Here is a 114,755-nt window from a genome sequence, read left to right as displayed (position 1 = left end):
CGGCGTCGGCGCGACCTGGATGACGACGACGCGCGGCACCGAGATCGGCGCGCTGACCATCGGCCCCTGGACCGCCCGTCCGCGCACCGGCACGGCCGACGTCGATCCGTATTCACGCGCCACCATCGTGCGCAACGGCGAGCTGCCGATCGGCACCGGCGACGGCGTCGCCTTCACCGCGACCGCCGATGACAAGAAGAAGGCGCTCGACGGCCGCTGTGACGTCGTCGTCTCCGGCGTGACACCGCCGGCGCGGTTCTGGACGCTGACGCTGTACGACCGCAAGGGCCATCTCGTCGCCAATTCGCTTACCCGCTACGGCTTCACCAGCCAGGAGATCGTGCGCCAGTCCGACGGCTCGTTCGAGATCCGCATCGCCTCGCGCTCGCGCGCCGGCAACTGGCTGCCGACCGGCGGCATCGAGCGCTACGCCTTGATGCTGCGCCTCTATGACACCCCGGTCGGCGTTGCCACCCGTACCCAGCGCGATGCGCCGATGCCTACGATCACGACGGTGGGCTGCTCATGATCCGGCTGCTGTTCACCATCCTTGCCGGCATCGTTTTGGGCCTCGTGGTCCATCTCGTCAGCGTGCTGGCGCTGCCGCGGATCGCGACCCAGGATGCCTATTCGCGGCTGACGCCGATGACGACGGTGAACGCCGTCACCCAGCTGCCCCTCGCCGATCCGCAGACCTCGCCGATGCCGTTCATGGACCCGGCCTTTGCGCTCGCGATCTGCCGCTACGATCTGTCGGGCGGTCCGATCAAGCTGGCCGTGCCGGTGAGCCAGGCCTACACTTCGGTGTCGTTCTACACCCGCAACGAGATCGCCTATTACGCTATCAACGACCGCTCGGCGGGCCGCAAGGTGATCGAGCTCGACCTGATGACGGAAGCGCAGCACAACGAGCTGCCCGAGGACGAGGAGGTCACCGCGGCCGACCGGCTGATCATCGATTCCCCTGCTACCACCGGCCTGATCGTGATGAAGGCGCTCGCCCCCGAGCCCGGCCTGATGCAGCAGGCGCAGGCGACGCTTCAGGCTGCGACCTGCGCCCCGCAGACCGAGCCGCCCGCCAAGGCCGAAGCGCCGCGCGGCCGGCGTTGAAGCGGGCCGCTTCGGCCGTGCAACAACAAAAACTGCGAAAACAACCCCATGCACAGTAGCGGGGCATTGAAATCGTTGGGCTATCCGACCACCCAAAAACCGACGCTGCGGACTCGCATCAAGAATTCGGAAATTTGACACGTCGGGCAAAACACCGGCATACTGGCATCATCGAGAGTTCGTCACACCCGCGCGGAGCAGTCCGTCGCGGGTGTTTTCATGTGGGAGCAGAGGTTGAACGAGCCGGACGGACACCGCTTAGCCATACTCGGCAGGTCTTTTCAGACTGCTGACACCGCGCTCATTCCGATGGCCCATGGCGAGCCGACCGCTCCTGACGCGATCGTCGGCATATGGGAAGCGGACGACGGCACCGTAAAGCTCGACATGGCTGTCAGGCGACAGTAGGACGCAATCGCAAATCGATTGCGCCGTTGAAGCAGCAAGCCTCGAGGGCTATCGATCGGCGATGCCTTCAATCGGGAGGAACGCATGAGCACCATCACCGGCGGCTGTCACTGCGGCGCAATCCGTTATCAGATCGAAGGCGAGATGATCGTGCACGCACTGTGCCACTGCCGCGATTGCAGGCTTCACGCCGGCGCGCCGGTGGTCGGCTGGACGATGTACGCGGAGAATGCCGTCAAGGTGACCAAGGGCGAGCCCAAGGCGTACCGGTCTTCGGAACATGTGCGGCGGCACTTCTGCGCTGACTGCGGAACCGGCCTGTTCTATGTCAACGCCAGCATGCCCGGGATTATCGACGTCCAGAGCGCGACCTATGACGATCCCGATTCCGTCCCGCCGGCGATGCAGATCCAGGTCGCCGAGCGGCTTCGCTGGATGGAGCGCGCGCACGAACTGCCGACGTTCGACCGCTTTCCCCCGCAGCCGTAGCGGCGAGCCGCGACACGCGCCGACAAGATCTCCCGCATCACAGGAACCCCGTCGAAATCCACGGGATCGCGGCAACCACCAGCGTGCCGATCAGCAAGGCCACGATATAGCCGACGATCGGCTTGATGCCTTCGTCGGGACTGATGCGGCTGATCGCGCATGCGGCATAATAGCCGACCCCGAATGGCGGGGCGAACAGGCCGATGCCCATCGCGAGAACGACGACCATCGCATAGTGCACCTCGTGCACGCCGACCTGGCGGGCGATCGGAAACAACAGCGGCCCGAACAGCACGATGGCCGGGATGCCTTCGAGCACGCTGCCGAGAATGACGAAGGCCACGATCGTGACGCCAAGGAAGACCGGCGTTCCGCCCGGCAGCGCGGTCATGAACTTGGCGAGCGATGCGGAGAAGCCCGATTGCGTCAGGGCCCACGCCATCCCGGTCGCGGCGCCGATGATCAGCAGGATCGCGCCGGACAGCGACGCGGTCTCCGCCAGCATCGGATAAAGCCGGCGCCAGGAGAACTGGCGGTAGATCAGGAGCCCGGTGAGAACCGAATAGACGATGCCGATGGTCGACACTTCGGTCGCGGTCGCGACGCCCTCGACCACCGCGGCGCGGATGACGAAGGGCAGCGCCATGGCCGGAATTGCGATGATGAAGGCGCGGCCGATCTCCCTCCCCTTCGCGCGCTTCACATGCGACAGATCTTCGCCGCGATATCGCCACCAGACGACGGAGCAGAGACCGATCGCCAGCACGATGCCAGGCAGCAGGCCGCCGGTGAACAGCGCCGCGATCGACACGCCGGTGACCGAGCCGATCGTGATCAGCACCAGCGACGGCGGAATGGTCTCGGTTTGCGCTCCGGTTGCCGCAAGAAGCGCGACGAGATCGCCGGGCTTGGCGCCGCGCTTGGTCATCTCGGGAAACAAGACCGGCGCCACTGCCGCCATGTCGGCCGCCTTCGACCCCGAGATGCCCGACACCAGGTACATCGCCCCGACCAGGACATAATGCAGGCCGCCGCGCACGTGGCCGAGCAGGCTGGCGAGAAAGCCGACCATGGCCCGCGCCATGCCGGTCATTTCGATCAGCAGGCCGAGGAACACGAACAGAGGCACGGCCAGCAGGATCAGATGGCTCATGCCTTCGTCCATCCGTCCGATGATGACCACATCGGGCGTACTCGTCGTCAACGTCAGATAGCCGACGGTGGCAAGGCCAAACGCGAACGCGATCGGCACCGCCGCCAGCACCATGGCGCCGACGATGACCACGAAGAAGATGAGCAGGTTCAGATTGCCGAGCGGTTTCAGCATCGGCGCCGCGAGCACAAGCGCAGCGATGACGCCGGCGACGAGCGCCACGGCCGCGAGCAAGCTTCGCAGTCCCGCGATGCGAACGAGCCGCAGCCCCGCCGCGACCAGCATCAATCCGATGCCGACGGGCAATGCCGCGGCACGCCAGCTGTTGACGATCTCGAGCGCCGGCGTCGTGACGAACACCTCGTCGGCCGCAAATTCGTAGGCGGGATGGATCACCAGCAGCAGGAATGCCAGTGACGCCGCGGCGGCAACGACATCCAGGAATGCGCGCGCATCGGCGCGGAGCATGCCGATGACGGCCGTCATCCGCATGTGCTCGCCGCGCTGGAAGGCGATCACGGATCCCAGCATGGCGAGCCACAGGAACAGGATGCCGGCCAGCTCGTCAGCCCAGATGATCGGGGCATGAAACACGTATCGGCCGACGATGCCGGCCGACAGCACGACGATCTCGGCCAGCACCAGGAGTGCGGCCGGGATCGCAACCACATGACCAAGCAGCTTGTTGGCCCTGACGGCCCACAGGCGCACACCAGATTGAGGTGCCGCGACAGCGGCACCTTCGTCGATGTTGGGCGTATGGTTGACGGCCGTCATGACAGCTTGCCCGCCGCTTTCTCGAGCTGCGCCCAGGCCTCTTCGCCGAACTTGCCCTTCCAGTCGGCGTAGAAGCTCGTCTTGGCGAGCGCCTGCCGGAACGCGCCGCGATCGACCTCGATGAACTGCATGCCCTTGGCGGTCAGATCCGCGCGCAGCGAGTCGCTCAGCTTCGCGATGTCGGCGCGCTCGTCCTTGGCCGAGCGATCGAACTCGCGCGTCACGATCGCCTGCACGTCCTTCGGCAATTTCGCGAAGGCGCGTTTGTTGCCGAGGATCCAGTAATTGTCCCAGACATGACCGGTCAGGGAGCAGGTCTTCTGCACCTCGTAGAGACGGGCGGTCGCGATGATCGGCAGCGGGTTCTCCTGCCCGTCGACCACCTTGGTCTGGAGCGCGGAGTACACTTCATTGAAATTGATCGGCGCAGGTCCCGCGCCGAGCGCCTGGAACAGCGAGGTCAGATTGGGTGCGGCCGGCACACGCAGCTTGAAATTCTTCAGGTCCTCCGGTGTCCTGATCTCGCGGGCCGACGAGGTGACGTGACGGAAGCCGTTGTCCCATGGGCTCGACACCGCCATGATCGGCGTCTTGGCGATTTGTGCGCGGATATAGGCGCCGAGCTCGCCATCCATCGCCTTCCAGACCGCGTCATAGCTCGTGAAGAGAAAGCCGAGATTGACGATGCCTGCGGCCGGGACCAGCGTCGCGAGAATCAGGGACGACAGGTTGAAGAACTCGACGCCGCCGTTGCGCACCTGCGTCAGGAGATCGGTGTCTGAACCGAGCTGGTTGGCCGGAAACAGGTTGATCTCGAGTCGGCCGCCCGTCGCCTCGCGAATGCGGTCGATCGCCTCTTTTGCGCGAACGTTGACCGGATGGGTCGGGTCCTGCCCCGTCGCGAGCTTGTAGGTGAACTCCGCCGCCGACGCCGGGCGCGTGAGAACGGCACACAACGGCACGGCGGCGCCTGCCATCAGCAATCTGCGACGGCTGAGGGTGGTCGGCTTGCGCAAGGTCATCGTTTCCTCCTGTTGAGCATGGATTGATGTGCAGCGACGGCTTTCGCCACCAGCTGTTGCTGCCGGCCGGCTCTCGATGCGCCGGTATTGGACAGCAGCTCTCGTTCTCCACAGCAGCGCTGCGAAGCATGTCGATCTGATCAGTTACGAAAGGTGGCCGCGGCGTTAGCGCAGCCACTCCTTGATCTGCCGCGTCACTTCCGCGGTCGAGATGCCGTAGCGGTCGTGCAGGGTCGGAAGCGCGCCGGCGGCGAGAAACTCATCGGGCAGCCCAATCTGCCGGAACGCCGGATGCACGCCCGCGCGCATCAGCAGCGCCGCGACCGCTTCGCCGAGGCCGCCGATCACGGTGTGGTTCTCGGCGACCACGACCAGACGGCCGGGCTTGCCCGCTTCGCGCAGGATAGTCTCGGTGTCGAGCGGCTTGATCGTCGGCACGTGCAGGACGGCCGCATTGACACGATCGTCCTGGAGGGACTGGGCCGCCTCCAGTGCACGCATGGTCATGATGCCCGAGGAGATGATCAGAATGTCGGTGCCATCGCGTAGCAGCGCCGCCTTGCCGAGCTCGAAACGGTAACTGTACTCGTCGAGCACCAGCGGCACCTGGCCGCGCAACAGGCGCATATAAACGGGCCCGCGATGCGCGGCGATGGCCGGGACGATCTGCTCGATCTCATGCGCATCGCAGGGATCGATCACCGTCATGTTGGGCATCGCGCGGAATAGCGCGAGGTCCTCGGCGGCCTGATGGCTCGGCCCGTAGCCCGAGGTCAGGCCAGGCAGCGCGCAGGCGATCTTCACATTGCGGTCTTCTTCCGCGATGGTCTGATGGATGAAGTCGTAGGCGCGGCGCGAGGCGAACACCGCATAGGTGGTGGCGAACGGCATGAAACCTTCGGCGGCGAGACCCGAGGCTGCGCCGAACAGAAGCTGCTCGGCCATGCCCATCTGATAGTAGCGATCCGGAAAGGCCTGCGCGAAGATGTGCAGATCGGTGTATTTGCCGAGATCGGCTGTCATGCCCAAGACGTCTTCCCGGCTGCGGGCAAGCTCGACCAGCGCATGCCCGAACGGCGCCGGCCTGGTGCGCTGCCCTTCCGCCGCAATCGAGGCGATCATGGCCGACGTCGTCAGCCGTGGCTTCCCGGACGGTGTCGATCCCACGGACTTCATGACTGCTCTCCCGCGTTCAGCGCCGACAGCGCCAGCTGCCATTCATGCGGCTCGACGCGAATGAAGTGGTTCTTCTCGCGCTGCTCCAGGAAAGGAACGCCCTTGCCCATCAATGTGTCGGCGACGATCATGCGGGGCTTTGGCTCGGGATGCGCCATCGCGGCATCGAAGGCGCCCACCACCGCGTCGAGATCATTGCCGTCGACACGCTGCACAAACCAGCCGAACGCCTCGAGCTTGTCGACCAGCGGCTCGAAGCCCAGCATCTGCTTCGATGGACCATCGGCCTGCTGATTGTTGACGTCGACGATCGCGATCAGATTGTCGAGCTGGTGATGGGCCGCCGACATGATGGCTTCCCATTTGGAGCCCTCGTCCAGCTCGCCGTCGGAGAACAGCGTGAAGATGCGCGACGCCGACCGCTTGCGCTTCAGCCCGAGCGCCATGCCGACGGCGATGCCAAGACCAAGGCCGAGCGAGCCACCCGACATCTCCATGCCCGGTGTATAGGACGCCATGCCGGACATCGGCAGTCGGCTCTCGTCGAAACCATAGGTTTCGAGTTCGGCCTCGGGAATGATCCCGGCCTCGATCAAGGCTGCATAGAGCGCGATCGCATAGTGCCCGTTCGACAGCAGGAAACGGTCGCGGCCTTCCCAGGCGGGATCCTCGGCGCGAAAACGCATGGCGTGAAAATAAGCCACCGCCAAGACGTCGGCGATGTCGAGCGCCTGCGCGATATAGCCCTGGCCCTGGACCTCGCCCATCAGCAGGGCGTTGCGGCGGATGTTGCGGGCGCGCTGTGCGAGCGTCGGCGCGTTTGCGAGCGTTGGTGTTGCCATGATCGTCTCTCCCCTCCTCCGCTCAGTGGATCAGCATGCCGCCGTTGACGTCGATGACGGCGCCGGTCACGTAGGCCGAGAGGTCGGAAGCGAGGAAGGTGTAGATGCCGGCGACATCAGCGGCCTCGCCGAGCCGGCCGAGCGGAATGCCCTCGAGGATCTTCGCCCGCATCTCGTCCGTGAGCTTGCCCGCGGTGATGTCGGTGCCGATCAGGCCGGGCGTCACGCAGTTGACGCGGATGCCGTCGGGCCCGAATTCGCGCGCCATCGCCTTGGCGAGACCGAGCACGCCGGCCTTCGCCGCCGAATAATGCGGTCCGCCGAAGATGCCGCCGCCGCGCTGGGCGGAGACCGACGACATGCACGCGATCGAACCGCTTCTGCGCTTCTGCATGTGCGGGATCACGGCCTGCGACAGGAACAGGATGCCCTTGAGGTTGACGTCCTGGATGCGGTCCCAATCTTCCGGCTTGATGTCGAGAAGTTTTACGGGCTGGGTCACGCCGGCATTGTTGATGAGGATGTCGATCCGGCCGAATCTGGCGATCACCGCTTCGACTGCCTTGATGCAGGCCTGCTTGTCGGCGACGTTGCAGGCAACGCCGAGATGCGGCTCGCCAGCGGCCGGTTCGAGGCCGCGCGCGGCGTCTTCCGCGGCCGCACCGTCGATGTCGAGAATGGCGACCCGGGCTCCCTCGGCCGCAAAGCGGCGGGCGGTTGCAAGGCCAATGCCTCGCGGAGAGGCCGCTCCGGTGATGATGGCTGTCTTGCCGCGTAGCAGCATTGTGGTCCTCCCTGAATGGCTGTTGCCGGGCACCCGACGGCGCCGCCGTTCTTGACCCGTTTGATTATGCGGCAGCGCGCCTTCGGACAAACGCGCTGTTGTCTTGCATGGGTGAATTTGGTTCACTTGTCGGATGCTGCTGTCCAGTATCCCGATATCGTCCATCCGCGCCTTCGAGGCGGCCGCCCGCACCGGCTCGTTCCGGGACGCGGCGAACGAGCTGCATCTCACTCCGAGCGCGGTCAGCCACGCCATTCGCAAGCTCGAAAGCGCGATGAGCACCGTCCTGTTCGAGCGCAGCGCCCGGGCGGTGCGGCTGACGCCGGCGGGCGAGAACCTGATGCGTCATGCCGGCGCCGCTTTCGACAATCTGCGCCGAGGTATCGAGGAGGTCGCAGGCCGCGGCCCGCAATTGCTGCGGGTGCACTGCGCACCGAGCTTCGCCGCCCAGTGGCTCGCCCCGCGGCTCGCCCGCTTCATGGCCGCCGAGCCCAAGCTCGAGGTTCGGCTCGCCGCCAACACGGAATATGCGAGGTTCAGCAACGACGATTTCGACATCGACATCGTCTACGGCCAGCCGAGGGCCGAGGGAGTCGAGATCATTCCGCTGGGCGAAGAGACCGTGACGCCACTCTGCACGCCCGAGCTCGCGAAGAAAATCCGCAAGCCGAAAGACCTGCTCGACCAGGTATTGATCCGCTCGGACGTCAAGCAGGTGCAGTGGCATCAATGGTTCACGGCCAACGGTCTCGAAGCGCCGGCCATCCACGGCATGCGCTTCGATCGCAGCTTCCTGGCGATCGCGATGGCGTCGAGCGGACTTGGCGTGACGCTGGAATCAACGCGGCTCGCCGAACGCGAGATTGCGGCCAAGCTGTTGGTGGCGCCACTTGCCAGACGTTCCACCGACATTCGCTATGTCGGCCATCATCTGGTCTTTCCCCGCGCAGGCCAGCAGCGTCGGGCGATCCGCGCCTTTACCGAGTGGATCACGCGCGAGCTTGCGGCCGGCCGCTCGGCTTGAGCGATAGGCGCGGCCACGATGGCGGCAGTCGTCACGCGCGGCGAGCGATAATCACGAGCTCGGCTTCGCGTCAGCTTTTCGTGCTGGCGGTCTTGTCCAGCGCCGCCCGCAAGCCCTCAGCAAGCTTGACGGCATCGTCGTTTGCCCAGAAATGCATGAAGAAGAGCCGTGGCTGCTCGTCCAGCATGTGACTATGCAGCGCCGTCACCTCGATGCCGTGCGTGCGCAGCGCCACGATGACCGGGTTCACCTCGTCGCTGGTGAGGACGAAGTCGCCGGTGATGGCCGCCTTGCCGCCGCCGGTCGGCTGGAAGTTGATGGCGATCGCAACACCCATCGGGCCGACGGGGGTCAGCGGCATGCCGTCTTCCGTGATCGGGTCGCGCCGCTTGACGTTGAACTGGTAGACGCCGCCATTGCCCTGCCCTTTGACGCCGATGATCTGGTCGAGCTTCGCCGTATCGAGGTCGATCGCAGGCGGGTTGCCCGCCGCCGCGACCGTCAGGGGGGTTTTGCTTTCGGCGAGGGCATCGTGGATTGCCGAGGCCAGCTTGACGGCATCGCCATGTCCGGCGACGTGCATGTAGAAGGTCGCCGGGCTCGCGCGCAGGAGATGATTGTGCACGGCGGTGATCTCGATACCGCTCGCGATCATCTTCGCCATCACAGGATTGATCTCGGTCTCGAGGAGCACAAGGTCACCCATGACCATGGCACCGCCATGCGCAGGCTTGAACGCGAGCCAGCCGCCAAGCGCGAGCGCCGGCTTGATCGTGACTCCGTCCAAAGTCACCGTGAGATCGCTACGAGGGAAGCCGTAACGATGGACATCGTCCGCAACACTGGGCTTGCGGCCCAGCGTTTCGTCGATCTTCTTCCAGTCAACATCCTGCGCATGAGCGCTCGCGATGAAACAGGCACTGACGCCGATCAGCGCCGAGATCGTCTTTCGCATTGATCTACTCCTTGAGCTTGGTTTCAGGCTCTCGCGCCCCCAAGGGTTCACTTCTGCTCCTTGATCTGTCCGCTACTGTCCACGACGAGCCGCACGTCCTTGCCGTTCTTCACGGCCTTTGCGGTCGTGCCCTCGGCGGTCGACTTGATGTCGCTGACCTGCGAATAGCCGGCGGCCTGGAGTTTGGCGACGAACTCCTCCTGTGTCAGCGCATCTGCGCTCGACAGCCCGCCTGCAGTCGCCAGAAGCAGGACTGCTTGAAAGATCGCTGGTGTACGCATGATCGTTCTCCCGGTGGTATTCCCCGCCCCAGGTGAAGCCCGCTCAGTGACATCGTCTCCGGACAAAGGCCACGACGCGCAACAGGGTACCAGCACGCGATGCCCTCGCCTATCGCGTGTCGGCGCTGCGCGCCGATCAGTCGGGACAATTTGTGGGATGGCCTGGAGGTTGAAGATGGTTCGGAGGTTGAAAATGACATGCTGCGTCCCTGGTGAAGATCAGGACGCGATTCTTCGGCATGTCGCCTCGCGGGGGGATCGCACACCCCCGTCACCGCAAATAGAAACCGTGATGGCAGAGCTGTCAATCCGAGCTTTCCCCTCAAATTGCCACCGCGCGTCACGAAGAGTTCACCGTCGAACGGAACCGCCAACCACCAGTTCGAAACGACCGAAGGATCTCACCTACATTGCCCGCGTTGAGGCGTGTAGGTCGAGCGGGCTTGCGCGCTCAGCCCTTCGAGACCACCGCGCGGCCGTAAGGCGGCTGCGCTGCGACCGGCGGGTTGGCGGTCTGGGCTGCGAGCTCGCCGATCAGGCGGTCGGCGTCGGCGGCCATGCCGTCGGGAGCCTGGATCACCAGCCGCTCCAGCGCCCAGCGATAGGACGAGACGCGCTGCTCCAGGCACTGCTGCACCCACTGCACGATCAGCGAGTTCTCCTGCATGCGCGCGACCGCATCGTCCCTCTCTCTTGGCGAGAGCGCGGAGACGCGCGCCATGCTGGCATCGCGCTTCCTGTCGAGATCGATGACGCGGATTGCGCTGGCGAAGAACGGCTCGAACCGGGTGATGTCGTTGCGCACGTCCTCGATCAGCTGCGCATAGCGCGAGGAATGCGAGCGGTGCGGCTCGTCGATCAGCGTGCGTCCATACATGGTGCGGTCGAACACGATCTTCTGCCGCCAGGGCGAGGGCAGCGGCTTGTAGTCGCCGAATACGCTCTTCCAGGCCGGGCGCGACAGCGGCGGCTCGATCATGGGATAGGCGAGATCGCGGAGCTGGCGCTCCTCGTCGGTGAGCTGGAATTGCGAGGGCTTCAGGCCGACGCTGGAGGTGACCTCCGCCCCTAACCAGCGATGCATGTCGTCGCTGCGCATGTCGGCGCGAGTGCGGCCGAAATCGCCGCCGCTACAGGCGCCGAGCGCAGCGCCAAGCAGCGCGAGCAGGACGGCCGATACGAAAGGCCGGATCTGGCGGATGGTGTCCGGCATTGCAAAAGCCTGAAGTCAGCGGCGACGACGACGGCGCCCCGGCGCTGTGCCCTGCTCCGGCCCGCGATCGCCGCTGGTTTTGTCCGCCTCGCGCTCGATACGGATCACCGGGAGGATCAGAACCGTTCCCGTTTCCGTGCGCGGTGCGGCATCCCCCGACGAGCCTGCCCGGCGAGCGGCCGGAAATTCGATGATCGTCCCCATATCCAGCTCTCTATCAATTGCCGTGCGACCAAACGTGCTTCATGCAACATGCATTCATTAAGATCAGTTATGGTTAACGGGATGTAAACGCCCTTTCCGGACCGTAACCGCACGGAGCGTGCCGCGCCGTCCCGTTGCGGCACGACAACGCCTTAAATTGCCGGGCCGGCTTCACGCCTCATTTTCCTTAACGAGGCTTTAAAAGAACCTGCGATAAGCTCGCGACAAGGATCTCTCCCGAGTTGCGTACGCCTCCATGACCAAGTCGCTGTTTCCCGGATTCGACGGGCTGATGACCCTCTCCCGTCGCGAAGGCGTCGACATCCGCCCGACGCTGCTGCGCGTGCTGACCGATCTCTATGTGCAGACGCGCGTCCACAGCGACGACGAACAGCGGCAATTCGTTGAACTCGCCACGCGATTGATCGACCAGGTCGACGACGCGACGCGCGCGGCCGTCAAGGCGCGGCTTGCGGTCTATCCGACGACGCCCGTCCCGATCCTCCAGAAGCTCGGACTGGTCGCCGCCCAGGAAGGCCGCAGGGTTCCGCTGGCGCGAGAGATTCCCACCTCGCCGCCGGCACCCGCCCAGGCCCGCACGCCCACCGAGGCCGAGCAGCGGCTGGCTTCGAACATGGCGATGCAGCCGAAGGACGCCGCCGAGATCCACGACATGTTCTTCCGCGCCGGCACCTCCGAGCGCGCGCTGATCCTGCACAATCTGGCGCAGACGCCGCTCAAAGCCGCGCCGCGGATTCCGACCATGCGCGCCAAGCGCGCGATCCAGATCCTGGAGATGGCGGCGATCGCGGGCGACATCGAGAACTTCACCTTCGAGCTCGGCGACAGCCTGATCCTGCCCTCACGCGTCGCGGCCCAGATCGTCGACGATGCCGGCGGCGAGGCGCTCGCGGTCGCCGCGCGCGCTCTCGACATGCCGAGCCCGGTGTTCCAGCGCATCCTCTTGTTCTTCAAGCCGGAGATCGGGACCTCCGTGAACGACGTGTACCGGCTGTCGCGGCTCTATGACCGCCTCAGCGACCGCTCCGCGCTGGTGATGCTGGCGGCCTGGCGCGGCTCGACGCTCGCGGTGACCCGCGCAAAGTACCAGGCCTCGCTACATGACGGCGAACGCCAGCGTGCACGTGCCGGTGCGAGCCAGACCCGGCCGGGCGTGCAGCCGGGCACGAGCCCGACGGTGCGCAGGGGCACCGGCGGATCGTCGGATCGCTAGAAGATTTAGATTGGTTTGTCGCTGAGAAGGCGGTGCGCTCCCTCTCCCGCAAGCGGGAGAGGTTAAGAGCCTGCGGGCTGATCGTGGCAAACAACGGCTATCGCGCCCGCATCACGCCCGCGCCAGCTCGAGAAAATGCCGGCCCGCGCGGTCCTCGGTCTCGACGATCCAGGCGTCCGGATCGAAGCGGATTTCCTTGGTCAGCCGTTCCTCGATGGTGTGCTCCGGCAGAGGCTGCGGCGCGACCGGCACGAAGAAGCGATCGACCGGACGGCCGTCGTCATAGACCGCCTGCGGCGCCGGCGTATACAGCATCGCATTGCCGTCGAGCAGCGAGACCTTCACGAACACCGCGCCCGCCTCCTCGGCGCCGCGCCGGCGCACCGCGCCGAACACGCCCTCGGTCTGGCAGCGACGCAAATAGGCCGCCACCCATATGTTGGATTTCAAACGCATGAATCCGACGATAGGCCAGCGCGCGGTCTCACGCCAGCCTCAGCTCGTGCGGCTATTCGACGGGATGACCGATCGCGGCCGCGAGCTCGCGCAGCAGGCGGTCTGAGACCTGGCCGGTGACCTGCATCTTGTGCTCGCGCTCGAATTTCTGGATCGCGGACTGGGTCTCGCCGCTCATCGTGCCCGTGATCTTCAAATTCCCGTAGCCATATTCGGACAGCGCGCGCTGCACGCCGGTGATACGTCGCGCGGCCGGGCTCTGCACCGGGATCGGCGCCGGCGGACGCAGGGCCGAGGGCGGCGTCGAGGTCGTCGCCTTGACCAGATTGGTCATCGGATCGTTCGAGCGCGTCGAGGCGGTCGCCTCGACCGGCCTTTCGGGCGGCTTCTCGGCGGCGCGCTCGGCAGGTTTGGGCTCGGTGCGAAACTCCGTCGCGCGCGGCTCGAGCGGCGACGTCTCGGCGCCAACGGGACGCGGACGCGGCAAGGGGTTCGCCAGCGGCACGGACGACGGCGCGGGTAGATTGATCACCGTGCCGAACATCGGCGCGGGATGCCGGCCGGTCTGCAGGAACAGCGCATTGGCAACGATCGCACCGATCGCGGCGACGGCGACGAGGCCGGCCAGCGTATCCTTGGGGCTATGCAGCAGCACGCGCATGACGAGGTTGCGCTCGGTCTCGACGTCGATGACCGCGGCCTTGGCACCACGACGGCGCGGAGCGGCTTCGCCCTTTGCAGACTTCTTAGGCACTTTTCTTCACCAGCGCAGGTTGGTCGTGAGATTCTTCGTGAAGTTGGTCGTGAGATTCTTCGTGAGATTGGTTGTGAGATTCCTGGCGCAGCACCGGCATCAGCGTCGCGATCTTGCTCTCCGCCGGCTTGGCCTGCGGCGGCGTGTAGACGAGCGGCAGCTTGACGGTGACGGCGGTGCCCTCCCCTAACCTGCTTTGTACCGTCAATTCGCCGAGATGCAACGCTATGAGGCTCTTCACGATCGAAAGCCCGAGGCCGGTGCCTTCGTGACGGCGCTGATAGGTCTTGCCGGCCTGGAAGAACGGCGCGCCGATGCGCTTGAGATCGTCGGGCGCGATGCCGACGCCGGTGTCGCTGATGCGCAGCGCGAGCTGCGAACCCGACACCGCCGCCGTCACGGTGACCTGGCCGCCGCGCTCGGTGAACTTGATCGCGTTGGCGACGAGATTGAGCACGATCTGCTTGAAGGCCCTGGGATCGCCGGTCATGACAGGCAGATCCTGCGGCGCATCGGTGATGAGGTCGATGCCGTTCTCCCGCGCCTTCAGTGCCAACAAATTGCAGCAATGCATCAGCGAGGCGCGCGGCGCGAACGGCTCCGAGGCAATCTCGAAATTGCCAGATTCCATCTTGGACATGTCCAGGATGCCGTTGACGACCGACAGCAGATGCTGGCCGGACTCGTTGATGAGCTGGGCATATTCCTTGCGCTGGGCCGCTCCCAGCATCAAGGTCTGCTCCTGCGCGATCATCTCGGAGAAGCCGATGATGGCATTGAGCGGCGTGCGCAGCTCGTGGCTCATGGTGGCGAGGAAGCGCGTCTTGGCGGCGTCGGCCGCCTCGGCGGCGCTGCGGGCCTGATCGAGCGCCTGCTCGGCAAGCTTGCGGTCGGTGACGTCGCGCATCACGGCGACGACTTCGGCCCCGCCGGCGACGTCGCGAACCCTGTCTAGGTCGAGCGGGCGGCAACGCATCCCGACCCAGATGAAGTCGATCTGGCCGCGCTCGGAGCCGGCAGGTTCCCGCCGCAGCCGAAACTCGACGCTGCACACGTCGCCGCGCGCCGCATCCGATAAAGCCGTGAGATAGGCCGGGCGATCGGCGACGTGCACGCGATCGAACAGGCCGTGACCAAGCAGTTGCGTGACGGGCATGCCGAGCATGGTCTCCGCCGCCGGCGAGATGAACTGCACCGCTCCGTTGCGCTGATGCCGCGAGATGACGTCGCTCATGTTGCGCGCGAGCAGGCGATAGCGCTCTTCCTCGCGCGACAGCAGCGCAACGCTGGTGCGCGCCAGCGATTCCGCGCCGAAGGCGAGGCCCGCGGCGTAGAGCGTCGCCGAGGCGACGCCGAGCGCCATCAGCACGCCGCGTTCTGTGGCGCTCGGCAGGTCGATCGGCAGCCAGCCGAGCTGGCTGACGAGGATCAGGATCCCGGCACAGGACAACGCGAGCAGCGAGGCGAAGGCCGCGACGCGGCGCGAGGCCGACAGCGCGGCTTCGAGCGGAACCACGACCAGCCAGATCGCGGCAAAGGATTCGATGCCGCCGGTGGTGGCCGCCACCGCCATGATCAGGCCGGCAAGCGCCAACGACGACAGCACATGCGCGCCTTCATAGCGACCGGTGCGCGACAGGAACCAGGACAATAGGATCGGCGCGATCAGCCAGGCGAAGGCGGCGACCTCGATCGCGCTCGGCGCGCCGCGCAGGACGAGATAGATCGGGAATGCGGCGAAGGCGGCCAGGCTGCCAAGCAGCCGCGGCGCCATGAAGGCACGATGGCGCGCTCGCGTCAGCGCATCGTAACGCGCGGAGGGATGCAGCAGCGCATCGAGACAATCGCGGATGATACTCAAAACGGTCACGGGTCTCGCGCTTCGGCTCAATCGTCTTTAGAAGACGCGCCGGAACGCCTCCTTATCGTTGAGCCACCGTGTCAGAGCGACCTTAAACGAGTGCTAAGGCGGCGCGGCGTGCGGCCGGACACCGCGGCATCGCGGGGCTTTTTAGACGATTTGGCGACGTCTTCGGTGCGGATGGTGAACACAGAGTTTCACTCTCCTCGGCATGGTTTCGAATTGGTGGATCCGGGGCGCCAGCAGAATCACGGGCGCGGGCGTCAATCGAAAATTTACGAGACCGTCGATCCCGAAGATTTTTGCGTAAATTTTCCGCGAATTAAGCTCAAGGCAATCACTTGCGATTTATCGAGGGTTGCTAGGTCCGACATCCGCGGAGATCGCCGCGGCGGGATCGAACGTACAGGTCGCAAGATGCGCTTTCTGCTCCGCATCGCATTCTGGCTCGGGCTGGTGCTGGTGCTGCTGCCGCGGGACAAGACGCCCGAATCGGAGAAGCTGCCGCAGATCGGCGCCGCCGATGCGGTGCAGGCTGCGACCGCAGCCGTCTCCGACGTGACCCAGTTCTGCAAGCGCCAGCCGGCGGCCTGCGAGGTCGGCGGACAGGCCGCGACCATCATCGGCCAGCGCGCCCAGGACGGCGCGCGCAAGATCTACCAGATCATCAACGACAAGAAAGAGCAGATCACCAACGAGAAGAACGACAAGAACGACAAGACGGACAAGAAGGCGCCCGACCATACCGGCTCGATCGCGCTGGCCGGCGAAGGCGATGCCGTTGCGAGCGAGGCGCCGCGCGACACCCTGACCCAGGACGACCTCGCGCTGGAATGGCGCGGACCTGCGGCCGCAAATTAGCCCCAAACCCTATCGATTTCGCGGCTTCGCGTCCCTATATTGGCCTGAAAGGGAACATGGGCCAGCATGACGACGATCGACGAAATCAGGGACAATTTCGAACTTCTCGACGAGTGGGACGACCGCTACCGGTACGTCATCGAGCTCGGCCGCACCCTGGAACCGATGCCGGAGGCGGAGCATTCTGCCGCGAACAAGGTGCAAGGCTGCGTCAGCCAGGTCTGGCTCCAGAAGCTGGTCGAGCGCGGCAATGGCGCGCCGATCCTGAAGTATCGCGGCGACAGTGATGCGCATATCGTGCGCGGATTGGTTGCGATCGTGTTCGCGCTCTATTCCGGCCGCACGCCGCAGGAGATCCTCGACACCGACGCGATCGCCGTGTTCAACGAGTTCGGCTTTCGCGATCATCTGACGCCGCAGCGTTCCAATGGCCTGCGCTCGATGGTCGAGCGCATCAAGACCGACGCCAAAGAGGCGCTCGCGGAAGCGTCGTAAGACCCTCATGGTGAGGAGCGCAGGTCTCGAACCACGCAGCAAAAAGCCGTAGGGTGGGCAAAGCGAAGCGTGCCCACCATTTCGCGTGCAATCGAAGAAAGATGGTGGGCACGGCGCAAGAGCGCCTTTGCCCACCCTACGAAAATCTTTATTTCCGCTTCCGCTGCTGCTGTCCGAGGCCCATCTGCTTCGCCAGCTGCGAGCGCGCCACCGCGTAGTTCGGCGCGACCATGGGATAGTCGGCCGGCAAGCCCCATTTCTCGCGATATTGCTCCGGCGTCATGTTGTACTGGGTGCGCAGATGGCGCTTCAGCGACTTGAAGCGCTTGCCGTCTTCCAGGCACACCAGATAGTCCGGCGCGATAGACTTCTTCAGCGAGACCGCCGGCTTGGCCGGCTCGAGCGGCGCGGTCTCGGTACGACCCGACGAGACCCGCAGGAGCGCGCCATGCACCTGGCTGATCAGGTTCGGAATCTCCGCCGACGGCGTCGGATTGTTGCTGAGATAGGCCGACACGATGCTCGCCGTCAGCTCGATGAAATTCTTGTTCCCTGCATCCGACATGCGCCCCCCTTTCTCCGCCATCCTTCTCACGGGATTGACGACGCCAGAGTATTCCCTGTCAACAATACGTTCGGCGGAACCACGACGACTGTCGAGGAAGAGCTGATTACTGGCGAACGGCGGCGCTTTACTTTCTGCGCGGCGGCGCTCAGCCCCGCTGGTCGAGATGTGCGCGGAGCTCGTCGATCGAGGCAAAGCGCATCATGCCCTCCGGCATCTGTGCTTCGATCGAACCGTCGGAATAGAGCGAATAGGCCATGCCATCGACGACGCCGGACTTGAGCACGGTGACGGGCGCCTGCTCGGCCGCAGCCGCCGGCTCAGGTGCGCGCGGCGGCTCAGGTGCAGGCGGCGGCGTGGGAGCGGCTTCCGCAAAGGTCGAGGGCGAGTGCGGCGGCGGCCGGCGCGAGGTGACCGGCGGCTCCGGCGGGCGCATGCGTTCCGGTTTCGGCCAGGCGTCCTCGAAACTGGCAGGCGGAACGTTCGCGGCGGCGGGTGCTGCTGGTTCCTCATGAGGCGGCGGTGGGCCCTCGGTGGCCTTCGCCTCCGCGCGCTCACGCTCCTTGCGCGAGGTCGAGGCGAATAGCAGGTTGCGGCGGCGCGGCGCTTCCGGAGCCGCAGGAGGCGTTGGAGCTTCCGGCGCCTCGACGCGCGGACGCTCGCGCGCGGCGGCTTCGCTCTGCCACGGCGGAGGACCCGCGGCTGGTGGTGGCGGCGGTGGCACCGGTGGCTGGGCGAGCGCCGGCTCGGGCGCAGGCGCCCCGGGCATCGCCAGCCCCGGCAGCACGGGCCTGACCCGAACCTCTGATGCGGCTGTTCCGGCGACCAGCCGGCGGGCGATGCCCTTCAGCTCGAGCAGCAGGAGATGCAGGCCGACCAGTAGCATTCCGGTGCAGACGCCGATGGTTCCGGAGATTATGAGGGTGCTGCCGACACTGAATTCCCTGACTGTGTAGCCAAACAGGATCGCAAGGAGGCCCGCCAGAACGGCGAAAATCCCCACGATCAACAATGCCAAGGTCATCGAACTCACCCCCGGCCGCGCATCCACACGCGACACTCGTCAATCCACGATACCGTCATACGGTGTTCCACGCCAACGGCCAATTGTGGGCACTGTTCCTAAAGGGAAAGAAATCAGGGACTTATTCACATTCCCTTCAGCTGCGGCTCGCTACTGCTACAGTGCTCCAAGTGCCTGGTTTTGCTGCGTCGCATCAGGAATTTAGCCATAATGCCCAATTACTTGGTAATGGAACTGCGCTATAGGGATTCCGGGGAGCAGGCCCGCGCGCACCAGCAGGGCCGAGAGGGGATTCCGGGTCACCAATAGCCATGACATCCATCACGACTTCGGCGATCGACACGCCTCTGCGGCGCTCGGTCGAACGGACTTGCGACGATCTCGCCATGCTGGTGCTGGCTGCGGTCGCCGTCATTGCAGGATTGACCTTCCGCGACTACGGGCTCGGCTGGGACGATTACACCCACGCTGAATATGCCGACCTGTTGCTGCGCATGTTCGGTTCCGGCTTCAGGGACACGGCGGCGCTCTCCTTCGCCAATCTCTACATGTATGGCGGCGGCTTCGACATGGTCGCCGCTCTCCTGCACAAGATCATTCCGCTCGAACTGTTCGAGACGCGACGTCTGGTCGGCGCCATCGTCGGTGTGATCGGGCTTGCGGTGACGTGGCGGCTCGGCCGCCGCATCGGCGGCCCCCTTGCCGGTCTTGCGGCACTCTTGCTGCTCGCGCTCTGCCCGATCTTCTACGGCCACATGTTCATGAACCCGAAGGATGCGCCCTTCGCGGTGGCCATGATCATCCTGATGCTGGGCCTCGTCCGCCTCGCGGAGGAATATCCGCAGCCTTCGCCACGCACGGTGCTGATCGTCGGCTTGGGTGCCGGACTTTCGCTGGGCTGCCGCGTTCTCGGCGGTCTCGCACTGGTCTACGCCGTGCTCGGCTTCCTGCCGCTGTTCCTGGAGGAGCTGCGCAGCGAGGGCCCGCGCGAGTCGATCCGCCGCTTCGCTCATGTCGTCTACGTGCTGCTGCCCGGCCTCGTGCTCGGCTACCTCGTGATGGGGCTGATCTGGCCGTGGTCGATCATGCAGCCCGGCAACCCCTTTGAGGCGCTGACCTACTTCTCGCACTTCTTCGAGAAGCCCTGGAAGGAGATGTTCGACGGCGCGATCGTGTCCGTGCCCGACATGCCCTGGTCCTATCTGCCGACGCTGTTCGCGCTGCAGCTGCCCGAGGTGATGCTGGTGCTGATGGCCGGCGCGGTGATCGGCACCTTCGTACTGCTGCCGCGCCGCGAGGTTCCCGCGCGCCGCAAGACCATCCTCTTGATGCTGACGCTGGCCGCGACCCTGCCGCTCGCGATCGCAATGGTGAAGCGGCCGGCGCTGTACAATGGCATCCGCCATTTCGTCTTCGTGATCCCGCCGATGGCAGTGCTCGGCGGCGTCGCGTTTGCTTGGGCCATGGAGCGCCTGCGCGCCAATCACCGCACCTGGCAGCCGGTCGTGCTCGCCACCTTCTGCTTCGGCCTCGCGCTGTCGCTCGCCGAGATGATCCGGCTGCATCCCTATCAATACACCCACTTCAACCACATCGCCGGCACCGTGCGCGGCGCCGACGACCGCTTCATGCTGGACTATTGGGGCCTGGCGCTGAAGCAGGCTTCCGATGAATTGCGCGAGCAGCTGGTCGAGCGCCAGGAAGTGCCGCCGGTCAATCGCAAATGGAAGGTCGCGGTGTGCGGTCCGCAGCGTCCGGCCCAGGTCGCGCTCGGACCCGACTTCACCATCGGCTGGGATTCCAATGCGGCCGATTTCGCGATGACGCTAGGCGAGTTCTACTGCAAGGGCCTCACCGCGCCCGTCATGGTCGAGATCAAGCGCGACGACGTGGTGTTCGCCCGCGTCTACGATATCCGCGGCCGCAGCATTTCCAGCCTGCTGTCGATCCCGGCGCCGTAATAATTTTCTTTCGACCGTAGCCCGGATGGAGCGCAAGCGAAATCCGGGATCAGGCGTCCCGCATGGAGCTTCCGCCTTCGCTCTTCGAGCTACGGCGGAAGCTCCATGCAGGCTGCGCGCGACAGCCACGCTCCTTGCGCCTTGCCGTCAACCCGGCCCAAGACTACGCTCCCACCCCGCAACAACGATGTTCGGAGAGATCAGCCATGTCGCCAGCGGAAGCGCGCCTGAAGGAAGTGCCGTCGAACATGACGGAGGCCGAGTGGCAACAACGGGTCAATCTCGCCGCCTGCTATCGCCTGGTCGCGCTGTACGGCTGGGACGATCTGGTCGACACCCACATCTCCGCGCGCGTGCCCGGCCCCGACCATCACTTCCTCATCAATCCCTACGGACTGATGTTCGACGAGATCACGGCGTCGAGCCTCGTCAAGGTCGATTTGCACGGCAATCAGCTCTCCGAGAGCGAATACAGCATCAACCCGGCCGGCTTCACCATCCATTCGGCGATCCACGAGGTGCGCGAGGACGCGATCTGCGTGCTGCATCTCCACACGCTCGACGGCACCGCTGTGTCGAGCAGCGCGGAAGGCCTGTTGCCGCTGAACCAGACCGCCCAGCTAGTCACCCACGACCTTGCCTATCACGACTATGAAGGCATCGCGCTCGACCACGACGAGCGGCCGCGGCTCCAGAAGGACCTCGGCGACCACAACCACATGCTCCTGCGCAACCATGGCACGCTGACGGTCGGCCGCTCGGTCGCCTCCGCCTTCGAGCGCATGTATCACCTCGAGCGCGCATGCTCGATGCAGGTGCGCACGCGCGCGCTGGGCACGCCGGTCTATCCGGTCGACCACGTCGCGATCGATAAGAACACCGAGCTGCTGTCGAACCGCGACCGCGCCGAGCTGCGCGCCACCAACCTCGTGTGGCCGCCGCTGCTGCGCAAGCTCGACCGCGAGCTTCCCGGCTACCGCTCTTGAGATTTTCGAGGTTTGGTGTAGGGTAGCGATCAACGAACCTCTACGCCTTTTGGAATGAAACGCCGCCCAATTCCGGGCGGCGTTTTTATTTGGGGCGGCGTTCGCAATCACCATCACCGTCACCCTGAGGTGCTCGCCTCTTCGGCGAGCCTCGAAAGGCGACGGCCCGGCTGCATCGGGGCCGTGCATCCTTCGAGGCTCACCGTGAAGCGCGTTGCGCTCCACGGCTCGCACCTCAGGATGACGGAAGGCGCTCTCGTAGGGTGGGCAAAGGCGCATAGCGCCGTGCCCACCATCTCGCAGCTCGCCTCGGAAGTGGTGGGCACGCTGCGCTTTGCCCACCCTACGACACCGCCTTTATTTCACCTCGGCCAGCGCGGCGAGGATGCGGGCCCAGGAGCGGATGCCCTTCTGGAAGCTGCGGAGGTCGTACTTCTCGTTCGGCGAATGGATGTTGTCATCGTCGAGGCCGAAGCCGACCAGCAGCGAGTCGAGGCCAAGCGTGCGCTTGAAATCGGCGACGATAGGGATCGAGGCGCCCGAGCCCATCAGCACGGTCTCCTTGCCCCATTCCTCGGTCAGCGCCTTGCTGGCGGCGGCAAGCGGCTTCATGTTCCAGTCGAGCGCGACCGCAGGCGCGGCGGAATGGTCACCGAACTCGACCTTGCAGTCGCCGGGAATGCGCGCCGTCACATAGTCGCGGAAGGCCTTGCGGATCTTTGCGGGATCCTGCCCCTCGACCAGACGGAACGAGACCTTGGCAGACGCATGCGACGGGATCACCGTCTTGGAGCCCTCGCCGATATAGCCGCCCCAGATGCCGTTGACGTCGCAGGTCGGACGCGAAGAGGCCTGCTCAATCAGCAGCCGGCCCTTCTCGCCCGCCGGGATCGACAGGCCGATCGGCTTCAAAAACATCTCCGGCGTGAGATTGAGCTTCTTCCACTGCTCGAGGATATCGGGCGGCAGGTCCTTCACGCCGTCATAGAAGCCGGGGATGGTGATGCGGTTGTCGTCATCGAACAGGCCGCCGAGAATTTTGGTCAGCACCCGGATCGGGTTCATCGCGCTGCCGCCGAACACGCCGGAATGCAGGTCGCGATTGGCGGCGGTGATCTTCAGCTCCTCATAGAGCAAGCCGCGCAACGACGTCGTGATCGCCGGCGTGTTGCGGTCCCACATGCCGGTGTCGCAGACCAGCACGTAGTCGGCTTTGAACTCGTTCTTGTTGGCCTCGATGAAGGGCACGAAATTCTTCGAGCCAACCTCCTCTTCGCCTTCGATCAGGAAGGTGATGTCGATCGGCAGCGAGCCCGTCACCTTTTTCCAGGCGCGGCAGGCCTCGACGAAGGTCATGACCTGGCCCTTGTCGTCCTCGGCACCGCGCGCGACGATGATCTTGCGGCCATCGGCATGGTCGGTGACGACAGGCTCGAACGGCGGACGGTGCCAGAGATCAAGCGGATCGACCGGCTGCACGTCGTAATGGCCGTAGAACAGCACGTGCGGCCGTCCGCCTGCCCCGGTCTTGCCGACGATGGCGGGATGGCCCGCGGTCGGCCTCACTTCAGTGGCGACACCGAGGCTCGCGATGTCCTTGGCGAGGTGCTCGGCCGCCGCCTTGCAATCGGCGGCGAAGGCCGGATCCGCGGAGATCGACTTGATCCGCAACAACGAGAACAGGCGCTCCAGGCTGTTGTCGAAATCCTTGTCGATGTGGTCGAGCACGGATTGAAGCTGCGCATTGGCCATGGTCGTGATCCTGACTTTCAAGTCTCAAGAAATCGGGGGCTCAAGGTGTCTGCGCTTTTAGCGCCGGCGCGGCCTCGGGGCCAGCCGCAACCGGCGGGTGCCGGATGTGCCATGCGAGGCCGCCGGCAAGGATGGCGGTCGCAACGAGATTATTGCCCCAGGCCTGGATGACATTGGGAAACCACGGCAGCGACAGCAGCATGAGGATGCCGGCCGCGCCCAAAGCGAGCCAGGTTCCCAGCCGCACATTCGCCCGCGCGTCGAAGGCAGCCCGATGCATCAGCACCGTCATCGGGAAGAACAACCACATGAAATAGTATTGTCGCGCCAGAGGCGAGGCAATCGTCATCAGGCAGAACAGGATGCCGAGCTCCTCGGCATCGGAGCGCGCCGTGCGCTGCGCTTGCCGAGGCATGATCGCGATGAAGCCGAGCCCGAGCAATGCCGATAGCGCGAGCACGATCCAGTTCGCCGTGCGGTAGTCGACGTCGATGACGTTCATCGTACGCGGCGGCTTGTTGGGATCTTCCAGATTGTAATTGATCGGCCGGACCAGGCGATGCGTGACGGCAATGAGGGACTGGTTGACCCACGACCAGTTCTGCTCGCCGCGCTGACCAAAGCCTTTTTCCGAGCTGCTCCCGACCATGGCCTGGTACCAGGTCGCAAGTTCGGCCGCGTTGCGCTCGAAGCCGCGGATCGGCGCCGGCACGACGTAAAGAAGAATGCCGATGAAGGCGACGGTCGCGACCACGGCCGCCCACTTCCGCCGCCAGATTAGATAGGGCAGCACCGCGATCGGAAACACCTTGATGGCCGTCGCGAGCGCGAACATGAAGCCGGCAAGCCAGGGGCGCTGATGCCGCAAGCTCCAGAAGCCGTAGAGCATCATCGCGAGCAGGACGAGGTTCGGCTGGCCGAGGTCGAACATGTCGAACACGAAGGTGACGGTGACGAAGGCGGGCAGCGCTTCCAGCCACGGACCGGCCCTGCGGTCCGATCCGGCCATCACCTGGGAGAACGTCCCGGTGCACCACCACGCCACCGCATTCAGGATCGACAGGACGACATAGAGCGGGATCTTGCCGAACCAGCTCGGGATCGCCAGCAGGACCGCCGGCAGCGGTGGATAGATGAACTCGAAATAGTCGCTGATGTCACCGGGATAGAGCGGCCGCCCCTGCAAGACCTGCTGCCCGGCCCAGTACCACAGCCCATAATCCTTGGTCTTGCCGTGGCCGAAGATCTCGGGAATGAGCACATCGGCAGTCAGGAGGAGGCAGCAGAACAGGAAAAGCAGGTCCAGCGGCGCACGCAACGACAGGCGTCTCGGCGCTTCGGGTTTGGCTAACGGGGCGGTGGAGATCACGGTGGGGTCCAGTCGGCGGCGGACTACCACGTAGCAGACGGACGGATGTTTGGAGAGTCCCTCACCGGAATTTGTGCCGGTGGTGATGGCCTCCCCGATGGCCGCTAGACCTTCCGCAGCGTCACGGCCGGACCTGCTGCCTACCGCCGCAGCAATCCGCCGAGCGCGCCGCGAACCAGGGTGCGGCCGATCGAGCCGCCGAGCTGGCCGGCGACCGACTTGCCGATATTTGCGGCCATCCCCCCGATCACCTGGTTAGTCACCGATCGCGTCACGTCGCGCGCAATGACCTGGCCGGTCGACAGCCGGCCACGCTTGACGTTGGTGCCGAAGATGGTGCCGACGATCGAGCCGATCTGGCCGAGGACGCCGCCACCGCTTCCGCCTGCCGAACCGTCGGCCGTTGCCGCCGTGCCGGCGAGGCGCTTCTGAAGGATCTCATAGGCGGACTCGGAATCGACGGCGGTGTCGTATTTGCCCATGACCGGGCTCGCCGCCATGATCGCCTTGCGCTCCTCCGGCGTGATCGGTCCGATCCGGGCCGATGGCGGCCGGATCATCACCCGCTCCACCATCGAAGGGGTGCCGTTGCCTTCGAGGAAGGATACCAGCGCCTCGCCCTTGCCGAGCTCCGTGATCACCTTGGCGGTGTCGAGCTTCGGGTTGGGCCGGAAGGTCTGGGCTGCGGCGGTGACCGCCTTCTGGTCGCGCGGGGTGAAGGCGCGCAGCGCATGCTGGACCCGGTTGCCCAGTTGCCCGAGCACGCGGTCGGGCACGTCGACCGGGTTCTGCGTCACGAAGTAGACGCCAACGCCCTTGGAGCGGATCAGACGCACCACCTGCTCGATCTTGTCCATCAGCGCTTTGGGCGCGTCGTTGAACAACAGATGCGCCTCGTCGAAGAAGAACACGAGCTTCGGCTTGGGCAGGTCGCCGGCCTCGGGCAGCTCCTCGAACAGCTCCGACAGCATCCACAACAGGAATGTCGCATAAAGTCGCGGGCTCTGAAGCAGCTTGTCGGCGACCAGGATGTTGACCATGCCGCGGCCGTCGCGGTCGGTCTTCATGAAGTCCTTCAGCGTCAGCGCCGGCTCGCCGAAGAATTTGGTGCCGCCCTGGTTCTCCAGCACCAGGAGCTGGCGCTGGATGGTGCCGACGGTCGCCTTGGTGACATTGCCGAAGCCCTGGGCGGCTTTGCGGATGACGGCGAACGGATCCTCCTCCGCGTCCGCTGCCTTCTTCCCGCTATCGGGCACGATGGCGTCGAGCAGCGCGCGAAGGTCCTTCATGTCGATTAAGGCAAGACCGTTATCGTCGGCGACGCGGAAGGCGACGTTGAGCACGCCTTCCTGCACGTCGTTCAGATCGAGCATGCGCGCGAGCAGAAGCGGCCCCATTTCCGTGACGGTCGCCCGCACCGGGTGGCCCTGCTCGCCGAACACGTCCCAGAACACCGTCGAGAACTGGTCGGGCTGGAAGGTCAGCCCCATCTCGGTGGCGCGCTTGACGATGAAATCTTTGGCTTCGCCGACCTCGGAGATGCCGGAGAGGTCGCCCTTGATGTCTGCGGCGAAGACCGGAACACCGGCGCGCGCAAATCCTTCCGCCATCACTTGCAGCGACACCGTCTTGCCGGTTCCGGTTGCACCGGTGACGAGCCCGTGGCGATTGGCGAGCGCCAGCGTCAGCCAGGCCTGCTCGTCTCCCTTGCCGACGAAAATCTTGGCGTCGGTGTCACCGAGCTTGCTGTCCTGTGCGGTCATAATTCTCACTGATCTCTGCAGGTTTCGCGTATCGAAACTCGAATGCATTAGTTCCGTAGTTTAACGCATGTTGTGCGTCGATTAAAACCATTCAACGCGTCCCAAACATGCGACATTGGCGGAAATATCAGCCGAAAGTCGGAATGGAGCGTTCGCACCGCGGTATTTTTTTGCTGATTCCATCTCCGCTCTTGCACCGCTGCAACACTGTTTACGCGTTCGAAGATGAATCGCGGCGAGGCGTGCGTTCATCGCTTGAATTTCACATCGCACCGGCTCAAGATCATTTTCGAAAGCAATACTCCGGCATGTGAACCGGCTGAGGGGCAGGCCATATGGACGAGCTGATCGGACGGCTGGCGACAAACGCCAGCATAGATAGTGCTGTCGCGGAAAAGACCCTCGGCATTATCCTGGGCTTCCTCCGCAGCGAGGGTCCTTCCGACAGCGTTCAGGCCCTGATTGATCAAATCCCCGGAGCAGAAGCCGCGATCGAGGCGTGCAAGAGCGGCGGCGGACTGTCGCGGCTGATGGGCGGCGGCCTGATGGCCGTCGGCTCGCGCCTGATGGGCCTTGGACTGGGCATGTCGGAGATTCAAAACGTCGCCCGTGAACTATTCCGCTTCGGCCGAGACAAAATCGGAGCGGATCAGATGGGCAAGATCATCGCGGGGACGCCGGGCCTCAGCCAGTTCGCCTGAAGCCACGCATTTCATATTCGAGTATCATGACATATCCGATCTCCGAGATTGACGGCCTGTCGGCCTTCGCCGCCAACAAATTGAAGGCGCAAGGAATCCGCACCACCGACGCGCTGCTCGAGGCTGCCTCCACCGTGAAGGGCCGCAAGGCGCTGTCCGCCAAGACCGGCATCAGCGAGCAGCTGCTGCTGGAATGGGCCAACGTCTCGGACTACATGCGCATCCCCGGCATGGGCCGGGCCAAGGTCGGCCTTGTCCGTGCCGCCGGCGTCACCACGGTGCGCGAGCTTGCTTATCGAAATCCGGCAAGGCTCGCCCAGAGCATGCGGGACGCCAACGAGAAGAAGAAGCTCCTCCGCATCCTGCCTTCCGAGAAGTCGGTCGGCGACATCATCGCCAAAGCGAAGAGGCTGCCGCCGAAGATTACGTATTGAGCGAGGACGAAGCTGGAGAGATAGGGTACCACTGCTCCCAGATCGTCATTGCGAGCGTAGCGAAGCAATCCAGAATCCTTCCGAGGTGATAGTCTGGATTGCTTCGCGGAGCCTGTCATCGGGCCGCGCTTCGCGCGGACCCGTTGGCTCGCAATGACGGAGTGCGGGCAAGAACCTCCTCCCTCTCGTGCCCCTGAGCGCGTCGGAACGGCCGGATGCCCCCTTCCGTCTTGACTCCCCCTCCCCGACCGCTAAAGCCACCCGCATGAGTGCCTCGCCCTCTCCATCCGTCCCGCCGGCCGGCTCGGCCGGGGCCGACGTGCTGCGGACGCTGCTGGAACGGCCGCTTCCGGCTGTTATGGGCGTGCTCAACGTCACCCCGGATTCCTTCTCCGATGGCGGCGAGTTCATCGCGCCCGAGCAGGCCTTCGCGCGAGCCCGGGCGATGATCGCTGATGGCGTCGACATCATCGATATCGGCGCCGAGTCCACCCGACCCTACAAGGGCGCCCAGCCGGTCACAGCAGACCGCGAGCTCGCCCGGCTGAAGCCGGTGCTGGCTGGTGTCGTGGCGCTTGGGGTGCCCGTCTCGATCGACAGCATGAAGGCGGAGGTCGTGGCCTTCGCACTCGACCAGGGCGCGGCCATCGTCAACGATGTCTGGGGTCTGCAACGCGACGCCGCCATGGCACCGCTGGTCGCTGCGAAAGGCGTTCCGGTCATCGTCATGCACAACCGCGACAATGCCGACCCCACCATCGACATCGTCACGGACATGAAGACCTTCTTCCTGCGCTCGCTGGATATTGCGGCCAAGGCCGGCATCGCGCGGGAAAAAATCGTGCTCGATCCCGGCATCGGTTTCGGCAAGACGGCCGAGCAGAGCATGATCGCGCTGGCGCGGCTGCGTGAACTCGACATGTTCGGCCTGCCGATCCTGGTCGGCGCCTCGCGCAAGCGCTTCATCGCTTCGGTGTCGCCGTCGGAGCCGAAAGAGCGGCTCGCCGGCTCGATCGCCGCGCACCTCATCGCCGCGCAGCGCGGCGCAAAGATCATCCGGACCCATGACGTCGCCGAAACCTTGCAGGCCCTGCGGGTGGCGCACGCAATCGAGAGCAAGCCATGACCGATACGATCTTCGTGACCGGCCTGTCGATCCATGCCCGCCACGGCGTCATGGATCACGAAACCGAAGTCGGCCAGCGCTTCGTCATCGATCTCGAACTCTATACCGACCTGTCGGAGCCTTCGCGCAGCGACCGGCTCGCCGACACCGTCTCGTACGCCGAGGTCGTGGCGACCACCACGGCGGCGTTCAAGAACACCAACTACAAGCTCTTGGAGCGCGCGGCCGGCGCGGTCGCCGATGCCATCCTGTCGCATTTCCCGCGCATCCGCGCCGTGAAGATCACCGTGCACAAGCCGCATGCGCCGATCGCCGCGATCTTCGACGACGTCGGCATCATGCTGACGCGCTCGCGGCATCCCTAATATGGCAAGCGTGCTGATCGCACTCGGTGGCAATGTCGGCGATGTCCGCGCGACATTCGGTAAGGCGATCGCGCATATCTGCGGCATGGCGCAAGCCGCACTAATTGCGCGGTCCTCGGACTACACGACGCCGCCCTGGGGCGACAAGGACCAGGAGCCCTTCATTAATGCCTGCATCGAGATCGAGACCAGCCTCGATCCGCATGCGCTGCTGTTCGTGCTGCAGAAGGTCGAGCAGAAATTCGGCCGCACGCGGGACAAGGAGCGGCGCTGGGGACCGCGCACGCTTGATCTCGACATGATCGCCTATGACGATGTCAGCTTGCAGAAGCCCGATCTGACCTTGCCGCATCCGCGCCTGTTCGAGCGCGCCTTCGTGCTGGTGCCGCTGACCGAAATCGCGCCCGACCGCGTGATATCAGGCATTCGTGTGCGTGACGGGCTCGCTAGCGTCTCGACGCAAGGCATTGAGCGGCTTCCGGATACCGGTTAACCAAAAACAACCGTTTGCAGGGACGGTCCGCCGTGGCAATTTCGCCTGCGAATAACAAGATTGTCGGGAGCCCCTCGCCGCATGACCTCCGTGACTGACGACCTGCCGCTGGCGGCGGAATTCCCCAAGGCCACGATCGAAGACTGGCGCAAGCTGGTCGACGGCGTGCTGAAAGGCGCGCCGTTCGAGAAGCTGGTCGGCAAGACCTATGATGGCCTGAAGATCGAACCGCTCTACCCGCGCGCCAAGGGCGTTGCGCCCGTGGCGGGCCGGCCGCTGGCTGCGCCCTGGCAGATCATGCAGCGGATCGATCATCCCGATGCGGCCGCCGCGAACGCACAGGCGCTGACCGATCTCGAGAATGGCGCGACGGGGCTTGCGCTGGTGTTCGCTGGCGGCAGCGGCGCCCACGGTTTCGGCCTGGAACCGTCGGCCGATGCGGCCGCAAAAGTCTTGAAGGACATTCATCTCGATGCCGGCATCGGCCTCGAGCTCCAGATCGGTCCGCAATCGCGGATGGCCGCGATCCATGTCGCGGAATATGTGAAGAGCGCTGGCCTCGATCCCGCCGCCTGCAACATCCGTTTCGGGCTCGACCCGCTCGCGGCTGGTGCGGTGTGGGGTCACAGCCCTTATACGTGGGAGGAAATTGTTCCCGCCGTCGCCGGCGCCATCAAGGGCCTGGCGGCGCTCGGCTTCAAGGGACCGTTCGTGTCGGCCGACGGGCGCGTGATCCACGATGCCGGCGGTTCCGAGGTGCAGGAGCTCGCCTTCGTGCTCGCCTGCGGCGTTGCCTATCTGCGCGCGATCGAAGGCGCCGGCATTGCGCTGGAGCAGGCGCAGGGCATGGTCTATGCGCGGCTGTCCGCCGATGCCGACCAGTTCCTGACCATGGCCAAATTCCGCGCGCTGCGGCTGCTCTGGGAGCGCATCGAGACGGCGTGTGGGCTCACGCCAAAACCGCTGTTCATCGCCGCCGATACGGCCTGGCGCATGCTGACGCAGCGCGACCCTTACGTGAACATGCTGCGCGCGACCATCGCGACCTTTGCAGCGGGGCTTGCCGGCGCCAATGCGATCACCGTGCTGCCGCATACGCTGGCGCTCGGGCTACCCGATCCGTTCGCGCGGCGCGTGGCGCGCAACACGCAGCTTTTACTGCTGGAAGAGAGCAACCTCGCCAAGGTCAGCGATCCCGCCGCCGGCGCCGGCGGCATCGAGACGCTGACGGCGCAGCTCTGCGACGCCGCCTGGGCGCTGTTCCAGGAGAGCGAGAAAGCGGGCGGCGCCTTCGCAGCGCTTCAGCAGGGTCTGTTCCAGGGCAAGGTCGCGGCGACGCGAAAAGCGCGCGACGCCAATATCGCAAAGCGGCGCGACGTGCTGACAGGCGCCAGCGAGTTTCCAAACCTGCACGAGAGCGAGACGGTCGTGCTGAAGGCTACGCCGATCGCGCTTCCGCCTTACGGTGAGCAAAAATACAAATTCGATGCGCTGCCACCGATCCGGCTGGCGGAGCCGTTCGAGGCGCTGCGCGACAAATCCGATGCAACGCTGAAGGCGCGCGGAGCGCGGCCAAAGGTGTTTTTGGCCAATCTCGGCACGCCCGCCGATTTCACGGCGCGCGCGACCTTTGCGAAGAGCTTCTTCGAAGCCGGCGGCATCCAGGCCGTCGACAGCGAGGGCTTTGCCGATCCGGCCGAGTTGGCCGCCGCCTTCAAGGCCTCCGGCGTCGCGCTTGCCTGCCTTTGTTCCAGCGACAAGGTCTATGCGGAACACGCCGAGGCTGCGGCGAAGGCCCTGCAATCGGCCGGCAGCCGTCATATCTATCTGGCAGGTCGCCCGACCGATACCGAGGCGGCGCTGCGCGCGGCCGGCGTCACCGGTTTCGTCTTCGCCGGCGGCGATGCGCTTGCGACGCTGCAAGACGCCTATCGACGGATGGAACAGGCATGATCGAAACCAGCAAACCCGTTCTCACCGGCGGCTGCCAATGCGGCGCCGTGCGCTTTGGAGTCATGACTGCGCCGACCAGGATCTCGATCTGCCACTGCCGGATGTGCCAGAAGGCGGCTGGCGCGCCATTCGCCTCCTTCGCCGACATCAACAAGACGGACTTTGCCTGGACCAAGGGGCAACCCTCGTTCTTCCGCTCCTCTTCGATCGCCGAGCGCGGCTTTTGCGCCGCCTGCGGCACCCCGCTGAGCTTTGGCCGCATCGACGGCGACCGGATCGAGATCATGACCGGCGCTTTCGACCATCCCGACCGGGTGATACCGACGCGGCAGTTCGGCACCGAGTCCCGCCTCGGCTGGGTGGTCGGCATCGCCAACCTGCCGAGCCAGACCACGCAACAGAATTACGGACCGGAGAAGATGGCGACCATCGTCAGCCATCAGCATCCGGATCATGATTGAGCGTCTATGATATGGTTGAGACCATGAGCCGCATTCCCAATTTCGCAGACGTGGCCTTCGCGCGGACAACCCCCGCCGCACCGACCGGCAGCGCCGAGCCGTGGCTGACGCCCGAGGGCATTCTGGTGAAGCCCGCCTATGGCGAGGCCGATGTCGCCGGACTCGATTTCCTGGACACCTATCCGGGCATCGCCCCCTATCTGCGTGGTCCCTACCCGACCATGTATGTGAACCAGCCCTGGACCGTCAGGCAATATGCCGGCTTCTCCACGGCCGAGGATTCCAACGCGTTCTACCGTCGCAACTTGGCTGCCGGACAGAAAGGCCTCTCGGTCGCCTTCGACCTCGCCACCCATCGCGGCTATGACAGCGACCATCCGCGCGTTGGCGGCGACGTCGGCATGGCCGGCGTTGCCATCGATTCCATCTACGACATGCGCACGCTGTTCGCAGGGATTCCGCTCGACCAGATGAGCGTGTCCATGACCATGAACGGCGCAGTGCTGCCGATCCTCGCGCTCTATGTCGCGACCGCCGAGGAACAGGGCGTGCCACCGGAGAAACTCTCAGGCACCATTCAGAACGACATTCTGAAAGAGTTCATGGTGCGCAACACCTACATCTATCCGCCCGCGCCCTCGATGCGGATCATCTCGGACATCTTCGCCTACACCTCCACTAGGATGCCGAAATACAACTCTATTTCCATCTCCGGCTATCACATGCAGGAGGCCGGCGCGACGCAGGACCTCGAGCTCGCCTATACGCTCGCCGACGGCGTCGAATATCTGCGCGCCGGCCTTGCCGCCGGCCTCGACGTCGACCGCTTCGCGCCGCGCCTGTCGTTCTTCTGGGCGATCGGCATGAACTTCTTCATGGAAGTCGCCAAGCTGCGCGCCGCGCGCCTGCTCTGGGCCAAGCTGCTGAAGCCCTTCAACCCGAAAGACCCGCGCTCGCTGTCGCTGCGCACGCATTCGCAGACCTCGGGCTGGTCGCTAACGGCGCAGGACGTCTTCAACAACGTGATGCGCACCACGGTTGAGGCGATGGCGGCCACCCAAGGCCACACTCAGTCGCTGCACACCAATGCGCTGGACGAGGCCTTGGCGCTGCCGACCGATTTCTCGGCGCGTATCGCCCGCAACACCCAGCTGTTCCTCCAGCAAGAGAGCGGCACCACCCGCATCATCGATCCCTGGGGCGGTTCGTATTACGTCGAGCGCCTGACGCGCGACCTCGCGGCGAAGGCCTGGAGCCATATCCAGGAGGTCGAGGAGCTCGGCGGCATGGCGAAGGCCATTGAGGCCGGCGTGCCCAAGCTGCGCATCGAGGAAGCCTCGGCCAAGACGCAGGCCAGGATCGATGCCGGCAAGCAGGCAGTGATCGGCGTCAACAAATACAAGCCGACTGACGAAGCTCCCATCGACATCCTCAAGGTCGACAATACCAATGTCCGCCGCTTGCAGATCGACAAGCTGACGCGGCTGAAATCCGAGCGCAACCAGAAGGACGTCGATGCCGCCCTTGCCGCGCTGACGCGCTCGGCCGGCGAAGGCAACGGCAATCTGCTCGCACTCGCCATCGACGCGGCGCGGGCCAAGGCGACCGTCGGCGAGATTTCGGAGGCGATGGAAAAGGTGTTCGGCCGGCACCGCGCCGAGATCAAATCCATCACCGGCGTCTACAAGCGGGAGGCGTCCAGCATGGGTAACCAGGTCGAGAAGGTTCAGGCGCTGATCGACGCCTTCGAAGAGGCGGAGGGCCGCCGGCCGCGCATCCTGGTCGCCAAGATCGGCCAGGACGGCCACGATCGCGGCCAGAAGGTGATTGCGTCAGCCTTCGCCGACATCGGCTTCGACGTCGACATCGGGCCACTGTTCGCCACGGCGGATGAAGCCGCGCGGCAAGCGGTCGAGAACGACGTGCATATCCTCGGCGTCTCCTCACTCGCCGCCGCCCATCTTACCGCCGTGCCCGAGCTGAAGGCGGCGCTGAAGAAGCAGGGCCGCGACGACATCATGATCATCGTAGGCGGCGTGGTGCCGCCGCAGGACTACGATGCGCTCTATGCCGCCGGCGCCGAAGCCATCTTCCCGCCCGGCACCGTGATTGCGGACGCAGCCGAGGAGCTGATCCGCAAGCTGAACGCCCGGCTCGGGCATAGCGAGGCGGCGGAGTAAGTCAGCCCTCGATAAACGCATCCGGATTGAACCGGAAGCACGGAGGTGCGACCAACCGCATACCGGTTGATGACGCTGCCGATGGCGCGCGACCAACGCTTGAGGACTCATAAATTGGCTAAGTTGCAGGATGGCGCGTACGCGCAGAGGAAAAGCTTGATGCGATGCGCCGCTATCGCCACGACCGTTGTGGCGACGATGCTGCTGTGCTCGCCGACGCTCGCCACCGGTCCCAAGCCCGATGCCGTCCTCAAGAACAGGAACATCGAGGCGCGTGTCCTGCTCGACGACACGATCAGAGCCGATGCCGTCCTCACGGCCGATTGCCTCACTGAGGCGAGAAAGTGGCTCGACAAGAGCGCGGCGGAAGCGGCCGCCACACGCAAGACCGATCCGGTGCTCTTCAGGGATGGTGCGTGGGAGTTCGAGCGCAATTATGCCATTCGTTCGGTGGTGGGCGATCGCTATATCAGCATCGTCAGATCCGATTATACGGACACTCACGGCGCACATCCCAATTCCGACGTCGACACGATTCTGTGGGACAGAACCGAGAGCAAGCGCATCTCGATCCGACCGTTCTTCATCGAAACGGCCGACAACGGCCCCACCATGAAAGCGATGTTGAAAGCCGTGATCGCCTCGCTCACGATCGAGAAGAAGAAGCGCGATGTGGCCGACACGAGCGACGAGTGGATCAAAAATCTCAAACCAAGTCTCTTGAAGATCGGCGCAGTGACGCTCGCGCCGTCAACTGAGATCGGAAAGAGCCCCGGTCTCACCTTCCACTATCCCCCCTACGCCGTCGGCCCCTATGCCGAAGGCGCATACGTCGCCTTTGTTCCGTGGGAAACGCTGAAGCCCTATCTCACGCCGGAAGGTCTGCGGATTATCGGCGGCGCACGGCCGAAAGGCGACGCGGATGAGCAGTGAGTGCTCGCTAACGCGATCGCGGACTGACGCGAGCCAATGTCCGCGCAAGTGAGTCCGTCCAATCGGGAATCCAGGAGCCAAACAGCGCTTGCCAGCGATCGACGTCCGCAGGTTCCGTATCGAGGGCGACCACCCATTCGATGAGAGTGCGGTCGCCTTCGATGATCGGGCGCAGATGCATGGTGCCCTGGTAGCGCGTCGGCGCTGGCGCTTGGCTCCCCGCTTGGCTGCCGTCATCTTGCGGATATGGCAGCGCTTCGAGACCGGCATAGGTCAGGGTGTGCTGCCGGTCCGAGTGATCGACCAAGCGCTGGCGGATCCAGTTTCCGAGATAGCAGAAGCGCCTGATGGCGCCGACTTCGTCGCCGCGCTTGTCGTCTTCGATCACGCTCTCGCTCACCCCGTCGATGTAAGCGGGATAGTTGTTGAAATCGCGGATCAGCGACCAGACTTCGTCCATCGGGTGGTCCAACACGGCGCTGTAATAGGCTTGGGTCATCGGAAGCGTGCCTTTGGCTTTCGTTACGCGCTGAGGTTGGCGACTTGCGCGAGCAAAACCCACCCGATTTCCGACTGCCTTTTCCGATGGGCCTCCAGCTTTCACACAACACTGCGATCTCATTGGTAGCGCTACCTTGCAGCGGCGCCGCAAAGCCGACTAGAATGCCGCCGTTGACAAGAGCGCCCGACGTCACGGGCGCCGCTGGGAGGCATTCAATGTCCAAGATTTCGCGCCGCACCTTTGCGGCTTCATCCGCCGCCGTTGCGGCATCCGCCGTGTTCGGGTTCAAGCCCGCACGCGCGCAAACCTATCCGGCGCGTCCGGTCACCGTGATCGTGCCCTGGGGCGCAGGCGGTGGCACCGACGCGACCGCGCGCATCGTCGCGGCGCTGCTGGAGAAGGATCTCGGCCAGCCCTTCAACGTGGTCAACCGCACCGGCGGCTCCGGCGTCGTCGGCCATAGCGCAATCGCGACTGCGCAGCCGGACGGCTACACCATCGGCATGCTCACGGTCGAAATCTCGATGATGCACTGGCAGGGCCTCACCGACCTGACGCCGAAGAGTTATACGCCGCTGGCGCTGATGAACGAGGATCCGCCCGGCATTCAGGTCTCCTCCTCCTCGCCGTACAAGACGGTCAAGGAGCTCGCCGAGGCGATCAAGGCGGCGCCCCCAGGCAAGTTCAAGGCTTCGGGTACCGGCCAGGGCGGCATCTGGCATCTGGCGCTGGTCGGCTGGATGCAGGCGATGGGCCTGCCCGCCAACCAGGTCGCCTGGGTGCCCTCGAACGGCGCGGCGCCAGCCATGCAGGATCTCGCCGCCGGCGGCCTCGACCTCACCACCTGCTCGGTGCCGGAAGCGCGCGCCATTATCGAGGCCGGCAAGGCCAGGAGCCTCGCCATCATGGCACCGGCGCGCAATCCGATCTTCAAGGACGTGCCGACGCTGAAGGAGGCGATGGGCATCGATTACGCGACCGGCGCCTGGCGCGGCATCGGCGCACCCAAGAACCTGCCGCCGGAGATCGCAACAAAACTCACCGCGGCCCTGAAGAAGGTCTACGACTCCGCCGAGTTCAAGGACTTCATGAGCAATCGCGGCTTTGGCACCGTGTGGGGCGATGGCGCCCATTTCGCCGGCTTCATGGACAAGGGCGACGCCCAGATGGGCGAGGCAATGAAGGCGGCCGGCCTGAGCAAGGCGTGACCTGGTACTGCGACGCTCTGATCGCCTCTCCCCGCCTGCGGGGAGAGGCTGGAATTCGCGCAAAGCGCGGATTCCGGGTGAGTGGGACTCTCCACGAATCCAACTCTCACCGTCCTCGCGGAGGACCCCCCTCACCCCAACCCTCTCCCCGCGCGCGGGGAGCGGGAGAACACTCTTTGTAGGACTCCCTCATGCGTCTTCCCGACTCCGTCACGGGATCGTTTCTCGTCGCACTCGGCGCGGCCGCCGCCTATGGCGGTTGGATCTTGCCGCCGGTGCCGGGGCAGCCGGTCGGCCCCAATGTGTTTCCGCTGGTGATTGGCACGGGGCTCGCGCTGTGCGGGCTCGCGATCGTATTCGGCATCGGCCATTCCTTCGAGGAGGAGGAAGAGCTCATCCCGTTCGAGGACGGCCAGGCAGCTAGCCCGCAGCCACAGGGCAAGCTCTACGGCCTGCGCGCGCTGCTGCCGCCAGCGCTGCTGCTGTTCTACGTCTTTGCCGCCGACCGGCTCGGCTTCATCATCACCGCGGCGATCATGGTCTACGTGACCTCGACCGCGTTAGGGGCGAAGTGGAAGCTGGCGTTGCCGCTCGCGGCGCTCTCGCCGTTCGCCATTCACCTCATCTTCGGCAAGCTGCTCCGCGTGCCGCTGCCTGCCGGCCTGCTGCCGACGCCCTGGTAATCCCATGCTGAAAACCCTGATTGATGCGTTCGCACTGATCTCCACCTGGGAGGTCATCATCGCGATGTTTGCGGCTTCCGTGTACGGGCTCGTGATCGGCTCGCTGCCGGGCTTGTCGGCGACGATGGCGACCGCCCTGCTCGTCCCCGTCACCTTCTACCTGTCGCCGATCGCGGCGATCGCGACCATCGTTGCGGCCTCCTCGATGGCGATCTTCTCCGGTGACATTCCAGGCGCGCTGCTGCGCATTCCCGGCACGCCGGCTTCCGCCGCCTATGCCGACGAAGCCTATGCCATGACCCGCAAGGGCCAGGCCGAGCTCGCGCTCGGGGCCGGCGTCTGGTTCTCCGCAGTCGGCGGCATCGCCGGCGTGCTGTCGCTGATGATCCTGGCGCCGCCGCTCGCCGAGATCGCGCTGTCGTTCTCGACCTTCGAATATTTCTGGCTAGCGCTGCTCGGCCTGATGTGCGCCACTTTGGTCGCGCGCTCCTCGCCGGTGAAGGCGATCGCGGGGATGTTCATCGGCCTGCTCGTCTCCTGCATCGGCATCGAGAACCCCGGCGGCATCCCGCGCTTCACCTTTGGGATCACCGATCTGTTCGGCGGCATCGAGCCGATCCCGGCGCTGGTCGGCGTGTTCGCGGTGGCGCAGGTGATGCGCGCGATGCTGACGCCCGAGCCGCCACCACTGCCGCGGCGAAAATTCGGGAGCATCATGGCCGGCCAGTGGAAGCTGACGAAGCTTTATCACTGGCAGATGACGCGCGGGAACATCGTCGGCATCATCATCGGCGTGCTGCCCGGCGCCGGTGCCGACATGGCCGCCTGGGTCTCCTACGCGATGTCGAAGCGGTTCTCCAAGGAGCCGGAAAAGTTCGGCACCGGTCACGTCGAAGGCCTGGTCGAGGCCGGCGCCAGCAACAATGCCAGCATCGCCTCCGGCTGGGTGCCTTCGCTGCTGTTCGGCATCCCCGGCGACACCATCGCCGCGATCGCGATCGGCGTGCTCTACATGAAGGGGCTCAATCCCGGCCCGACGCTGTTCACCGAGAAGGCGTCGAGCATGTATGCGATCTATCTGATGTTCATCATCGCGAACATCCTGATGATCCCGCTCGGCATCGCCATGATCCGGGTCGCCGCTTATGTCCTGCTGGCACCACGCTCGACCGTGATGCCCATCATCATGCTGTGCTGCGCGGTCGGCTCGTTCGCGATCGGCAACAACATGTTCGGCGTCGTCACCGTCGCCGCGTTCGGCGTGATCGGCTATGTGATGGAGGCGAACGGCTATCCCGTCGCCGCGATGGTGCTCGGCATCGTCATGGGCACCATGGTGGAACAGGCCTTTGTCACCTCGCTGATCAAGTCCGACGGCAGCATCCTGCCGTTCTTCGAGCGGCCGGTGGCGGCCATCCTCGCCGCAATGGCGATCGGCGCGCTGCTCTGGCCGGTGATGGTGTGGGTGTGGCGCAAGGTGAAGCAGCCGCAGACGGTCGTGGCGACATCCCGGTGATATCGGGCGGGCGGCCCTCGCCTGTCTCCCCTCGGCGTTGTAAAGCAGGGCATGACTGAGAAGAAGGCCTCGCTGGATATCAAATCCCTTGCCCGCGACTTGCGCGCCGGCAGTCGCGCGGCCCTCGCCCGGGCCATCACACTGGTCGAGAGCCGGCGCGGTGACCATCAGGCGCTGGCGCGCCAGCTGGTGCAGACGCTGCTGCCCGACACCGGCAAGGCATTTCGCGTCGGCATCACCGGATCGCCAGGCGTCGGCAAATCAACCACGATCGACGTGCTCGGGACGTATCTGATTGAACAGGGCCACAAGGTCGCCGTGCTCGCGGTCGATCCGTCCTCGGCGCGCAGCGGCGGCTCGATCCTCGGCGACAAGACGCGGATGGCGCGGCTGGCGGCCTCCACTGATGCTTTCATCCGCCCCTCGCCGTCTTCGGGCACGCTCGGCGGCGTCGCCGCCAAGACGCGCGAGGCGATGCTGCTCTGCGAAGCCGCCGGCTTCGACGTCGTGCTGGTCGAGACCGTCGGCATCGGCCAGTCCGAGACCGCGGTCTGCGACATGACCGATTTCTTCCTCGCCCTGATGCTGCCGGGCGGCGGCGACGAGCTACAAGGCATCAAGAAGGGTCTGGTCGAGCTCGCCGACATGATCGCCATCAACAAGGCCGATGGCGACAACCTCAAGCGCGCCAAGATCACCGCGGCCGACTATCGCGGCGCGCTGCACATTCTCAGCCCCAGGTCCGAGCATTGGCACCCACCGGTTGAGACCTATTCGGCGCTCACCGGCACCGGCATCGCCGAGCTCTGGCAGAAGGTTCTGGATCACCGCAAGGCGATGAGCGCATCCGGCGAGTTTGCCGCGCGTCGGCGCGATCAGCAGGTGAAATGGATGTGGTCGATGCTGGAGCAGCGGATGCTGGCGCGGCTGCGCAGCGAGGCATCGGTGCGGACCAAGGTCCGGAAGATCGAGGCGGAGGTGGCCGACGGCCATCTCACGCCGGCGCTCGCCGCCGAGCAGATCTTGGAGTTGCTGCAATGAGCGAAAAGCTCCGCGTTCTCCTGACCGGATTCGGACCGTTTCCCGGCGCGCCCTATAACCCGACCCAGCCGCTGGTGGCGCGACTGGCGCAGCTGCGCCGCCCGGCACTCGACGATGTCACGATTGCAAGTCACATCTTCCCGGTCACCTATGCTGCGGTCGACCGGCAATTGCCTGACGTGCTCACGAAGGTGAAGCCGGATGCGCTTCTGATGTTCGGCCTCGCCGCACGCACGTCTTACTTGCGCATCGAGACCCGCGCCCGCAATGCCGTCACCATGCTCTGGCCGGATGCCGCCAACACCCGTTCGAGCAAGCGCGGCATCGCTGGCCATGCGGACGCGATGACGTTCGGTCCGCACACCGCACGGCTGCTGCGCGCCGCACGTCTCACCGGCATCGATGCGCGCTCTTCGCGCGATGCCGGCGCCTATCTCTGCAACTATCTGAGCTGGCGCGCGATCGAGAATGTGAGAGCGGGCGGGCCGAGGCTGGCGGCGTTTATCCACATCCCGTTGCTCGCGCGCAGCGGCGCCGTGCGCCGCAAGGGCGCGCCTCGGATCACATTGGACGAGTTGGTGGATGCTGGCGAAGCAATGTTGATGGAGATCGTGCAACTGGCGCGCAAGGCGCGGAACACGCCGATTTCGTAGGGTGGGCAAAGGCGCTCTTGCGCCGTGCCCACCATGCATCTTCATCCGAGGTGACAATGGTGGGCACGCTTGCGCCTTCGCTCTCCGAGCTACGGCGGACAAGTCGTTTGCCCACCCTACCGCACCTCGCTTGCGTAAACATTTAACCCTACCGCGAACAATCCTCACGCCACCGGCCGCGCTGCGCTACCTAGTCGGCGCGGACACTTCCCGCGTCCGCCGAAGGACGCGTCATGGACCTCAATCGCCGTCATCTCATCGGAGCTTCGACCGCCGGCATCGCCGGCGCGCTCGCCATGCCGGCTGACGCTGCCCGCGCGGCGCCCCTGACATCCCTGCTCGGCCGCGACGCCACGCAATACGGCGTGCGGCCCGGCAGCAGCGAGGACCAGACGCGAGCGCTTCAGCGTGCGATCGACGAGAGCGCGCGGGCGCAGATGCCGCTCGCCTTGCCGCCGGGCATCTACCGGACCGGCCTGTTGCGGCTCCCGAACGGCGCGCAACTGATCGGCGTGCGCGGTGCGACGAAACTCGTCTTCACCGGCGGCGCCTCGGCGATCCAGAGCGATGGTTCCGATGCGATTGGCCTCACCGGCATCACCTTCGACGGCGGCAACATTCCGCTGCCGACGCGGCGCGGCCTGATCCACGTCCTCGGCGGCCGCGACATCCGCATCACCGATTGCGCGATCACGGGATCCGGCGGCAGCGGCATCTGGCTCGAGCAGGTCTCGGGCGACATTTCCGGCAATATCTTCACTAATATCGCGGTGACGGCGGTGGTCTCGTTCGACGCCAGGGGCCTCAGCGTTTCCCGCAACACCATCACCGGCACCAACGACAACGGCATCGAGATCCTGCGCACCGCGATCGGCGATGACGGCACGCTGGTCGCTGACAACCGCATCGAGGACATCAAGGCCGGCCCCGGCGGCTCCGGCCAGTACGGCAACGCCATCAACGCCTTTCGCGCCGGCAATGTGATCGTGCGCGGCAACCGCATCAGGAATTGCGACTACTCAGCCGTGCGCGGCAACTCCGCCTCCAACATCCACATCACCGGCAACAGTGTCAGCGACGTGCGCGAGGTCGCGCTCTATTCCGAGTTCGCGTTCGAAGCTGCGGTGATTGCCAACAACACCGTCGACGGCGCCGCCGTCGGCGTCTCCGTCTGCAATTTCAACGAGGGCGGCCGCATTGCCGTTGTCCAGGGCAATATCATCCGCAATCTGCTCCCGAAGCGTCCGATCGGCACCGCGCCCGACGACAATGCCGGCGTCGGCATCTACATCGAAGCGGATTCATCGGTGACCGGCAACGTGATCGAGAACGCGCCATCCTACGGCATCGTCGCCGGCTGGGGCAAATATCTGCGCGACGTCGCGATCACAGGCAACGTGATCCGCAAGGCGCTGGCCGGCGTCGGTGTCTCCGTGGTGCCGGGGGCCGGCTCTGCGCTCGTCAACAACAACATGATCTCCGAGACCCCGCGCGGCGCCGTGGTCGGGCTCGATCACGCGCGTGCGGTGACGTCCGACCTGTCGGCCGACGGTGCGCAGCGGTTCGCGCAGGTGGTGGTCGGGGGGAATGCAGTGCGGCGGTAACTGTGCGGCCGGCAGACGGGCCGCACATCCTTCGAGGCTCGCCCTTGCGGTGCTCTGCACCGCAAGGCTCACGCCTCAGGATGACGGGGTTGGAGAAGTTCGGCTGCCCTCTTGAACATCCCTTAGAACGCGTTCCGCAGCAGCGGGTATTTTGCCTGCAGGCCGTCGAGGCTGAAGGTGAATTCGACGACGCGCTCGGGGGCGGCGACGATTTCGGCCGCGGGCGGGGAGAACTGCGGCAGAAGCGTTGCCATCGTGGCCGGCGCCGTCGGCGGTGCCATCACGGCAGGTGCCGTGATCGGTGCCATCGCGGGCGGCGCGGAGAGCGGTGCGATCGGGGCGTCGGTGATATCGGCGAGAACGTCCGGCTCGGGATCGAGCCTGACTGGCACGGCGGTCTCGGGCGCGATGTGGACGGCCTTCGGCTGCACGGTCTGCGCCTGTTGCTCACGCGGAAACACGCGCGGCATCGTCGCCGGCGACCAGCCGAAGGCAGGCGTCACGCTCGCGGCTGCCGCAGCGACGTCCGCACCCGTTGCAAGCGCGCGCCAGGTCTGGACCGCGCGCTTGGCCTCCTGGATGTTTTCGAGGAATGCGATCTCGGAGTGGTAGCGGCGCCAGCGTCCGGTCTCGAACATTTCGGAGAGATGTTGCAGCCGCTGCTCGGCGAGAGCGCACCAGCGTGCCGCGATGTCGCGGCTAACAGCCACGTCGCGAACGACTTCTTGGCGATGTGTCATGAACCAGCCCGTCAGGAGAAAACACGGACGCGGGGACGCAACGCACACGAATCAATTTAGACGCGACATGAATATTTTGTGGAAAAGTTTTGACTTGTCCAGCAACGACGCCGCGCCCGTCATCAAACACCGTAGTCGTGCGGAGATTTCCTGTGTTTTCGAGTCAAGCTTCGCACAAGCATGACGGGCTTGCCGCGTGCCGAGTCGACGATCGGCACGAACGCGGGCGCGATCCTTCAACCGGAAGCTGAACGAGCGCCAAGCTTCAAAAGATCAGATGCCCAAAAGAAAAGACCCGTCCGGGGGGACAACCGGACGGGTCGAGCCATATGGGCGCTTGGGGTGGATGGGCGCTCGCGCCTGATATGACTGATGGGGAGGGATGACCGCTCCCACATAATTTGGTCGTGGCAGCTGGCTGAACGTTCAACGCGGGGTTTGCTTTTTTGAGCTTCGGCGTACGCGCATCTTTGTCGCAGCGGCTATCGCGTCGCCGGCCTATCCGCCTGAGAAATCGCGGATTTCTCGTCTGTGCTCGACAGCGAGGGTTGCTCGATCGCGCGGCTGCCCGGCTCGTCGCGACGCTTGCCGGCGTCTTCACGTTTTGTTGTACCGGATGCCGCCGCAACCGGCGTCGCGCTGTCGGGGGGAACGGCCATGACCGCGGCAAATGCATCGGCCTCGCCGTCACCGAACAGATCATCACGCCCGGGTGAACCGAGGTCGCGCGCAGTCTTCGCCAGCGTCATGCGCAGCGCTTCCGGCTTCAAGGCATGGTTGCGCTCGAGCAGCAGCGCCGCGACGCCGGAGACATAGGCGGCCGAGAACGACGTGCCCGACGTCATCTGATATTTGCCGTCGGGCGCCGGCAGGAAGATGTCGACGCCGGGGGCTGCGACCGCGATGTAGTTGCCACGGTTGGAGGCGGTGAACAGCCGGTCCTGCTGATCGGTGGCGCTGACCGCGATCACGTTGGGATTGGCGGCGGGATAGAGCGGCGGCGATTTCGCGCCGGCATTGCCGGCGGCCGCGATCAGCACCAGCCCGCGCGCAGCGGTCGCCGCGATGGCCCGCTCGATCACCGCGTCCTTCGGACCGGCAAAGCTCATGTTGACGATCTGCGCGCCGTGCTCGGCGGCATGGTTCAGCGAGCGCAGGATGATGTAGGACGAGCTCTCGGCGCCACCGGCGGTGCCGCCGAAGGCGCGGATCGCGATGATGCGCGCCTCGGGCGCACTGCCCATCAACCGCGCATGCGCCACGATGGCGCCGGCGATGCCGGTGCCGTGAACGTGCGGCCCCTCGGCGCTGCCGAGCGCATCGAAATTGTCGGCGATGGAATTGGCGAGTTCGGGATGGCTGGCGTCGATGCCGGAGTCGATCACGGCAATCGTGACGTTGGCGCCGTGCGCCAGCGTGTGCGCCTGCAGCAGGCGGAGCTTTGTCAGTGCATATTGCGCAGGATCGCCCTCGGTCGATCCCGACGATGTCTGGTCCTGGAGCACATAGCGGAAGTTCGGCTGAAGCGAGCGCACACTGCCGTCGGCCGCGAATTCGCGCCGCACTGTCTCGTACGGCCGGCCGTCGGTGATGCGGAACAGGCCGAAAGTGGCGCCGATCAGCGGAAAATTCTCGGAGGCGACGCGCGTCAGGCCGTGGCGACGCGCAAGCTCGTCGGCCTCGGCCGGCGACAGCGCGCTGTCGATCTCGGCGACGAATTCGTTGGCGAAGCTGCGCAGGTTCACCGCGGCCGGCGTGCTGTTGCCACGCCCCTTGCCGGCGCTCTTCTTGCCTGATTTTCCACCGCCCTCGCCGCCCGCGTTCGGCTGCGCCAGGCATTCGCCGCCGGCATCGCGATAGGGTGCGGTGCAGGCCGGATAGAGGTTCGGCGAATAGCGCGCATAGGGCAGCACCGGCGTCGTCCGCATGCGCAACGGTGTGGTGCGGGGGATGGCCGCGATCGTCCGCGGGCCGCGGCCGACGCTGACCGCACGTGCGGCAACACCGGGGCTGACACGCGGGGCAATGCTCGAAGAGATGGTCGGCGTGCGCGAGGGAACGCTGATCGTGGGCGTACGCATGATCGCCTGCGCCTGCGCAACCTCGGCGCCGAGACAGGCTGTGAGCAGCAGCACGGCTCCAACCGACGAAACGTAGGCCCCGGCGCGTACCCAGCTCTCGGACTTGCGCGTCATCAGTTCAGTGGCACGTTCAGGGCGTCGCGACGGCCAGATTGACGAACTTCTCGCGCTGCATCTTGCCGAGCAGCGAGGCGAGCTCGTCCTGGCTCATCGCCTTGTTGAATTGGAGGCGGAACATGCCGCCCTTGGCTCCGTCGATGATCGACGCCTGATAGCTGTCGAGCAACGCGGTGATGTCGGCGATGCGCGCCTCGGGGGTGAAGCGCACCAGCGCGCGCGCCGGCGCGGCCGTGCTACCAAGTTCGCGTGTGATCGGCGCACTGGTCGAGAGCGAAGCCGTCTGGAAGGTCGCAGGCTGGTTCTTCATCAGCACGGCGCCGATAATTCCGGCTTGCAGTACGAGCGCGACGGCGCCGAGGCTCGCCGACCAGGCCAGCGTCCGCGGCGACAGGCTCGCGAAGAAGGTCGCGATGCGCGCCGACAGCGGCAGCGAACCGGTCGCCCGCGCCGGCTCGGCGTCGATCGCGGCGAACAGCTTCTGCATCGCGCGCGCCGACGGAGCCCCCAGGCTCTCGTTCAGATGAATGGTCTCTTCGTACTCGCCGCGGATCGCGGCATATTGCTTCGCAAGCTCCGGATCGCGCGCCAGCGCTTCCTCGACGCGGCGGGCATCGCGCGCGTTCAGCGTGCCGGCGGCGTGCCAGGGCAGCAGCAGTTCAATTTCACTGGGCTCTTGCTCCAGCATCTTCTTGCTCAAAGCCATCATGGCCAGCCTCGCTCAACGCCGGCTGCCTTCAGCAGTTCGGCCAGTTTCTTGCGCGCATAGAACAAGCGCGTCTTCACAGTGTTCTCCGGTATCCCGACGATTTCGGCCACTTCTTCCACGGATTTCTCGTGGTAGTAGACGAGATCGACGATTTCCCGGTGTTCCGGCGAAAGGCCCGTCAGACACTCCCGCAACGCCTCACTGGTATCCTTCTTCTGCACCACCGTTTCCGGATCGTCGGACGTATCCTCGATCGCGTTGGCGGCCTCTTCGTCCAACTCGAAATCCTTCCTGCGCCGAAGCGCAGACAGGGCCTTGAATCGGGTGATTGCCAGCAGCCAGGTGGAAACGGCGGATCGGCCCTCGAATTTGCCGGCTTGACGCCAGACGTCGAGAAACACCTCGCTGATGAGGTCTTCCGCCGCCTGCTCGTCCCGCACGAGCCTGAGCCCGAACCTGTAAACCCTGACATGGTGCCGCCCGTACAACACCTGCATGGCGAGCCGGTCGCCTTGAGCGATCCTGGCGATCAGGACCTCGTCCGAAGCCGCCTGTGTCACGCTCAAAGGCCGTCTCGCAAAGTTGGTCGGGTCGGTGCGGCGGAGGGTTCGACCAAAGCGGCGAAATTCTTCAAGCTACCGCACGCATACGGGGGCTTATGTGATCCACCCCACATACGCGCATTTTTCTTGTTCCACCGGCGGCGACCCGCCTCGATCCAGATCGGTAACATAATACTGAAATATTTCCCTGCGAAGGACTGTCCGGCACAGGCAGCCCGGTCAACCTGGATCCATTAGCAGCCCTGCACGGTGTATGTCTCACGAACCCCTGCTTTGGCTCGACCGCATCGCAAACCATTGCTTAACCGCCGGCAAATTTCGCTGCCGGCCGACATTCCCTGTTCCGCGCTGCACGGTTCGGATTCGATTTCGAAGGATACCAAACCTAAAGGCTTGCCACGTAGATTTTTGAGCTGACATCCACCATTGGCAGGACAATGAACACGGCCGCGCCGTCCTTTCCGCAGAGGAGTGCCGCTGAAGTCGCGGATCTCGTCCTCGCGCCCGCGGCGGCGGCTCCGGAAGTCCTGGCGCGCCGGGCCCGCCAGCGCCGCCAGATGTATATCGGGCAGGTCGCGAGCTACTCGCTCGGCGCCTCCGTCCTGCTGCTGTACGCCTATGACGGTGCGATCTCCATGGGTGTGCCGTCGCTGTTCTGGCTCGGCGGGCTCCTGATCATCGGTACGTTCACCGTGCTGTCGGAAGCCGGCTTCGGCGATCGGTTCGAAGATCATTACCTCACCGTCTTCCAGATCTCGGCGCATATGGCGCTGCAACTGGTATTCCTGCTCGCAGTGCCGACGGTCGGGGTCGCGTTCCTCGCCGTGCTGTTTCTGATCTTCGCGTTCGGTACGCTGCGGATGACATCGAGCCAGGCGATGCTCACCTGGGGTCTTGCCACCTGCGGGCTCGCCTTTGTCTTCCTGGGTTCGGATCTGCCGATTGGCCTGCCGGTTACGACCCGGTTGCAGCGGACCGCCTCCATGCTGTGCTTCGTGCTGGTGATCGGCCAGTGCGCTTTCCTCGGCCTGTTCGGCGCCACGCTGCGCAAGATCCTGTACCGGCGCAGCATCGAGCTGAAGGCCGCCTATCAGCGCATCGAGGAACTGGCCGAGCTCGACGAGCTCACCGGCTCCTACAATCGCCGCTGCATCATGCGGCTTCTCGACGCCGCGATCGAAAAGTCGCGGCAGGCGTCAACGCCTTGCGCAATCGCGCTGATCGATCTCGACTGGTTCAAGCGCGTCAACGACGCCCACGGCCATCCCATCGGCGACGAGGTGCTGCGCACCTTCGCGATCACCATTTTCGCCAACATCCGCCAAGCCGACTGCTTCGGCCGCTACGGCGGCGAGGAATTTCTGCTGCTGCTGCCCGGAACCGATGGCGAAGCGGCATCGCGCATGCTCGAGCGCTTGCGCCAAATCATCGCCGATCTCGACTGGAGCGCATTTTCCCCCGGCCTGCGCGTGACCATTTCCGCGGGCGTCGTGACGCTGCGCGACAACGATACTGCCGACACGTTTCTAGCACGCGCCGACCACGCGCTCTATTCCGCCAAGGCGCAAGGGCGCAACCGCATTGCAACGGGCTGACCAATTCATTTTTCCGGCGCGTGAGAAGACGCCGCCGGGCCAAACGCTCCAGGACAGGGCAATGAGATCGAAATCGGCAACACCATCCGAGAACCTGCTCGAGGAATTGCAGGCCGCGCTCTCGCACGGCACCGTGGCTCGCCGGGTCGAGACGCTGCGCCGCGTCACCGATCTCTTCGTGGGCAACGCGGTGGATTATTCCGACGACCACGTCCGGGTGTTCGACGACGTGTTCCAGTGCCTGATCGAGCAGATCGAGATTTCGGCCAAGGCACTGCTCGCCGAACGCCTCGCACCGATCGTCTCCGCGCCGCCGAAGATCATCCGCACGCTCGCGCTCGACGAGGTGATCGAGGTCTCCAGCCCGGTACTGTCGAAATCGGAACGGCTGGACGAGGCGACCCTGATCGAGATCGCGCGCACCAGGGGCCAGGCGCATCTCAAGGCGATCTCGCTGCGGCGAGTGCTGTCGGAGGCATTGACCGATTTGCTGGTGACGCGCGGCAACGAGGACGTGGTGCAGTCGACCGTCAGCAATCCGGGCGCGCGCCTCTCCGAGGGAAGTCTCACCGACCTCGTCACCCGCGCCGAACGCGACGACGACCTCGCCACCTGCATCGGCCTGCGGCCCGACCTGCCGCGTCATCATTATTTGAAGCTGGTCGCGAAGGCCTCCTTGAGTGTGCGCAGGAAGTTAGAGGCCGCACACCCCGAACTTGCGGACGAAGTATCGAGCGTGGTCCAGGAAGCGGCCCAGCGGGTCCGTGCCGCCGCCACGACCCGGCAGACCGAGATGGCGCGTGCGCTGGTGAAGTCGCTGCACGCGGACGGTCGCCTCAACGAATTCCAGGTCAGCACCTTCGCCGAGCAAGGCAAGTTCGACGAGACCAATGCGGGGCTGGCGGCGCTCGCAGGCGTCGCGGTCGAGACCGCCGAGACCATGATGATCGACAGCCGGACCGAGGGTGTGATGATCCTCGCCAAGGTCGCGGGGATGTCGTGGTCGAGCGTGCGCGCGATCATCGCCATGCGCGAGAAGCTCTCCGGCGGCTCGCAGACCGACATGCTGGCGCTGCGAGATACCTACGAAGCCCTGCGCTCTTCGACCGCGCAGCAGGTGCTGCGCTTCCACCGCATGCAGCGGGGCACGACGCCGGCGGCGTGAAGCTGGCTCCTTAATACCGCAGGACTTTGGAGCCCACCGCCGCGCCGATCGCGGTCACGACCGCGGTCGCGATCGTGTACCAAGTCGCGACGAACAGCGGGGAATCGTCGGTGCAGTGCGAGGCGTAGAGCGTCGCGGCCAATCCCGCCGCGACCAGGCCGGCGAGCGCGCCGGCGAGCGCGGGGCGCGAGGGCGCGCCGTGGCGCAGGCCGAACAGCGCCCCCGCAAGCAGCGGCAGCGACATCGCGGGGATCGCAAGCAGGCACACCCTGGAGTTCTTGCCCATCAAGCGCATGGTCATCGGCATGGCCGGCGCCATCATCGCCTCACTGCCGATCGCCACGGCAAGCAGTCCGACGGGAAGCAGCAAGAGCCAGCCCCAGCCGCGCAGCAGGGCTTCGGGACGCGACAGATGCAGGCTGACGATGATCGCGGGGATCGCGAGCGACAGCGTCACCGCGAACTTCATGTCGAAAAACGGATTGCGCATCGCGCTCATCACGTCCGGGCGCACGCCGAGGAACGTCGCGAAGATCAGGATCGACAGCGGCGCGGCCACCAGCAGCGCCATGGTCAGCACGGCGCCGACGCGCGGCGCGCGATGGACGTTGTCGGCCGCGAGCGAGCGAATCAGTTGATCGGTATCCATGCCTAGTGGTCCCGCAGTTTGGCAGTCAGCGCAGCAAGTCCGCGATGCAGCGCGACCCGCACCGCACCTTCGCTCATCGCAAACTTTGCCGCCGTATCCTTGATCGAGGCGGCCTCGACCGCGATTGACTGCAACACGTCGCGCTGGCGCTGCGGCAGAGTGCTCAGTTGCGCGGCGACCTCGCCCGCCGAAGCCGTTTCCTGCGGTGCCTCGCCCGGCAGCGTCTCGACGAAATCATCGATGTTGACGAAGACGCGCCTGCCGCGCCGCCGCAGCGTATCGATCAGCTTGTTGCGGGCGATCGCGAACAGCCAGGGCGCGAAGGGAGCTTCGCTGTCCCAGGTGTGTCGCTTCAGATGCACCGCCAACAAGATCTCCTGCACGATATCCTCGGCCTGGTCGGGAGACTGGCCGGCCCGCGCCAGCCCACGCCTCGCAGCAGCGCGCAGCACCGGCGTGACCGCCTTCAACAGGCGATGATACGCCGCATCGTCGCCAGCCATGGCCGACCGCATCAGGCCGGTCCATTCGTCCTCACGTCCGCGCACGCGCGCCCCTCACCATGCAATTCGGCCGCTCTTTCAATTTGTTACCCCTGCACCCGAGCTATCACGAATTCGTGATCGCTGCCGAGCCTCCGCATCCGGTGCGGCCGTAAGAGCCCGCGACGGCTCATAACACCGATCAGTCCGGCCCGCATCCGGCGGCCGGCCGCGAGGGGCGGTTTGCCCCGCTTTTGCCCGGTGTAGCCAGAAGATTCCCATTTTCTGCCCCGCTGTGGTCACGCCCCAGGGTCTCTGTTCGTTCCTGGGACGGGCGGAATTGGGGAGATCGTCAACATGATCAAAGCCATCGGGCGCGCGGCCCTGATCGTTCTGGCCGGACTTTTCTTGCTGTTTGGGGGCATTGCACAGGCGGCGCCGAGTTCAGCCGCAAGCAGCAACTCCGACAGCGCAGGCAAGCAAGCCGACGCGGCCAAGCCGAGCAAGCACCGGCGCCATGAGTCTCGCCGCACCAGCAGCAGCAAGACGGCGCAGAAACCCGACGACAAGGCCGACAAGAACGATGCTGCGGCAAATACCGCCGAGGCCAAGGCAGACAACGGCGTGCCGGCCTCGAGCCAGATGCCGCCGGAAGTCGCCAACGCCAATGCGCAGGTCGCCGCCGATACGCCGACCGCGGCTGCGGCCTCCGCGATGACGGGCCGCGCCAACGACAACGTCCAGGCGGCGGCCGATGATAGCGCCAATAACACCGCACCGAACGCCGACACCCAAGTGGTGGCCCCCGATCAGCTCAACGACATCGACCGCGCCCTGCAACAGGACAGCCCACCGGCGCAGAAGGCTGTGATCGCCGCAACCGAAGCACAGCCGCGCCCCTCACCGGTGATGGCAAGCACCCAGCAGAGCTCGGCCTGGGACCAGAGCTCCCTGATCGGCAAGATCTTCATCGGCGTCGGCACGCTGCTGACGCTGGCCTCGGCCGCGCGCATGTTCATGGCCTGACCGTCAGTTCCGCCAGGACGCGCGGCCCGCGCGTCCTGCGTCCGGCCCTCTTGAAGCCCATCGCGCCAGCGGGCACATTGCCCGCCCAATCAAAAGCGTGGGTGGAACATGAGCACGTTCGAACACATCATCGTCGAGAGCAAAGGCGCGGTCGGCATCATCAAGCTGAACCGGCCGAAAATGCTCAACGCGCTCTCCTTCGGCGTCTTCCGCGAGATTGCGGCCGCCGTCGATGATCTCGAGGCCGATGAGGCCATCGGCTGCATCGTCGTGACCGGCAGCGAGAAAGCCTTTGCCGCCGGCGCCGACATCAAGGAGATGCAGCCGAAAGGCTTCATCGACATGTTCTCCGAGGATTTTGCCGCGATCGGCGGCGACCGCGTCGCACGCTGCCGCAAGCCGACCATCGCCGCGGTCGCGGGTTACGCCCTCGGTGGCGGCTGCGAGCTCGCCATGATGTGCGACGTCATCATCGCAGCCGACACCGCAAAGTTCGGCCAGCCCGAGATCACGCTCGGCACCATTCCGGGCATCGGCGGCACCCAGCGCCTGACCCGCGCGATCGGCAAGTCGAAGGCGATGGACCTCTGCCTCACCGGCCGCATGATGGATGCGGCAGAGGCCGAGCGCAGCGGCCTCGTCAGCCGCATCGTGCCCGCCGACAAGCTCATGGACGAGGTGATGGCGGCAGCCGAGAAGATCGCCGCGATGTCGCGCCCTGCCGCTGCGATGGCCAAGGAAGCGGTGAACCGCGCGTTCGAGACCACGCTCGCCGAAGGCATGAGCGTCGAGCGCAACCTATTCCACTCGACCTTCGCGCTGGAAGACCGCTCCGAGGGCATGGCGGCGTTCATCGAGAAGCGCAAGCCGGTGAACAAGAACCGGTAAAGCCAAACCCCGGCAAGGCTTGCAAGGCTGGTGTAAGACTCTCTCGCTCCCCTAAGGCCCCCTGTGACGTAGCTGCAACAAGCACGCATTTCATGGGGGTTTTCCCCGCGGCAGTTTGCCTGCGGGACCTGCGCTGGTTAAACAGTTAAGAGGGCCGCCGTCGGCGGGGGCGGACAGCCAGGGTTTTGCGGGATTACATGATTGGGCGTGCCGCCAGAGCTGGTCGCGTGATGACGCGGCATCGATCGGGCGTGGCTCCTGTGCTTGCGACATGGACCACGCTGGCGCTCTGTTGCGCCCTGCCCTCGGCCGCATCGGCGGAAGCCCTGCCCGAGGCGCTGGCCAAGGCCTACCAGACCAACCCCCAGCTCAATGCCGAGCGCGCGCGGCAGCGCGCCACCGACGAGAACGTGCCGCAGGCGCTTGCCGGCTATCGGCCGCAGATCGTGGCCAGCCTCAGCGCCGGCCTGCAATCGGTGCGCAATTTGCTGCCCGACAACACCATCCAGACCGCCAATCTGAAACCCTGGATCATCGGCGTCACCGTGACGCAGACCCTGTTCAACGGCTTCCGCACCGCCAACAGCGTGCGGGCCGCCGAACTCCAGGTGCAGTCGGGCCGCGAGGCGCTGCGCAACGTCGGCCAGGGTGTGCTGCTCGATGCGGTCACCGCCTACACCAACGTGCTCGCCAACCAGTCGCTGGTCGAAGCGCAGCGCTCCAACGTCGCCTTCCTGCGCGAAACACTCGCCGTCACCCAGCGCCGCCTCAACGCCGGCGATGTCACGCCGACCGATACCGCCCAGGCCGAAGCGCGCCTCAACCGCGGCCTTGCCGATCTCAACGCCGCCGAAGTCGCGCTCGCCGTCAGCCAGGCCACCTATGCGCAGGTGATCGGCAATGCGCCGTCGCAGCTTCGGCCCGCCGAGGTCGTCGACCGCTATCTGCCGAAGAGTCGCGAGGACGCGATGACGATGGCGATCCGCCAGCATCCGGCGGTGATGGCCGCAAGCTTCGACGTCGACGTCGCCTCCACCAATATCCGCATCGCCGAAGGCACGCTGCTGCCGAGCGCCAGCATCCAGGGCAGCGCCAGCAAGAGCCGGAACAACGACCCGACGCTCGGCACCTTCGCCGAGGACCAGGCCTCGATCGTCGCCAACGTCACAGCCCCGATTTACGACGGCGGCCAGGCCGCGGCGCAGACCCGGCAGGCCAAGGAGATCACGGCGCAGAGCCGGCTCGTGCTCGACCAGGTGCGCAACCAGACGCGCACGGCCGCGGTCAGCGCCTGGGTTGCCAATGAAGGCGCCAAGATCACGGTTTCGGCCTCGGAGTCCGAGGTGAAGGCGGCGACCGTCGCGCTCCAGGGCGTGCAACGCGAGGCCGCCGGCGGACAACGCACGACGGTCGACGTGCTGAACTCGCAGGCCGACCTGATCCAGGCCAAGGCCCGCCTGATCGGCGCATTGCGCGATCGCGTCATCGCCTCCTACACGCTGCTCAGCGCCGTCGGCCATCTCGACGTCAAGACGCTCAATCTGAACACGCCGGACTATCTGCCCGAGGTGCACTACCAGCAGGTCCGCGACGCCTGGCACGGCCTGCGCACGCCGTCGGGGCAGTAGTTTCAAGTCTCCTGGCGGGGTACCGATGAAAAGCCGCCGCATCCATCTGATGGGAGCTTCGGGATCCGGCGTGACGACGCTCGGTCGCGCGCTCGCCGCTCGGCTTGCGCTGCCGCATCACGACAGCGATGACTATTTCTGGCTGCCGACCGTGCCGCCCTACCAGACGACGCGCCCCACCTCCGAACGTCTACGCTTGATGCGCGAGATGTTTCTGCCGCGTATAGACTGCGGATCTGTCACCGGCTGGGGCGACGAGCTCGTTCCATTCTTTGATCTCGTCGTCTTCGTGACTGCGCCGCGCGAAATCCGCCTGAGGCGATTGCGCGCTCGCGAGGCCGCCCATTTCGGCACCGACGCCGTCGCGCCCGGCGGCTGGCGTCATGATGAGACCGAAGACTTCGTCGAATGGGCTTCCCATTATGAAGCCGGTGATCGCGAAGGCCGCAATCTTGCAAAGCATGAAATGTGGCTCGCGGGCTTGTCTTGCCCGGTCGTACGCGTTGACGGCTCACGCCCGCTTGCCGAGCTTGTCGAGCAGGTATGCAGCGAAGCGGAGCGGTTGCCGGGCTGATGTGATATTCTCACGGAGCTTGCCTCTAAAAAATAAACAGGGAGAAAAACCGTGCTCAACTGACGCAGTGTCCTGCTTGCCTCCCTTGCCGCCGGAGTAGCCATGACCAGCAAAGCCCACGCCCGTGCGGCGCAGCCTGCGACCCCGATCAATTTCGACGTCCCGGCGCACACCTGTGACTGCCACACCCACATCCATGGCGACGTCGAAAAGTTTCCGTTCTTCGCGGGACGCGTCTACACGCCGGAGCCGGCGAGTCCCGAAGAAATGGCCGCGCTGCACAAGGCGCTGCATATCGAGCGCGTGGTGATCGTGACGCCGAGCGTCTAGGCACCGACAATTCCTCCACTTTGTTCGGCATGAAGGCGCGCGGCGCGACCGCGCGCGGGGTGGCCGTGATCGACGATAAGACACCGGAGAGCGCGCTCGACACGATGCATCAGGACGGCTTCCGCGGCATCCGCCTCAATCTGGCGACCGGCGGCGTGAACGATCCCAATGTCGGCCGACCGCGCTTCACTGCCGCAGTCGAGCGCATGAAGGCGCGCGGCTGGCACGTGCAACTCTACACCACGCTTGCCATGATCTCGGCGATCAAGGACCTCGTCGAGACGGCGCCGGTGCCCGTCGTGTTCGACCATTTTGGCGGCCTTGAAGCCTCGCAGGGCCTGGAGCAGCTGGGCTTCTCCGATCTCGTCGCGCTGGTGAAATCCGGCAAGGCCTATGTCAAGATTTCGGGCGCCTACCGGTCATCAAAGCTCGCTCCCGACTATCAGGACATGGTGCCGTTCGCGAAGGTGCTGATCGCGGCGAACCCGGACCGCATCGTCTGGGGCACGGACTGGCCGCATCCGGATTCCAGCCGCGTCGAGGGCCGCAAGCCCACCGACATCGCGCCGCTCTATCAGATCGACGACGGCCGGCTGCTCAATCAGCTGCCGGCGTGGGCACCGGATGCGGATGTGCGCAAGAAGATCCTGGTCGACAATCCGGCGCGGCTCTACGGGTTCTGACGGTCAGCGCGCGCGGCGCGAGAAGAAGGAGATCAGAACCGGCAAGGTCACGAGGATCACCACGGGCGCCAGCATCATGCCGGTGACGACCACGACCGCGAGCGGCTTCTGCACCTGCGAGCCGATGCCTTCCGACAGCGCCGCCGGCAGCAGGCCGACGCCCGCGACGACGCAGGTCATCAGCACCGGACGAAGCTGCAATTCACCGGTCCGCACCACCGCGCTCATGCGGTCCATGCCTTCCTCGATGAGCTGGTTGAACTGCGACAGGATGATGATGCCGTCCATCACGGCAATGCCGAACAGCGCGATGAATCCGATCGCCGCGGAGACGCTGAATGCCGTGCCGGAAATCAAGAGGCCCAGCACTCCGCCGAAGATCGCCATCGGGATCACGCTCATCGCGAGCAGCGTGTCGGTCATCGAGCCGAAATTGAACCAGAGCAGGATGCCGATCAGCGCCAGCGAGATTGGCACCACGATCGACAGCCGCCGGATCGCGTCCTGGAGATTGCCGAACTCGCCGACCCATTCCATGTGCGAGCCCGGCGGCAGCTGCACCTGCTCGGCGATCTTCTGCTGCGCCTCGCGGATGGCGCTGCCGAGATCGCGCTCGCGCACCGAGAACTTGATCGGCAGATAGCGCTCCTGCTGCTCGCGATAGATGTAGGCGGCGCCGGAGACGAGGCTGATATTGGCGACCTCGCTCAGGGGGATCTGCGTGACGGTGCCGTTCGGCCCCGGCGCGCCGATCCGCAAATTCTGGATCGCCTCCGCGCTTCTGCGGTATTCCGGCGCGAGGCGGACGATGATCGGGAAGTGGCGGTCGCTGCCCGGCTCATAGAGATCGCCCGCAGTGTCGCCGCCGATCGCGACCTTGATCGTGGCGTTGATGTCGCCGGGGGCGAGGCCATAGCGCGCGGCCTTGGCGCGGTCGATGTCGATCTGGATGGTCGGCTGGCCGAGCGAAGTGAACACCGCAAGGTCGGTGACGCCCTGTACGGTGGCCAGCACCGATTTGATCTTGTTGGCGGTGTCGGTCAGCGCCTGGAGGTCGCTGCCGAACAGCTTGATCGAGTTCTCGCCCTTCACGCCGGAGACGGCCTCGGAGACGTTGTCCTGGAGATATTGCGAGAAGTTGAACTCGACACCGGGGAAGCGGTCGTCGAGCTGCTTGAGCAGCTCGGCGGTCAGCTCCTCCTTGTCGCGCGTGCCGGGCCATTGGCTCGCAGGCTTGAGCGGCGCGAAGAACTCGGCGTTGAAGAAGCCGGCCGCGTCGGTGCCGTCGTCGGGACGGCCGTGCTGCGACACCACGGACTCGACCTCAGGCCGGGCGCGGATGACCTTGCGCATCTCGTTGACGTAGGTGTTGCCTTCCTGGAGCGAGATGGTCGGCGGCAGCGTGGCGCGGATCCAGAGATTGCCCTCTTCCAGCTTTGGCAGAAATTCGAGACCGAGCAGCCGGCCGAGCGCCACCGTCATCAGCACGAGGCCGACGGCGCCGCCGAGCACGATGTTTCGATTGGCGACTGCCCAATGCAGCAGCGGCGAATACAACCGGTGCAGGATCAGCATCACCTTCGTCTCGGTCTCCTCGACATGGGCGGGCAGGATGATCGCGGATAGCGCCGGGGTGACGGTGAACGTCGCAAGCAGCCCGCCGGCCAGCGCATAGGCGTAGGTGCGCGCCATCGGCCCGAAGATGTTGCCCTCGACGCCCGATAGCGTGAACAGCGGCAGGAAGGCCGCGATGATGATTGCCGCTGCAAAGAAGATTGAGCGCGAAACGTCCGCCGCGGCGCTGAGGATGGCATGGCTCTTCATGCCGAACAGCGTCTCATTCGACATCTGCTCGGTTTCCGACATCGGCGTCGTCTGGGTCAGGCGGCGGAAGATCGCCTCCACCATGATGACGGTGGCATCGACGATCAAGCCAAAATCGATGGCGCCGACCGACAGCAGGTTCGCCGATTCTCCGCGGAGCACCAGGATGATAACGGCGAAGAACAGCGCGAACGGAATGGTGGCGCCGACGATCAGCGCGCTGCGCAAATCACCGAGGAAGATCCACTGCAACAGCACGATGAGCATAATGCCGACCACCATGTTGTGCAGCACGGTGTGGGTGGTGAGCTCAATCAGGTCCCCGCGGTCGTAGATGCGCTCGATGCGCACGCCGGGCGGCAGGATGCTGGAGTTGTTGATGGTTTGAACGAGTTGGTGGACGCGCTTGATGGTCGGCGAGCTCTGCTCGCCGCGCCGCATCAGGACGATGCCCTGTACGATGTCGTCGGACTCGTCGAGGCCGGCAATGCCGAGACGGGGCTTCTGACCGACGGTTACGGTGGCGACGTCCTTGACCAGCACCGGATTGCCGCCGGACTGCGCCACCATGGTGTTGGCGAGGTCGTCGATCGACCGGATCAGGCCGACGCCGCGCACCACGGCCGATTGCTGGCCGATATTGACGGTATTGCCGCCGACATTGACGTTGGAATTGCCGACCGCCTGGAGCAATTGCGGCAGCGTCAGGCCGTTGGCGACCAGCTTGTTGAAATCGACCTGGAGCTCGTAGGTCTTGCTCCTGCCGCCCCAGCCGGTGACGTCGATGACGCCGGGTACGGCGCGGAAGCGGCGCTGCAGGATCCAGTCCTGGATGGTCTTGAGGTCGAGCACGCTGTAGTTCGGCGGACCCACCAGACGATACCTGAAGATTTCGCCGATCGGGCTGAGCGGCGAGATCTGCGGCTGCACGTTGCCGGGCAGCGGCGCGAGCTGCGCCAGCCGGTTCAGCACCTGCTGCAGCGCCTCGTCATAGGTGTAGGCGAAGGAGAACTGGAGTTTGATGTCGGAGAGGCCGTAGAGCGAGATGGTGCGGATGGTCGTGAGGTTCTTCAGGCCGGCGACCTGGGTCTCGATCGGGATCGTGATGTAGCGCTCGATCTCCTCGGCCGACAGGCCCGGACTCTGGGTCACGATGTCGACCATCGGCGGGGTCGGATCGGGATAGGCTTCGATGTTGAGCTGGTTGAACGCGATCAGGCCGCCGATCAGGACGGCGACGAACATGCCGACCATTAGGAAGCGCCGGTTGACGGCAAGAGCAACGAGGCGATCCATCAGGTCTTCAGTTTTCTTGGGTCGTCGATCAGCTGCCGGACGCCGCGCGGTCGATGAACAGGCTGCCCTTGGTGACGATCTGCTCGCCGGGTTTCAGATTGCTGGTGACCTCGACGAGGTTGCCGTTGATGAGGCCGATCTTGATCTGGCGCAGCTCGACCGATTTATCTTCGCGCGCGACCCAGATGCGGACCTTGTCGGCTTCATAGATCAAAGCCTGTTTCGGCACCGCCGGTGCGGCACGGTCGCCGGCCGAGTAGATCGTGACGTTGGCGAACATCTCCGGCTTGAGCAGGCCGTCCTTGTTGTCGATGGTGGCGCGGACCAGGAGGCGGCGTGTGCTGGGATCGATCGCGGCGGCGACGTAGTTGATCCTGGCGGTCAGCGGCCGACCCGGTAGCGCCATCACGTTGACGGTGATGTCCTGACCGATGCACACCGCGGCCGCATCGCTCTCGCGCACGAACGCGGTGAGCCAGACCGTGGAGAGGTCGCCGATCACGAAGACCGGATCGCTGGCACCGGAACTGACGTACTGGCCGGGGCCGATCTTGCGCTGCACGACGGTGCCTGCGATCGGCGAATAGATCGTGATTTCCGGATTGATCGCGCCCTTCTCCTGGAACGCCTTGATGGTCTCGTCGGTGAAACCGAGGATGCGCAGCTTGTTGCGCGCGGCTTCCAGCGCCGTCCCCGAGGAACGCATGTCGTTCTGCGCCTGGACCTGGGTCGCTTCCGCCTGCTGATAGTCCTTCAGCGGAATGGCATGCCCCTCATAGAGATCCTTGGCGCGCTTGAATTGGATGTCGGAGAGCTCGAGCGCCGACCTCGCCTTGTTCTGCGACGTCATCGCCGCAACGAAATCGTTCTGGGCCTGCACGGTGTCGGCGGCTTCGATCGTGAACAGCGGTTGGCCTTGCTTCAGGGTCTCGCCCGGCTTGGCGAGCAGCTTGGTGACCCGGCCCGCATAGGGCGAGAACACCGGCGTCGAGCGGTCCTCGTCGACCGCGACCTTGCCCTCGGTGACATACTCGGCCCGGAAGCTCTTGGCCTTGACCGGCTCGATCGTCAGCGTTGCCCATTCGGACGGCGTCGGCGTGAAGGTCTGAGCATTCCTGCGCGATTGGCTGGAAATGTCGGAGTGCTTCTTTTCCTTGGGCCCCGCCTGGAGGAAGCCGTAGGCCCCGGCACCGACGAGAGCTAGTAAAACTACGGAGGTGATCACCCGTGGTTTTGTAAGCACCTGCAATCGCTTGGTATTTTCAACTACCATTGAGCCCGGTTGTGTCTGCGACGATCTCGGCAAATGACTGCCTCATCGGTCGCGCTAATAGTGCTGAATTCAGATTTCAGACAACCTAAAAAACGCTGGGCGCCTCTCGGTTGGCGTTAAAAATTTGCGACGTGTCAGCTTCATGTCAGCTTCGCGCCGGCCACTGTGCCGGATGACTGCCGAGCGGCATCGCAGGACGGCTCCATTGTGCCGGCGTTGTCGATAGCACCGCCGAATGACGCACCGCCTTCAACGTGCCGAAGCCAGATGGCATGCTTTCGATGAACGCTGCATGTACAGCGTCCCCCGTAAGATCCGGGGTGTTCAGTCCGCCGTCAAGGCGGCCGAGATTCCATAGCCAGCGTCCGGTCTGCGCCAGCGATACGCGCACGTGCCAGCTGCCGCCTTCGCGGGCCTGGCGCGCCTTGGCCACCATGGCGCCGAACGCCATCAGATAACCGGTGGCGTGGTCGAGCATCTGCGCCGGCAATTCCTTGGGACCGTCGATGCCGGCGGCCTGCCCCTCCGCCTGGTTGAAGCCGGTCGTGGTCTGCACCAGTGAATCGAAGCCGCGCCGCTCCGCCCAGGGGCCGGCATGGCCATAGGCCGACAGCGTGACATAGACGATGCCGGGACTAATTTGCGCCGCGTCCTCCGGTGCGAAACCGAGAGCGGCGAGCGCGCGCGGACGATAGCCTTGCGAGAAGACGTCGGCGTCTTTCAACAGCGCGCGCAATTGCGCCCTGCCCGCTTCGCTCTTCAGTTCGATGAAGGTGGTGAGCTTGCCGCGGCCGGTGTCGATGGTGAGCCAGGGGATGGCGGGTAATTCAGGCCCCGAGACGAGCAGCACGTCCGCGCCGTGCGCAGCGAGCGTGCGGCCCGCGACAGGGCCTGCGATGACGCGCGAGAGATCGAGCACGCGGAGGCCCGCGAGCGGACGATCGCTGTTCGACAATCCTTGGGGCCACGGTTTCGCCGGGGCCTCGCCGATCTTCTCGATCGAGACCAGCGGCAGTTCGGCGAGCGCACGCGCCTGCGGCAGCGCCGACCATTCGTCGTAGCTGCGCATCAGGGCGACGACGCCGCCCGCAGCGTAAGCCGCAGTTTCGAAATCCTCGCCTTTCCATTGCATCAGCGCCGCCTGCACCTTCTCGCGCTCGGGCACGCAGCCGAGCACGTTGCAGACAGCGTCGCGGTGATGCGGGAAATTGGTGTGGCAGCGGACGAAGCGGCCATCGCCGGTCCTGTAGACGCCGGCGATGGCGTCCCAGGCCGGGGGCGGCGGCTTGTCGTCGACGCGCAAATAGCGCTCGGATCGGCATTCGACGACCGCGTGACGCATGTCGACGGAGACGTCCTGCGCCTCGCCGCTGCGCAGTCGCCAGATTTCGGTGGCGGCGAGGCCGGCGGCAGCGATCGTTGTCTGGCCGGCGACGGCGACGCGAAACGAGGATGGGATCTGCGGCTCCTCGCCCGTCAGCTGCACGCGGCCGAGCGCAGCCGGATCGCCGCCTGCGGAGGTCCAGATATCCCTGAGAACGTCGGCGGAGCTTTGCATAGCCGCTTCTCTCCCTTTAGTTTTCGCGACCATCCCACGTTCAGAGAAAGGATTGCAATGGCCGCCATCGATCCCCTCACCGCGGGCGCCGTGTTCGTCGCAACGGCGGCCACCGACGCGGTCTATGTGATGTTCACCTCGGCCGTAGTCGCGCGCAAGCGCGTACCGGCCGCGACGTGGAGCGCGATCTGGTACCTGCTCTCCTCCTACGCCGTGATCAGCTACACCGAGAACGCCTTCTATGTCGCCTTCGCCGCGATCGGCTCCTGGGCCGGTGCCTACGTCTCGCTGACCTTCCTGCATCGCCCACCCGGCGGCCCGCCGGTGGGCGCGGCGCCGGAGTGAGGATCGTCATTGCGAGCGCAGCGAAGCAACCCAGAATCTTTCCGCGGCGGCAGTCTGGATTGCTTCGTCGCAAGAGCTCCTCGCAATGACGTTGTGGAGGCTTCAGCGTATCCACTCAAGCAGCTACACTTCCTGCGACCAAGAAACAAACAAGGAGCCAAACAATGGATCTCGGTCTCAAAGGCAAGAACGCCATCGTGCTCGGCGGCACGCGCGGCATCGGGCGGGCGATTGCGGAGACACTCGCCGGTGAAGGCGCCAATGTTCGCAGTATGCGCTCGCAACGCCGATCAGGTTGCGGCCACCGTCACTGAACTGAAGGCAAGCGGTGTCAGCGCCATCGGCAGCCCCGTCGACGTCACCGACGGCGCGGCGCTGAAAGGCTGGATCGAGAATGTCGCGAAAGAACTCGGCGGCATCGATTTGCTGTTCTCCAATGCCGGCGCGATGGCGCAGGGCCAGGATGCCGCGTCCTGGGAGCAGAATTTTCGGCTCGACGTGCTCGGCGCCGTGCATGCGTTCGATGCCGCGCGGCCATTCCTCGAAGCCAGCGGCGAGAGAAGCGGCGATGCAGCCTTCGTCATCATCTCCTCGATCTCGGCCGCACAGGCTGACCTCGCCAGCTCCTATGGCCCGATCAAGGCGGCGCTGATCCACATGGCCGAGGGACTGGCGCGGCAATATGCGAAGAAGAAGATCCGCGTCAACGTGGTGTCGCCCGGCACCGTCTATTTCAAGGGCGGCGTCTGGAACATGATCGAGCAGAACATGCCTGAGCGCTACAAGGATGCGATGAGCCGCAATCCGACCGGCCGCATGGCCACGCCGCAGGAAATCGCGAGCGCGGCGGTGTTCTTGGCGAGCCCGGTGTCATCGTTCACGACCGGGTCCAATCTCGTCGTGGACGGCGCGATTTCGAACCGGGTGAATTTTTAGGGGCGACAAGGTTCGTAACCGCCCCGTCATCCTGAGGTGCGAAGCTTGCGATGCAAAGCATCGCAGGCTGAGCCTCGAAGGATGAACGGCCACGATGCAGCCGGGCCGTCGCCCTTCGAGGGCCGCTGAAGAAGCGGCCGCCTCAGGGTGACGGCGAGAGATTGCGCGAGCTGAACAACCTCAATGAAAATCTCGCGACGGCGGCAGGATGCGGACGTTGCGGGGATGGCGGATTTTTTGCGCGGGGGTATCGGCGTGAGCGCGGGGGTCGTCGTTGAGGGGCTCGATCAGGTCGGCGCCTGACGGCACCGGATGCTTGCGGCTTAAGGCATCGTTGGCGAGGCCGATCAGATCGTGCGAGCGATCGATCATGCGCTGGGCGATGAGATGCGTCACCTTTTCGGGGCTGCTCTGGATATAGCCTTCGACCAGGATGAGGCGCGCGCCCATCACCTCTTTGCGGTACTGCTCCATGATCTTGGGCCACACCACGACATTGGCGATGCCGGTTTCGTCCTCCAGCGTCATGAACACGACGCCGCTGGCGCTACCCGGCCGCTGCCGCACCAGCACGACGCCGGCGCAGCGAACGCGGCGCCGCTCGTTCTCATGGCTGACATCCTTGCAGGCGATGACGCGCTCGCGCGAGAACATCTCGCGGAGGAACTCCATCGGATGTCCCTTCAGCGACAACCGGATGGTCTGATAGTCGGCGACCACTTGCTCGGCGCGCGGCATCACCGGCAATGGTTTTGCGTGCTCGTCCGGCTGCTCGCGCGCGGTGGCTGCCTCGAACAATGGCAGCGGCACGTCGTCGGGCAGCCGCCGCACCTGCCATAGCGCCTCGCGACGGTCGAGCCCGAGCGAGCGGAACGCGTCGGCATCCGCCAGCAGGATCAGCGCGCGCTTGGGCAGGCCGGTATCGCGCGCAAAATCTTCGAGCGAGGTGAAGGGACGGCGGTTGCGGGCGGCGACGATGCGATCGGCCCAGTCCTGGGCTCTCTCCGTATTGTTCTGAGCTACCTCCCCATCGTCATTCCGGGGCGCGCCACTTGGCGCGAGCCCGGAATCCATTCCTCCTCCAGGCGTACGCGGCCTCATGGATTCCGCGTTCGCGCTTCCGCCTTCACTCTCAGAGCTTCGGCGGATAGGCCGCGCCCCCCGGAATGACAGCTGGGAGCGTTTCAAGCGCTCCTCATCCTCGTCCAGCCAGTGGAAGCCGTCGATCTGGCGGAAACCGAGGCGCACGGCGCAATATTTGTCTTTCCCCTGCTCCAGCGTGTTCTGCGCAAAGCTGTAGGACACGTCGATGTCACGCACCTCGACGCCGTTCTTGCGGGCATCGCCGACGATCTGTGCCGGGGCATAAAAGCCCATCGGCTGCGAGTTCAAGAGGCCGCAGCAGAAGGCGTCGGGATGGTAATGCTTCAGCCATGAAGAGATATAGACGAGCTGCGCGAAGCTCGCGGCGTGGCTCTCGGGGAAACCGTAGGAGCCGAAGCCCTTGATCTGGTCGAAGCAGCTTCTGGCGAAGTCGGCATCATAGCCGCGCGCGACCATGTTGCCGATCAGCTTGTCCTCATATTTGCCGATGGTACCGACATTGCGGAAGGTCGCCATCGAGCGGCGCAGGCCATTGGCTTCCTCAGAGGTGAATTTTGCCGCCTCGATCGCGATCCGCATCGCCTGCTCCTGGAACAGAGGCACGCCCTTGGTCTTGTGCAGCACCTTGTAGAGCTCGTCCGCAGGACCATGCTCGGGCGACGGCGAGGGATAACGCACCTCCTCCTGACCGTTCCGCCGCCGTAAGTAGGGATGCACCATATCGCCCTGGATCGGCCCCGGACGTACGATCGCGACTTCGATGACGAGATCGTAGAAGGTGCGCGGCTTCAGGCGCGGCAGCATGTTCATCTGCGCGCGGCTCTCGACCTGGAACACGCCGAGGGATTCCCCGTCGCAAAGCATGTCATAGACTTTGGGATCGTCCTGCGGAACGCTCGCCAGCACCCAGCGCTCGCCCTTGTGCTCCGCGATCAAATCGAAACATTTGCGGATACAGGTCAGCATGCCCAGCGCCAGCACGTCGACCTTCATCATGCTGAGCGCATCGACGTCGTCCTTGTCCCATTCGATGAAGGTACGGTCGTCCATCGCGGCATTGCCGATCGGCACATAAGTGTCGAGCCGGTCCTGCGTCAGCACATAGCCGCCAACATGCTGGGAGAGATGGCGCGGGAATTCGATCAGCTCGGTTGCGAGCTCGACCGCGAGGTTGATCATGGGATTGTTGGGATCGAGTCCGGCCTGCCTGACCTGCATGTCATTGAGGCCCTTGCCCCAGCTTCCCCAGACGGTGTCGGCGAGCGCGGCAGTGACGTCCTCGGTCAGGCCCAGCGCCTTGCCGACGTCGCGAATGGCGCTGCGCGGGCGGTAATGGATGACGGTAGCGATGATCGCGGCGCGGTGACGGCCATAGCGGCGATAGACATATTGCATCACCTCCTCGCGCCGCGAATGCTCGAAATCGACGTCGATATCAGGCGGCTCCAGCCGCTCCTTGGAGATGAAGCGCTCGAACAACAGATCGACCTTGGTCGGATCGACCGAGGTGATGCCGAGCACGTAACACACGGCCGAGTTCGCCGCCGATCCCCGCCCCTGGCACAGGATATTCTGGCTGCGCGCGTAGCGCACGATGTCGTGCACGGTGAGGAAGTAATGCGCGTATTTCAGCTCGGCGATCAGCGCGAGCTCTTTCTTCAGCGTCGCGTACAGTTTCTCGTCGATTTTGGTGATGCCGCCGAAATATTTGTCGACACCCCCCCAGGTCAGGTCCTCCAGATGCCCTTGCGCGGTCTTGCCCGGCGGCACCGGCTCGTCCGGATATTGGTATTTGAGCTGATCGAGCGAGAAGTCGATTGCGTCTGCAAAGCGCATGGTCTCCGCGACAGCCTCGGGGAAATCGCGGAACAGCCGCGACATCTCCCTGGGCGTCTTCAAGAACCGCTCGGCATTGGCTTCCAGCTTCCGTCCGACCGCCTCGATCGTGGTCTTTTCCCGGATGCAGGTCAGCACGTCCTGCAAAGGACGGCGCGCCGGATGATGATAGAGCACCTCGTTGGTCGCGAGCAGCGGCACTCGTGCTTCTGCCGCGAGATCATCGAGCCGCGCCAGCCGGCGCCGGTCGTCGCCACGATAGATCAGGCTCGCCGCCAGCCACACGCCCTCGGCGCGGCTGTCCTTGAGTTTCGCAAGAACATCCAGCGCCTGCGCGGGTTCGAAACGATGCGGCAGCGTCAGGACCAGGAGCTGACCTTCCGAAAACGCGAGGAGATCGGCGAAGGTGAGACGGCATTCCCCCTTCTCGATCCGTGTGACGTCGTCGCCGCGCTTGCCCTTGGTGAGAAGCTGGCACAGCCGGCCATAGGCCGCGCGGTCGCGCGGATAGACCAGGATATCAGACGTGCCGTCGATGAAGACGATGCGTGCGCCGATCAGGAGTTTCGGCTTGTGCAGCACCTCGGCATTGTCGAGCTCCTTGTAGGCGCGCACCACGCCGGCCAGCGTGTTGTGATCGGCGATGCCGATCGCGGGAATGCCGAGGATGCTGGCCTGATGCACATAGGCGCGCGGATCCGAGCCGCCGCGCAGGAAGGAAAAATTGGTGGTGATGCCAATCTCGGCATAGGCAGGCGTGTTCATGCGAAGAGACCGTGCACATACCAGCTGGGAGGAACGGGCTTGCCGTCGTGATCGAAGCACTCCCCCTCATAAAGACCGTCGCGAAAAATCCAGAAGCGCAGGCCTTCGGCATCCTCGATACGGAAATAATCCCGCGTGAGCTGCTTGCCGTCCTGCCGCCACCATTCCATGGCGATGCGCTCGGGTCCCTCCACCCGCACCACCGCATGTAGCGCGCGGCGCCAGGTGAACTGATGTGGCGGACCGTCCGGCACGGTCGCGAACGGCACCTTGATCGGCTCCGGCTTGTCGAACAGCCGCAAGGGGCGCAGCGGCGGCTCGCTCTCGGCACGTGCCGGCCATTCGGCCTGCATGGCAGCGGCGAGATGATGCTGCGCCGGCGCGGCCAGCACCGCGCATTCAGGGATATGGGTGTCCTGCGGCAGGTGCACGACGACACGCTTGCCGCCGATGCGCGCGGCAATGCGGTCGATCAGTGCGGCGAGCTCGTCATTGTCGTGGACATGAGCGTCGAGATCGCGCTGCTCCTGCACCACGATCTCGGTGCGGCTCGCCGACAGCCGCACCATGTCGAAGCCGAAGCCGGGATCGAGCGGATCGGCGAGTGCGTCGAGGCGCTCGCGGAACAGGCGGTCAATGACCGCGCTTCGCGTCACCGGATGTCCGGTCTCGACCGTGATCGCGCGCACCACGCCGTCGGTGCGGAAGAAGGCGGCTTCCAGGCGCCGCGCGCCCTTGCCTTGCTTCTCCATGGACGCGATCAACGTGTCGGCGAGCCGCGACAGCGTCATCGCAATCATGGTGTCGGTCGCGATCGGCTCGGCAAAGCGCTTTTCCACGATGTAGTCGGGCAGCGGCTTGCGCGGGTTGATCGGCGCATCGCCCTGCCCCAACGCATGCGCCAGCAGCGTGGAGAACCGCGCGCCGAACCGCGCCGTGATCTCGCTCGGCGTGCGCGAGGCGACATCGCCGATGGTCTTCAGCCCGGCACGGCGCAGGCCAGTGGTGATGGTCTCGCCTGCGCCCAGCGCGGATATCGGCAACCGGCTGATCGCCTCCGCCTCCTCGCCATCGGCCACGATGGTGCCCGTGGCCTGCCGCGTCAGCGTGCGCGCGCAGACCGAGGTGCCGGCGATCGCCGCGCTGACGGCAAACCCCTGCCGGGCCAATGCGCGGACCAACGTCCGCAACAACGCGGCCTCACCACCGAACAGATGCGCGCAGCCGGTGATGTCGAGGAACAGCCCGTGCGGCGGATCGAGCGCCACCAGTGGCGTGAAGCGGTCGCACCAGTCCGCTACATCGCTGAGCGTCTTCGCATCGGCCACGACATCGGCGTCGAACACACGTAAGTCCGGGCACATCGCCCGCGCATTCGCCAGCGGCTGACCGATATACAGGCCGAGGCGCTCGGCGGCCTCGTCCAGCGCATGAATCACCAGCGCATTGTTGTCCTTGATGACGACGATGCTTGGATCATTGCTCTTATGCAGTCCGACGTTGCCAAAGAACCGCTGAATCCGATCGATTGGCAGGCGCGGCAGCCACAGGCTGAGGACACGTCGACGGCTCACTGAACTGGCACTCATCACATTTCCATTCCATGATCCACCGGCCACATGGGCCATGACGATTGCGCAAGAGCTCGGCATCGAAGCGCGGCGCCCCCCAGGCACTCCACACCGGGCCCGGCGGTGAATGCGCCGCGCGCAGCATCCATCGTGTTTCCGCGGTCGAGGGCATCGGTTGCGCGGCCATGCGCAGCAAGAGCCCGGTGACGCCGGAAGATTGCGCGGCCAGCGTCAGCTTGCGGCTCGCCACGAGATCGAACTGCCTGATCTCGCCCCAGAGCTCGAGCACCACGGCCCCCAGCGCATCGCAGGCGAGCGCGTCGGCTGAGGTGCGCAGTGCGCTCTCGACATCGGCGGCGCGCACCATCACCACGCGGCGCGGGTCGAGACCGAGTTCGGCAAGCCCGCTCATCGACAGCGCGCCGGTTTCGATTTCCGAAAAATCCTGCCGCACCCACAGCAGCGGCTTGCGTGCCATCACGCGGCCCGCAAGCCCCATGACGAAGCCCGTCGCGGCCGTTCCCTGCCGGCCCTCGCAAAACACCTCATGGATCGCCGCGCGTGCAAGCCCGCCCTTCAGCGCGGTATCCGCCTCGCTGTGGCCGAGCGCGACGCGATCGCGATGATGCACGACCTCCGCCGTCTCGATGCGCTCGATCTGGCTGCGCAAGGTCGCAAGCGCGCTGATGCGTGCGCCGCTCATGCTCGCCGCTCCTTCAGAGATTGATGCCGTGGTCCTCAAAAGAAGAACCAACGGCTGGCTCATTTGTTCATGATATGTTCTAATATAAAGCTAATGGCGCCCCGAGAGTCAATCGAATTGGCGCTCAGTCGGATTCATAAGCAGAATCAAGAGGATTCAAGTACCATGTACCTCATCACTCTCGACAGCCAGACCGATTTCGAGAGCTGGCGCAAAACCGCCCGCGCGCTCGCACTGCATCAGATCGCGCCGGCCGACGTGACCTGGAGCGTGCAGGGCCGCGCGAAAGAGGCGGTGCCGGCCGGTCTATGCGAAGCGCCAGGCATTCCGCTGATCGAAACCGACGGCACCTTCAGCGTGCCGGCCAATTTCATCGAGCTCGCCCGCATCGCGGCCCTGCACCGCGACGGTGAACGCTTTGCGCTGCTCTATCGCCTGCTGTGGCGGTTACGGACCGACCACGATCTGCTCGAGACCAGGGCCGATCCGGACGTCGCGCAGGCGACAGCGATGGCCGTCAGCGTGCATCGCGACATGCAGCGGATGCGCGATGTCATTCGCTTCCGCGAGATCGGACGCGAGCACAACGCACATTACGCGGCCTGGTTCGTGCCGGAGCATCACATCGTCGAATTCACCGCCCCCTTCTTCGCGCGCCGCTACGCCGACATGCCCTGGTCGATCCTCACGCCCGACATTTGCGCCCATTGGGACGGCCACGCGATCTCCTTCACCCCGGGCATCAGCCAGACGGAGATGCCCGCCCCAAACCGGTTGGAGGAAACCTGGCGCCGCCACTTTCGGCCAGACCAACCGATCATGCCGGAAGCGCCGAAGAAGAGTCACAGGAACCTGTCGAAAGCCTCGATACTTGAACCGCTGCTCGCCGATGCCGAACGCTGGACCGGCGGGTGGATCACCCCGCGGCCGGAGGCTCCGATGAAACGCAAGCTAGCTGCCGATGATCTCGACGCGCTCCGTAAGGAGGCCGCGCATTGCCGCGCCTGCCATCTCTACAAGGACGCAACCCAGACCGTGTTCGGCGAAGGCCCGAAGTCCGCCAACATCATGCTGGTCGGCGAGCAGCCCGGCGACAAGGAAGACCTCGCCGGCCATCCCTTCGTCGGCCCGGCCGGCCAGATGCTCGACCGCGCGCTGGAGGAAGCCGGCGTCGATCGCAAGAAGGTCTATGTCACCAACGCGGTCAAACACTTCAAATTCGTGCCACGCGGAAAGGTCCGCCTGCACCAGAAGCCGACTACGCCGGAGATCCGGGCGTGCCGGCAATGGTATGAGCGGGAAGTTTCGGCAATCCAGCCCGATCTCATCGTGGCGATGGGCGCCACCGCCGCGCAAAGCGTGTTCGGCAAGATCACCCCAATCGGCAAAAACCGAGGCCGGCTCATCGACCTACCCGACGGCCGCAAGGCTTTGGTGACAGTGCATCCGTCTTATCTGCTGCGGCTGCCAGATCCCGAGACCAAGGTGCTGGAATATCAGCGCTTTGTCGACGATTTGAAAATCGCGGCCGGCTTGCAGAAGAAGGCTGCACGGGCTGCCTAATACTGGCAGCAAAAACGGCCTTCACGCCTTAGTTGTCATCCGGCCTTCAAATCCATCGCGGACAATACCCTTACTTGAAAGTTAAGGGGCGTCCAGACATGACCGATGTTGCATTTGACCGCGCGGTAACAGATCCCGCGCCCGTCCAGCCGGCCTCGCGGCCAAATCTCGACAAGGGCTTCAATCCGCTGACGTTGATCCTGTTCTTCGGCATCCTCGCCGCCGGCCTGCTGTTCGTCGCCTACAGCATCTATGTCGACGTCAACGCGACCGGCACGCGGGTGACGACCTACCTGCCCTACATCCTCCTGTTCGTCGCGCTCCTGATCGCGCTCGGCTTCGAATTCGTCAACGGCTTCCACGACACCGCCAATGCGGTGGCGACCGTGATCTACACCCATTCGCTGCCAGCCGAAGTCGCGGTGATGTGGTCGGGCTTCTTCAACTTCCTCGGCGTGCTCTTGTCTTCCGGCGCGGTCGCCTTCGGCATCGTCTCGCTGCTGCCGGTCGAGCTGATCCTCCAGGTCGGCTCCAGCGCCGGCTTCGCCATGGTGTTCGCGCTTCTGATCGCCGCGATCCTGTGGAATCTCGGCACCTGGTTTTTCGGCCTGCCGGCCTCCTCCTCGCACACGCTGATCGGCTCGATCATCGGCGTCGGCGTCGCCAACGCCGTCATGCGCGGCCGCGACGGCACCTCGGGCGTGGATTGGAGCAAGGCGACCGAGATCGGCTACGCGCTGCTGCTGTCGCCGCTGTTCGGCTTCATCTGCGCCGCCGTGCTGTTGCTGCTGCTCAAGTTCATCGTGCGCAACCCGGCGCTTTATGCCGCGCCCGAAGGCAACAAGGCGCCGCCGCTGTGGATCCGCGGCCTTCTGATCACAACCTGCACCGGCGTCAGCTTCGCGCACGGCTCGAACGACGGCCAGAAGGGCATGGGCCTGATTATGCTGATCCTGATCGGCACCGTGCCGACGGCTTACGCCCTCAACCGCGCGCTGCCGGAATCCCAGGTCGCCCAGTTCCAGAAGACCTCCGAGGCTGCCTCCAAGGTGATCTCGGCGAAAGGCGCGGGCCACAGCATCATCGGCGATCCTCGTCCGGCGGTGACGCAGTACATCGCCCTGCACGAGCTCAACGACGGTACCTATCCCTCGCTCGCCGTGCTGGTGAAGGACGTCGGCGATCAGGTTGCCCGATACGGCACGCTGAGCAAGGTCCCCGCCGAAGCCGTCGGCAATACCCGCAACGACATGTACCTGACGTCGGAAGCGATCCGTTTCCTGATGAAGGACAAGGCGAACGATCTCAACAAGGATGAGATCGCGGTGCTCAACACCTACAAGGGCTCGCTCGATGCCGCCACGAAGTTCATCCCGAACTGGGTGAAGATCGCGGTCGCCATCGCGCTCGGCCTCGGCACCATGATCGGCTGGAAGCGCATCGTCATCACCGTGGGCGAGAAGATCGGCAAAAGCCATCTCACCTACGCGCAAGGCGCCTCGGCCGAGCTCGTGGCCGCCGCCACGATCGGCGCCGCCGACGTGTTCGGCCTGCCGGTCTCGACCACCCACGTGCTGTCGTCCGGCGTCGCTGGTACCATGGCGGCGAACGGTTCGGGCCTGCAATGGTCGACGATCCGCAACCTGCTGATGGCCTGGGTGCTGACCCTGCCCTGCGCGATCATGCTGTCGGCCACGCTCTACGTGATCTTCTCGCGGATGTTCTGAACTTCTTTCCTCTCCCCGTTCTTACGGGGAGAGGGTTAGGGTGAGGGGCTGCATCCACAATCACGGTGAGAGACGGACTCGCGGAGAGTCCCCCTCACCCGGAATCCGCGCTGCGCGCGCATTCCGACCTCTCCCCGCATCCGCCTTCGCCGAGGCTTCGGCGGACAAGAGCGGGCGAGGTGAACTACGACGCAGCCAGCGATTCCTCGACCAGCTTGACCCAGTAGGACGTGCCGTAGACGATCGCCTCGTCGTTGAAATTATAAGCGGGGTGATGCAGGCCGGCGCTGTCGCCATTGCCGCAGAAGATGAAGGCGCCGGGGCGCGCTTCCAGCATGTAGGCGAAATCCTCGCCGCCCATCAGCGGCGGCATCTCGTGCACGTTGGCGTCCCCTGCGACCTGCTTGGCGATGCGCCTTGCCACCTCGGTCTCCGCAGCGTGGTTGTTCACCACCGGATAGTTGCGCTTGTAGCGCAGATCGATCTTGGCACCCGTGATCTGCGCCACGCCTGCCACAACCTCGTGCACGCGCTTCTCGACCAGCTTGCGCACCTCCGGCGACAACGTGCGGATGGTGCCCCTCAGCGTCGCCGTCTGCGGAATGACGTTGCGGGCATTGCCGGCGTGGAATTCACAGATCGAGATCACCGCCGATTCCAAGGGATCGACGCTGCGCGCGACGATCGATTGCAAGGCGGTGATAACCTGCGCACCGACCAGCACGGAGTCCACGCATTTGTGCGGACGCGCGGCATGGCCGCCGACGCCCTCGATCATGATGTCGACCTCGTCGGTCGCCGCCATGATCGGACCCGGCCGGATCGCGAACGAGCCGATGGGGATGCCCGGGCCGTTGTGCATGCCGTAGACCTGCTCGATGCCGAAGCGCTCCATCAGGCCGTCCTTGACCATGGCCGCACCGCCCGCGCCGCCCTCCTCGGCCGGCTGAAAGATCACCACGGCATCGCCGGCGAAATTGCGGGTCTCGGCGAGGTAGCGCGCCGCGCCCAGCAGCATCGCGGTGTGGCCGTCATGGCCGCAGGCGTGCATCTTGCCCGGGGTCTTGGAGGCGTAAGGCAGGTTGGTCTGCTCCTCGACGGGCAGCGCGTCCATGTCGGCGCGCAGGCCAATCACCTTGAGGCCCTCGCCGGCCGGCTTGCTGCCCTTGATCACGCCGACCACGCCGGTCTGGCCAAGGCCAGTCACGACCTCATCGCAGCCGAACTCACGCAAACGGTCCGCAACGAATGCTGCGGTGCGGTGAACGTCATATAGCAGCTCCGGATGCTGATGGATGTCCCGGCGCCAGGCCTGAATATCGGGTTGGAGGTCGGCGACGCGGTTCACGATGGGCATGGAGGGTCTCAAGCTTTGTTGGGAATACAGGACTGTCTACCATGCAAGCGCCGGTCCACCTAACTGCCGCGGATCGAGGGTAGCCCTGTCTTCTCGTCATGGCCGGGCTTGTAGCGAGCTTGTCTTCGCCATCCACGTCCGACTATTAGGACAGAAAGCGCTGGAGCCCCGGGACAAGCCCCGGGCATGACGCCTGTTTGGGTGGACGCAGAATGCCAAGACGGCTCGAAGGTGAGTTTGACTACATTGTCGTCGGGGCCGGCACGGCGGGCTGTATCCTCGCGAACCGGCTCTCGGCCGATCCGAAGAACCGTGTCCTCATTCTCGAGGCCGGCGGCGACGACAACTGGATCTGGTTCCACATCCCGGTCGGCTATCTCTTTGCCATCGGCAATCCGCGCTCGGATTGGATGTTCAAGACCGAGGCTGAGCCGGGCCTGAACGGCCGCGCGCTCGCCTATCCCCGCGGCAAGGTGATCGGCGGCTGCTCGTCGATCAATGCCATGATCTCGATGCGCGGACAGGCTGCCGATTACGACCATTGGCGCCAGCTCGGCATGACCGGCTGGGGCTATGACGACGTGCTGCCGCTGTTCAAGCGGCTGGAAGATCACTTCCTGGGCGCGAGCGAGCATCACGGCGCCGGCGGCGGCTGGCGCATCGAGGCACCGCGGCTATCGTGGACGATTCTGGACGCGGTGGGCGACGCCGCCGAGGAGATGGGCATCAAGCGCATCCCGGATTTCAACACCGGCGATAACGAAGGCACGAGCTATTTCCACGTCAACCAGAAGCGTGGGCGGCGGTGGTCGTCGGCGCGCGGCTTCCTCAAGCCGGCGCTGAACCGCCCCAATCTGCGGCTCGAGAAGCATATGCTTGTCGACCGTATCATCATCGAGCAGGGCCGCGCCATCGGCGTGCGCTTCATCCAGAATGGCGAGATCATCGAGGCACGGGCGAAGCGCGAGGTGATCCTCTCGGCCGGCTCGATCGGCTCGGTGCAAGTGCTGCATCGCTCCGGCATCGGCCCCGCCGACTGGCTATCGCCGCTCGGCATCGACGTCGTCATGGACAAGCCCGGTGTGGGGCGCAACTTACAGGACCATCTGCAGCAGCGCGCGATCTACAAGGTCGAGGGCGTGCGCACGCTGAACGAGACCTATTACAACCTGTTCCGCCGCGGCCTGATGGGGCTCGACTACGCCTTCCGCCGCCGCGGTCCGCTGACCATGGCGCCGTCGCAGCTCGGTATCTTCACGCGCTCGGATGCGACGCGCGAACGCGCCAACATTCAATTCCACGTGCAGCCGCTGTCGCTCGACAAGTTCGGCGATCCCCTGCACCGCTTCCCCGCGATCACGGTGAGCGCCTGCAATCTCCAGCCAACCTCGCGCGGCACCGTGCGGCTGCGCTCGGCGAGCCCGGACGAGAAGCCGATCATCGCGCCGAACTATCTGTCGACCGATGACGATCGCCAGGTCGGCGCCGACGCAATCCGCACGACGCGCCGCCTGATGCAGCAGAAGGCGCTCGCAAAATATCGCCCGAGCGAATACCTGCCCGGCCCCTCCGTCGGCGACGATGATGCCTCGCTCGCGAAGGCCGCCGGCGACATCGGCACCACCATCTTCCATCCCGTCGGCACGGCGAAGATGGGCGCGGCGAACGATCCGATGGCGGTGGTCGACGAACGCCTGCGCTTCTACGGCCTTTCCGGCCTTCGCATCGTCGATGCCTCGATCATGCCGACCATCACCTCGGGTAACACCAACACGCCGACCGCGATGATCGCCGAGAAAGGCGCGACGATGATCTTGGAGGATGCGAAGTAGCATCTTGCCACTATGATCGATCCGCACCGCTTTTCGATCGGCCCGGCCGGCTCCGAGATCGCCATGCTGCAGTGGGGCGAGCGCGGCAAACCGCCCGCTCTTCTTCTGCACGGCACCGGTTTCGTCGCCGACGTCTGGGACGAGGTCGCGCGCGAGCTTGCATCGACCTACACCGTCTATGCGCTCGACCGCCGCGGCCACGGCGCCAGCCACAAGCCCGGCGCATATCACTTCCTCGATTACGCCGACGACGTCTGCCGGGTGATCGATGCGCTGGAGCTGCTCGACATCTACGGCATCGGCCACAGCGCGGGTGCGACGGATTTATTGCTCGCAGCGAAACTTCGGCCCGGCCGTTTCACGCGCCTGTTCGTGATGGAGCCGACCGTGATGGATCCGCGCAAGGCACGCGATGCGTCGGCGGGATTGAGCGAATGGGCCACCGCCGGCGTGCAAGGCGTGCTGCGGCGCCAGGCCGAGTTCGACAGTTTTGAGGCGGTCTTCAAGCGCTACCGCGCCGCGCCGGCGTTCGCGGATTGGACCGAGACGTCGCTTTGGGCCTATGTGAAGCACGGCTTCGCGCCTCTGGAGAATGGCCGGGTGCGGCTCTGCTGCACGCCAGAGATCGAGTCAGCGATCCTGCGGCCGATCTTCGAGGCAATGGACCAGATCTACACCGGCGACGCCCGCGGAAACCCCTTCGCGCGGCTCATCGAGATCGAATGCCCAGTGCGCGTGACGACCGCCGCGGCCTCGGGTGCGATCTACAAGGAGATGGCCTTGCGCGCCGTGTCACTCATTCCGCGCGTCAGCACGCAGGCCTTCGCCGGCATCGGCCATTGCGTTGCGCAGGAAGCGCCGGCCGTCGTGGTGCGGGCTGTGCGGGAATTTTCGGCCTAGCGCTACGACCGCTTGCGAAACCTGAAATCGCAGCAGGCTCCGCCCTCCATGATCGTCTGGCTTCGGGACAGTTCGAGTTCGTCGTTGAAGCCGGCCAGCATGGCATGATCACGATTGCAGTGGACGCGAATGCCGAGATCAGCGAGACCCAGCTCCTTGTAGAACGCGGCGTATTGGCAGCGCGTAACGTTGAAATCGAGGTGATCGTCGGACTCCGAGACCACCTCGACGTCCATGCTGCCGCCGCCCGCCCAGAGCTCCTGTGCCACGGTTCGCAGCGACGCAGTCGTCTTGCCGTAGGTTGCTGCCCATCTCGCGCCGTCCTCGGCGGCGAGCCTGCGGATCGTTTCGTCAACGACTTCGCGCATTGCGCTTTGACCAAACCGGTCACGCAATACCTGAATGAACGGGATCAGCACGCGCCCTTCGATCTTCCGGCGCTGCAGGTGACTGATAACAACTTCGCTCGCATCAACCATTGTCGCTCACCTGTTTCATGGTTCGGTGGGAGCTTGTTTCACGCCGCCATCCCCGGATCAAACCAGATCTTCTGACGTGTTGACTGAGATTTTCTATGCCATGAAAATTGGTGTTTCCGTCACCTGAGTTTCAAGCGGGCATCCGACGAGCTCTGCGTCACGCCCGGAGCCGTCAGCCAGCAGGTCGAGAGTCTTGAAGCGAGCCGGTGCAGCTGTTCGAGGAGTTCGTCCTTCTAACCGGACCTTAGTAACGCCGCCGGATCCAAGCGCGCAGCCCGCTCGGCCGGCAGAAGACCGAAGATAATGCCGATGAGACTGGAGCAGGCGACGGCGACCAGCGCCATCCCTGCGTTGAACTCGACGGGCCAGCCCAACGCGGAGGGCACAACGCGCGTGCAGGCGTAGCCGATAACGAGACCCGACAGGCCGCCGATGGTGCATAGGAGCACCGCTTCCATCAGAAATTGTTTCCGAATATCTTGTGGCCGGGCGCCAAACGCAAGGCGAATGCCGATCTCATTGAACCGTTCGGTCACCGATACGAGCATGATGTTCATCACGCCGATGCCGCCGACCAGGAGCGAGATTCCCGCAAGCGCGGACACCAGCAACGTGAACTGGCGATAGGTCCGATCGCGCGTCTGGGCGATCTGGATGAGGTTCTGAATCCGGAAATCGTCGTCCTTGTGTCCCATGATCTTGTGACGCTGTCGCAGGACGCGGGCAATCGCACCTCCCACCGCCGTCATTGACTGGGTGGAATCGGTCTTCACCAGAATCGTATGCACGGCATCCGGATTGGCTTGACTCCGTCCGGTGGCGAAGATTCTTGCGGACGTCAGGGGAATGAAGACGACGTCGTCCTGGTCGCGGCCGGTGAAGTCCTGCCCCTTCTCGGCAAGCACCCCGATCACGACATATGAAGTGCGGTCGATACGGATGAAGCGGCCGATCGGATCGCTATCGCGGAACAGTTCGCGCGCGACCGTACCTCCGATCACCGCAATCTTTGCGACTGATGCAACCTGATCCTGATTGAACAGCTGCCCCTCCCCTATTCGCCACCCACGGGCTTCAAAAAACTCCGGGGTCACGCCGGCAACAAGGGTTGACCAATTCAAGTCTCTCGCGATGACCGTCTTTTGTCCGCCCACGAATGGCGCCGCAATGACAACGTCGGATACCTCGCGAGCAACCGCGAGCGCATCGGTTGTCGTCAGCGACAGGACGGTGCCCGCCTGCTGTCGCACGCCTTGCGCGTTTTGCGCACCGGGCTGCACCAGCAATAGATTCGATCCAAGCGAATTGATCTGTCTCGAAATCTCGGCACGCGCCCCTTCCGCCACGGCGACCACGATCAGCACGGCGGCAATGCCGATGACAATGCCCGTTATCGCGAGAACAGAGCGCAATATGTGCGCACGTATCGACTGAAACGCCAGATAGACGTAGCCGAGCGATCGCATCAAACCTCCGCGATGGTCGAAGTTGAGGAGGTGCCGAGAGATATCGAGTCGCCGACGATTGCGCCGTCCCGGAGCCTGATCGTGCGCTGCGCGCGCCCCGCGACTTCGGCGTCGTGGGTTACAAGCATGACCGTGAGGCCGCCACGCCGGAGTTCGGCAAGTATCGAGAGGATGGCATCGCGTGTGCTCGTATCGAGTGCCCCGGTCGGCTCGTCGGCCAAGAGAAGGTCGGGTTCGTTGACGATCGCACGCGCGACGGCGACACGCTGCTGCTCACCGCCCGAGAGCTGGCCAGGCATATGCTGCATCCTGCTGCCGAGACCGACCCGCTCGAGCGCAAGGCGTGCCCTTGCGATCGGATTGCGCAGCCCGTCACGCCGATAGAACAAGGGCAACCCTACATTCTCGAGTGCGGTCAGGCGTGGCAACAGATTGAAGTTCTGAAACACAAAGCCGAAGCGCCGGTTTCGCAGTTCGCTCAACCGCCGCCTTGACTGCGCAAGTACATCCTGACCGTGAAGAAAGTAGCCTCCGGAGGAGGGTCGATCGAGGCAGCCTATGATCGAAAGCAAGGTGGATTTTCCTGATCCGGACGGGCCCACGACCGCAACGAACTCTCCCGGATCGATTTGCATGGTTATGTCCGACAGCGCGTGAACGCTTTGGCTGCCGAGCCGGTGCCGCTTGTGGATATGTTCCAGGACGACGAGCGATCTCATGGCTTGCTACGATAACCGATGGCGACCCGCTGACCGATTTGGACGTCCTCCGACAGGATCTGGGTCAGAGAGTCGCTGGTGGCGCCCAATGAGACCGAGGCTGGGTCCAGATGGCCGGACTTCGTGCGGATCCAGATCACTCCCTGTCCGGGGCCGCGATCGGTTGCGCCGTCCCGCACCGGGCGAAAGCTGAGTGCGGCATTGGGAACAACCATCACATCGTGTTGCTCTTGAACTACGATGCGAACATCAGCCGTCATCCCGGGAAGCAGCAGATCTTCTGGATTGGGCGCCGAAATCATCACGGTGTAGGTCACCACGTTTTGTACCATCCGTGCTGCCTTCCGGATCTCGAGTACGCGGCCCTCGAAGGTCCGTCCCGGATAGGAATCGACACTGAACAGCGCACGCTGGCCGGTTCGGACTGCGCCAATGTCGGCCTCGCTGACGGACGCACTGACGCGCATGTCCGACAGATCCCGCGCGATGGTGAAGAGGGTCGGCGCCTGGAGGCTTGCAGCCACTGTCTGGCCAAGCTCGACGCTGCGCCGGATGACTATTCCATCGATCGGCGACTTGACGGTGCTTCGTTCGAGATCAAGTCGAGCGCGTTCGAGGGAGGCACGCGCAACCATCACACCGGCCGCGCGTACCTGCACGCGCGCCTGCGCCGCGGACAATTCAGCGCCGAGCGAGCGAGCCGTCATCTGCGCTCGCTCGGCGTCGCGTTGGGAAACACTGCCGTTCTTGCTGAGTGAGCTCTTGACCTGAAGATCGCGCAACGCGTCATCGTAGTGCGCCTGCGCGCCATCGACGGCTGCCTTGGCCTCCTCGTGTTGTGCGAGCGCGACGGTGAGCGAGGCTTCTGCTTCCTTGACCAAGACTTCGAAAGTGGCGCTGTCGAGTGCAGCAAGGGGCTCGCCGGCCCGAACGATGGAATTGTGGTCGGCCATCAGCTTGGCGACCTGCCCCGAAAGCTGCGAGCTGACCTCGACGGTATCAACGGCTTCGAGCGTTCCGGCAGCGGTGACGTTCTGAATGACGTTGTCGCGGGCAATGCTAACATAGCGCAGATCATCATGGTCGCCGCCGGCAGCTGTGAGCGAGCTGTCCGGAGCCCACAACGGATAGGCAGCGGCAACCACGCAGCCCCCCAATGCTGCGCGCATCAGAAGGCTTCGGGGCGATGTCAATTGATTATCCGTGCGAATGATAATTTCGCCGCATTAGCTCTTGCGGCGCTCCACGCTGAACGTTGCCCCCTCGTTGACGATGCCGCAGGCGGCGTGATCAGACCAGAAGAGCTGAGACTGAACGCGCCGCTTCTGGCCCGCCCCGAAGCGATCGCAGTGGCTGGATTAGGGCACCGAAGGGCTGCCCGTCGGCACAGTCTTCGTCCCGCTCTGCGCTGGCGGAGGCGTTTTAAGCATCTTCACCCCGGTCGTCGTATCCGTTGCCGGGACGGTATGGTCCTCGCCCTGAAATACGCTGCCTTGACCTGGGACTTCGTCACCCGGTCGACCCGGATTGTTGAGTCCATTCAGGAATGGTTGGCTTTCTTGGCCGGGGGTATTCGACAGTCCGCCCGCAGCCACGGCGGTGAACAGATGGTCTGCTGCATAGCTCGGGCAAGAGACTGCAAGCAGTGATGCGCCTGCCGCAAGGATCGCTAGTGTTCTCATCATCATCAACTCCTCTTCAGTTGCGTTCGCCAAGGCGTCAAACTCGGCAGCCTGCGTCATTGGCGAACCTTGAATTCAGTTGATCTCCAGCTGTTCCTATTCTTGCGATGCGAGCTCACCTTCGAGCGAGTTAGTTTCTGACACCGAAGTCAGTCTCGTCGATTCGCGGATGATTGCTGCGGCTGAACGCTGCATCCTGATCGTTGCACAAGCACCAAGAAACGACGGCCTGGCAACGGCTTCCACAGCGCGAGATGGTTGCTCAGCTGCGCCACCATTGGCGTCCCGCGGTGCGGAGACCACCTGTTTCGGGGTAAACCGGTTCTCGGAAAGTTGATTAGCCGGTCCCGATCCATTTCATCTGGAGCCCGGGAATAAACCCGCCCCTCTCCCGATCACCTCCCGGCAAGCCCAATTTCGGGCCAGAGGAGATGCGCGATGAGCGGACACGACCATGGCGAAGACGGCGTCAACCGCCGCAAGGTGCTGGAATGCATGACCTGGGCCGGCACCGGGGTGCTCTGGACCATCACCGGCGGCGTGCCGCGCTCGCTGGGCATCATCGATTCTGCGCAAGCTGCGACCGCGGCTGCGCCCGGCATGACCTTCCTCCAGATCAGCGACAGCCATGTCGGCTTCGACAAGCCGGCCAATCCCAACGCGCTCGGCACGCTGGAGGAAGCCGTGGGCAAGATCAATGCGATGCCGATCAAGCCGTCCTTCATGATCCATACCGGCGACATCACCCATTTGTCGAAGGTCACCGAGTTCGATAACGCCGAACGCATCATCTCGCAGACCAAGCTCGACGTGCACTACGTGCCGGGTGAGCACGACTTCATCGACGAGGAGGTTAAGCTCTATCGCGAACGCTATGGTCGCGGCACCAAGGGGCACGGCTGGTACTCATTTGATGCCGGCGGCGTGCACTTCATCGGCCTCGTCAACGTCGTCGACCTCAAGGCCGGCGGCCTCGGCAATCTCGGCGCCGAGCAGCTCGCCTGGCTCGAAGACGATCTGCGCGGCAAGTCGAAATCGACGCCGATCGTGCTGTTCGCCCATATCCCGCTTTGGACCGTCTACCCGCAATGGGGCTGGGGCACCGAGGATGGCGGCCGCGCACTGGAATACGTCAAGGGTTTTGGTTCGGTCACCGTGCTCAACGGGCACATCCATCAGGTGATGCAGAAGGTCGAGGGCAACGTCACCTTCCACACCGCGCGCTCGACCGCCTTCCCGCAGCCGGCGCCGGGGGCCGCTCCCTCGCCCGGGCCGATGAAGGTCGAGGACGCTAGACTCCGGTCCATGCTCGGCGTTGCCAGCATCAACTTCAAGCAGAACGAGCAGCGCCTCGCCATCATCGATACGCCGCTCCAGGGCTGAGAGAAAGGCTGATCATGAAGACACTTAACCGCCGCGACTTTGGAGTCGACTTCGGTCTCGCTTTGGCCGCGGCCATCCTGCTGCCCGCCACAACTGCCCGCGCCGACGACATGGAGGTACATATCGACAATTTCGTCTTCCAGCCGGCCGAGCTCAAGATCAAGGTCGGCACCACGGTGACCTGGACCAACCGGGACGACATTCCGCACACCATCGTGTCGGCCGGCAAGTTCAGGTCCAAGACCCTGGACACCGACGACAAGTTCTCGTTCACCTTCACCAATGCGGGCGATTACAAATATTTTTGTTCGTTGCATCCGCACATGACGGGGATGATCAAGGTTGAGTAACATCTCGAGCCGAGACATCAACGTCTTGCCCGGCCGGTGGTCCCACGCCGGCCGGGCTCGGACGTCTTCGATCGCGGCAGAAGAAGCAGCAAAGCAAGAGGCAAAGCGAGGAGCGATGCCCGCCACCGACGATATGCAGAAGGCGCAGCGCTTCCGCGAAGCGGCGCTGCCCTATCTCGACGACGTCTATACCCTCGCGCGGTACCTCCTGCGTGATGCCTCCGACGCCGAAGATGCGGTGCAGGAGTGCTATCTGCGTGCGCTGAAGCACTTTGACAGTTATCGCGGGCCGGCGATGAAACCCTGGCTGTTCGCGATCCTGCGCAACGTCTGCAACGCAGAATATGCGCGGCGGGCGCACAGGCCCAGCGCGATCGAGGATACACCCGGCGCCGCGGAGCAGACGCCGATCTGGCAGGAGAGCGAGGCAAGCCCGGAAACCGAAGTGCTGCGCAGCCACGATGCCGGCGCGATCCGCAAGCTGATCGACACGCTCGCCGAACCGTTCAAGGAGACCTTCGTGCTGCGGGAGATCAACAATCTGTCCTATCGTGAAATCGCCGAGACGGTCGGTGCACCCATCGGCACCGTGATGTCCCGTCTCGCCCGCGCGCGCGCCATGCTGCGGGCGGCCTGGACGGCGGAAGAGGAGCAAGCAAGATGATCTGCGACGAAGCAAGAATCCTGCTTCACGCGCTGCTCGACAATGAGCTCGATGCCGGCCATGCGCGCGAGGTCGAAGCGCATATCGTCAGCTGCCCGGCCTGCGCCGCCGAGCTCGCCGCGCAGCGCGAAATGCAGCGCGTGCTCGCCGACACCGATTTGCGCTACACCGCGCCCGCGAGCCTCCGCGCTCGGATCGAGGCGTCACTGCCGCAAGCACAGCACCAACCGACTCGCCGCTCCTTGCTGCGCGGCTTTGCCATGGGCTCGGCCGTCTCCGCGCTCGCCGCCTCCGGCGTCGTCGCATTGGTACTGCGCCAGGATGATCAGCAGCGCATCCTGTCGGAGGTCGTCTCCGCGCATCTGCGCTCGCTGCAGGCCGGCCACCTCACCGACGTGGTCTCGACCGACCAGCACACGGTCAAGCCGTGGTTCAACGGCAAGCTCGACGTCGCCCCGCCCGTGATCGATCTCACCGCGCAGGGTTTTACGCTGGTCGGCGGCCGGCTCGACTACATCGACGCGCGCGCCATCGGCGCGGTCGTCTACCGGCGCCGGCAGCACGTCATCAACCTGTTCGTATCGCAGACATCGAACGTGGAATATCGCGCGCCGAAGACCGAGACCATGCAAGGCTTCAACTGCCGCCGCTGGGGCAATCGCGGCCTGAATTTCTGGGCCGTCAGCGATATCGCCGCCGACGAGCTCGCCGAGTTCGTCGACAAGTTCGAGGCGGCGATGAGGGCGAATGTGGAGGGGTAGATTCACCCCGCACCGTCATTGCGAGGAGCTCGCGGCAAAATTGCGCAGCAATTTTGCGCTGAAGCGACGAAGCAATCCAGACTGCCTCCGCCGAGATAGTCTGGATTGCTTCGCTTCGCTCGCAATGACGAATGCCGAGATGGCTCGGCCAAAAATCAGGCCGACCGTCTCACCGCGTTGTCGACCAGGGTCTTGCCCAGCGACCAGATCGCACCGGGGACCTTGTGGCTGCCGGCGATGACGTCGTCGAAAGCGCGCTCGATCCAGCTGCAGTCTTCCTCGGTGATGGTGAGCGGCGGCAGCAGCTTGATGGTGTGACTGCCGTGGCCGGCGACCTGCGTCAGGATCTTGTGATCCTTGAACAGCGGCACGGTGATGAGCTGACAGAACAGGCCCTTGTTCGCGGTCTCCAGCACGTTCCAAGAGGCGCGCAGACGCAGCGATTTCGGCGGGCCGAACTCGATGCCGATCATCAGACCCTTGCCGCGGACTTCCTTCAACAGCTCGTAGCCGGGCACCATGCGCGTCAGCGCCAGGCGCAGCTCGGCGCCGCGCTTGGCCGCGGCCTCAATCAGCTTCTCGGACTCCATGACGTCGAGCGTGGCGATGCCCGCCGCCATCGCGAGGTCGTTCTTGGAGAAGGTGGAGCCGTGCACCACCGCACGGTCCATCTGATTGAAGATCTTGTCGAAGATGCTCTTGCGCGTCAGCACCGCGCCGACAGGCACGTGGCCGCCGGACAGCGACTTCGACAGCAGCACTATGTCGGGCTCGACGTTCCAGTGCTCGACCGCAAGGAAGCGGCCGGTGCGGCCCATGCCGGTCTGGATCTCGTCGGCGACGAACAGCGTGCCGTATTTCTTGCAGAGCGCGGCCGCGCCGGGCAGGAACTCGTCAGTGGGCATGTTGACGCCCTTGCCCTGGATCGGCTCGACGACGAAGGCCGCGACCTCGCGTGAGGCCAGCGCCTTTTCGAGCGCAGCCAGGTCGTTGAACGGGATCGGGGTGCAGCCTGGCAGCAACGGCTCGAAACCGGTACGGAAGTTCGAGTCGCCCGTGAGCGACAACGCGCCATAGGTCAGGCCGTGATAGCCGTGGGCGCAATAGACGATGCCGGGACGGCCGGTCGCGCCGCGTGCGAATTTGATCGCTGCCTCGACGCATTCAGCGCCGGAATTGGCGAAGAACGCCTTGTCGAGATAGGGGACGTATTTCAGAAGGCGCTCGGCGAGCACGCCGGCGAGCGTCGAGACGTCGAACTGGACGAGGTTCGGCAGGTCGGCATCGAGCACGCTCTTGAGCGCCTCGCGCATGACCGGATGATTGCGCCCGATCGCAAACACGCCGAATCCGGACAACAGGTCGAGATAGCGCGCGCCCTCGCGGTCGTAGAGGTACTGCCCCTGCCCCTTCTGGAAGCCGACATCGTAGCCGATGGTCTTGAGAACCCGAACGAACTGCTCGTTCAGATACCGATTATGCAGGGCGCTGCGCTGGGCCTGACGGTCCGCGAAGAGCTCAGACATGTCTGGATTTGGACTGTGCATCCGCTACATACTTCGGTTGAGGGCCGTCTAGTCAACTGAAAACGGACCGCTATTGAAACGGTCTGTGCGGCCTTTTGCCCTTTTTCGGACCATCTTCGCAAGCACAGCTTTAAACCATGTTGCACTGCCAAGGAACTATCATGCGTTTAGCCCTTTACACCGGAATAATACTGGCTGGCGGTTACACCTGTCTGACCCCCGCGCTCGCCACAGACCCGACCGGCGACTGGCGGGTCGCCGACGGCGTCGCCAACATCCGTGTCGCCCAATGCAGTGGCAGCATGTGGGGTGCCGTCTCCTGGGAAAAGCAGCCCGGAGGCCGCGACGAGAATAACCCGGATGTGTCAAAAAAGAACAGGCCGACGCTGGGCATGCCGACCCTGATCGACATGAAGAAGAAGCCCGGCGTCGATCAGTGGGAAGGACAGGTCTACAACGCCAAGGACGGCCAGCTCTACAGCGCGACCATCACGCCGGCCGGGACTGACCAGCTCGAAATCAAGGGCTGCGTGATGGGCTTTCTCTGCGGGGGCGAGACCTGGACCCGGGTTGGTCCGCCGATCCCCTTGAGCCCCGCCAACGCCATGGCCAAGGGCGCGCCGAAGTCCACCGGCGCGGCACCGAAAGCCCAGGGCACGACGGGCGCCACAGCAGCTGCCCCGGCAGCCCCGAAGGCCGCCGGCGCGGTCAAGCCCGGTCAGAAGGGCGCCGCCGACCCAGTCGGCGACATCTGCCTACTCCCTGAGATTGCGGGGTTTGCCCATTAGGGCCGGCTGGAACAGCAGCACGGCGGCAAGCGTCGTTACCAGCGACAGTGCGAGCAGCTTGCCCATGCTGGACGTGCCGGGATGGCTGGACAGCCACAGGCTGCCGAACGCAGTCGCCGTCGTCAGCGCGCTGAAAAAGATCGCACGCGTCAGGCTGGTCTGCAGCAGATTCGTCCTGCCCGAGCGCCACGCCACGACATAATAGATCTTGAAGGCCACGCCGACGCCGAGCAGCAGCGGGAATGCGACGATGTTGGCGAAGTTGAGCGGCAGGCCGACCAACACGCAGATCTCGAGTGTCACCGCGCCGGCAACCAGAAGCGGCACCAGCGTCATCAGCACGTCGACGAACCGCCGCAACGTGATCCACAAGAGCAGGCCGATCACCAGCAGTGCATAGACGCCGGCGTGGATGAACGCCTTCACCACGGTGTCGCCGGATTTCAGGATCGAGACCGGCCCGCCGATCGCGGTCGGCTCGGCCGCGAGCACGGCCGCGGCAAACTTGCGCAGCGTGTCGTTGTCGTTGGGATCGCCCTTGGGCAGCGCCTCGACGCGGATGACGCCGTCCTTGCTCTTCCAGGCGCTGACGAGATCCGGCGGCAGTGACTTCAGGGTCACCGGCTCGGCCTGCAGCGCGTTTCTGAGCTGGCCGAACACGATCTTCATCGGTGTGACGAACACGTCCTGCGCCTTGTTGCGCGTGGCCTCGTCGGAATTAGCGAGCTTCTCGAGCGCATCGGCCAGCCGGCGCGAGGCGAGCGCACCCGGTCCCTTCGCATCGCCCGCGGTCCGGCGCAGATTGTCGACCGAGGATTTCAGCGCTTCGACGTTTTCCTGGTCCGACGGCGCCGCGTCGATCTGGTCGGGATTGAGCGCGGGATTCAAGACCTTGGCGCCCTGCGCGAGCAGCTTCAGCTTCGGCGGCTGATCCTGCGGCACGAAGCTGTCGAGTGACATCACCCGCAATACCTCGGGCACCTTCTCCAGCTTCGCCTCGACCTGCTTTGCCTGCTCTTCCGACGTCGTCATCACGTTGATGGCATTGGCGCCCGTGTTGGGATCCTTGCGCAGGTCGAGGAAGGTCGCGATCGATTCGGCATGCGGATTGCGCAGGTTCATCGGGTTGAAGTCGAACTTCATGAAGTAGAGCAGCGGCAGGCCGCCGAGCGCCAGCAGCAGCGTGCCGCCGACGATCAGCACGCGGTGCTTTTCGAGGAAGTGATCGAGCGGCGCCAGGAAGGCGTAACCGACGGGCTCCGGCTCGCCGGGCGGGTTCAACAGCTTCAACAGCGCCGGCAGCACGGTGATCGACGAGAGGAACGCGACCAGCATGCCGACGCCGGCGATCTGGCCGAGCTCGGAGATGCCCTTGTAGTCGGTCGGCATGAAGCAGAGGAAGCCCGCGGCCGTTGCCATCGCCGCGAGCGACAGCGGCACCGCCGAGCGTTTGGCCGCCAGCACCAGCGCGCCCGAGAGATCGTCGTACTTGTAGCGCTCGGAGCGGTAGCGGACGCTGTACTGGATGCCAAAATCGACGCCGAGGCCGACGAACAGCACCGCAAACGCGATCGACAGCAAATTGAGCGAGCCGACCATCATCAGACCGGCCGCGGTCGTGATCGCGAGGCCCACGAAGAGATTGATGAAGACCGCGAAGATGATCTTCGCCGAATGCAGCGCCAGCCACAGGATCAGCAGCACGACGAGAACCGTGCCGATGCCGTTGACGACGGCGCCTTCCTGGACGGTCGCGTATTCCTCGTTGGCGATCGGGACCGGGCCGGTCAGCCGCACCCGCGCCTGGTATTTGGTCGGGAAATCCAGATCCGCTGCGGCCTTGCGGATCGCGTCGGTGGCGCCCTTGCCCGGCTCCAGCGCGTTGTAGTCGAGGATCGGCTTGAACTCGATGAACGCGCGCTTGTCCGAATCCTTCAACGGCTCGTCGCTGACGAGCTCGCGCCAGGAGAAGCTGGCATTGCCCTTGTTGAGCACGGTCTCGACCGTCTGCGCGATCAGGTTGAAGGGCCGCTCCGTGTTGTCGAGCTTGACCTGGCCGCGCTTGACGCCGGCAAGTCCGGTCTCGAGCGCGCCGGTCAGGCCGCGGATCGAGGGGTCGCCCGCCATGATCTCGATCAAGGGCGCGGCCGATTCGAACTGACCGGTGATCTTGCCGACCTCCTCGGTCGGCAGGAACAGCAGGCCATTCTTCTCGAAGAACTCGCCGCTGCCGAGCTGCTGCATCGATTGGAAGTTGGTCTTGTCGTCCTTGAGCTTGGCAAAGAGCGCATCCGCTGCCGCGCTCGCCATCTCGGGCGTCTTGGCCTCGACGACCGCCGTGATGGTCGCGTCGCGGTCGAAGGCGCGGTCGAACTGCTGGTCGCGCTGGCGCCAGTCCAGATTCTGGGCAATCAGCGAATTGATGTCGGTGTTGATGGCGAAGTGGCGCGCAGCGTAATAGCCCGCTCCCACCGACAGCAGGAGCCCGAAAATGACGACGAGGGAGGCAAACCGGGTACAGGCCCTGACGATGGCAACAACGACGCTTTGCAGCACTTCTTTTCTTTCTGCGGTTAACAGCTTGCCGGAAACGCCCGCTGTTTATCGGAGTTCCCGGGCGAAACCTATTGCTGTTTGAGTGGTTCTCGCCGCGACAAGGTTCGAGGTAAACGGCGGAGGACCCGCGGCAAAATCATGCGGGGCGGTCGGTATAGCCGGGGAGTTGAGGCGGGAAAGTGACGAAAGAGTGAGCCAAATGTCGCCATGTTGCTCACCGGGAATGGCCTACCAAAATACCATCGAACTGCCTTTGTCTGGGAACCCAAGGAGCGTTCGACTTCCCTTGCTGCCGATTTTTTGACACAAAGTATTGCGCCTCCATGCGCCGGAGCCCAAACGGGGGTGGGTGGCTACCGCTGCGCGAGACCAATGGTGCGGATATTGCACCTCATTGGTCAGTAGCGAGGTGCTGCCGGGAACTTTGAAGCGGATTGATGCAACTTGCGTGATGGGCGTCCAATGGAAGTTTATCTGGCGCAGCCGCGCGGCTTCTGCGCGGGCGTGGTGCGTGCGATCGAGATCGTGGAACGGGCCCTGGAGAAGTACGGCCCGCCCGTCTACGTGCGCCATGAGATCGTGCACAACAAATACGTGGTCGAGAGCCTGAAGAACAAGGGCGCGATCTTCGTCGAGGAATTGTCAGAAGTGCCGCCGAAGGCGGTGACCGTTTTCAGCGCCCATGGCGTCGCCCGCAGCGTCGAGGAAGAGGCCGCTGCGCGCGATCTTCCGGTGCTGAACGCCACCTGCCCCCTGGTCACGAAAGTTCACAATCAGGGGAAGCGCTACATCACCAAGGGCCGCACGCTGATTCTGATCGGCCATGCCGGCCATCCCGAGGTCGAGGGCACGATGGGCCAGGTCCCGGGGCCAGTGCAGCTTGTTCAAAGCGTTGAAGAGGTTAACGCTCTGACGCTGCCGGCGGATACGCCAATGGCCTACATCACCCAGACCACCCTGTCGGTCGACGACACCAAGGACATCATCGCGGCCCTCCAGGCCCGCTTTACAGATATTCAAGGTCCGGATATCCGGGATATCTGCTATGCGACACAGAACCGCCAAACTGCGGTAAGGGATTTGAGCAAGCTGGTCGACGTGATCTTGGTGGTGGGCGCTGCCAACAGTTCGAACTCGAACCGGCTCCGCGAAATCGGCACCGAAGCCGGCGTCGCGAGTTATTTGATTGCCGACGGCAGCGAGCTCAATCCGGCGTGGTTGAAGGATGCCAGGACCGTCGGCGTCACGGCCGGCGCTTCGGCGCCCGAGGTACTCGTGGATGACGTGATTGAAGCGATGCGGCGGATCGGACCAGTGAAGGTCTCGGTGTTGCCGGGCCGCGAGGAAAACATCGAATTCCGGCTTCCGGCCCAATTGGCTGCGAGCTGACCCATCCGAATTCAAAGCCCAGAAAGAAACTTGTAATGGCCATCCCGTTCTTCAAGGAAATGCGTATCGGCGGCTATTTGCTCAAGCAGAAACTGCTTGGCCGCAAACGCTATCCGCTCGTGCTGATGCTGGAGCCGCTGTTTCGCTGCAACCTCGCCTGCGTCGGCTGCGGCAAGATCGATTATCCCGACGCGATCCTCAACCGCCGCATGACGGCGCAGGAGTGCTGGGATGCCGCCGACGAATGCGGCGCGCCGATGGTCGCGATTCCCGGCGGCGAGCCGCTGATCCACAAGGAGATCGGCGAGATCGTGCGCGGCCTCGTCGCGCGCAAGAAGTTCGTCTCGCTCTGCACCAACGCGCTGCTGCTCGAGAAGAAGCTCGATCTGTTCGAGCCCTCGCCGTATCTGTTCTTCTCGGTGCATCTCGACGGCCTGCGCGATCACCATGACAAGGCAGTGTCGCAAAAGGGCGTGTTCGACCGCGCCGTCTCCGCGATCAAGGCGGCCAAGGCGCGCGGCTTCACCGTCAACGTCAACGCCACGATCTTCGACGGCCATCCGGCCGAGGAGATCGCGAAATTCCTCGACCTCACCGTCGAGCTCGGCGTCGGCGTCTCGATGTCGCCGGGCTACGCCTATGAGCGCGCGCCGGACCAGGAGCACTTCCTCAACCGCACCAAGACCAAGAAGCTGTTCCGCGACGTCTTCGCGATGGGCAAGGGCAAGAAGTGGAATTTCATGCACTCCGGCCTGTTCCTGGACTTCCTCGCCGGCAACCAGGAATACGAGTGCACGCCGTGGGGCATGCCCGCGCGCAACATTTTTGGCTGGCAGAAGCCCTGCTACCTGCTCGGTGAAGGCTACGCCAAGACCTTCAAGGAGCTGATGGAGACCACGGACTGGGACTCCTACGGCACCGGCAAGTACGAGAAGTGCGCCGACTGTATGGCCCATTGCGGCTACGAGCCGACCGCGGCCACCGCAGCCCTCCACAACCCGCTGAAGGCGATGTGGGTGTCGCTGCGCGGCATCAAGACGTCGGGCCCGATGGCGCCGGAGATCGACATGTCCAAGCAGCGCCCGGCGCAGTACATCTTCTCGGAGCAGGTCCAGAAGAAGCTCTCCGAGATCCGCAAGGACGAGGCGGCTGCCGCGCAGGCGAAGGCCGCGCAGAAGGCTTCGACCGCCGCGTAAGCGCGCTGGTCGGCACCAACGAAAAAAAGGCCCGGTCGCGAATCGCGACCGGGCCTTTTCTTTTGTTCAGCTCAGGCGCCAGGGGAAGAGCAGCGCGGTGCGTAGGCGAGGCCCCTTCGTTCCTCGCGTGGCCGGCTCAGGAGCCCTCCTGCAAAAAAGTGAAAAACAACCCTATGCACAGTAGAAACGCGGCCGGCGAACGGCACATCGTGCATTCGGCTAAACTCTTGCCGCGCCGAGGAAATCAGCAGCAAAGGAACGGAGATCGCTGCATCTACGACGAGGAGCGATCTTCGCGAAAGCAACGACGGACGATGGCCAATCGGATCAACGCGCGGAAGTCGCTCAGGAATTACAATTCAAGGCCAGCGCGGATTTCGAATTTTACGAATATCGTTTGACCCGTCGGGCAAAACAGTGGCACTATGCGATGCTGGCCCCTTGCGAAAGCAGCGCTAACTCATCGCGGACGCGACGCGATTAAACGCCGTCCGAAAACTGGCGGTTCTTTCCTTGTGGTGCCAGGTCATCCTTGAAATGCCTGCACTGTAATTATCGTGTCTCACCTCAGGGGTGCAGTCCAGCACTGTCACCGTAATTCCGGGCGGGCGATCAGTCAGATGATGACCGCAATTACGGAGAGCGAGGATCGGGAAGAGAGGGGTTTCGCAACGGCTCAACCCATCCTACCAAGGTGGCCCTTCGTATTCCGCTGCCGTCTCGGCGTACTGGATCGCCCGGTCAAGCCGGGCGATGACAGCGGAGAGTGGGACGCGTACTGCCTCCGCATAGTCATTGCGAGCCGAGCGAAGCAATCCAGACTGTCTCTGCGGAAACAACTCTGGATTGCTTCGCTTCGCTCGCAATGACGGGAGAAAGTGCGCCTACCCCGCTCAGGCCGCCTCGGAGACCAGGCCCTCGCTGCCGACCAGCTCGGTGCCGATCAGGTAGTCGCGGCAGCCGCGCAAGCTACGCAGGGCGCGGTTGAAGTCGAGGCCGGTCGAGACCAGCGCATGCAGCGTCGCCGGGTTGCGCACGATGCCGCGCAGCACGGCCGCAAGGTCGATCTGGCCGTTCGGTTTGATCGCGGCACGAGCGAGTGCCGGCAGCGCACGGTGGGCGGGGTCGCTGATGACGCGGACCGCGGCAAAGGGCAGTCCGGCCTCGGCGGCATAGGCGGCCGCGATATGGCTTTCCATGTCGACGGCCGCAGCTCCGGTCTCCGAATGCAGCGCCGCCTTGCAGGAGCGCCCGGTGACCACTTCCTCGGCACCGGCGAGGCTGCCGCGCACCACGCGGCGGCGTCCCGAGGTCAGGCGTTCGATGAGATCGTCGCCGAGCGACAGCCCGGCGGCCCAGCGGGTGTCGCCGGACAGCACTTCGGTTGCCAGCACGACGTCGCCGGAGCGCAGCGTCGGGTCGAGCCCGCCGGCCACACCGAAGGAGATCACGCCGCGAATCGTCTCGGGATCCACCACCGTCAGCAACGCCCGCAACTGGGTCGGGCTGCTCGATGAACAGATGACCGCCATTCCCGGCCCGGCTGCAATGCGGGCCTCCTGAACCAGTCCAGTCACGATCAGTATCGGCCGCGGGTCGATGGCATTACCCGCGGTAAAATAGTCCCCCGTCCCCAAAGTCACATTCCGACCCCTACCACCCTGCTGTTGGTGTTCCGCAAGTTCCGATACCGCGCCAGCGCCCACAGCGGGAAGAACTTTGGGTAACCATGATACCGTAGATAGAAGACGCGGGGGAAGCCTGTGGCGGTGTACCGCTGCTCGTCCCACAGTCCTTTTTTGTTTTGTGTTGCAATCAGGTACTCCACCCCGCGGGCGACGGCAGGGTGATCAACCTCGCCTGCCGCCATCAGGGCAAGCAAAGCCCATGCCGTTTGCGAAGCGGTCGAGGGCGCGGCCTCCCAGCCCTTGTAATCCAGGCGGTAGCTGACGGCGTCCTCGCCCCAGCCGCCGTCCTCGTTCTGGATCGAGGCCAGCCAGGCCGCGGCTTTGCGAATCATGGGGTCCTTGTGGTCGACGCCGGCCATGTTGAGGGCACAGAGCACGGACCAGGTTCCATAGATGAAGTTCATGCCCCAGCGGCCGTACCAGGAGCCCTCCGGGTGCTGGGTCTTGCGGAGATAGGCAACGCCATCGGCCACCTGCTTGCTGGACTTCTCGGTCTCGCCGAGTTGGGCCAGCATCGAGATGCAGCGCGCGGTGACGTCCTCGGTCGGCGGGTCGAGCAGCGCGCCGTGGTCGGAGAACGGAATGTTGTTCAGGTAGTATTCGAGATTGTTGACGTCGAAGGCGGCCCAGCCGCCGTCGTCGCTCTGCATGCCCTCGATCCACTCCCGGCCGCGGGCGATCGCGGCGTCATAGCCGGTCACCCCGTGCTCCCGGCGCATGCGGTCCATCGACATCACCACGACAGCGGTGTCGTCGAGATCGGGATAATGGGCATTGTTGTACTGGAAGGCCCAGCCGCCCGGACGCACGTCGGGCCGCTTCGCCGCCCAGTCGCCCTTCACCTCGAGCTCCTGCTTCGGGATCAGCCAGTCGAGGCCACGCTTGGCAGCCGGCACGGCTTGCGCGTTGCCGGCTTCCAGCAGCGCATGCGCAGTCAACGTCGTATCCCACACCGGCGAAACGCAGGGCTGGCAATAGGCTTCGTCGTCTCTGATTACGAGCAGCTTGTCGATGCCCCGGCGCGTGATCGCGCGCGGCGGATAATTCGCGTCCTTGCCGAGCGCGTCGTACATCATGACGATGTTGGCCATGGGCGGATAGATCGCGCCCATGCCGTCCTCGCCGTTGAGCCGCTCCTCGATGAAGGCGAGCGCCGCATCGATCGCGCGCTTGCGCAGGCTCTTGGAAAACATCGGCTCGATCACGCGCAGAATCGCATCGAGCGAGCGAAAGAGCAGGAACCAGGCCATGCTCTGGTGCGGCGCCTTCGCGGTCATGCCGATCGAGCGCGGATCCTGCAGGAACAGCTCGTCGATGCCGATCCCTTTCGGATTCTTCGCGCGCGGCTTCAGCGCGGCGATCACCATCAGCGGCACCATGGTGGTGCGCGCCCAATAGGAGATCTTGTTGAGGTGGAACGGCGACCAGAACGGCAGCAGCACGATCTCGATCGGCAGCACCGGCACCGCGCTCCAAGTCACCACGCCGAATGTCGCGAGCAGGAAGCGGGTGAAGACGTTGCTGTGAATCGCACCGCCGCGGGCATGAATGGCCTCGCGCGCACGCACCATGTGCGGGGCATCGATGGAATCGCCGATCATCTTCAGCGCGAAATAGGCCTTCACGCTGGCGCTCATGTCGAATTCGCCGTCATGCACCAGCGGCCAACCGCCATGGGCACCCTGGACGCGGCGCAGATAGTTGCCGATCTTGGCCTCGAGCACCGTGTCGACGGGCTCGGCGAGATAATGGCGCAGCAGGATGTACTCGGCCGGAATCGTGCAGTCGGCCTCGAGCTCGAACACCCAATGGCCGTCCGGTTGCTGGAAGCCGAGGACGCCTTGCGTTGCCGATGCAATGCTCGATTCCAAGCTGCTCGGATCCAGGGCTTCGCGGCTGGTCGCGTTCACGGAATCCATGTCGCTCGATTGCTCCGATAGTCGATTGAAATTGACCGGGACATTGCCCGTCAGGGCCGCTGTGCGGCGAGAATCAGATCGGCGGCGCGATCGCCCGATCGGACCGATCCCTCGATGGTTGCAGGCAATCCCGTAGCAGTCCAATCCCCGGCGAGGAATAGGTTTTTCATCGCAGTGACCGGCGCCGGACGCAAGGCATTCTGCGCCGGCGTCGCGGCAAAAGTGGCGCGGCGCTCACGCACGATCTGCCAAGGGGGCAATTGAGGGGGCAGCTCACCGGAGAGGCCGCCGGCCTTCCAGACGTCGTCCCAGATCGCCTGCGCGAGCTCCTCGCGCGGCATGTCGACCAGGCGGTCGCCGTTGCTGATGGTGACGGAAAGCCGGTTCGGGAACGCGAACAGCCATTCCACCACGCCGCCGATCACGCCAAGGATCGGCGCAGAGCCCGGCGGCGGCTCAAAGCGGAAATGCGCGTTCACGATGGCGCGGAATTCGGTCGGCGTCTTCAGGCCGGGCAGCAAGCTGGCGGCAGCGCGCGGCGGCACCGCCATCACGATGACGTCGCCCTCGCTGAGCTGGATCACGTCCTCGCCGCCGAAATTCAGCGCACCAACCTTGCCGTCACTGGTTGCAAACGAACGCAGCTCATGGCCGAGCTGAACCGTGTGGCCGCGCTCAGCCAAGAATTTCACGGCAGGCTCGATCAGCACGGCGCTGAGGCCGTCGCGCGCGATCAGGGGACGGCAGGCCTGTCCGCCCGCGAGCAGCGTCTCGCGCACGATCGCGCCGGCGAGCCCGGCTGAGCCCTCGGGCGGATCGACGTTGAGCGCCGCAAGCAGCAGCGGCTGCACCAAACGCTGATAGAGGATGCCCTCGCAAGGAATCGACTTGCCGACCAGCGTCTCCTCCGACGCCCAGACCAGCGGCGCCAGCTTGAGATAATCGGTGAGGCCGGTGTCGGGCACGCGGCGGCTCTCGTCGAGCACCCAGGTCGGCAGCCGGCCATCGCCGAGATCGATCTGCCAGCGCTGCCCGGTCTTGATGTCGACGAAGGGAAACTGCGCGCGCTCGGGGCCGACAAGGCCGGCTTCGGTGCCGATCGCGCGCGCATAGGCGCGCGCATGGCTGTTGCCCGACAGCAGCAGATGATTGCCATTGTCGATGGTGAGATTGGTGGCGCCGTCGAAATAGGACCGGCAGCGGCCGCCGGCCTGATGTGTCGCCTCGTGCACGGCGACCTTGAAGCCGGCATTGGCGAGCCGCACGGCGGCGGAGAGGCCGGAAATTCCAGCACCGATGATGTGAGCTGTCTTTTGCATCAGATGAAAGCGTAACGGAGCAGGATCAGAATGCGTGTGATCTTCGACACACGCACCGGCTCGCGCGGCGCGTTGAAGCCGCGCGCGATCAGGAGGTCCAGAATGGAATGATAATATTTCGACATGATCCGCGGCGCGCGCACGGTGCGGCGCTTGTTGCGGTTCATGATCTCGTCCGACTTCTCGAAATGCGATTTCGCACGCTGCGTCAGCGGCAGGCAGACCTTCGGCAGCGCGCGCTCGGTGATGACGCGGCTGGGATCGTTGGAGGTGATGCCGGCATGCAGCAGCGCCTCGCGCGGCAGATAGAGCCGGCCGAGGCCAGCGTCCTCGTCGATGTCGCGCAGGATGTTGGTGAGCTGGAGCGCGCGGCCGAGATGATGGGCGAGCAGGATGCCGTCTTCTTCCGGCAGGCCGAACACCCGCACCGACAGGCGCCCCACGGCACTGGCGACGCGATCGCAGTAGAGATCGAGCGTCGCCATGTCGGGCGCGCGGATGTCCTGCGGCACGTCCATCTCCATGCCGTCGACGATGGCGAGGAAGTCCTCGCGCTTCAGCCCGAAGGTTTTCACCGAGGCGACGTAGTCCCTCAGCCGCGGCGGCGGATTGCCCTGATAGAGCGCATCGATGTCGTTGCGCCACTGCTGAAGTGCGGCGAGCCGCTCCTCGCGCGGGCCGTCGGAATCGGCGATGTCGTCGACCTGGCGGCAGAAGCTGTAGATCTGGAACATCGCTTCGCGCTGGTCATGCGGCAGGATGCGCATCGCGGCGTAGAACGAGCTGCCGGATGCGGTCGAGCCATAATTGGCGCCGGGCGAGGTCGCCTCAAGCGTCATGTGCAGTCCCCGGTCTGGAAATGGCCTTGCGTCCGATCGCGCGACGGCCGACTTCGCCGATCATGCCGGCGAGGCTGAAGGTAAGCAGCTCGAGCTTGTTCAGATGCACGCGCTCGCGCAGGGGATCGCGTACCTTGAGCAGGCGCACGATGCGATCGGCATAGGCCTGGATCACCGAAATGTCGACGCCGAGGCGGAAGTCCCTCACCTCCGCGCTGAGCGACTTGCTCTCGTTCAGCAGCGCTTCGTTGCGCACGGCGAGCGCCTGAAGGCAGGCCAGCATCGCCGGCGGCGACTGCGTCAGCCCGAGCTGTTCGACCGAGGCGCCGCTCGCAGCCAGCGCATCGCGCGGCAGATAGACGCGGTTGAGCTCGCGAAAATCCTTGCCGCAATCCTGGAGGTGATTGTTGATCTGGAGCGCCGCGCAAAGCGCATCCGAGGCAGCCCAGGTCGACGTGCTCTCGCCATGGACATCGAGCATGAAGCGGCCGACCGGCATCGCCGAGTAGCGGCAATAGTGGATGACTTCGTCCCAATTCTCGTAGCGGAGCTTGGTCACGTCCATGCGGAAGGCGATGAGCACGTCGAGCGCATGGCGCGGCGCCATGCCGCGCTCGGCCAGCGCACGGCGCAGCGTGACGGCTTCGACCTGGGTGTCGCCCTTGCCGAGCAGTTCCGCCTCGAGCAGGTCGAGATAAGCGAGCTTCTCGTCGGGCGGCAGCGTCGCATGGTCGGCAATGTCGTCGGCGGTGCGGACGAAATTGTAATACGCCAAAATCAGCGCGCGATGACGCGGATGAATGATCCAGGACGCGACGGGAAAATTCTCGTCGCGGTCACCCTTACCGGATCGCAATTCGCTCGCAGAGGTCATCGAGGGCTGGTTTACAATCGTTTGGACAGGAAGGGCTTTTTCACTCGCGCGGGCTCATGCCAGCAGTGCCGCCGCGGCCCCCATATAGGGGAATACGGCCGCAAAACCAATCCTGTCTCTCGATGGCTGCCCTTCGTGGATCGCACCCGGAAAGGCGGCCCGGGAGCCGCCTTTGTGGGCCAGCGGCCGAGCTTACTGGTTGTGGTTCTTCAGGACCTGGTCGCAGGCCTGCGAGATCTTGGCCCGGTTCTCCTTGAGGCAGGCCAGGACGGTGAAATCGCCCTGGTCGATGACCGGACGGCAGAACTTCTGCACATCGCGCGTGCAGGCCTTCTGCTCGGCGTCCGTGCCACGCCCTTGCTGAGCGAGCGCAGCCGTCGAAAGGGAGGCCGACAGCAGGGTGAGAGCGACGAGAAGCTTACGCATTGTATTCCTTCATTCTGACGACAGAATCGCACCGATCCCGGGCTGCACAGGGCGGATGGCCGGAACGGGATTGTTCTGATGGCAAGTCGCCGCGGGAGGTGCGGCCTCAGAGAAGGCACAAGCACTGGCAAATGCGGCCAAATTGGCGCCACACCCACCAAATCAGGTCTTCCCTACGCCTTCATTGGCAGATGTAAGGGCTTGATACTACGTCATAATTCAGGAACGCCGCATTTTACTGCACGGCTGTTGCAGAGCTGCATCTCTCCGCCCGCCGTTACAGCCAGAAACACACCGAAACACAGGAAATTGCAGGGTCGCACCACGGTGCGAGGACCAGGTGGGACCGCCATCTCAGGCAGTCAGGCGTTGAACCTGACAGGGGCTGGGAACACTAAACTTTCGATGTGGCGAGACGTTCTCAATCGTAAGCGGGCGTCGTTCCAAAACGGGATATTTGAGATGACATTCTTTGGGCGATCTGGACTGGCAATCAAGGCGGCGGGCATCGGGGCTGCGCTGCTCTTCTCGGTGTCGGCAAGCCATGCTCAATCGTCCGGGCCATTTGCCGGTTTCGACGGCGCGTGGACCGGCACCGGGACGGTGTCGCTGTCCGACGGCTCCACCGAGCGCATCCGCTGCAAGGCCGACTACAAGGTCGCCGGCAGCGGCCTCAGCCTCAAGCAGGCGCTGCACTGCGCGTCCGACAGCTACAAGTTCGACCTCACCAGCGACGTGACGAGCCAGGGCGACCGCATCTCCGGCAATTGGAGCGAGGCGAGCCGCAACATCTTCGGCAACCTCCAGGGCACCGCCGGCGGCGGCCAGATCGACGTGTTCGTCGAGGCCAATGGCTTCGCCGCCAATCTGTCACTGCGCACCAACGGCAGCAAGCAGACGGTGCAGATCTCCTCCAAGGGCGAGATCCGCGGCGTCAACATCACGATGACGAAGGGCTGACGCCCTTCCGGCTCAAGAACAACAAAGCCCCCGGCTCTCGCGAGCCGGGGGCTTCTTGCTGTAGCGCTCCCTGCACGCTCAGATCGCCGGCTTGTCGGGTCCCTGAAGCCTGGCGTGCAGATTGATCAGCCACATCGCCGTCGGGCGCAGGATGAAGAGGTCGGCGACGAGGGCCATGACCATCGAGAAGGCGCTGAGCCAGCCGAACAGCCGCAGCGACGGCAGATCGGAGAACACGGTGACGACGAGGCCGCAGGCCAGCACCACCGTGGTCAGGATCAGCGCCGGACCGACCAGCACGGTCGCCCGCTCCACCGCCAGCCCCGAGCCGACGCCCGGCTTGCTCTCGAGTCTCAGGCGATTGAGGAAGTGGATGGTGGCGCTCAAGCCCAGGCCGAACGAGACGGTGAGCGCAACGACGCTGGCGAATTGCAGGCCCTCGCCCATCGCCCACAGCACCGTGCCCGACATCACCACCGGGAAGATGCCCGGCAGGATGCAGGCCAACATCACCACCCAGGAGCGGAAGGCAAGGCCAATGAAGATCGCGACCAGCGCGAATTCGACGGTGAGACCGCGGTTCAGCTTCTCGATCATGCTGGCCGAGTTACGCGCGGCAATCGCAGCGAGGCCCGTCACCGCAATCTCGTAGCCGGGATGCTTCTTGCGGATGGTGTCGAGCTCGGTATCGAGCTTGTCGACGATTGGCAGGAGCTGGCTGGAATCCTTGTCCGGCACGCGACCGGCCACCACGACCGCGTCCTGCTCGGCGTCGATGAAGCGCCGCACCAGATGCTCGGGGATGACGTTGACATATTCCTTGAGCGTCGCGACGTCGGCGCTGCCGGCCTTTTCCGCGAGCCAGCGGCGCAGGGTCTCGAGCGACCAGACGTTGCCGACACCGGCCGCCTTCTCCACGGTCGCATGCACGTCGGCGATGGTCTGGAGCGTCTCCGGCGAATAGAGCGATTCGCCCTTGGGGAACGCGATCAGAACGTTGACCGGATTGGCGCCGGTCAGCTTGGCGTCGAGCCGGTCGCTGGCGGCGACCGCCTGGCGCTTGTCCGGCACCTGGTCGGCAAGGCGGTAGCGCGGCTCCAGATTGGCGTAGATGACGCCGAGGCTGCCGACGAACAGCACCGCGATCAGGCTGAACAGGCCGGGCCGGCCGACCATGCGCACCGCGATCCAGTAGCAGAAATTGCGCAGCGCCTGGACGCCGGCATCGGCGCCCTGGAACTTGACCGCAAAGACCCTCTCATTGCGCACGAACAGCACGCCGAACACCGGCACCAGCGACAGCACCGCGACCAGCGCGATGATGGTGGCGGCAAGACCGGCCTCGCCGAACTTGCGGATCAGGTCGGAGTCGGAGAATTGCAGGGCGATGAAGGAAATCCCGGCGGTGCCGTGCGTCAGCACGCAGGCCGGGCCCACCACCAGCACCGCGTTCTTGAATGCGGTGAACTTGTCCTGGCCCGCGATCAGCCGATCGCGCGCGGCGAAGGTCAGCTGCATCGAGTCCGAGAAGCTGATGACCATGATGAGCGGCGTCATCACGTTCAGGAACATGTTGAGATTGAAATTGGCCCAGCCGAGCACACCGAGCGCCAGCAGGATCGCGATCATCGGCGGGAAGGCCGCCGCGACCATGAACGAGATCCTGCGGAAGAAGATGATGGCGATGATACAGCCGGCGAGGATGCCGAGGACGTTGTAGGTGAGCCCGTCGCGCTCGACCGCGTTGCGGATCTCGAGCTGCATCACCGGCACGCCGGAGAGCTGCACGTTGAGCCCGGTGTCGCCGAGGTCCTCCTTCATCAGGGCGCGGATGTCGGCGACGGTCTTGGTCAGCTTGCTGGAGGCGACCACTTCCGGATCCAGCGACAGCACAACCAACGCAAGTGTCCCGTCCTCCGACAACAGCTTGCCGCGGATGATCTCGTTGTTTTTGACGGTCTCGATGAACTTGTCATAGGCCGCGCCCTCGGGCAGCTCGGGCGGGAACAGTGCCGCCGGCAGCTTGCCCGGCGCCGGCGCCTGGCGCGCCGAGAACAGCGAAACCAGTCCGCGGGTGCCTTCGACGAGCTGCATGTCGGTGATGAAGTCGCGCAGCTTCTCAAGGTTGTCCCGCGCCAGCAGATTCTTGCCCTCAACCACGACGAGAACGTCGAACTCCTCGGCCGGGAACTTCTTGGTCACCTCTTCGTATTGGCGGAATTCGCGGGTGTTGGAGCGGAACAGCTGCGACAGGGAATCGTCGATCTTGATCCGCTGGATGCCGAACACGGCGCCGACGATCAGCGCGAGCAGGACGATACAGGAAACGATCGGGGTCCGGACGGCGATCAGCCCGAGCCGCTCCAGCCCGAAGGCGATCGAGGACGCAGGTCCCTGCTCGACCTTGTCGACGTGAACCTCATTCTCGCTGTGCTTTTCGAGCATGCCTTGTCCAGTTCCTAAATCGGCTCGTCTTGAGAGCTTATTGCGCCCCGCGAACGGCTTGAAAACGCCATACCAATGGGAGGCTTGCCCTTTGAAAATGCGCGGAAAATCGCCGCGAGGGTTTAGCAGGTCAATCACCCCTCTCGCAAGCCGGCGAAATGTGGCCAAATCGATCAAGATGCGGCGATTTTGCCGGAACGCCCGTCATTCGGGCCAAGCCGTGCCGATTCGACGTGGCGCACGGTCCGCGCTCTCGTCCTTCAGCGCCACGCCGGTAACCTTTCGGGCAAGCCCCTCGCGCACCAGCCAGGCGATCTTGAAGGCGGCCTCGTCATAGCTCAACCCAGCATGATGGATGTTGGACACGCAATTGCGCTCGGCATCGGTGCGCCCAGGCTTCGGCGCGAAGGTCAGATAGGCGCCGAGACTGTCAGGCGCCGACAGGCCTGGCCGCTCGCCGATCAGCATCGCGACCATGTGCGCCCCGAGAATCGCGCCGATCTCGTCACCAAGGGCGACGCGCGCGCCTGAGGCGACAACGACACGGCCGATCGCGACGGCGCCATCGGCCGCGAGCAGCGGCAGCAGACGCGTCAGCAGCGCCACCGCATGGGCGTGGACCGCTGCCGCCGACAGGCCGTCGCCGATCACGACTGCCAGCTGGCACGGCGCCGAGGCACCTCGTGCTAGAAGCTCCGCTGATCCGGCATCAAGCTGTCGTCCGAGGTCCGGCCGCCGCAGATAGTCGCTGCGGTCGACCGCCCGGCTCCTCACCTCGGTCACGACCAGGCCAAGTGCACTGAGATCGGCGACCAGAGGCGGCACATCGAAGGCGGCATGCACGGCATCGCGGGCGCGGGCATGGTCCAGCGTGAAGTCGAGCAGCGCTCTTGTCGGCACGCTTGCGCCGCTGCGGCCCAGCGCAACGCGCGCGGGCGTGAACGCCCGCAGATCGAGCGTCGGACGGCGCGGCGGGGCCGGATCAGACATGTCGCATCATTCGGCGGGAACGGCGGCCTCGCGCAGGCGGATCGAGTAGTTCGAGGCGTTCTGCTTGCCGCTCGAAGCCGCGCGCGCGAAGGTGATGAGGTGATGCGCGATCGTGGCGCAGCCGATCAGGCCTTCGAGATCGCCGCGCCGGATTCGCCCCAAGGCAAACTTCCAGAACACGCGCCTGTAGTCGCCGAGCACCCCGATCTGCCAGAAGATGTTGCGCAGCATGATCAGGCCGCGCTTGATGTTGGGCCAGGTCTTCATCTCCGGTGCCACCGGCACGTTGAGACGGTTGGCATAGGTGTAATCGCACTGATGCTGATAGCGCGCATAGACCTTCTCGGGCGCGTAGGCGACCTCCATGCAATGCTTCCAGGACGAGACGACCTCGTCATAGGGCAGCAGGAATTCGACGTTGGAATCGCGGCCCTCATCGTGGACCAGACGCCCCTCGCGCTCCAGCCGGTCCCACAGCGGCGTCTTGGGCAGCGCCTGGAGCAAATTGATGGTGAGCAGCGGAATCTGCGATTCCTCGACGAAAGCGAGCAGTGCGTCCGACGTGTTCGGCTTGTCGGTGTCCAGCCCCATGATGATGCCGGACACGACCTCCATGCCGTAGGAGTTGATGGTGCGCACGCCCTCCAGGATCGGGACCATCATGTTGTGGTCCTTGTGCATCGCATGCAATGCATCCGGATCCGGCGTCTCGATGCCGCAGAAGATGGTAATGAAAAAGGCCTCGCGCATCTTCTCCAGGATCTCGGGCCGCTTGGCGATGTTGAGCGTCGCCTCGCAGGCGAGCCGCACCACGTAGCCGGTCCGCTTCTGCCATTCGATCAGATGCGGCAAGAGATCCATCGCGGCCTTGCGGTTGCCGATAAAATTGTCGTCGACGAAATAGACCGTGTCGGTCATGCCGCATTCGCGCAGGCGGTCGAGCTCGGCGATGATCTGCTCCGGCGTCTTGATGCGGGGATTGCGCCCGTAGAGGCCGGGGATGTCGCAAAACTCGCACTGATAGGGACAGCCGCTGGAATATTGAATGCTGCCGAGGAAGTACTTCTTCACGTCGGCGAGCTCGTAGGCCGGGATCGGAAACTCCGTCATCGGCACGCGGTCGTTGGTGGCGAGCACCACCTGCTGCTCGGGCCGCGACGTGTCGCGCGACAGGATCTCGATCAATTGGTTGGTGGCATCGCCGAGCTCGCCGACATGGAGATAATCGAAGGTCGGGTAATAGTCCGGGCAGGCGCTGACCGAGGGACCGCCGAGCGCGACGGGCAGATCGAATTCATGGGCGCGGCGGCAGATGTCGTTCATCTGCTGGCGCTGGATGTGCATGCCGCTGACGAAGACCACCTCCGCCCATTCGAACTCTTCCCTGGTCGTGCTGCGAAGGTTCTCGTCGACGAATTTGACCTGCCACTCTTTCGGAAGATAGGCGGAAATCAGCAGCAGCCCCTGCGGCGGCATGAAGGCGCGAACGCCGTCGGTCAGGGGATAGGAATATTCGAACGTCCCGAATGAGGAGGTGTAGCGCGGAAACACACAGAGAATCCGCCGGGACGTTCCGTTACTTTCAGCTCGCATCTATGCTCCCCCGCCACGCTCGACCGATGGTGCGGAAATTGCCAGCCAGACACATACCGTAATGCGGCTGCCGAAATTTCTCAATATTGTGGCATCCACTCAATTCGCGAGGGCCGCCAATAGTTTCCTGGGGAGCTGGCGTTTCCGCCGCCTCACGCGATCAGCCGTGAGGCAAAATCGGGCAATAGACCTGCATCGCCGGCAAGGCGGAAGTCGGCGCCCGCAATACCGGCCTGCACCAGCCAATCGTCGAATTCCGGCGCGCGGCGCAGGGAGAAGACGTCACGGACATAGAGCGCGTCATGAAAGGACGTCGACTGATAGTTCAGCATGACGTCATCGGCGCCGGGGACGCCCATGATGAAGGTGACGCCGGCGGCGGCGAGCAGCGTCAGGAGATTGTCCATGTCGTCCTGGTCCGCCTCCGCGTGGTTAGTGTAGCAGATGTCGACCCCGAGCGGCAGGCCGAGCAGCTTGCCGCAGAAATGATCTTCCAGCCCGGCCCGGATGATTTCCTTGCCGTCGTAGAGATATTCCGGGCCGATGAAGCCGACCACGCTGTTGACCAGCAGCGGAGCGAAGGCGCGGGCGACCGCATAAGCGCGCGCCTCGCAGGTCTGCTGGTCGACACCGTGATGGGCGCCCGCCGACAATGCCGAGCCCTGGCCGGTCTCGAAATACATCACGTTCTGCCCCACCGTGCCGCGCTTCAGCGACAGCCCGGCCTCTTGGGCTTCCCTTAGAAGCGCGAGGTCGACGCCAAAGCTGCGATTGGCAGCTTCAGTGCCGGCAACCGACTGGAAGACGAGATCCACCGGCACGCCCTGCCCGATCAGCGACAGCGTCGTCGTGACATGGGTGAGCACGCAGCCCTGCGTGGGAATCTTCAGTCGCGCGATGATCTCGTCGAGCAACCGCAGCAATTGGGCGATTACTGCGGGATCGTCGCTCGCCGGGTTGATGCCGATACAGGCATCGCCGGCCCCTAACAGGATGCCGTCGAGGATCGAGGCGGTGATGCCCCTGGCATCGTCGAACGGATGATTGGGCTGGAGCCGCGTGCTCATCCGGCCCTTCAGCCCGATGGTGTTACGGAAGGCGGTGGTGACCTCGCATTTCCGCGCCGCCAGGATCAGATCCTGGTTGCGCATCAGCTTCGAGACCGCGGCCGCCATTTCCGGCGTGATGCCGGGCGCAAGCATTTTCAATGCCTCGGGCGTGGCGGCGTCCGACAGCAGCCAGTCGCGGAAGGCTCCGACCGTCAGCGAGGCCACCGGCGCAAAGGCCTTTGCGTCGTGGCTGTCGATGACGAGGCGGGTGACCTCGTCGGTCTCATAGGGAATGACGGCTTCCTGCAGAAACTGTCCGAGCGGGACATCGGCGAGCGCCATCCGCGCCGCGATCATCTGCTCGGCGCTGGCGGCCGCGATCCCGGCCAGCCGGTCGCCGGAGCGCGGCGGCGTCGCCTTGGCGAGGAGGTCGCGCAGGTCCGGGAACGTGTAGGTCGTGGCGTCGATGGTGTGGCGGTAGACCAAGGGCCTCTCCAGGGGTCGTCGGCCAGTGGCCGAGTCCAAACTCAATCTCGAGCGCGATCCCGACGACAAGGGAATACGCTCTTGGCAGCCCCAGTGCACGCCGATCTTTGGGGGAGTCGCTCCGGACCCCCGGGCGCGATCTGCCGGAGGTCGATGAGGCATTCGCAACCGGCTGAAACATTTCGTATTTCCGCCGACCGGCCGGCTCTCCATGGGGCTGCGGCGTTAACGCCGCATCCATCTTCGTTCTGCATAATTTTGCATCAAATTCAAACGACCGCGCTCACCGGCCGCTCCAGGCCATCTCGGGCTTCTTGAACACCATGACATCAGACCGATCTGGGAATGCCGCCGGCCTCGCCGGCCGTTTCACGCTTGCCACCAAGCTCTACGCGATCTTCGCGCTGTTTGCGCTGCTCACGGCGGCGATCGCGATGCTGTCCGACTACAACAGCCGCCGCAGCGCCGAGCTGACGAGCGCGATCGAGACGGCCAACGCCGCCGCGCAGAACGTCGAGCGCGTCAACTCGCTGGTCTATGCGGTCGTGATGGAATCGCGCGGCGTCTACATGTCGACCGAGCCCGCCGTGGTGAAGAAATACGGCGAGGGTCTGCTCAAGTTCAACGCGCAGATCCTCGACGTCGTGAAGCGCTGGGAGACCATCGTCAAGGCCGACGATGCCGAGCAGTTTTCCACCTTCAAGAAGCGCATCGAGCAGTTCGTCGAGTTCCGCAAGGAGCTGGTGCGCCGCGGCATCGAGATCAATGCGGCCGCGGGCCGCGAATGGGGCGACAACGATGCCAATCGCAGCGTGCGCTCGGCGTTGAACAAGGATCTCGAAGCGCTCTCCAAGGTCTACGCCGAGCGCGCCAGGCAAATCGCCCAGCAGACCGAGACCAATCGTACGCTGTCTTTCGTCCTGACCTGCCTCGGCGGCGTGGCGCTGGCCCTGGTCGTGATCGGCATCGTCATCATCGCCCGCTCGATCGCACTGCCCCTCTCGGCCATCACCGCGACCATCAAGCAGGTCGCAGACGGGACCGAGAACGTCGTGGTGCCCTACAGCCGCCGCGCCGACGAGATCGGCGCGCTGGCACGCGCAATCGAGGTCTTCCAGGAGGCGATGGGCCGCAACCGCAATCTCGCCTCCCAGGTCTCGCACGACTCCGCCGCGCGCGAGGAGCGCGCCCGCCATATCGAAAGATCCGTCGAGGCATTTCGCGAAGCGATCGGCGCCGTCATGCGCGGCCTCAGCGACAATGCCTCCACCATGCGCGAGACCGCGCAGACCATCACGCGCGTCACTGCGGATGCGAATAATCGCGCCGGCACGGCGGCGAACGCCACCGAGCAGGCCTCGCACAACGTCTCGGCGGTGGCGAGTGCCGCCGAGGAACTGTCGGCCTCGGTGGAAGAGATCGGCCGCCAGGTGCGGCAATCCGCCGGCGCGGTCGAACAGACCGGCCAGCGCACCGAGAAGTCGATCTCCGAGATCGAGAGCCTCGCCGCCGCCACGCAACGCATCGACGGCGTGCTCAACCTGATCCAGGCGATCGCTGAGCAGACCAATCTGCTCGCGCTCAACGCCACCATCGAGGCCGCTCGCGCCGGCGATGCCGGCCGCGGCTTTGCCGTCGTCGCCCATGAGGTAAAGGCGCTCGCGGGCCAGACCGCCAAGGCCACCGCCGAGATCGGCGAGAACGTCTCGATGATCCAAGCCTCCACCCGCAATGCGGTCGACGCCGTCCGCGAGATCGGCGGCGCGGTGCGCGAGATCAACGAGGTCACCTCGGCGATCGCCGGCGCCATCGGCCAGCAGGACGCCGCCACGCGCGAGATCTCCTCCAACGCGCAATCGGCCGCGCAGGGCAACGAGACCCTGGTCGCCAACATCACCTCGCTGCGCGACGCCATCGGCGAGACCGACACGGCGGCAGCCTCCGTGCTGACGGCGGCGAGCAGCCTGACGGAGACGGCGGACACGCTGTCGCGCGAGGTGGAGAAATTCTTCCAGAACTTGCGCTCGGGCGCGGCGGACGGCCGCATCGCCAAGGCCGGGTGAACGCACGGCAAGGCCCGTTCGCGAAAAAGTCGAAAACGAGAGCGGCCTATCGTTGCAGTGATTGATCGACGAAGATGCGAACGCGGCCGACGTCCTCGATCTCGCGGTAGTGACTGAGCTCCTTTTGCAGTTCGGGATCCGAATTGGCCCAGGCCAACCAGTCGAACTCGAACGTGCTCAGCAGATAGGTATCCACGAGAATGACATTTGGCCGGCCGTTTCGCAGATCCGCCAGCAAATGCCGTCGTTCGAAATTGATGATGCCTTCCAATTTCGCCCGCCCCTCTTCGGTCGGTTGCGAACTGTTCTCGCGCAGTATTGCGCCGGCCGCCAAGAGCTGCGCACACGAGCTGCCCACCCAAGTGCCGCCGATCTGACGGACGAGCGGATGCCCCAGACCGATGTGGTCGGTGATCGTAAGCAGCCGCGGCTGCTTCACGACGGCCTGGACACGCTCCTGCAGCGGCGGAAACCCCGGAGCCGGTGAGGACAAATAGAGCCCGAGGGCCACAATCGTAGCGAGGCCACCGATCACGATGGGCATTCGCACCGTCTTCGTGCAAACCTGTAGCAACGGCGCCGCAATCGCAAACAGGCAAAGCGCGAAAGCGGTATATGGCCAACCCTTGCCCTGAACAAGGAAACCCGCGGCTCCGCCGACCGCTGCGGCCAGCCAAGGGATTGCATCACTCCGCATTTCGAGCGTTTCACGGCCAAACAGGCACAGGAAGCCGATGGAAGCCCCTATCACGGCAATTGGAATGGGGAGCAGGCTACCAAATTCCCTTCTGATCGGCAGATAGGCCTCGGCGACCATCGGGGCATAGGTGGAGAGATAGGCGGGGAAGACGACGACGACCACCACTCCGTAGCCGATGACAACAGCGGCGGCCGTGCATGCTTCCGAGGTGAACAAGGGCCTTAGAGAACGCCGGCGGAGCGCGCCCAGGAGGATCGGGAGGCCTGCCACCAGAGCAAAGAAGGGCTTGATACTCATGGCCAGCCCCGCCCCCGCTCCGGCGACGATCGCGATCCATCCAGGATCGAGCCCACGCCAGCGCAGTGCGGTGATGGCGACAAACGGGGTCAGTGCGATGACCGCGATGTGTTCACGTTGTCCGAATATGGCACCTGGTAGAATTGCGAGCAGAAGCGCAAACGACCATGTTGAAATACTTCGCTCCCGGGCTCCCAGCTTTGCGGCCGCGGCTGCTCGGTCCATCATCAGAAGCGCACCGGCGATCTCGACAATCACGAGCACGATGACGATGAATTCGGCTGCAACGCCGGTCATTCGCGCGAGCATCACCGCCGGCATGTACATGTAGACCGACAGGGGCGGGTTGGACTCGAAGAGGTCGACCCCAAGCTTCCGGCCATCCAGGATTTTTTCGTTTGCAGTCAGGAGCCAGCCCAAATCCGCGTTGAGAACGAGCGGGATTTGAATGACCAAGGCCGCCAGGAGGATCGCAGCCACGACAATCCAACGTCGTCTTGCGCTGAATTTGTCATCTAACAGACCCACGGCGTGACCTTCTCTTGCAGAGCAGCCCGTGGAGCCTTAAGCGACATCCGCATCCATCGGGCATCTGCGTCTTTAGCGTACGCGCCCTAAAAGAGGGTAACAGCCCTACCCCGCCATCACCCCGCCCCGCCGGATCAGTTCCTTGCCGACCGCGGCCAGGTGCACCTGGTCCGGCCCGTCGCCGATGCGGATGAAGCGGGCGTAGACGTAAGCGCGGGCGAGGAACGTGTCCTGCGAGACGCCGGCGGCGCCGTGGATCTGGATGGCACGGTCGATGACGCGGGCGGCCATGCTGGGCACCACGATCTTGGCGGCCGCGATCAGATCGCGTGCGGCCTTGTTTCCTTCGCGGTCCATCTTGTCGGCGGCCTGCAGGGTGAGTAGCCGCGCCTGCGCGATCTCGCAGAAGGAGTGCGCGATGTCCTCGCGCACCGAGCCTTGCTCGGCCAGCGGCTTGCCGAAGGCTGTGCGGAAAACCGCGCGCTGGCACATCAGTTCCAGCGCACGCTGGGCGCAGCCGATCAGCCGCATGCAATGGTGGATGCGGCCGGGCCCGAGCCGACCTTGCGCGATCTCGAAGCCGCGGCCCTCGCCGAGCAGGATGTTCTCGGCGGGCACACGGACGTTGTCGTAGACGATCTCGGGATGGCCGACCGGCGCGTCATCGTAGCCGTAGGTCAGCATGTCGCGGACGATGCGCACGCCGGGCGTTGCCTTCGGCACCAGGATCATGGATTGCTGGCGATGACGATCGGGATGGTCGGGCGCGGTCTTGCCCATCACGATCAGGATCTCGCAATCCTCATTCATCGCGCCTGACGTGAACCACTTCCGTCCGTTGATGACGTAGTCGCCGCCGTCGCGCCTGATCTCGCACTGGATGTTGGTGGCGTCGCTGGAGGCAACCTGCGGCTCCGTCATCGAGAAGCCGGAGCGGATGCGCCCCTCCAAGAGCGGCTTCAGCCAGCGCTCCTGCTGCGCCGGCGTGCCGTAGTTCGCCAGCACCTCCATGTTGCCGACATCAGGGGCCGAGCAGTTGAAAACCTCGGGCGCCCAGAGGATGCGGCCCATGATCTCCTTCACGGGGGCATATTCGAGATTGGTCAGGCTTGAGTTGGGAAGATCTGGGCCGTGCTCACCGGAGAGAAACAGGTTCCAGAGCCCCTGCTCCCGCGCCAGCCGCTTCAGGTCCTGGAGCACGAGCGGCGTCTTGTAGCGCGCAGCTTCCGGCTTGACCTGCTCGTAATAGAGCTCCTCGACAGGCTCGACATGCGTCCGCATGAATTGGCGGACGCGGTCTTGGAGCTCGAGCGAACGGGGAGAGTGTTGAAAGTCCATGGTGGCCTCCTCTTCCCTTCTCCCCTTGCGGGAGAAGGTGGCGCGAAGCGCCGGATGAGGGAGATCTCTCCTTGCGTCCAAATAAGAGTTGGACACGCGGAGAGATACCCCTCACCCGGCTCGCCGCTTCGCGGCGATCCACCCTCTCCCGCAAGGGGAGAAGGCCTCTGTGGCGTTCGCCACCGCTCACGTGCCGCGCAGCAGCTCGCTTGCCACGACCCAGTCATTGCCGTCGAACTGGAGCATGTAGCCGTCCTTGATCGGGCGGAAATCCTGCGGCGTGGTGTTGAGGGTGATGCCGGGCATCAGCAGCGACAGCGGCACGTTCTTCATGTTCGATGCCTGCGCCATGATGTTCTCGCGCGTCAGATTGTCCTTGCACTGCTTGAGAAGGACCACCAGCGCCTCGGCGACGGTGTAGCCGTAGAGGCCGGCGACGTTGTTGACGTCGGCATTGGGCAGGCGTTTCTTCATGAAGTCGATATAGGCGGACATCGCCGGATCGTCCTTCGGCTGCTCGACGAAAGGCTTGAGCGCGCCGAGCGACAGCACGCCCTTGCCGGCATCGAGGCCCGCCGGCACCATCACGGTCGCCTTGTTGGCGCAGCCGGAGGCGAGGAAGCGTGTCGGCTGCCAGCCGACCTCATGGGCCTTGCGGATCGCCTGCGCACAGGCGCGCGGCGTCACCGAATAGATCATGAAGACGTCAGCCTTGGTATTGGCGAGCGTCAGCACCTGGGAATCGACGGTAGGGTCGGCGACCTCGAAGCTCGAGGCCATCGCGATCGCCTTGTCGGCGTCGGCACCGAGCGCTTCCCTGATGCCGCGCAGATATTCCTTCCCGGCGTCGTCGTTCTGATAGAGCACCGCAAAGCGCGCATTCGGGTTCTTGGCGCGGGCATAGGCGACGTCGATCGCGGCTTCGCTGGTGTAGTTCGGCGCCCAGGGCAGCGCCATCGACCAGGGCATGTTGGCGGGATCGTTCCACTTCGAGGCCGAACTGATCAAGAACAGCTGCGGCACCTTGTTGCTGTTCAGGTATTTTGCGATCGCCGAGCTCGGCGCGGTGCCCATGGTGGCGAAGATGAAGGCGACGCCCTCGCCCTCGACCAACCGCCGCGCCGCTTCCATGGTCTTCGGCGGCGAGAACGCATCATCGAGCGAAACGAGATTGAGCTTGCGTCCGTTGACACCGCCCTTCTCGTTGACCTCATCGAAATAGGCTGCGATCACCCTGCCGGTGATGCTGAGCGGAGAAGCCGGCCCGCTATAGGGCATGGTGTTGCCGATCTTGATCTCGGTGTCAGTGACGCCGGGACCGTAGGATTTTTGCGCGGCAGCGGGCGTGGACAGACAGGCGGCAGCCAGCGCTGCGGCCAAGACCAAAGCGGCTTTCATGGTTTCTCCCGGTGATCTTTCGTCCGCGCGAGGCGGTCACGCGGCGCGCTGCTTCTTGTCAGCGCGCCAGCTCAGCGGAGTTCCGCAAGATGGTCTTGCGTCGAGTTGCTGATGGCCTCTTCCGCAGCTAGCGGCGCCGCTTCAAGCTGAAGCCGAGGCTGATCCAGCCGGCCCCCGCCATGATCAGGTCGATGCCGAGGAACAGGCCGAGGATGTAGACGCTGTTCACGGGCCAGCGCGCCACGATCAAGAGGCCGAGCAGCAGCGTGATGGCACCCGACAGCGCTACCCAAACCCAAGGGCTTTCGCGCTTCATGCTGAAAGCGAGAAACAGCCGGACGACGCCCGAGGCGACCAGCGATGCGCCCAGGAACAGCGTCAGCAGGACTGCCGCGAACAGTGGGTTCTCGAAGGTCAGGAAGCCCGCGATGACATAGAGCACGCCGAGCAAGGCCCAGACCAAAAACTTGCCCCAGCTCTTCATCTGAAATGCGCCGATGATCTCGGCCGCGCCCGCGACGATCATCATCGCGCCGACCACGATCACGCTCGCCACCGTCGCCATCACCACGCTGCCGAGCGCGACGAAGCCGGCGACGAGGTAGATGACACCGAGCGCGACGATCCAGCCCCATTTGGCATGCAGCGCCGCGATGCCAGAGCCAAGGCCAAGACGATGGGAGGTATCCGATGCACTTGTCATGACGCCACTCCTGCATGCGAAGCCCGGAGACACTCGCCAGGATAGCACAGGTCGATCCGGGGCGACAGCCAGCAGAGCAGCCGCTGACGGCAACAACATTGACGCAAATCAAGATCGAATGCGGCGCGTCAGGCGCGCGACCGCTCCATCTCGAGCTCGGCCTTGAGATTGTCGAGGTCGCGGTAGATCGAAGCAACCGCGAGCAGCCGGCCGCCCCTGCGGTATTTCAGCAGGCAGTCCTTGCCGGGTATGCTGCCGTCGATCGCGACGTCGTCGAAGTTCTCGGCGTGACCGACATAGTTGATCGGCACGTCGTAGTGCTGGGACCAGAAGAACGGCACGGCATCGAAGCGCTCGCGCTTGCCGAGCATGTTGCGCGCCGCGGTCTGACCTTGCCGCTCCGCCACCACCCAATGCTCGACGCGGATGGTCTGCCGTGAATGCGGATCGGGCCAGCGCGCGATGTCGCCGGCCGCGAAGATGCCGGATACGCTGGTTTCGAGATATTCGCTCACGCTCACACCGCGATCGGCGGCAAGGCCCGCTTGCTCGGCGAGCGAGAGGCGCGGCTTGACGCCGATGCCGACCACGACGAGATCGGCCTCGATCACCGCGCCGCTCTTCAGCGTCGCGCGCATGCCATCGAACTTTTCCACCGTATCCTTCAAGTGGAAGATGACGCCATTCTCTTCATGCAGTGACCGGACGAAATCGCCCATCTCGGCGCCGAGCACCTTCTGCATCGGCCGTTCTTCCGGCGCGACCACATGGACTTCCAGCTTGCGCGCGCGCAAGGAGGCCGCGACCTCGAGGCCGATGAAGCTGGCGCCGATCACGAGCACGCGTTTTGCGCTGCCTGCCGCGGTGATGATGGCGCGGCTGTCGGCGACGGATCGCAAGGTGTGGACATGCGGCTGGTCGGCTCCGGGGATCTGGAGCTTCACCGGCTCGGCCCCGGTCGCAAGCAGAAGCCGGTCGAACGGCAGCCTGTCGCCGTTGCCCAGCGTGACGCTGCGAGATTTGGGATCGATCGCAGAAACATTCGTGTTGAGCCTGAGATCGATACCGGCGTCCCGATAGTAATCCTCGGGCCGTAACGGCAGCCAGTCCTCCGGCGCGTTGCCGGCAAGATAGTCTTTGGAGAGGTTCGGCCGGTCGGCCGGCATCGCGCCGTCACTGCTCAGCATGGTGACGGCGCCGGCAAAGCCCTCGCGCCGGAGCGTGTCGGCCGCGGCGAAGCCAGCCGCGCCGCCGCCGACGATCACGAATTTCTCCGGCGTCGGCGCGCTGCGATGTGCTGCCGACGGCTTCGGTGCCTCTTGCTTGCGCTGAACGATGATGTTGTCCCGATCGCGCGTGACCTCCCACACCGCCAGCGCGTTCAGCGCCGGCGGGCGGGAGGCTTCGCCTGTACGCAGGGAGAAGCAGGCGTGATGCCATGGACAGCGGATGGTGTCGCCGACCACCAGCCCTTCGGCGAGCGGGCCGTGGTAGTGGCTGCAGGCCGGCTCGATCGCAAAAATCTCGCTGCCGAACTGCACCAGCAGGACATCTTCCTCGCCGACATGGCCGAGCAATTTGCCGTCCTTGAAATCGGCGGGCGACACGCCCCTGGTCAGATCGGGTCCGCTCGGCTTGTTGTCCTCGGTCATGGCACCGTCTCCTTGGCTCGCGCCGCGTGGCTCACGTGTCCGAATTGGCTAACCCCAACAACTCTTGTCGTGTCAGCGCATTGTCACGGAACACCCCCAGCATGCGACTGGTGACGAGATCGGTCCCGGGCTTGTACGCGCCGCGCGTGGTCATGCAGTGATGCGTCGCCTTGATGATGACGCCGACGCCTTGAGGCTCCAGCACGTCGTTGATGGTGTTGGCGATCTGCGCAGTCATCTTCTCCTGGATCTGGAGGCGCTTGGCATAGATGTCCACGACCCGCGCCAGCTTGGAGATGCCGACCACGCGCCCTTGCGGGATATAGGCGACCCAGGC

General features: G+C 64.7%; 99 protein-coding genes and 3 pseudogenes (2 of these 102 cut by a window edge). 48 read left to right on the top strand and 54 right to left on the bottom strand.

The features are described 5' to 3' along the window. From LRP30_RS13260 to LRP30_RS13245, 4 genes are all read left to right on the top strand, one after another. Window positions 1-529 carry the 3' portion of a DUF1214 domain-containing protein gene (locus LRP30_RS13260; protein ID WP_249760593.1) on the top strand. The gene continues 50 nt to the left of window position 1, outside the view, so the window shows 529 of its 579 coding nt (coding positions 51-579); its start codon lies off the left edge, out of view; the stop codon is at window positions 527-529. Further along, the gene (locus tag LRP30_RS13255) at window positions 526-1,110 is read left to right on the top strand and encodes a DUF1254 domain-containing protein (RefSeq protein WP_128939068.1); all 585 of its coding nucleotides are present in this window, start codon (window positions 526-528) and stop codon (window positions 1,108-1,110) included. The genes LRP30_RS13260 and LRP30_RS13255 overlap by 4 nt, the downstream gene beginning before the upstream one ends. Window positions 1,111-1,344: 234 nt before the next feature. Beyond that, window positions 1,345-1,518, top strand: a complete 174-nt coding sequence (locus tag LRP30_RS13250; protein ID WP_249760592.1) for a hypothetical protein — start codon at window positions 1,345-1,347, stop codon at window positions 1,516-1,518. A gap of 84 nt (window positions 1,519-1,602) precedes the next feature. Continuing rightward, window positions 1,603-2,007, top strand: coding sequence for a GFA family protein (locus tag LRP30_RS13245; protein WP_249760591.1), 405 nt, complete (start codon window positions 1,603-1,605; stop codon window positions 2,005-2,007). Between the two features lie 37 nt (window positions 2,008-2,044). Here LRP30_RS13245 and LRP30_RS13240 read toward each other — a convergent pair whose 3' ends face one another. The 5 genes from LRP30_RS13240 to LRP30_RS13220 form a co-directional block, all read right to left on the bottom strand. Then, a complete protein-coding gene (locus tag LRP30_RS13240; RefSeq protein WP_249760590.1) occupies window positions 2,045-3,937 on the bottom strand; it encodes a TRAP transporter large permease subunit in 1,893 nt (630 codons plus the stop codon). Further along, window positions 3,934-4,959, bottom strand: a complete 1,026-nt coding sequence (locus tag LRP30_RS13235; RefSeq protein WP_249760589.1) for a TRAP transporter substrate-binding protein — start codon at window positions 4,957-4,959, stop codon at window positions 3,934-3,936. The genes LRP30_RS13240 and LRP30_RS13235 overlap by 4 nt, the downstream gene beginning before the upstream one ends. A 165-nt stretch (window positions 4,960-5,124) precedes the next feature. Next, entirely contained in the window at window positions 5,125-6,135 is a 1,011-nt protein-coding gene (locus LRP30_RS13230) for a transketolase family protein (protein WP_249760588.1), read from the bottom strand. After that, window positions 6,132-6,977 carry a transketolase gene (locus LRP30_RS13225; protein WP_249760587.1) on the bottom strand — a complete coding sequence of 282 codons (846 nt, stop codon included), beginning with the start codon at window positions 6,975-6,977 and terminating at the stop codon, window positions 6,132-6,134. Before LRP30_RS13225 ends, LRP30_RS13230 begins: the two co-directional genes overlap by 4 nt. A 22-nt stretch (window positions 6,978-6,999) precedes the next feature. Then, window positions 7,000-7,761 carry a glucose 1-dehydrogenase gene (locus tag LRP30_RS13220; RefSeq protein ID WP_249760586.1) on the bottom strand — a complete coding sequence of 254 codons (762 nt, stop codon included), beginning with the start codon at window positions 7,759-7,761 and terminating at the stop codon, window positions 7,000-7,002. A gap of 136 nt (window positions 7,762-7,897) precedes the next feature. Here LRP30_RS13220 and LRP30_RS13215 point away from each other — a divergent pair, with 136 nt between their 5' ends. Next, complete coding sequence (locus LRP30_RS13215) at window positions 7,898-8,785, top strand: LysR substrate-binding domain-containing protein (RefSeq protein WP_128937493.1); 888 nt, start codon at window positions 7,898-7,900, stop codon at window positions 8,783-8,785. Window positions 8,786-8,855: 70 nt separating this feature from the next. On the opposite strand, the gene LRP30_RS13210 is transcribed toward LRP30_RS13215, so the two are convergent. The 4 genes from LRP30_RS13210 to LRP30_RS13195 form a co-directional block, all read right to left on the bottom strand. Continuing rightward, the gene (locus LRP30_RS13210) at window positions 8,856-9,740 is read right to left on the bottom strand and encodes a DUF1259 domain-containing protein (RefSeq protein ID WP_249760585.1); all 885 of its coding nucleotides are present in this window, start codon (window positions 9,738-9,740) and stop codon (window positions 8,856-8,858) included. A gap of 47 nt (window positions 9,741-9,787) precedes the next feature. After that, window positions 9,788-10,021, bottom strand: a complete 234-nt coding sequence (locus LRP30_RS13205; protein WP_249760584.1) for a PepSY domain-containing protein — start codon at window positions 10,019-10,021, stop codon at window positions 9,788-9,790. A 451-nt stretch (window positions 10,022-10,472) separates the two neighbouring features. Then, window positions 10,473-11,234: a hypothetical protein gene (locus LRP30_RS13200; RefSeq protein ID WP_091890896.1), complete on the bottom strand. Its 762-nt coding sequence runs from the start codon at window positions 11,232-11,234 to the stop codon at window positions 10,473-10,475. Between the two features lie 15 nt (window positions 11,235-11,249). Then, a complete protein-coding gene (locus LRP30_RS13195) occupies window positions 11,250-11,438 on the bottom strand; it encodes a hypothetical protein (RefSeq protein WP_249760583.1) in 189 nt (62 codons plus the stop codon). A gap of 256 nt (window positions 11,439-11,694) precedes the next feature. On the opposite strand from LRP30_RS13195, the gene LRP30_RS13190 reads away from it, so the two are divergent. Further along, entirely contained in the window at window positions 11,695-12,672 is a 978-nt protein-coding gene (locus LRP30_RS13190) for a DUF2336 domain-containing protein (protein WP_249760582.1), read from the top strand. Between the two features lie 111 nt (window positions 12,673-12,783). On the opposite strand, the gene LRP30_RS13185 is transcribed toward LRP30_RS13190, so the two are convergent. The 3 genes from LRP30_RS13185 to LRP30_RS13175 are packed head-to-tail and all read right to left on the bottom strand — an operon-like array spanning window position 12,784 to window position 15,752. Then, complete coding sequence (locus LRP30_RS13185; protein ID WP_128934954.1) at window positions 12,784-13,128, bottom strand: DUF1491 family protein; 345 nt, start codon at window positions 13,126-13,128, stop codon at window positions 12,784-12,786. A gap of 52 nt (window positions 13,129-13,180) precedes the next feature. Next, window positions 13,181-13,882 (bottom strand): peptidoglycan-binding domain-containing protein, encoded by a 702-nt coding sequence (locus tag LRP30_RS13180; RefSeq protein ID WP_128934955.1) that lies wholly within the window; start codon window positions 13,880-13,882, stop codon window positions 13,181-13,183. Further along, the gene (locus LRP30_RS13175) at window positions 13,875-15,752 is read right to left on the bottom strand and encodes an ATP-binding protein (protein WP_249760581.1); all 1,878 of its coding nucleotides are present in this window, start codon (window positions 15,750-15,752) and stop codon (window positions 13,875-13,877) included. The genes LRP30_RS13180 and LRP30_RS13175 overlap by 8 nt, the downstream gene beginning before the upstream one ends. Window positions 15,753-16,160: 408 nt before the next feature. On the opposite strand from LRP30_RS13175, the gene LRP30_RS13170 reads away from it, so the two are divergent. Together LRP30_RS13170 and LRP30_RS13165 are read left to right on the top strand one after the other, a co-directional pair. Beyond that, the gene (locus tag LRP30_RS13170) at window positions 16,161-16,604 is read left to right on the top strand and encodes a DUF5330 domain-containing protein (RefSeq protein ID WP_249760580.1); all 444 of its coding nucleotides are present in this window, start codon (window positions 16,161-16,163) and stop codon (window positions 16,602-16,604) included. A 66-nt stretch (window positions 16,605-16,670) separates the two neighbouring features. Continuing rightward, entirely contained in the window at window positions 16,671-17,099 is a 429-nt protein-coding gene (locus LRP30_RS13165; protein WP_128934958.1) for a SufE family protein, read from the top strand. Window positions 17,100-17,247: 148 nt separating this feature from the next. Here the strand turns inward: LRP30_RS13165 and LRP30_RS13160 are convergent, their stop codons facing one another. Further along, window positions 17,248-17,664: a MucR family transcriptional regulator gene (locus tag LRP30_RS13160; protein ID WP_091890880.1), complete on the bottom strand. Its 417-nt coding sequence runs from the start codon at window positions 17,662-17,664 to the stop codon at window positions 17,248-17,250. Between the two features lie 148 nt (window positions 17,665-17,812). Next, window positions 17,813-18,688, bottom strand: coding sequence for a DUF308 domain-containing protein (locus tag LRP30_RS13155; RefSeq protein ID WP_249760579.1), 876 nt, complete (start codon window positions 18,686-18,688; stop codon window positions 17,813-17,815). 311 nt (window positions 18,689-18,999) lie between these two features. Between LRP30_RS13155 and LRP30_RS13150 the strand changes: the two genes are divergently transcribed. Continuing rightward, entirely contained in the window at window positions 19,000-20,649 is a 1,650-nt protein-coding gene (locus tag LRP30_RS13150; protein WP_249760578.1) for a glycosyltransferase family 39 protein, read from the top strand. A gap of 206 nt (window positions 20,650-20,855) precedes the next feature. Next, window positions 20,856-21,635 (top strand): class II aldolase/adducin family protein, encoded by a 780-nt coding sequence (locus LRP30_RS13145; protein ID WP_128934961.1) that lies wholly within the window; start codon window positions 20,856-20,858, stop codon window positions 21,633-21,635. A gap of 357 nt (window positions 21,636-21,992) precedes the next feature. Here LRP30_RS13145 and LRP30_RS13140 read toward each other — a convergent pair whose 3' ends face one another. From LRP30_RS13140 to LRP30_RS13130, 3 genes are all read right to left on the bottom strand, one after another. Next, the gene (locus tag LRP30_RS13140; RefSeq protein WP_249760577.1) at window positions 21,993-23,387 is read right to left on the bottom strand and encodes a M20/M25/M40 family metallo-hydrolase; all 1,395 of its coding nucleotides are present in this window, start codon (window positions 23,385-23,387) and stop codon (window positions 21,993-21,995) included. A 40-nt stretch (window positions 23,388-23,427) separates the two neighbouring features. Beyond that, window positions 23,428-24,756, bottom strand: a complete 1,329-nt coding sequence (locus LRP30_RS13135) for a glycosyltransferase family 87 protein (RefSeq protein ID WP_249760576.1) — start codon at window positions 24,754-24,756, stop codon at window positions 23,428-23,430. 140 nt (window positions 24,757-24,896) lie between these two features. Further along, complete coding sequence (locus LRP30_RS13130) at window positions 24,897-26,519, bottom strand: helicase HerA-like domain-containing protein (protein ID WP_128934963.1); 1,623 nt, start codon at window positions 26,517-26,519, stop codon at window positions 24,897-24,899. Between the two features lie 335 nt (window positions 26,520-26,854). Between LRP30_RS13130 and LRP30_RS13125 the strand changes: the two genes are divergently transcribed. The 9 genes from LRP30_RS13125 (at window position 26,855) to LRP30_RS13085 (ending at window position 35,165) form a co-directional block, all read left to right on the top strand. Then, the gene (locus tag LRP30_RS13125; RefSeq protein WP_249760575.1) at window positions 26,855-27,220 is read left to right on the top strand and encodes a DUF2267 domain-containing protein; all 366 of its coding nucleotides are present in this window, start codon (window positions 26,855-26,857) and stop codon (window positions 27,218-27,220) included. A 26-nt stretch (window positions 27,221-27,246) separates the two neighbouring features. Beyond that, complete coding sequence (locus tag LRP30_RS13120) at window positions 27,247-27,654, top strand: DUF4332 domain-containing protein (protein WP_249760574.1); 408 nt, start codon at window positions 27,247-27,249, stop codon at window positions 27,652-27,654. A gap of 265 nt (window positions 27,655-27,919) precedes the next feature. Continuing rightward, the gene (gene folP / locus LRP30_RS13115) at window positions 27,920-28,780 is read left to right on the top strand and encodes a dihydropteroate synthase (RefSeq protein WP_128939054.1); all 861 of its coding nucleotides are present in this window, start codon (window positions 27,920-27,922) and stop codon (window positions 28,778-28,780) included. Next, a complete protein-coding gene (gene folB / locus LRP30_RS13110) occupies window positions 28,777-29,145 on the top strand; it encodes a dihydroneopterin aldolase (RefSeq protein ID WP_008553485.1) in 369 nt (122 codons plus the stop codon). The genes folP and folB overlap by 4 nt, the downstream gene beginning before the upstream one ends. Window position 29,146: 1 nt before the next feature. Continuing rightward, a complete protein-coding gene (gene folK / locus LRP30_RS13105) occupies window positions 29,147-29,638 on the top strand; it encodes a 2-amino-4-hydroxy-6-hydroxymethyldihydropteridine diphosphokinase (RefSeq protein WP_249760573.1) in 492 nt (163 codons plus the stop codon). Between the two features lie 81 nt (window positions 29,639-29,719). Then, the gene (locus LRP30_RS13100) at window positions 29,720-31,591 is read left to right on the top strand and encodes a methylmalonyl-CoA mutase family protein (protein WP_249760572.1); all 1,872 of its coding nucleotides are present in this window, start codon (window positions 29,720-29,722) and stop codon (window positions 31,589-31,591) included. Further along, entirely contained in the window at window positions 31,588-32,052 is a 465-nt protein-coding gene (locus LRP30_RS13095) for a GFA family protein (RefSeq protein WP_249760571.1), read from the top strand. The genes LRP30_RS13100 and LRP30_RS13095 overlap by 4 nt, the downstream gene beginning before the upstream one ends. 23 nt (window positions 32,053-32,075) lie before the next feature. Continuing rightward, window positions 32,076-34,232: a methylmalonyl-CoA mutase gene (gene scpA / locus LRP30_RS13090; protein WP_249761747.1), complete on the top strand. Its 2,157-nt coding sequence runs from the start codon at window positions 32,076-32,078 to the stop codon at window positions 34,230-34,232. Window positions 34,233-34,391: 159 nt separating this feature from the next. Continuing rightward, window positions 34,392-35,165, top strand: a complete 774-nt coding sequence (locus LRP30_RS13085) for a DUF3298 and DUF4163 domain-containing protein (RefSeq protein WP_249760570.1) — start codon at window positions 34,392-34,394, stop codon at window positions 35,163-35,165. A gap of 7 nt (window positions 35,166-35,172) precedes the next feature. Here the strand turns inward: LRP30_RS13085 and LRP30_RS13080 are convergent, their stop codons facing one another. Beyond that, window positions 35,173-35,664, bottom strand: coding sequence for an SRPBCC family protein (locus LRP30_RS13080; RefSeq protein WP_249760569.1), 492 nt, complete (start codon window positions 35,662-35,664; stop codon window positions 35,173-35,175). Between the two features lie 218 nt (window positions 35,665-35,882). Between LRP30_RS13080 and LRP30_RS13075 the strand changes: the two genes are divergently transcribed. From LRP30_RS13075 to LRP30_RS13050, 6 genes are all read left to right on the top strand, one after another. Continuing rightward, window positions 35,883-36,875, top strand: coding sequence for a tripartite tricarboxylate transporter substrate binding protein (locus LRP30_RS13075; protein WP_249760568.1), 993 nt, complete (start codon window positions 35,883-35,885; stop codon window positions 36,873-36,875). A gap of 191 nt (window positions 36,876-37,066) precedes the next feature. Further along, window positions 37,067-37,558: a tripartite tricarboxylate transporter TctB family protein gene (locus LRP30_RS13070; protein WP_249760567.1), complete on the top strand. Its 492-nt coding sequence runs from the start codon at window positions 37,067-37,069 to the stop codon at window positions 37,556-37,558. 4 nt (window positions 37,559-37,562) lie between these two features. Next, window positions 37,563-39,074: a tripartite tricarboxylate transporter permease gene (locus LRP30_RS13065; RefSeq protein WP_249760566.1), complete on the top strand. Its 1,512-nt coding sequence runs from the start codon at window positions 37,563-37,565 to the stop codon at window positions 39,072-39,074. A gap of 51 nt (window positions 39,075-39,125) precedes the next feature. Next, the gene (gene meaB / locus LRP30_RS13060; protein WP_128945831.1) at window positions 39,126-40,115 is read left to right on the top strand and encodes a methylmalonyl Co-A mutase-associated GTPase MeaB; all 990 of its coding nucleotides are present in this window, start codon (window positions 39,126-39,128) and stop codon (window positions 40,113-40,115) included. Further along, the gene (locus tag LRP30_RS13055) at window positions 40,112-40,768 is read left to right on the top strand and encodes a pyroglutamyl-peptidase I (protein ID WP_249760565.1); all 657 of its coding nucleotides are present in this window, start codon (window positions 40,112-40,114) and stop codon (window positions 40,766-40,768) included. Before meaB ends, LRP30_RS13055 begins: the two co-directional genes overlap by 4 nt. A 233-nt stretch (window positions 40,769-41,001) precedes the next feature. After that, window positions 41,002-42,372, top strand: a complete 1,371-nt coding sequence (locus tag LRP30_RS13050; protein WP_249760564.1) for a TIGR03808 family TAT-translocated repetitive protein — start codon at window positions 41,002-41,004, stop codon at window positions 42,370-42,372. Between the two features lie 122 nt (window positions 42,373-42,494). Here LRP30_RS13050 and LRP30_RS13045 read toward each other — a convergent pair whose 3' ends face one another. The 4 genes from LRP30_RS13045 to LRP30_RS13030 all read right to left on the bottom strand — a co-directional run bounded on the left by LRP30_RS13045 (window position 42,495) and on the right by LRP30_RS13030 (window position 46,585). Next, window positions 42,495-43,112, bottom strand: coding sequence for a TIGR03809 family protein (locus LRP30_RS13045; RefSeq protein WP_249760563.1), 618 nt, complete (start codon window positions 43,110-43,112; stop codon window positions 42,495-42,497). Between the two features lie 482 nt (window positions 43,113-43,594). Beyond that, the gene (locus tag LRP30_RS13040; RefSeq protein WP_249760562.1) at window positions 43,595-45,307 is read right to left on the bottom strand and encodes a S8 family serine peptidase; all 1,713 of its coding nucleotides are present in this window, start codon (window positions 45,305-45,307) and stop codon (window positions 43,595-43,597) included. Window positions 45,308-45,323: 16 nt separating this feature from the next. Then, window positions 45,324-46,019 carry a hypothetical protein gene (locus LRP30_RS13035; RefSeq protein WP_128934976.1) on the bottom strand — a complete coding sequence of 232 codons (696 nt, stop codon included), beginning with the start codon at window positions 46,017-46,019 and terminating at the stop codon, window positions 45,324-45,326. Further along, window positions 46,016-46,585, bottom strand: a complete 570-nt coding sequence (locus LRP30_RS13030; protein WP_164934538.1) for a sigma-70 family RNA polymerase sigma factor — start codon at window positions 46,583-46,585, stop codon at window positions 46,016-46,018. The genes LRP30_RS13035 and LRP30_RS13030 overlap by 4 nt, the downstream gene beginning before the upstream one ends. 434 nt (window positions 46,586-47,019) lie before the next feature. Here LRP30_RS13030 and LRP30_RS13025 point away from each other — a divergent pair, with 434 nt between their 5' ends. Both LRP30_RS13025 and LRP30_RS13020 read left to right on the top strand, forming a co-directional pair. After that, window positions 47,020-48,177 (top strand): GGDEF domain-containing protein, encoded by a 1,158-nt coding sequence (locus LRP30_RS13025; RefSeq protein ID WP_128939042.1) that lies wholly within the window; start codon window positions 47,020-47,022, stop codon window positions 48,175-48,177. A gap of 61 nt (window positions 48,178-48,238) precedes the next feature. After that, window positions 48,239-49,342, top strand: coding sequence for a DUF2336 domain-containing protein (locus LRP30_RS13020; protein ID WP_249760561.1), 1,104 nt, complete (start codon window positions 48,239-48,241; stop codon window positions 49,340-49,342). Between the two features lie 10 nt (window positions 49,343-49,352). Here the strand turns inward: LRP30_RS13020 and LRP30_RS13015 are convergent, their stop codons facing one another. Together LRP30_RS13015 and LRP30_RS13010 are read right to left on the bottom strand one after the other, a co-directional pair. After that, the gene (locus tag LRP30_RS13015; protein ID WP_091890811.1) at window positions 49,353-49,991 is read right to left on the bottom strand and encodes a DUF1109 domain-containing protein; all 639 of its coding nucleotides are present in this window, start codon (window positions 49,989-49,991) and stop codon (window positions 49,353-49,355) included. Between the two features lie 2 nt (window positions 49,992-49,993). Next, window positions 49,994-50,539 (bottom strand): sigma-70 family RNA polymerase sigma factor, encoded by a 546-nt coding sequence (locus LRP30_RS13010; protein WP_128939040.1) that lies wholly within the window; start codon window positions 50,537-50,539, stop codon window positions 49,994-49,996. 291 nt (window positions 50,540-50,830) lie between these two features. Between LRP30_RS13010 and LRP30_RS13005 the strand changes: the two genes are divergently transcribed. The 5 genes and pseudogenes from LRP30_RS13005 (at window position 50,831) to LRP30_RS12985 (ending at window position 55,602) form a co-directional block, all read left to right on the top strand. Next, window positions 50,831-51,499 carry a hypothetical protein gene (locus LRP30_RS13005; protein WP_128934980.1) on the top strand — a complete coding sequence of 223 codons (669 nt, stop codon included), beginning with the start codon at window positions 50,831-50,833 and terminating at the stop codon, window positions 51,497-51,499. A gap of 108 nt (window positions 51,500-51,607) precedes the next feature. Further along, window positions 51,608-52,387 (top strand): enoyl-CoA hydratase, encoded by a 780-nt coding sequence (locus LRP30_RS13000; RefSeq protein ID WP_128934981.1) that lies wholly within the window; start codon window positions 51,608-51,610, stop codon window positions 52,385-52,387. Window positions 52,388-52,617: 230 nt separating this feature from the next. Further along, the gene (locus LRP30_RS12995) at window positions 52,618-54,015 is read left to right on the top strand and encodes a TolC family outer membrane protein (protein ID WP_249760560.1); all 1,398 of its coding nucleotides are present in this window, start codon (window positions 52,618-52,620) and stop codon (window positions 54,013-54,015) included. Window positions 54,016-54,040: 25 nt separating this feature from the next. Beyond that, window positions 54,041-54,589 carry a hypothetical protein gene (locus LRP30_RS12990; protein WP_249760559.1) on the top strand — a complete coding sequence of 183 codons (549 nt, stop codon included), beginning with the start codon at window positions 54,041-54,043 and terminating at the stop codon, window positions 54,587-54,589. A gap of 102 nt (window positions 54,590-54,691) precedes the next feature. Further along, window positions 54,692-55,602 (top strand): annotated as a pseudogene (locus LRP30_RS12985) (amidohydrolase family protein). A 3-nt stretch (window positions 55,603-55,605) separates the two neighbouring features. Here the strand turns inward: LRP30_RS12985 and LRP30_RS12980 are convergent. From LRP30_RS12980 to LRP30_RS12970, 3 genes are all read right to left on the bottom strand, one after another. After that, window positions 55,606-58,722, bottom strand: a complete 3,117-nt coding sequence (locus tag LRP30_RS12980; RefSeq protein ID WP_128944810.1) for a CusA/CzcA family heavy metal efflux RND transporter — start codon at window positions 58,720-58,722, stop codon at window positions 55,606-55,608. A 28-nt stretch (window positions 58,723-58,750) separates the two neighbouring features. After that, window positions 58,751-59,995 carry an efflux RND transporter periplasmic adaptor subunit gene (locus LRP30_RS12975; protein ID WP_128934986.1) on the bottom strand — a complete coding sequence of 415 codons (1,245 nt, stop codon included), beginning with the start codon at window positions 59,993-59,995 and terminating at the stop codon, window positions 58,751-58,753. A 145-nt stretch (window positions 59,996-60,140) separates the two neighbouring features. Further along, the gene (locus LRP30_RS12970; protein WP_249760558.1) at window positions 60,141-61,553 is read right to left on the bottom strand and encodes a CoA transferase; all 1,413 of its coding nucleotides are present in this window, start codon (window positions 61,551-61,553) and stop codon (window positions 60,141-60,143) included. Window positions 61,554-61,610: 57 nt separating this feature from the next. On the opposite strand from LRP30_RS12970, the gene LRP30_RS12965 reads away from it, so the two are divergent. Both LRP30_RS12965 and LRP30_RS12960 read left to right on the top strand, forming a co-directional pair. Continuing rightward, on the top strand, window positions 61,611-61,898 hold the full coding sequence (locus tag LRP30_RS12965; RefSeq protein ID WP_091890782.1) for a hypothetical protein: 288 nt from the start codon (window positions 61,611-61,613) through the stop codon (window positions 61,896-61,898). 164 nt (window positions 61,899-62,062) lie between these two features. Continuing rightward, window positions 62,063-62,834 (top strand): annotated as a pseudogene (locus LRP30_RS12960) (SDR family oxidoreductase). A 180-nt stretch (window positions 62,835-63,014) separates the two neighbouring features. On the opposite strand, the gene LRP30_RS12955 reads toward LRP30_RS12960, so the two are convergent. The 3 genes from LRP30_RS12955 to LRP30_RS12945 are packed head-to-tail and all read right to left on the bottom strand — an operon-like array spanning window position 63,015 to window position 68,813. Then, window positions 63,015-66,539: an error-prone DNA polymerase gene (locus LRP30_RS12955; protein ID WP_249760557.1), complete on the bottom strand. Its 3,525-nt coding sequence runs from the start codon at window positions 66,537-66,539 to the stop codon at window positions 63,015-63,017. After that, entirely contained in the window at window positions 66,536-68,128 is a 1,593-nt protein-coding gene (locus LRP30_RS12950) for a DNA polymerase Y family protein (RefSeq protein WP_164934537.1), read from the bottom strand. Before LRP30_RS12950 ends, LRP30_RS12955 begins: the two co-directional genes overlap by 4 nt. Beyond that, window positions 68,025-68,813, bottom strand: a complete 789-nt coding sequence (locus tag LRP30_RS12945) for a DNA repair protein (RefSeq protein WP_128934990.1) — start codon at window positions 68,811-68,813, stop codon at window positions 68,025-68,027. The genes LRP30_RS12950 and LRP30_RS12945 overlap by 104 nt, the downstream gene beginning before the upstream one ends. 165 nt (window positions 68,814-68,978) lie before the next feature. On the opposite strand from LRP30_RS12945, the gene LRP30_RS12940 reads away from it, so the two are divergent. After that, window positions 68,979-70,376 (top strand): UdgX family uracil-DNA binding protein, encoded by a 1,398-nt coding sequence (locus LRP30_RS12940; protein ID WP_249760556.1) that lies wholly within the window; start codon window positions 68,979-68,981, stop codon window positions 70,374-70,376. Between the two features lie 98 nt (window positions 70,377-70,474). Further along, window positions 70,475-72,103 (top strand): inorganic phosphate transporter, encoded by a 1,629-nt coding sequence (locus LRP30_RS12935; RefSeq protein ID WP_249760555.1) that lies wholly within the window; start codon window positions 70,475-70,477, stop codon window positions 72,101-72,103. A gap of 184 nt (window positions 72,104-72,287) precedes the next feature. Here LRP30_RS12935 and LRP30_RS12930 read toward each other — a convergent pair whose 3' ends face one another. Next, complete coding sequence (locus tag LRP30_RS12930; protein ID WP_091890768.1) at window positions 72,288-73,460, bottom strand: M20 aminoacylase family protein; 1,173 nt, start codon at window positions 73,458-73,460, stop codon at window positions 72,288-72,290. A gap of 212 nt (window positions 73,461-73,672) precedes the next feature. Here LRP30_RS12930 and LRP30_RS12925 point away from each other — a divergent pair, with 212 nt between their 5' ends. Both LRP30_RS12925 and LRP30_RS12920 read left to right on the top strand, forming a co-directional pair. Next, window positions 73,673-75,292, top strand: a complete 1,620-nt coding sequence (locus tag LRP30_RS12925; RefSeq protein ID WP_249760554.1) for a GMC family oxidoreductase N-terminal domain-containing protein — start codon at window positions 73,673-73,675, stop codon at window positions 75,290-75,292. A gap of 12 nt (window positions 75,293-75,304) precedes the next feature. Then, window positions 75,305-76,192 (top strand): alpha/beta hydrolase, encoded by an 888-nt coding sequence (locus LRP30_RS12920; RefSeq protein ID WP_249760553.1) that lies wholly within the window; start codon window positions 75,305-75,307, stop codon window positions 76,190-76,192. 2 nt (window positions 76,193-76,194) lie between these two features. Here LRP30_RS12920 and LRP30_RS12915 read toward each other — a convergent pair whose 3' ends face one another. Next, the gene (locus LRP30_RS12915; protein WP_249760552.1) at window positions 76,195-76,671 is read right to left on the bottom strand and encodes an L-2-amino-thiazoline-4-carboxylic acid hydrolase; all 477 of its coding nucleotides are present in this window, start codon (window positions 76,669-76,671) and stop codon (window positions 76,195-76,197) included. Between the two features lie 123 nt (window positions 76,672-76,794). Between LRP30_RS12915 and LRP30_RS45240 the strand changes: the two are divergent. Further along, window positions 76,795-76,869: pseudogene (locus LRP30_RS45240) on the top strand (hypothetical protein); the annotation flags it as partial. Between the two features lie 35 nt (window positions 76,870-76,904). On the opposite strand, the gene LRP30_RS12910 reads toward LRP30_RS45240, so the two are convergent. The 4 genes from LRP30_RS12910 to LRP30_RS12895 all read right to left on the bottom strand — a co-directional run bounded on the left by LRP30_RS12910 (window position 76,905) and on the right by LRP30_RS12895 (window position 80,598). After that, window positions 76,905-78,137, bottom strand: coding sequence for an ABC transporter permease (locus LRP30_RS12910; protein ID WP_249760551.1), 1,233 nt, complete (start codon window positions 78,135-78,137; stop codon window positions 76,905-76,907). Continuing rightward, on the bottom strand, window positions 78,137-78,856 hold the full coding sequence (locus tag LRP30_RS12905) for an ABC transporter ATP-binding protein (protein ID WP_249760550.1): 720 nt from the start codon (window positions 78,854-78,856) through the stop codon (window positions 78,137-78,139). The genes LRP30_RS12910 and LRP30_RS12905 overlap by 1 nt, the downstream gene beginning before the upstream one ends. Continuing rightward, window positions 78,853-80,025: an efflux RND transporter periplasmic adaptor subunit gene (locus tag LRP30_RS12900; RefSeq protein WP_128944823.1), complete on the bottom strand. Its 1,173-nt coding sequence runs from the start codon at window positions 80,023-80,025 to the stop codon at window positions 78,853-78,855. The genes LRP30_RS12905 and LRP30_RS12900 overlap by 4 nt, the downstream gene beginning before the upstream one ends. Before the next feature lie 189 nt (window positions 80,026-80,214). Further along, on the bottom strand, window positions 80,215-80,598 hold the full coding sequence (locus tag LRP30_RS12895; protein WP_128935000.1) for a hypothetical protein: 384 nt from the start codon (window positions 80,596-80,598) through the stop codon (window positions 80,215-80,217). A 378-nt stretch (window positions 80,599-80,976) separates the two neighbouring features. Here LRP30_RS12895 and LRP30_RS12890 point away from each other — a divergent pair, with 378 nt between their 5' ends. The 4 genes from LRP30_RS12890 to LRP30_RS12875 all read left to right on the top strand — a co-directional run bounded on the left by LRP30_RS12890 (window position 80,977) and on the right by LRP30_RS12875 (window position 83,696). After that, window positions 80,977-81,921 carry a metallophosphoesterase gene (locus LRP30_RS12890; protein WP_128935001.1) on the top strand — a complete coding sequence of 315 codons (945 nt, stop codon included), beginning with the start codon at window positions 80,977-80,979 and terminating at the stop codon, window positions 81,919-81,921. A gap of 14 nt (window positions 81,922-81,935) precedes the next feature. Continuing rightward, entirely contained in the window at window positions 81,936-82,271 is a 336-nt protein-coding gene (locus tag LRP30_RS12885; RefSeq protein WP_249760549.1) for a cupredoxin family copper-binding protein, read from the top strand. A 115-nt stretch (window positions 82,272-82,386) separates the two neighbouring features. Then, on the top strand, window positions 82,387-82,935 hold the full coding sequence (locus tag LRP30_RS12880; protein WP_249760548.1) for a sigma-70 family RNA polymerase sigma factor: 549 nt from the start codon (window positions 82,387-82,389) through the stop codon (window positions 82,933-82,935). Then, a complete protein-coding gene (locus tag LRP30_RS12875; RefSeq protein WP_249760547.1) occupies window positions 82,932-83,696 on the top strand; it encodes an anti-sigma factor in 765 nt (254 codons plus the stop codon). The genes LRP30_RS12880 and LRP30_RS12875 overlap by 4 nt, the downstream gene beginning before the upstream one ends. 155 nt (window positions 83,697-83,851) lie before the next feature. On the opposite strand, the gene hpnO is transcribed toward LRP30_RS12875, so the two are convergent. Further along, complete coding sequence (hpnO, locus tag LRP30_RS12870; RefSeq protein ID WP_128935004.1) at window positions 83,852-85,243, bottom strand: aminobacteriohopanetriol synthase HpnO; 1,392 nt, start codon at window positions 85,241-85,243, stop codon at window positions 83,852-83,854. A gap of 140 nt (window positions 85,244-85,383) precedes the next feature. On the opposite strand from hpnO, the gene LRP30_RS12865 reads away from it, so the two are divergent. Continuing rightward, entirely contained in the window at window positions 85,384-86,010 is a 627-nt protein-coding gene (locus LRP30_RS12865; protein ID WP_249760546.1) for a DUF2147 domain-containing protein, read from the top strand. Here LRP30_RS12865 and LRP30_RS12860 read toward each other — a convergent pair. Continuing rightward, entirely contained in the window at window positions 85,978-88,566 is a 2,589-nt protein-coding gene (locus LRP30_RS12860; RefSeq protein WP_249760545.1) for an MMPL family transporter, read from the bottom strand. The two genes, LRP30_RS12865 and LRP30_RS12860, sit on opposite strands and share 33 nt — an antisense overlap. A 462-nt stretch (window positions 88,567-89,028) precedes the next feature. Here LRP30_RS12860 and ispH point away from each other — a divergent pair, with 462 nt between their 5' ends. Next, window positions 89,029-89,955 (top strand): 4-hydroxy-3-methylbut-2-enyl diphosphate reductase, encoded by a 927-nt coding sequence (gene ispH, locus LRP30_RS12855; protein WP_091890726.1) that lies wholly within the window; start codon window positions 89,029-89,031, stop codon window positions 89,953-89,955. A 35-nt stretch (window positions 89,956-89,990) separates the two neighbouring features. Beyond that, window positions 89,991-91,151, top strand: coding sequence for an adenosyl-hopene transferase HpnH (gene hpnH / locus LRP30_RS12850; RefSeq protein WP_128935007.1), 1,161 nt, complete (start codon window positions 89,991-89,993; stop codon window positions 91,149-91,151). An 893-nt stretch (window positions 91,152-92,044) separates the two neighbouring features. On the opposite strand, the gene LRP30_RS12845 is transcribed toward hpnH, so the two are convergent. The 6 genes from LRP30_RS12845 to LRP30_RS12820 form a co-directional block, all read right to left on the bottom strand. Further along, on the bottom strand, window positions 92,045-92,794 hold the full coding sequence (locus tag LRP30_RS12845; protein ID WP_249760544.1) for a phosphorylase: 750 nt from the start codon (window positions 92,792-92,794) through the stop codon (window positions 92,045-92,047). After that, window positions 92,791-94,758 (bottom strand): squalene--hopene cyclase, encoded by a 1,968-nt coding sequence (gene shc / locus LRP30_RS12840; RefSeq protein WP_249760543.1) that lies wholly within the window; start codon window positions 94,756-94,758, stop codon window positions 92,791-92,793. Before shc ends, LRP30_RS12845 begins: the two co-directional genes overlap by 4 nt. 50 nt (window positions 94,759-94,808) lie before the next feature. Further along, window positions 94,809-96,077 (bottom strand): hydroxysqualene dehydroxylase HpnE, encoded by a 1,269-nt coding sequence (gene hpnE, locus LRP30_RS12835; RefSeq protein ID WP_249760542.1) that lies wholly within the window; start codon window positions 96,075-96,077, stop codon window positions 94,809-94,811. Next, window positions 96,077-96,916 carry a presqualene diphosphate synthase HpnD gene (gene hpnD, locus LRP30_RS12830; protein WP_091897480.1) on the bottom strand — a complete coding sequence of 280 codons (840 nt, stop codon included), beginning with the start codon at window positions 96,914-96,916 and terminating at the stop codon, window positions 96,077-96,079. Before hpnD ends, hpnE begins: the two co-directional genes overlap by 1 nt. Beyond that, window positions 96,906-97,790 (bottom strand): squalene synthase HpnC, encoded by an 885-nt coding sequence (gene hpnC, locus LRP30_RS12825; RefSeq protein ID WP_249760541.1) that lies wholly within the window; start codon window positions 97,788-97,790, stop codon window positions 96,906-96,908. Before hpnC ends, hpnD begins: the two co-directional genes overlap by 11 nt. Before the next feature lie 192 nt (window positions 97,791-97,982). Continuing rightward, complete coding sequence (locus tag LRP30_RS12820; RefSeq protein WP_128935013.1) at window positions 97,983-98,216, bottom strand: hypothetical protein; 234 nt, start codon at window positions 98,214-98,216, stop codon at window positions 97,983-97,985. A gap of 462 nt (window positions 98,217-98,678) precedes the next feature. On the opposite strand from LRP30_RS12820, the gene LRP30_RS12815 reads away from it, so the two are divergent. Continuing rightward, window positions 98,679-99,176, top strand: coding sequence for a hypothetical protein (locus LRP30_RS12815; protein WP_128935014.1), 498 nt, complete (start codon window positions 98,679-98,681; stop codon window positions 99,174-99,176). Window positions 99,177-99,254: 78 nt separating this feature from the next. Here LRP30_RS12815 and LRP30_RS12810 read toward each other — a convergent pair whose 3' ends face one another. The 4 genes from LRP30_RS12810 to LRP30_RS12795 all read right to left on the bottom strand — a co-directional run bounded on the left by LRP30_RS12810 (window position 99,255) and on the right by LRP30_RS12795 (window position 105,739). Then, window positions 99,255-101,621 (bottom strand): MMPL family transporter, encoded by a 2,367-nt coding sequence (locus LRP30_RS12810; protein WP_249760540.1) that lies wholly within the window; start codon window positions 101,619-101,621, stop codon window positions 99,255-99,257. 204 nt (window positions 101,622-101,825) lie between these two features. Next, window positions 101,826-102,611 (bottom strand): ethanolamine ammonia-lyase subunit EutC, encoded by a 786-nt coding sequence (eutC, locus tag LRP30_RS12805; RefSeq protein ID WP_128944834.1) that lies wholly within the window; start codon window positions 102,609-102,611, stop codon window positions 101,826-101,828. 6 nt (window positions 102,612-102,617) lie between these two features. Then, window positions 102,618-104,204, bottom strand: a complete 1,587-nt coding sequence (locus LRP30_RS12800; protein WP_091897464.1) for a B12-binding domain-containing radical SAM protein — start codon at window positions 104,202-104,204, stop codon at window positions 102,618-102,620. 152 nt (window positions 104,205-104,356) lie between these two features. After that, a complete protein-coding gene (locus tag LRP30_RS12795) occupies window positions 104,357-105,739 on the bottom strand; it encodes an ethanolamine ammonia-lyase subunit EutB (RefSeq protein ID WP_249760539.1) in 1,383 nt (460 codons plus the stop codon). Window positions 105,740-106,062: 323 nt separating this feature from the next. Here LRP30_RS12795 and LRP30_RS12790 point away from each other — a divergent pair, with 323 nt between their 5' ends. Next, the gene (locus tag LRP30_RS12790; protein WP_249760538.1) at window positions 106,063-107,802 is read left to right on the top strand and encodes a methyl-accepting chemotaxis protein; all 1,740 of its coding nucleotides are present in this window, start codon (window positions 106,063-106,065) and stop codon (window positions 107,800-107,802) included. A 46-nt stretch (window positions 107,803-107,848) separates the two neighbouring features. Here LRP30_RS12790 and LRP30_RS12785 read toward each other — a convergent pair whose 3' ends face one another. The 6 genes from LRP30_RS12785 to folE form a co-directional block, all read right to left on the bottom strand. Further along, a complete protein-coding gene (locus tag LRP30_RS12785; RefSeq protein WP_249760537.1) occupies window positions 107,849-109,279 on the bottom strand; it encodes a hypothetical protein in 1,431 nt (476 codons plus the stop codon). Between the two features lie 153 nt (window positions 109,280-109,432). After that, window positions 109,433-110,665, bottom strand: coding sequence for an acyl-CoA dehydrogenase family protein (locus LRP30_RS12780; protein WP_249760536.1), 1,233 nt, complete (start codon window positions 110,663-110,665; stop codon window positions 109,433-109,435). 186 nt (window positions 110,666-110,851) lie between these two features. After that, window positions 110,852-112,063, bottom strand: a complete 1,212-nt coding sequence (locus LRP30_RS12775) for an ABC transporter substrate-binding protein (RefSeq protein ID WP_249760535.1) — start codon at window positions 112,061-112,063, stop codon at window positions 110,852-110,854. Between the two features lie 127 nt (window positions 112,064-112,190). Further along, the gene (locus LRP30_RS12770) at window positions 112,191-112,766 is read right to left on the bottom strand and encodes an HdeD family acid-resistance protein (protein ID WP_128939008.1); all 576 of its coding nucleotides are present in this window, start codon (window positions 112,764-112,766) and stop codon (window positions 112,191-112,193) included. Between the two features lie 128 nt (window positions 112,767-112,894). Further along, on the bottom strand, window positions 112,895-114,418 hold the full coding sequence (locus LRP30_RS12765; RefSeq protein ID WP_249760534.1) for an FAD-dependent oxidoreductase: 1,524 nt from the start codon (window positions 114,416-114,418) through the stop codon (window positions 112,895-112,897). 31 nt (window positions 114,419-114,449) lie between these two features. Beyond that, window positions 114,450-114,755: the 3' end of a GTP cyclohydrolase I FolE gene (gene folE / locus LRP30_RS12760; RefSeq protein WP_091897446.1), read on the bottom strand. It continues 321 nt past the right edge of the window; the window shows 306 of its 627 coding nt (coding positions 322-627); its start codon lies beyond the right edge, outside the window — the gene reads right to left on this strand; the stop codon is at window positions 114,450-114,452.

This window comes from Bradyrhizobium sp. C-145, assembly GCF_023375135.1.
In the GTDB taxonomy this organism is placed as follows: Bacteria; Pseudomonadota; Alphaproteobacteria; order Rhizobiales; family Xanthobacteraceae; genus Bradyrhizobium; species Bradyrhizobium zhanjiangense.
Note: the sequence above shows the minus strand (reverse complement) of the source record. Positions and strands in the feature narration are given on the sequence as shown.

Coding starts and splice junctions, on each gene's coding strand:
- LRP30_RS13255 (WP_128939068.1), top strand. CDS start 526: ATGATCCGGCTGCTGTTCACCATCCTTGCCGGCATCGTTTTGGGCCTC.
- LRP30_RS13245 (WP_249760591.1), top strand. CDS start 1,603: ATGAGCACCATCACCGGCGGCTGTCACTGCGGCGCAATCCGTTATCAG.
- LRP30_RS13240 (WP_249760590.1), bottom strand. CDS start 3,937: ATGACGGCCGTCAACCATACGCCCAACATCGACGAAGGTGCCGCTGTC.
- LRP30_RS13235 (WP_249760589.1), bottom strand. CDS start 4,959: ATGACCTTGCGCAAGCCGACCACCCTCAGCCGTCGCAGATTGCTGATG.
- LRP30_RS13230 (WP_249760588.1), bottom strand. CDS start 6,135: ATGAAGTCCGTGGGATCGACACCGTCCGGGAAGCCACGGCTGACGACG.
- LRP30_RS13225 (WP_249760587.1), bottom strand. CDS start 6,977: ATGGCAACACCAACGCTCGCAAACGCGCCGACGCTCGCACAGCGCGCC.
- LRP30_RS13220 (WP_249760586.1), bottom strand. CDS start 7,761: ATGCTGCTACGCGGCAAGACAGCCATCATCACCGGAGCGGCCTCTCCG.
- LRP30_RS13210 (WP_249760585.1), bottom strand. CDS start 9,740: ATGCGAAAGACGATCTCGGCGCTGATCGGCGTCAGTGCCTGTTTCATC.
- LRP30_RS13205 (WP_249760584.1), bottom strand. CDS start 10,021: ATGCGTACACCAGCGATCTTTCAAGCAGTCCTGCTTCTGGCGACTGCA.
- LRP30_RS13200 (WP_091890896.1), bottom strand. CDS start 11,234: ATGCCGGACACCATCCGCCAGATCCGGCCTTTCGTATCGGCCGTCCTG.
- LRP30_RS13195 (WP_249760583.1), bottom strand. CDS start 11,438: ATGGGGACGATCATCGAATTTCCGGCCGCTCGCCGGGCAGGCTCGTCG.
- LRP30_RS13190 (WP_249760582.1), top strand. CDS start 11,695: ATGACCAAGTCGCTGTTTCCCGGATTCGACGGGCTGATGACCCTCTCC.
- LRP30_RS13185 (WP_128934954.1), bottom strand. CDS start 13,128: ATGCGTTTGAAATCCAACATATGGGTGGCGGCCTATTTGCGTCGCTGC.
- LRP30_RS13170 (WP_249760580.1), top strand. CDS start 16,161: ATGCGCTTTCTGCTCCGCATCGCATTCTGGCTCGGGCTGGTGCTGGTG.
- LRP30_RS13165 (WP_128934958.1), top strand. CDS start 16,671: ATGACGACGATCGACGAAATCAGGGACAATTTCGAACTTCTCGACGAG.
- LRP30_RS13160 (WP_091890880.1), bottom strand. CDS start 17,664: ATGTCGGATGCAGGGAACAAGAATTTCATCGAGCTGACGGCGAGCATC.
- LRP30_RS13155 (WP_249760579.1), bottom strand. CDS start 18,688: ATGACCTTGGCATTGTTGATCGTGGGGATTTTCGCCGTTCTGGCGGGC.
- LRP30_RS13150 (WP_249760578.1), top strand. CDS start 19,000: ATGACATCCATCACGACTTCGGCGATCGACACGCCTCTGCGGCGCTCG.
- LRP30_RS13145 (WP_128934961.1), top strand. CDS start 20,856: ATGTCGCCAGCGGAAGCGCGCCTGAAGGAAGTGCCGTCGAACATGACG.
- LRP30_RS13140 (WP_249760577.1), bottom strand. CDS start 23,387: ATGGCCAATGCGCAGCTTCAATCCGTGCTCGACCACATCGACAAGGAT.
- LRP30_RS13130 (WP_128934963.1), bottom strand. CDS start 26,519: ATGACCGCACAGGACAGCAAGCTCGGTGACACCGACGCCAAGATTTTC.
- LRP30_RS13125 (WP_249760575.1), top strand. CDS start 26,855: ATGGACGAGCTGATCGGACGGCTGGCGACAAACGCCAGCATAGATAGT.
- LRP30_RS13120 (WP_249760574.1), top strand. CDS start 27,247: ATGACATATCCGATCTCCGAGATTGACGGCCTGTCGGCCTTCGCCGCC.
- folP (WP_128939054.1), top strand. CDS start 27,920: ATGAGTGCCTCGCCCTCTCCATCCGTCCCGCCGGCCGGCTCGGCCGGG.
- folB (WP_008553485.1), top strand. CDS start 28,777: ATGACCGATACGATCTTCGTGACCGGCCTGTCGATCCATGCCCGCCAC.
- folK (WP_249760573.1), top strand. CDS start 29,147: ATGGCAAGCGTGCTGATCGCACTCGGTGGCAATGTCGGCGATGTCCGC.
- LRP30_RS13100 (WP_249760572.1), top strand. CDS start 29,720: ATGACCTCCGTGACTGACGACCTGCCGCTGGCGGCGGAATTCCCCAAG.
- LRP30_RS13095 (WP_249760571.1), top strand. CDS start 31,588: ATGATCGAAACCAGCAAACCCGTTCTCACCGGCGGCTGCCAATGCGGC.
- scpA (WP_249761747.1), top strand. CDS start 32,076: ATGAGCCGCATTCCCAATTTCGCAGACGTGGCCTTCGCGCGGACAACC.
- LRP30_RS13085 (WP_249760570.1), top strand. CDS start 34,392: ATGCGATGCGCCGCTATCGCCACGACCGTTGTGGCGACGATGCTGCTG.
- LRP30_RS13080 (WP_249760569.1), bottom strand. CDS start 35,664: ATGACCCAAGCCTATTACAGCGCCGTGTTGGACCACCCGATGGACGAA.
- LRP30_RS13075 (WP_249760568.1), top strand. CDS start 35,883: ATGTCCAAGATTTCGCGCCGCACCTTTGCGGCTTCATCCGCCGCCGTT.
- LRP30_RS13070 (WP_249760567.1), top strand. CDS start 37,067: ATGCGTCTTCCCGACTCCGTCACGGGATCGTTTCTCGTCGCACTCGGC.
- LRP30_RS13065 (WP_249760566.1), top strand. CDS start 37,563: ATGCTGAAAACCCTGATTGATGCGTTCGCACTGATCTCCACCTGGGAG.
- meaB (WP_128945831.1), top strand. CDS start 39,126: ATGACTGAGAAGAAGGCCTCGCTGGATATCAAATCCCTTGCCCGCGAC.
- LRP30_RS13055 (WP_249760565.1), top strand. CDS start 40,112: ATGAGCGAAAAGCTCCGCGTTCTCCTGACCGGATTCGGACCGTTTCCC.
- LRP30_RS13050 (WP_249760564.1), top strand. CDS start 41,002: ATGGACCTCAATCGCCGTCATCTCATCGGAGCTTCGACCGCCGGCATC.
- LRP30_RS13045 (WP_249760563.1), bottom strand. CDS start 43,112: ATGACACATCGCCAAGAAGTCGTTCGCGACGTGGCTGTTAGCCGCGAC.
- LRP30_RS13040 (WP_249760562.1), bottom strand. CDS start 45,307: ATGACGCGCAAGTCCGAGAGCTGGGTACGCGCCGGGGCCTACGTTTCG.
- LRP30_RS13035 (WP_128934976.1), bottom strand. CDS start 46,019: ATGATGGCTTTGAGCAAGAAGATGCTGGAGCAAGAGCCCAGTGAAATT.
- LRP30_RS13025 (WP_128939042.1), top strand. CDS start 47,020: ATGAACACGGCCGCGCCGTCCTTTCCGCAGAGGAGTGCCGCTGAAGTC.
- LRP30_RS13020 (WP_249760561.1), top strand. CDS start 48,239: ATGAGATCGAAATCGGCAACACCATCCGAGAACCTGCTCGAGGAATTG.
- LRP30_RS13015 (WP_091890811.1), bottom strand. CDS start 49,991: ATGGATACCGATCAACTGATTCGCTCGCTCGCGGCCGACAACGTCCAT.
- LRP30_RS13005 (WP_128934980.1), top strand. CDS start 50,831: ATGATCAAAGCCATCGGGCGCGCGGCCCTGATCGTTCTGGCCGGACTT.
- LRP30_RS13000 (WP_128934981.1), top strand. CDS start 51,608: ATGAGCACGTTCGAACACATCATCGTCGAGAGCAAAGGCGCGGTCGGC.
- LRP30_RS12995 (WP_249760560.1), top strand. CDS start 52,618: ATGACGCGGCATCGATCGGGCGTGGCTCCTGTGCTTGCGACATGGACC.
- LRP30_RS12990 (WP_249760559.1), top strand. CDS start 54,041: ATGAAAAGCCGCCGCATCCATCTGATGGGAGCTTCGGGATCCGGCGTG.
- LRP30_RS12980 (WP_128944810.1), bottom strand. CDS start 58,722: ATGGATCGCCTCGTTGCTCTTGCCGTCAACCGGCGCTTCCTAATGGTC.
- LRP30_RS12975 (WP_128934986.1), bottom strand. CDS start 59,995: ATGGTAGTTGAAAATACCAAGCGATTGCAGGTGCTTACAAAACCACGG.
- LRP30_RS12970 (WP_249760558.1), bottom strand. CDS start 61,553: ATGCAAAGCTCCGCCGACGTTCTCAGGGATATCTGGACCTCCGCAGGC.
- LRP30_RS12965 (WP_091890782.1), top strand. CDS start 61,611: ATGGCCGCCATCGATCCCCTCACCGCGGGCGCCGTGTTCGTCGCAACG.
- LRP30_RS12955 (WP_249760557.1), bottom strand. CDS start 66,539: ATGAACACGCCTGCCTATGCCGAGATTGGCATCACCACCAATTTTTCC.
- LRP30_RS12950 (WP_164934537.1), bottom strand. CDS start 68,128: ATGAGTGCCAGTTCAGTGAGCCGTCGACGTGTCCTCAGCCTGTGGCTG.
- LRP30_RS12945 (WP_128934990.1), bottom strand. CDS start 68,813: ATGAGCGGCGCACGCATCAGCGCGCTTGCGACCTTGCGCAGCCAGATC.
- LRP30_RS12940 (WP_249760556.1), top strand. CDS start 68,979: ATGTACCTCATCACTCTCGACAGCCAGACCGATTTCGAGAGCTGGCGC.
- LRP30_RS12935 (WP_249760555.1), top strand. CDS start 70,475: ATGACCGATGTTGCATTTGACCGCGCGGTAACAGATCCCGCGCCCGTC.
- LRP30_RS12930 (WP_091890768.1), bottom strand. CDS start 73,460: ATGCCCATCGTGAACCGCGTCGCCGACCTCCAACCCGATATTCAGGCC.
- LRP30_RS12925 (WP_249760554.1), top strand. CDS start 73,673: ATGCCAAGACGGCTCGAAGGTGAGTTTGACTACATTGTCGTCGGGGCC.
- LRP30_RS12920 (WP_249760553.1), top strand. CDS start 75,305: ATGATCGATCCGCACCGCTTTTCGATCGGCCCGGCCGGCTCCGAGATC.
- LRP30_RS12915 (WP_249760552.1), bottom strand. CDS start 76,671: ATGGTTGATGCGAGCGAAGTTGTTATCAGTCACCTGCAGCGCCGGAAG.
- LRP30_RS12910 (WP_249760551.1), bottom strand. CDS start 78,137: ATGCGATCGCTCGGCTACGTCTATCTGGCGTTTCAGTCGATACGTGCG.
- LRP30_RS12905 (WP_249760550.1), bottom strand. CDS start 78,856: ATGAGATCGCTCGTCGTCCTGGAACATATCCACAAGCGGCACCGGCTC.
- LRP30_RS12900 (WP_128944823.1), bottom strand. CDS start 80,025: ATGCGCGCAGCATTGGGGGGCTGCGTGGTTGCCGCTGCCTATCCGTTG.
- LRP30_RS12895 (WP_128935000.1), bottom strand. CDS start 80,598: ATGACGCAGGCTGCCGAGTTTGACGCCTTGGCGAACGCAACTGAAGAG.
- LRP30_RS12890 (WP_128935001.1), top strand. CDS start 80,977: ATGAGCGGACACGACCATGGCGAAGACGGCGTCAACCGCCGCAAGGTG.
- LRP30_RS12885 (WP_249760549.1), top strand. CDS start 81,936: ATGAAGACACTTAACCGCCGCGACTTTGGAGTCGACTTCGGTCTCGCT.
- LRP30_RS12880 (WP_249760548.1), top strand. CDS start 82,387: ATGCCCGCCACCGACGATATGCAGAAGGCGCAGCGCTTCCGCGAAGCG.
- LRP30_RS12875 (WP_249760547.1), top strand. CDS start 82,932: ATGATCTGCGACGAAGCAAGAATCCTGCTTCACGCGCTGCTCGACAAT.
- hpnO (WP_128935004.1), bottom strand. CDS start 85,243: ATGCACAGTCCAAATCCAGACATGTCTGAGCTCTTCGCGGACCGTCAG.
- LRP30_RS12865 (WP_249760546.1), top strand. CDS start 85,384: ATGCGTTTAGCCCTTTACACCGGAATAATACTGGCTGGCGGTTACACC.
- ispH (WP_091890726.1), top strand. CDS start 89,029: ATGGAAGTTTATCTGGCGCAGCCGCGCGGCTTCTGCGCGGGCGTGGTG.
- hpnH (WP_128935007.1), top strand. CDS start 89,991: ATGGCCATCCCGTTCTTCAAGGAAATGCGTATCGGCGGCTATTTGCTC.
- shc (WP_249760543.1), bottom strand. CDS start 94,758: ATGGATTCCGTGAACGCGACCAGCCGCGAAGCCCTGGATCCGAGCAGC.
- hpnE (WP_249760542.1), bottom strand. CDS start 96,077: ATGCAAAAGACAGCTCACATCATCGGTGCTGGAATTTCCGGCCTCTCC.
- hpnD (WP_091897480.1), bottom strand. CDS start 96,916: ATGACGCTTGAGGCGACCTCGCCCGGCGCCAATTATGGCTCGACCGCA.
- hpnC (WP_249760541.1), bottom strand. CDS start 97,790: ATGACCTCTGCGAGCGAATTGCGATCCGGTAAGGGTGACCGCGACGAG.
- LRP30_RS12820 (WP_128935013.1), bottom strand. CDS start 98,216: ATGCGTAAGCTTCTCGTCGCTCTCACCCTGCTGTCGGCCTCCCTTTCG.
- LRP30_RS12815 (WP_128935014.1), top strand. CDS start 98,679: ATGACATTCTTTGGGCGATCTGGACTGGCAATCAAGGCGGCGGGCATC.
- LRP30_RS12810 (WP_249760540.1), bottom strand. CDS start 101,621: ATGCTCGAAAAGCACAGCGAGAATGAGGTTCACGTCGACAAGGTCGAG.
- eutC (WP_128944834.1), bottom strand. CDS start 102,611: ATGTCTGATCCGGCCCCGCCGCGCCGTCCGACGCTCGATCTGCGGGCG.
- LRP30_RS12800 (WP_091897464.1), bottom strand. CDS start 104,204: ATGCGAGCTGAAAGTAACGGAACGTCCCGGCGGATTCTCTGTGTGTTT.
- LRP30_RS12790 (WP_249760538.1), top strand. CDS start 106,063: ATGACATCAGACCGATCTGGGAATGCCGCCGGCCTCGCCGGCCGTTTC.
- LRP30_RS12780 (WP_249760536.1), bottom strand. CDS start 110,665: ATGGACTTTCAACACTCTCCCCGTTCGCTCGAGCTCCAAGACCGCGTC.
- LRP30_RS12775 (WP_249760535.1), bottom strand. CDS start 112,063: ATGAAAGCCGCTTTGGTCTTGGCCGCAGCGCTGGCTGCCGCCTGTCTG.
- LRP30_RS12770 (WP_128939008.1), bottom strand. CDS start 112,766: ATGACAAGTGCATCGGATACCTCCCATCGTCTTGGCCTTGGCTCTGGC.
- LRP30_RS12765 (WP_249760534.1), bottom strand. CDS start 114,418: ATGACCGAGGACAACAAGCCGAGCGGACCCGATCTGACCAGGGGCGTG.